The organism is Ruegeria arenilitoris (assembly GCF_013030985.1).
GTDB classification, from domain to species: Bacteria; Pseudomonadota; Alphaproteobacteria; order Rhodobacterales; family Rhodobacteraceae; genus Ruegeria; species Ruegeria arenilitoris_B.
The window spans coordinates 57,672-173,014 of sequence record NZ_WPYP01000005.1; the positions used below are offsets into that span (position 1 = coordinate 57,672).

97 protein-coding genes and 1 tRNA gene (2 of these 98 cut by a window edge) are annotated in these 115,343 nt (G+C 59.5%); 50 read left to right on the forward strand and 48 right to left on the reverse strand.

The annotated features are described in order from the left end of the window. From GOX88_RS11790 to GOX88_RS11800, 3 genes are all read right to left on the reverse strand, one after another. On the reverse strand, positions 1–1,239 hold the 5' portion of the coding sequence (locus tag GOX88_RS11790) for a TRAP transporter large permease (protein ID WP_170401665.1). Its footprint begins 120 nt before the window's first position; 1,239 of the gene's 1,359 nt are visible here — the first part of the coding sequence; its start codon is at positions 1,237–1,239; its stop codon lies beyond the left edge, outside the window. Beyond that, a complete protein-coding gene (locus GOX88_RS11795; protein ID WP_170401668.1) occupies positions 1,239–1,904 on the reverse strand; it encodes a TRAP transporter small permease in 666 nt (221 codons plus the stop codon). Before GOX88_RS11795 ends, GOX88_RS11790 begins: the two co-directional genes overlap by 1 nt. Positions 1,905–1,969: 65 nt before the next feature. Further along, on the reverse strand, positions 1,970–3,208 hold the full coding sequence (locus GOX88_RS11800; protein WP_170401671.1) for a TRAP transporter substrate-binding protein: 1,239 nt from the start codon (positions 3,206–3,208) through the stop codon (positions 1,970–1,972). A 109-nt stretch (positions 3,209–3,317) separates the two neighbouring features. Here GOX88_RS11800 and GOX88_RS11805 point away from each other — a divergent pair, with 109 nt between their 5' ends. Continuing rightward, the gene (locus tag GOX88_RS11805; RefSeq protein ID WP_170401674.1) at positions 3,318–4,913 is read left to right on the forward strand and encodes a GMC family oxidoreductase; all 1,596 of its coding nucleotides are present in this window, start codon (positions 3,318–3,320) and stop codon (positions 4,911–4,913) included. Between the two features lie 452 nt (positions 4,914–5,365). Here GOX88_RS11805 and GOX88_RS11810 read toward each other — a convergent pair whose 3' ends face one another. Further along, the gene (locus tag GOX88_RS11810; RefSeq protein WP_170401677.1) at positions 5,366–6,325 is read right to left on the reverse strand and encodes a LysR family transcriptional regulator; all 960 of its coding nucleotides are present in this window, start codon (positions 6,323–6,325) and stop codon (positions 5,366–5,368) included. Positions 6,326–6,453: 128 nt separating this feature from the next. Here GOX88_RS11810 and GOX88_RS11815 point away from each other — a divergent pair, with 128 nt between their 5' ends. The 7 genes from GOX88_RS11815 (at position 6,454) to GOX88_RS11845 (ending at position 13,960) form a co-directional block, all read left to right on the forward strand. Further along, on the forward strand, positions 6,454–7,461 hold the full coding sequence (locus GOX88_RS11815) for a TAXI family TRAP transporter solute-binding subunit (RefSeq protein WP_170401680.1): 1,008 nt from the start codon (positions 6,454–6,456) through the stop codon (positions 7,459–7,461). Positions 7,462–7,542: 81 nt separating this feature from the next. Next, positions 7,543–9,756: a TRAP transporter permease gene (locus GOX88_RS11820; RefSeq protein WP_170401683.1), complete on the forward strand. Its 2,214-nt coding sequence runs from the start codon at positions 7,543–7,545 to the stop codon at positions 9,754–9,756. Between the two features lie 4 nt (positions 9,757–9,760). After that, positions 9,761–10,999 (forward strand): NAD(P)/FAD-dependent oxidoreductase, encoded by a 1,239-nt coding sequence (locus tag GOX88_RS11825; protein WP_170401686.1) that lies wholly within the window; start codon positions 9,761–9,763, stop codon positions 10,997–10,999. 28 nt (positions 11,000–11,027) lie between these two features. Beyond that, positions 11,028–11,768 (forward strand): aspartate/glutamate racemase family protein, encoded by a 741-nt coding sequence (locus GOX88_RS11830; protein ID WP_170401687.1) that lies wholly within the window; start codon positions 11,028–11,030, stop codon positions 11,766–11,768. A gap of 37 nt (positions 11,769–11,805) precedes the next feature. Next, the gene (locus tag GOX88_RS11835; protein WP_170401690.1) at positions 11,806–12,534 is read left to right on the forward strand and encodes a TSUP family transporter; all 729 of its coding nucleotides are present in this window, start codon (positions 11,806–11,808) and stop codon (positions 12,532–12,534) included. Further along, entirely contained in the window at positions 12,500–13,567 is a 1,068-nt protein-coding gene (locus GOX88_RS11840) for a D-cysteine desulfhydrase family protein (protein WP_367648072.1), read from the forward strand. Before GOX88_RS11835 ends, GOX88_RS11840 begins: the two co-directional genes overlap by 35 nt. 48 nt (positions 13,568–13,615) lie before the next feature. After that, complete coding sequence (locus GOX88_RS11845) at positions 13,616–13,960, forward strand: RidA family protein (RefSeq protein WP_170401696.1); 345 nt, start codon at positions 13,616–13,618, stop codon at positions 13,958–13,960. A gap of 529 nt (positions 13,961–14,489) precedes the next feature. Here GOX88_RS11845 and GOX88_RS11850 read toward each other — a convergent pair. From GOX88_RS11850 to GOX88_RS11860, 3 genes are read right to left on the reverse strand one after another with little or no spacing between them, the layout of a single operon-like run. Then, a complete protein-coding gene (locus GOX88_RS11850) occupies positions 14,490–16,553 on the reverse strand; it encodes an ABC transporter permease (protein ID WP_170401699.1) in 2,064 nt (687 codons plus the stop codon). A gap of 4 nt (positions 16,554–16,557) precedes the next feature. Further along, positions 16,558–17,637, reverse strand: a complete 1,080-nt coding sequence (locus tag GOX88_RS11855; protein WP_170401701.1) for a quaternary amine ABC transporter ATP-binding protein — start codon at positions 17,635–17,637, stop codon at positions 16,558–16,560. Between the two features lie 60 nt (positions 17,638–17,697). Beyond that, on the reverse strand, positions 17,698–18,633 hold the full coding sequence (locus GOX88_RS11860) for an ABC transporter substrate-binding protein (protein ID WP_170401703.1): 936 nt from the start codon (positions 18,631–18,633) through the stop codon (positions 17,698–17,700). Positions 18,634–18,809: 176 nt separating this feature from the next. On the opposite strand from GOX88_RS11860, the gene betI reads away from it, so the two are divergent. Beyond that, positions 18,810–19,463: a transcriptional regulator BetI gene (gene betI / locus GOX88_RS11865; protein ID WP_170401706.1), complete on the forward strand. Its 654-nt coding sequence runs from the start codon at positions 18,810–18,812 to the stop codon at positions 19,461–19,463. A 94-nt stretch (positions 19,464–19,557) separates the two neighbouring features. Here the strand turns inward: betI and GOX88_RS11870 are convergent, their stop codons facing one another. Continuing rightward, positions 19,558–19,755, reverse strand: a complete 198-nt coding sequence (locus tag GOX88_RS11870; RefSeq protein ID WP_170326521.1) for a hypothetical protein — start codon at positions 19,753–19,755, stop codon at positions 19,558–19,560. A 164-nt stretch (positions 19,756–19,919) separates the two neighbouring features. Further along, positions 19,920–20,004 (reverse strand) — tRNA-Leu (locus tag GOX88_RS11875). Between the two features lie 718 nt (positions 20,005–20,722). Here GOX88_RS11875 and GOX88_RS11880 point away from each other — a divergent pair. The 12 genes from GOX88_RS11880 to GOX88_RS11935 all read left to right on the forward strand — a co-directional run bounded on the left by GOX88_RS11880 (position 20,723) and on the right by GOX88_RS11935 (position 36,526). Further along, positions 20,723–21,130 carry a hypothetical protein gene (locus tag GOX88_RS11880; RefSeq protein WP_174826120.1) on the forward strand — a complete coding sequence of 136 codons (408 nt, stop codon included), beginning with the start codon at positions 20,723–20,725 and terminating at the stop codon, positions 21,128–21,130. Positions 21,131–21,132: 2 nt separating this feature from the next. Beyond that, a complete protein-coding gene (locus GOX88_RS11885; RefSeq protein WP_170401712.1) occupies positions 21,133–23,142 on the forward strand; it encodes a dynamin family protein in 2,010 nt (669 codons plus the stop codon). An 8-nt stretch (positions 23,143–23,150) separates the two neighbouring features. Further along, the gene (locus tag GOX88_RS11890) at positions 23,151–24,887 is read left to right on the forward strand and encodes a dynamin family protein (RefSeq protein ID WP_170401715.1); all 1,737 of its coding nucleotides are present in this window, start codon (positions 23,151–23,153) and stop codon (positions 24,885–24,887) included. Between the two features lie 22 nt (positions 24,888–24,909). Continuing rightward, positions 24,910–25,311, forward strand: coding sequence for a hypothetical protein (locus tag GOX88_RS11895; RefSeq protein WP_170401717.1), 402 nt, complete (start codon positions 24,910–24,912; stop codon positions 25,309–25,311). Positions 25,312–25,335: 24 nt separating this feature from the next. Beyond that, positions 25,336–26,211 (forward strand): hypothetical protein, encoded by an 876-nt coding sequence (locus GOX88_RS11900; protein ID WP_170401720.1) that lies wholly within the window; start codon positions 25,336–25,338, stop codon positions 26,209–26,211. 67 nt (positions 26,212–26,278) lie between these two features. Then, complete coding sequence (locus GOX88_RS11905; RefSeq protein ID WP_170401722.1) at positions 26,279–28,321, forward strand: dynamin family protein; 2,043 nt, start codon at positions 26,279–26,281, stop codon at positions 28,319–28,321. Continuing rightward, positions 28,318–29,604 carry a dynamin family protein gene (locus tag GOX88_RS11910; RefSeq protein WP_170401725.1) on the forward strand — a complete coding sequence of 429 codons (1,287 nt, stop codon included), beginning with the start codon at positions 28,318–28,320 and terminating at the stop codon, positions 29,602–29,604. The genes GOX88_RS11905 and GOX88_RS11910 overlap by 4 nt, the downstream gene beginning before the upstream one ends. A 340-nt stretch (positions 29,605–29,944) precedes the next feature. Further along, the gene (locus GOX88_RS11915; protein ID WP_170401728.1) at positions 29,945–32,071 is read left to right on the forward strand and encodes a protein kinase domain-containing protein; all 2,127 of its coding nucleotides are present in this window, start codon (positions 29,945–29,947) and stop codon (positions 32,069–32,071) included. A gap of 179 nt (positions 32,072–32,250) precedes the next feature. Next, entirely contained in the window at positions 32,251–33,297 is a 1,047-nt protein-coding gene (locus GOX88_RS11920; RefSeq protein WP_367647788.1) for an FHA domain-containing protein, read from the forward strand. A 3-nt stretch (positions 33,298–33,300) separates the two neighbouring features. Beyond that, positions 33,301–34,086: a PP2C family protein-serine/threonine phosphatase gene (locus GOX88_RS11925; protein WP_170401731.1), complete on the forward strand. Its 786-nt coding sequence runs from the start codon at positions 33,301–33,303 to the stop codon at positions 34,084–34,086. 22 nt (positions 34,087–34,108) lie between these two features. Further along, positions 34,109–35,371, forward strand: coding sequence for a transporter substrate-binding domain-containing protein (locus GOX88_RS11930; protein WP_170401733.1), 1,263 nt, complete (start codon positions 34,109–34,111; stop codon positions 35,369–35,371). Positions 35,372–35,416: 45 nt separating this feature from the next. Beyond that, positions 35,417–36,526: a transporter substrate-binding domain-containing protein gene (locus GOX88_RS11935; RefSeq protein ID WP_170401737.1), complete on the forward strand. Its 1,110-nt coding sequence runs from the start codon at positions 35,417–35,419 to the stop codon at positions 36,524–36,526. A gap of 272 nt (positions 36,527–36,798) precedes the next feature. Here GOX88_RS11935 and GOX88_RS11940 read toward each other — a convergent pair whose 3' ends face one another. The 8 genes from GOX88_RS11940 to GOX88_RS11975 form a co-directional block, all read right to left on the reverse strand. Continuing rightward, entirely contained in the window at positions 36,799–39,012 is a 2,214-nt protein-coding gene (locus GOX88_RS11940; RefSeq protein ID WP_170401739.1) for an NADP-dependent isocitrate dehydrogenase, read from the reverse strand. A 238-nt stretch (positions 39,013–39,250) separates the two neighbouring features. Then, complete coding sequence (locus GOX88_RS11945; RefSeq protein ID WP_217354219.1) at positions 39,251–40,366, reverse strand: tetratricopeptide repeat protein; 1,116 nt, start codon at positions 40,364–40,366, stop codon at positions 39,251–39,253. A 142-nt stretch (positions 40,367–40,508) separates the two neighbouring features. Next, on the reverse strand, positions 40,509–41,534 hold the full coding sequence (locus GOX88_RS11950) for a trans-3-hydroxy-L-proline dehydratase (RefSeq protein ID WP_170401749.1): 1,026 nt from the start codon (positions 41,532–41,534) through the stop codon (positions 40,509–40,511). A 9-nt stretch (positions 41,535–41,543) separates the two neighbouring features. Then, positions 41,544–42,782: an NAD(P)/FAD-dependent oxidoreductase gene (locus GOX88_RS11955; RefSeq protein ID WP_170401752.1), complete on the reverse strand. Its 1,239-nt coding sequence runs from the start codon at positions 42,780–42,782 to the stop codon at positions 41,544–41,546. Further along, positions 42,779–43,711, reverse strand: coding sequence for a proline racemase family protein (locus tag GOX88_RS11960; protein WP_170401755.1), 933 nt, complete (start codon positions 43,709–43,711; stop codon positions 42,779–42,781). The genes GOX88_RS11955 and GOX88_RS11960 overlap by 4 nt, the downstream gene beginning before the upstream one ends. Beyond that, positions 43,702–44,661 carry a dihydrodipicolinate synthase family protein gene (locus GOX88_RS11965; RefSeq protein ID WP_170401758.1) on the reverse strand — a complete coding sequence of 320 codons (960 nt, stop codon included), beginning with the start codon at positions 44,659–44,661 and terminating at the stop codon, positions 43,702–43,704. The genes GOX88_RS11960 and GOX88_RS11965 overlap by 10 nt, the downstream gene beginning before the upstream one ends. Before the next feature lie 158 nt (positions 44,662–44,819). Next, complete coding sequence (locus tag GOX88_RS11970; RefSeq protein ID WP_170401762.1) at positions 44,820–45,878, reverse strand: ABC transporter ATP-binding protein; 1,059 nt, start codon at positions 45,876–45,878, stop codon at positions 44,820–44,822. Further along, complete coding sequence (locus tag GOX88_RS11975) at positions 45,875–46,681, reverse strand: IclR family transcriptional regulator (RefSeq protein ID WP_170402225.1); 807 nt, start codon at positions 46,679–46,681, stop codon at positions 45,875–45,877. The genes GOX88_RS11970 and GOX88_RS11975 overlap by 4 nt, the downstream gene beginning before the upstream one ends. Before the next feature lie 152 nt (positions 46,682–46,833). On the opposite strand from GOX88_RS11975, the gene GOX88_RS11980 reads away from it, so the two are divergent. From GOX88_RS11980 to GOX88_RS12025, 10 genes are all read left to right on the forward strand, one after another. Then, positions 46,834–48,093 (forward strand): ABC transporter substrate-binding protein, encoded by a 1,260-nt coding sequence (locus GOX88_RS11980; protein WP_170401765.1) that lies wholly within the window; start codon positions 46,834–46,836, stop codon positions 48,091–48,093. A 98-nt stretch (positions 48,094–48,191) separates the two neighbouring features. Beyond that, the gene (locus GOX88_RS11985; RefSeq protein WP_170401768.1) at positions 48,192–49,115 is read left to right on the forward strand and encodes a carbohydrate ABC transporter permease; all 924 of its coding nucleotides are present in this window, start codon (positions 48,192–48,194) and stop codon (positions 49,113–49,115) included. A gap of 1 nt (position 49,116) precedes the next feature. After that, positions 49,117–49,965, forward strand: a complete 849-nt coding sequence (locus tag GOX88_RS11990) for a carbohydrate ABC transporter permease (RefSeq protein ID WP_170401771.1) — start codon at positions 49,117–49,119, stop codon at positions 49,963–49,965. Positions 49,966–49,988: 23 nt separating this feature from the next. After that, the gene (locus tag GOX88_RS11995) at positions 49,989–51,329 is read left to right on the forward strand and encodes an alpha-glucosidase/alpha-galactosidase (protein WP_170401774.1); all 1,341 of its coding nucleotides are present in this window, start codon (positions 49,989–49,991) and stop codon (positions 51,327–51,329) included. A gap of 13 nt (positions 51,330–51,342) precedes the next feature. Beyond that, positions 51,343–53,052 carry an IlvD/Edd family dehydratase gene (locus tag GOX88_RS12000; protein WP_170401777.1) on the forward strand — a complete coding sequence of 570 codons (1,710 nt, stop codon included), beginning with the start codon at positions 51,343–51,345 and terminating at the stop codon, positions 53,050–53,052. After that, a complete protein-coding gene (locus GOX88_RS12005) occupies positions 53,052–53,819 on the forward strand; it encodes an SDR family NAD(P)-dependent oxidoreductase (protein WP_170401779.1) in 768 nt (255 codons plus the stop codon). The genes GOX88_RS12000 and GOX88_RS12005 overlap by 1 nt, the downstream gene beginning before the upstream one ends. A gap of 4 nt (positions 53,820–53,823) precedes the next feature. After that, positions 53,824–54,717, forward strand: coding sequence for a 2-dehydro-3-deoxygalactonokinase (locus GOX88_RS12010; protein WP_170401782.1), 894 nt, complete (start codon positions 53,824–53,826; stop codon positions 54,715–54,717). Continuing rightward, the gene (locus GOX88_RS12015) at positions 54,714–55,319 is read left to right on the forward strand and encodes a 2-dehydro-3-deoxy-6-phosphogalactonate aldolase (protein WP_170401785.1); all 606 of its coding nucleotides are present in this window, start codon (positions 54,714–54,716) and stop codon (positions 55,317–55,319) included. The genes GOX88_RS12010 and GOX88_RS12015 overlap by 4 nt, the downstream gene beginning before the upstream one ends. After that, a complete protein-coding gene (locus tag GOX88_RS12020) occupies positions 55,316–56,176 on the forward strand; it encodes an SMP-30/gluconolactonase/LRE family protein (protein WP_170401789.1) in 861 nt (286 codons plus the stop codon). The genes GOX88_RS12015 and GOX88_RS12020 overlap by 4 nt, the downstream gene beginning before the upstream one ends. Beyond that, complete coding sequence (locus tag GOX88_RS12025) at positions 56,173–58,080, forward strand: beta-galactosidase (RefSeq protein ID WP_170401792.1); 1,908 nt, start codon at positions 56,173–56,175, stop codon at positions 58,078–58,080. Before GOX88_RS12020 ends, GOX88_RS12025 begins: the two co-directional genes overlap by 4 nt. A 36-nt stretch (positions 58,081–58,116) precedes the next feature. Here the strand turns inward: GOX88_RS12025 and GOX88_RS12030 are convergent, their stop codons facing one another. From GOX88_RS12030 to GOX88_RS12070, 9 genes are all read right to left on the reverse strand, one after another. Continuing rightward, entirely contained in the window at positions 58,117–59,424 is a 1,308-nt protein-coding gene (locus GOX88_RS12030) for an ABC transporter permease (RefSeq protein WP_170401794.1), read from the reverse strand. Next, entirely contained in the window at positions 59,421–60,341 is a 921-nt protein-coding gene (locus tag GOX88_RS12035; protein WP_170401797.1) for an ABC transporter permease, read from the reverse strand. The genes GOX88_RS12030 and GOX88_RS12035 overlap by 4 nt, the downstream gene beginning before the upstream one ends. Before the next feature lie 12 nt (positions 60,342–60,353). Beyond that, the gene (locus GOX88_RS12040) at positions 60,354–61,466 is read right to left on the reverse strand and encodes an ABC transporter ATP-binding protein (RefSeq protein WP_170401800.1); all 1,113 of its coding nucleotides are present in this window, start codon (positions 61,464–61,466) and stop codon (positions 60,354–60,356) included. A gap of 118 nt (positions 61,467–61,584) precedes the next feature. After that, a complete protein-coding gene (locus GOX88_RS12045) occupies positions 61,585–62,709 on the reverse strand; it encodes an extracellular solute-binding protein (RefSeq protein ID WP_170401802.1) in 1,125 nt (374 codons plus the stop codon). A 148-nt stretch (positions 62,710–62,857) separates the two neighbouring features. Next, positions 62,858–64,822: a beta-galactosidase gene (locus GOX88_RS12050; protein ID WP_170401805.1), complete on the reverse strand. Its 1,965-nt coding sequence runs from the start codon at positions 64,820–64,822 to the stop codon at positions 62,858–62,860. Continuing rightward, positions 64,819–66,465, reverse strand: coding sequence for an amino acid ABC transporter permease (locus GOX88_RS12055; protein ID WP_170401808.1), 1,647 nt, complete (start codon positions 66,463–66,465; stop codon positions 64,819–64,821). Before GOX88_RS12055 ends, GOX88_RS12050 begins: the two co-directional genes overlap by 4 nt. Before the next feature lie 65 nt (positions 66,466–66,530). Further along, positions 66,531–67,280 carry a basic amino acid ABC transporter substrate-binding protein gene (locus GOX88_RS12060; protein ID WP_170401811.1) on the reverse strand — a complete coding sequence of 250 codons (750 nt, stop codon included), beginning with the start codon at positions 67,278–67,280 and terminating at the stop codon, positions 66,531–66,533. A gap of 22 nt (positions 67,281–67,302) precedes the next feature. Continuing rightward, positions 67,303–68,349: a LacI family DNA-binding transcriptional regulator gene (locus GOX88_RS12065; RefSeq protein ID WP_170401814.1), complete on the reverse strand. Its 1,047-nt coding sequence runs from the start codon at positions 68,347–68,349 to the stop codon at positions 67,303–67,305. Further along, a complete protein-coding gene (locus GOX88_RS12070; protein WP_170401817.1) occupies positions 68,349–69,101 on the reverse strand; it encodes a sugar phosphate isomerase/epimerase family protein in 753 nt (250 codons plus the stop codon). Before GOX88_RS12070 ends, GOX88_RS12065 begins: the two co-directional genes overlap by 1 nt. Positions 69,102–69,386: 285 nt before the next feature. Between GOX88_RS12070 and GOX88_RS12075 the strand changes: the two genes are divergently transcribed. The 5 genes from GOX88_RS12075 to GOX88_RS12095 all read left to right on the forward strand — a co-directional run bounded on the left by GOX88_RS12075 (position 69,387) and on the right by GOX88_RS12095 (position 73,854). Next, positions 69,387–71,345, forward strand: coding sequence for a family 1 glycosylhydrolase (locus tag GOX88_RS12075; RefSeq protein ID WP_170401820.1), 1,959 nt, complete (start codon positions 69,387–69,389; stop codon positions 71,343–71,345). 38 nt (positions 71,346–71,383) lie between these two features. Next, on the forward strand, positions 71,384–72,310 hold the full coding sequence (locus GOX88_RS12080) for a carbohydrate kinase family protein (protein ID WP_170402228.1): 927 nt from the start codon (positions 71,384–71,386) through the stop codon (positions 72,308–72,310). A 16-nt stretch (positions 72,311–72,326) separates the two neighbouring features. After that, complete coding sequence (locus GOX88_RS12085) at positions 72,327–72,998, forward strand: D-lyxose/D-mannose family sugar isomerase (protein WP_170401823.1); 672 nt, start codon at positions 72,327–72,329, stop codon at positions 72,996–72,998. A gap of 114 nt (positions 72,999–73,112) precedes the next feature. Further along, positions 73,113–73,370 carry a hypothetical protein gene (locus GOX88_RS12090; protein WP_170401826.1) on the forward strand — a complete coding sequence of 86 codons (258 nt, stop codon included), beginning with the start codon at positions 73,113–73,115 and terminating at the stop codon, positions 73,368–73,370. A 10-nt stretch (positions 73,371–73,380) separates the two neighbouring features. Continuing rightward, positions 73,381–73,854: a hypothetical protein gene (locus tag GOX88_RS12095; protein ID WP_170401829.1), complete on the forward strand. Its 474-nt coding sequence runs from the start codon at positions 73,381–73,383 to the stop codon at positions 73,852–73,854. 6 nt (positions 73,855–73,860) lie between these two features. Here the strand turns inward: GOX88_RS12095 and GOX88_RS12100 are convergent, their stop codons facing one another. Genes GOX88_RS12100 through GOX88_RS12110 form a run of 3 tightly spaced genes read right to left on the reverse strand, consistent with a single transcriptional unit; the run spans position 73,861 to position 78,837 of the window. Continuing rightward, positions 73,861–75,030, reverse strand: coding sequence for an acetate/propionate family kinase (locus GOX88_RS12100; protein WP_170401833.1), 1,170 nt, complete (start codon positions 75,028–75,030; stop codon positions 73,861–73,863). Beyond that, positions 75,023–76,417, reverse strand: a complete 1,395-nt coding sequence (locus tag GOX88_RS12105; protein ID WP_170401836.1) for a bifunctional enoyl-CoA hydratase/phosphate acetyltransferase — start codon at positions 76,415–76,417, stop codon at positions 75,023–75,025. The genes GOX88_RS12100 and GOX88_RS12105 overlap by 8 nt, the downstream gene beginning before the upstream one ends. Further along, positions 76,414–78,837 (reverse strand): DUF3141 domain-containing protein, encoded by a 2,424-nt coding sequence (locus tag GOX88_RS12110; RefSeq protein ID WP_170401839.1) that lies wholly within the window; start codon positions 78,835–78,837, stop codon positions 76,414–76,416. Before GOX88_RS12110 ends, GOX88_RS12105 begins: the two co-directional genes overlap by 4 nt. A 416-nt stretch (positions 78,838–79,253) precedes the next feature. On the opposite strand from GOX88_RS12110, the gene napF reads away from it, so the two are divergent. Genes napF through GOX88_RS12150 form a run of 8 tightly spaced genes read left to right on the forward strand, consistent with a single transcriptional unit; the run spans position 79,254 to position 85,759 of the window. Next, positions 79,254–79,769, forward strand: a complete 516-nt coding sequence (gene napF, locus GOX88_RS12115) for a ferredoxin-type protein NapF (protein WP_170401842.1) — start codon at positions 79,254–79,256, stop codon at positions 79,767–79,769. Then, the gene (locus tag GOX88_RS12120; protein WP_170326570.1) at positions 79,766–80,059 is read left to right on the forward strand and encodes a chaperone NapD; all 294 of its coding nucleotides are present in this window, start codon (positions 79,766–79,768) and stop codon (positions 80,057–80,059) included. Before napF ends, GOX88_RS12120 begins: the two co-directional genes overlap by 4 nt. Continuing rightward, entirely contained in the window at positions 80,056–82,548 is a 2,493-nt protein-coding gene (gene napA / locus GOX88_RS12125; protein ID WP_170401845.1) for a nitrate reductase catalytic subunit NapA, read from the forward strand. Before GOX88_RS12120 ends, napA begins: the two co-directional genes overlap by 4 nt. Positions 82,549–82,575: 27 nt before the next feature. Beyond that, positions 82,576–83,394, forward strand: a complete 819-nt coding sequence (napG, locus tag GOX88_RS12130) for a ferredoxin-type protein NapG (protein ID WP_170401848.1) — start codon at positions 82,576–82,578, stop codon at positions 83,392–83,394. Beyond that, the gene (gene napH / locus GOX88_RS12135) at positions 83,391–84,308 is read left to right on the forward strand and encodes a quinol dehydrogenase ferredoxin subunit NapH (protein WP_170401851.1); all 918 of its coding nucleotides are present in this window, start codon (positions 83,391–83,393) and stop codon (positions 84,306–84,308) included. The genes napG and napH overlap by 4 nt, the downstream gene beginning before the upstream one ends. Positions 84,309–84,320: 12 nt before the next feature. Then, complete coding sequence (locus GOX88_RS12140; RefSeq protein ID WP_170401854.1) at positions 84,321–84,758, forward strand: nitrate reductase cytochrome c-type subunit; 438 nt, start codon at positions 84,321–84,323, stop codon at positions 84,756–84,758. 29 nt (positions 84,759–84,787) lie between these two features. Continuing rightward, positions 84,788–85,489 (forward strand): NapC/NirT family cytochrome c, encoded by a 702-nt coding sequence (locus GOX88_RS12145; RefSeq protein WP_170401856.1) that lies wholly within the window; start codon positions 84,788–84,790, stop codon positions 85,487–85,489. Between the two features lie 12 nt (positions 85,490–85,501). After that, positions 85,502–85,759, forward strand: a complete 258-nt coding sequence (locus tag GOX88_RS12150) for a hypothetical protein (protein WP_170401859.1) — start codon at positions 85,502–85,504, stop codon at positions 85,757–85,759. Positions 85,760–85,824: 65 nt separating this feature from the next. Here the strand turns inward: GOX88_RS12150 and GOX88_RS12155 are convergent, their stop codons facing one another. Together GOX88_RS12155 and GOX88_RS12160 are read right to left on the reverse strand one after the other, a co-directional pair. Then, entirely contained in the window at positions 85,825–86,859 is a 1,035-nt protein-coding gene (locus GOX88_RS12155) for an NADP-dependent oxidoreductase (protein ID WP_170401861.1), read from the reverse strand. A 101-nt stretch (positions 86,860–86,960) separates the two neighbouring features. Further along, positions 86,961–87,878, reverse strand: a complete 918-nt coding sequence (locus tag GOX88_RS12160; protein ID WP_254436216.1) for a GlxA family transcriptional regulator — start codon at positions 87,876–87,878, stop codon at positions 86,961–86,963. A 100-nt stretch (positions 87,879–87,978) separates the two neighbouring features. Here GOX88_RS12160 and GOX88_RS12165 point away from each other — a divergent pair, with 100 nt between their 5' ends. The 3 genes from GOX88_RS12165 to GOX88_RS12175 all read left to right on the forward strand — a co-directional run bounded on the left by GOX88_RS12165 (position 87,979) and on the right by GOX88_RS12175 (position 92,041). Further along, the gene (locus tag GOX88_RS12165) at positions 87,979–89,139 is read left to right on the forward strand and encodes an acyl-CoA dehydrogenase family protein (RefSeq protein WP_170401864.1); all 1,161 of its coding nucleotides are present in this window, start codon (positions 87,979–87,981) and stop codon (positions 89,137–89,139) included. 103 nt (positions 89,140–89,242) lie between these two features. Beyond that, positions 89,243–91,258: an acetate--CoA ligase family protein gene (locus GOX88_RS12170; protein WP_170401867.1), complete on the forward strand. Its 2,016-nt coding sequence runs from the start codon at positions 89,243–89,245 to the stop codon at positions 91,256–91,258. Positions 91,259–91,261: 3 nt separating this feature from the next. After that, positions 91,262–92,041: a carnitinyl-CoA dehydratase gene (locus GOX88_RS12175; protein ID WP_170401870.1), complete on the forward strand. Its 780-nt coding sequence runs from the start codon at positions 91,262–91,264 to the stop codon at positions 92,039–92,041. 4 nt (positions 92,042–92,045) lie between these two features. Here the strand turns inward: GOX88_RS12175 and GOX88_RS12180 are convergent, their stop codons facing one another. Next, positions 92,046–93,287 carry an acyl-CoA dehydrogenase family protein gene (locus GOX88_RS12180; protein ID WP_170401873.1) on the reverse strand — a complete coding sequence of 414 codons (1,242 nt, stop codon included), beginning with the start codon at positions 93,285–93,287 and terminating at the stop codon, positions 92,046–92,048. Positions 93,288–93,496: 209 nt separating this feature from the next. Between GOX88_RS12180 and GOX88_RS23750 the strand changes: the two genes are divergently transcribed. Next, positions 93,497–94,105, forward strand: coding sequence for a GntR family transcriptional regulator (locus GOX88_RS23750; RefSeq protein WP_170401876.1), 609 nt, complete (start codon positions 93,497–93,499; stop codon positions 94,103–94,105). Positions 94,106–94,111: 6 nt separating this feature from the next. Here GOX88_RS23750 and GOX88_RS12190 read toward each other — a convergent pair whose 3' ends face one another. From GOX88_RS12190 to GOX88_RS12250, 13 genes are all read right to left on the reverse strand, one after another. Then, positions 94,112–94,870 (reverse strand): methyltransferase domain-containing protein, encoded by a 759-nt coding sequence (locus GOX88_RS12190; RefSeq protein WP_170401880.1) that lies wholly within the window; start codon positions 94,868–94,870, stop codon positions 94,112–94,114. Next, complete coding sequence (locus tag GOX88_RS12195) at positions 94,867–95,487, reverse strand: pimeloyl-ACP methyl esterase BioG family protein (protein ID WP_170401883.1); 621 nt, start codon at positions 95,485–95,487, stop codon at positions 94,867–94,869. The genes GOX88_RS12190 and GOX88_RS12195 overlap by 4 nt, the downstream gene beginning before the upstream one ends. Then, entirely contained in the window at positions 95,484–96,770 is a 1,287-nt protein-coding gene (bioA, locus tag GOX88_RS12200) for an adenosylmethionine--8-amino-7-oxononanoate transaminase (RefSeq protein ID WP_170401886.1), read from the reverse strand. The genes GOX88_RS12195 and bioA overlap by 4 nt, the downstream gene beginning before the upstream one ends. Beyond that, positions 96,767–97,387 carry a dethiobiotin synthase gene (gene bioD / locus GOX88_RS12205; RefSeq protein WP_170401889.1) on the reverse strand — a complete coding sequence of 207 codons (621 nt, stop codon included), beginning with the start codon at positions 97,385–97,387 and terminating at the stop codon, positions 96,767–96,769. The genes bioA and bioD overlap by 4 nt, the downstream gene beginning before the upstream one ends. Beyond that, positions 97,384–98,517, reverse strand: coding sequence for an 8-amino-7-oxononanoate synthase (locus GOX88_RS12210; RefSeq protein ID WP_170401892.1), 1,134 nt, complete (start codon positions 98,515–98,517; stop codon positions 97,384–97,386). Before GOX88_RS12210 ends, bioD begins: the two co-directional genes overlap by 4 nt. Continuing rightward, positions 98,514–99,494, reverse strand: coding sequence for a biotin synthase BioB (gene bioB / locus GOX88_RS12215; protein WP_170401893.1), 981 nt, complete (start codon positions 99,492–99,494; stop codon positions 98,514–98,516). The genes GOX88_RS12210 and bioB overlap by 4 nt, the downstream gene beginning before the upstream one ends. Before the next feature lie 123 nt (positions 99,495–99,617). Next, positions 99,618–100,619 carry a sterol desaturase family protein gene (locus GOX88_RS12220; RefSeq protein WP_170401895.1) on the reverse strand — a complete coding sequence of 334 codons (1,002 nt, stop codon included), beginning with the start codon at positions 100,617–100,619 and terminating at the stop codon, positions 99,618–99,620. Between the two features lie 62 nt (positions 100,620–100,681). Further along, entirely contained in the window at positions 100,682–102,082 is a 1,401-nt protein-coding gene (locus tag GOX88_RS12225) for a DUF4856 domain-containing protein (RefSeq protein ID WP_170401897.1), read from the reverse strand. A 158-nt stretch (positions 102,083–102,240) separates the two neighbouring features. After that, a complete protein-coding gene (gene trhA, locus GOX88_RS12230) occupies positions 102,241–102,909 on the reverse strand; it encodes a PAQR family membrane homeostasis protein TrhA (protein WP_170401911.1) in 669 nt (222 codons plus the stop codon). A gap of 92 nt (positions 102,910–103,001) precedes the next feature. Then, entirely contained in the window at positions 103,002–105,308 is a 2,307-nt protein-coding gene (locus GOX88_RS12235; RefSeq protein WP_254436215.1) for a fatty acid cis/trans isomerase, read from the reverse strand. A gap of 112 nt (positions 105,309–105,420) precedes the next feature. Next, positions 105,421–106,500 (reverse strand): cysteine synthase A, encoded by a 1,080-nt coding sequence (gene cysK, locus GOX88_RS12240; RefSeq protein WP_170401914.1) that lies wholly within the window; start codon positions 106,498–106,500, stop codon positions 105,421–105,423. A gap of 87 nt (positions 106,501–106,587) precedes the next feature. After that, a complete protein-coding gene (locus GOX88_RS12245) occupies positions 106,588–108,642 on the reverse strand; it encodes an FAD-binding oxidoreductase (RefSeq protein WP_170401917.1) in 2,055 nt (684 codons plus the stop codon). 60 nt (positions 108,643–108,702) lie between these two features. After that, the gene (locus tag GOX88_RS12250) at positions 108,703–109,326 is read right to left on the reverse strand and encodes a glutathione S-transferase family protein (protein ID WP_170401920.1); all 624 of its coding nucleotides are present in this window, start codon (positions 109,324–109,326) and stop codon (positions 108,703–108,705) included. Positions 109,327–109,452: 126 nt separating this feature from the next. On the opposite strand from GOX88_RS12250, the gene GOX88_RS12255 reads away from it, so the two are divergent. Both GOX88_RS12255 and GOX88_RS12260 read left to right on the forward strand, forming a co-directional pair. After that, complete coding sequence (locus tag GOX88_RS12255; protein WP_170401923.1) at positions 109,453–110,340, forward strand: LysR family transcriptional regulator; 888 nt, start codon at positions 109,453–109,455, stop codon at positions 110,338–110,340. Positions 110,341–110,469: 129 nt separating this feature from the next. Continuing rightward, the gene (locus tag GOX88_RS12260) at positions 110,470–111,138 is read left to right on the forward strand and encodes a cupin domain-containing protein (RefSeq protein WP_170401926.1); all 669 of its coding nucleotides are present in this window, start codon (positions 110,470–110,472) and stop codon (positions 111,136–111,138) included. 42 nt (positions 111,139–111,180) lie between these two features. Here GOX88_RS12260 and dld read toward each other — a convergent pair whose 3' ends face one another. The 3 genes in view from dld to GOX88_RS12275 are tightly spaced (at most 18 nt apart) and all read right to left on the reverse strand, a layout consistent with a single transcriptional unit that may run on beyond the window. Then, on the reverse strand, positions 111,181–112,875 hold the full coding sequence (gene dld / locus GOX88_RS12265) for a D-lactate dehydrogenase (protein ID WP_170401929.1): 1,695 nt from the start codon (positions 112,873–112,875) through the stop codon (positions 111,181–111,183). Positions 112,876–112,893: 18 nt separating this feature from the next. Next, on the reverse strand, positions 112,894–114,045 hold the full coding sequence (locus tag GOX88_RS12270; RefSeq protein WP_170401932.1) for an alpha-hydroxy acid oxidase: 1,152 nt from the start codon (positions 114,043–114,045) through the stop codon (positions 112,894–112,896). A 12-nt stretch (positions 114,046–114,057) separates the two neighbouring features. After that, a protein-coding gene (locus tag GOX88_RS12275; protein ID WP_170401935.1) for a TRAP transporter large permease subunit crosses the window boundary here: on the reverse strand, positions 114,058–115,343 show its 3' portion. 784 nt of this gene lie beyond the right edge of the window; the window shows 1,286 of its 2,070 coding nt (coding positions 785–2,070); its start codon lies off the right edge, out of view; its stop codon occupies positions 114,058–114,060.

Genomic DNA, 115,343 nt, shown 5'->3' on the forward strand with positions numbered 1-115,343 from the left:
TGTCACTCCCGAGGCCACATAGAGGTTTAGCCCATAGGGCGGAGTGATGAACCCAATGGACGCCCCCACAAGGAAGATCACCGAGAAATGGATTGGATCAATCCCAACCGAGCCCGCAATTGGTGCAAGAATTGGGGCGAGAATTATGGTTACAGGCAGGCTTTCCAAAACCATTCCCGAGAAGAAAACGATAACCATCGAGGTGAACAATACCGCGTAGTACCCACCCATCGAGGTGACGAAATCTCCGATGGTTTGCTGCGCGCCAAGCAATGACAGGATCTGCTGCATCACCACCGAAATTGCGATCAGCGGCGCAAGGATACCAGTGATCTGGGCCGAGCGGATCACGATCGAAGGGATCTCGGGGATGGTGAAGCCTTCAACCACAAACATCTCCGCGAAGGTTTTTTCTGTGGGCGGAATATCGTTTCGGGCCCCCATGATCCGGTTGATAGGATAGCTGACCAATCCGGCGATTACGCAGAAACCTACGGTCACGCCAGCGGCCTCGGTGGGTGAGAATTTGCCGGTATAGATGCCCCATAGAACCAGACCGATGGCAAAAAAGCCCAGCCACGCACCGAACGCGGTTTTCAGAACCCGGTTCAGTTGCAACGGGATAAGATGGCCCCAGCCATTCATGCGGCAGATGATCCAGCAGGCGAATTGCATCCCCATGACCATCAGCGCACCGGGCAGAATACCCGCCACGAACAACTCGGAAATAGGCAGGTTCATCAAAAACCCGTAAACGATGAAGATAATGGACGGCGGGATAATGATCCCTACGGTGCCTCCCGCTGCGGCGGTGGCCGCGCTGAACCGTTCGTCGTAACCGCCCTTGACCATCTCGGGGTGCAGCATCGAGCCAATGGTCGCGGTTGTTGCCGAGTTCGACCCGGAAATCGCCGCGAACAACCCACAGGCGCCCAGTGATGCCATGGCCAACCCTCCGCGTATCCAACCCAGACAGGAATAGGCGAAATCGCTGAGCCTCCGGGCGATGCCGGACTTGTTGATCAGGTCTCCGGTCAGGATGAACAGCGGCATCGCCAGCAGAGCAAAGCCCTTGTTGAACACGTTCAATAGCTCGGCGCCCATATTGTCCAGCGTCAGACCCAGGACGAAGGAACAGCCAATAACCCAATAGCCGATGACCAGAAGAACCGGCACGCCCAGCATGAACAGAAAGGTGACCCCAAGCGAGATCAATGTGACCATGGTTCCGTCTGTCATCAGTCTGCTCCGATCACGGCCTGCTGGATCAGAGGCTCGCCAGTTTTCCAGTTGTGTAGATCATCGGCCAGGTTCTGAAACACGCGCCCGACCATGAGGAAGAAGGACAGCGGCGCGGCCAGAAGGAACCACCACTGCATAATGTTGTCCGTGCCGAGTACGATCTGGAAATTGGACGCTGAGAGCGCCACCAGTCGCGTGGTCGTCACGATGACGATCACCGCAAAGATGAACCAGAGTACAGCGTCGAGGATTAGACAAGCCAGTTGCCCGGCCCTCGGCATCGCGGAGCGAAACTCACTGAAGCTCAGGTGCGTACGCAGGCGGACATTGTAGGACGCCCCAAACCACGCCATCACCATGAACAACAGAGGGGGAATTGTGGTGGACCACGGTTCTTGGTCGTTGAACACGAACCGATCGATCACGCCCCAAAAGATGATCAGGGCAATGGCAAGATAGGAATACACCATAACTGACCGTTCCAGGTGTCGTTCGACTAAGGGCACTGCCCGATAGATCAGCATGATCACAAACCCGCCAAGGGCCGAGACCACTGCCCCCAACGCCCAAGTGGCATCGGATTCCAGCGCGGATTGAATCTCGAACGAATCCTGGCTGAGAAAGGCGCTGAGTATCGCCCCTATATCTGCCCAAAAAGACATGTACCCGTCCTCCCAGTCGGTATTTGGTTGAACCGGCCCGCCTGGGGCCGGTTCGGTTCAGTTTATCAGGCTTCGCCTCTCCACCAACGGCGCGGCTCAACGTTTTCCGGCAGTGTGTCAGCCGGAATCTCGCGCGCGATGTCGTAGATCTCCTGATATGTATCGATACCGCCGGACCACTTGTTCAGACGCTCGCGCCACTGCGCCCATGGCTCGGGGTTGTAATTTGGAGCACACATCTCTTCGGCCAGCTTGATCTGGTCATCCGCCAGGAAGGCCGGGCGCACACCGTTTTCGGCAAAGATTGTGTTGGGCAGTTGCGGGTCCGAGAAGCCTACGGTGTTCAGCAGCGCAGCCTCGTTGGCACCTTGAATCAACGCCTGCGTAAAGTACGAGGATTCCATGACTGCATCCTGCAGCTCACCGCCCAGCCCGTCGAAAACCTTGGCGGACATTGAGGTGTGCTCGGTACCGCAGAAGAATTTCAGGTTCACCGACTGCGACACAACGGGCGACATGTTGGCGTAAGCCACGGCAGAGGCCCATGTTTCGGCGCCGTCGATCAGACCGGTCTTCAGCGCGTCCAGCGTTTCTTCCCACGCCACAGGAACGGGGTTCAGATTTAGAAGCTGCATGGCGATACGGCCCAGCTGCGTACCCGTTACCCGGTTCTTGGTGCCGAACAGCTCTTCCAGCTTGGTGACTGTCGGTTTATCCGAAAAGGTCGAGCCCATTTGCAGCCCGCGCAGTTCACAATGGGTGAACAGGAATTTCAGACCGTGCCGTTTTTCCAGCGGATCGCGCAAAATACGCTGGCTCGCCGGGCTGTAGAAGAAGTGGTACTGCGCAGCGCGACTGGGGAACATATAGGCGTAGTCCAATACGTTCAGATAGGGCGCACCACCAGCCGAGTTTTGAGTCGAGGCGGCATAGATGTCGACGATCCCCTGCTGGGTTTTCTCGACGCAGCTCAGCTGACCGCAGATCTGGTTGTCGCCGATGAACTCGATGCGAATCTCACCGTCCGTGCGCTCCTCCAAATCGCGCGCAAATTCGATCGCGCCCGCGCGTTCGATCAGCAGGTTGCGTGTATTGAAGCCTGATGCACCAAATTTCAGCGTGTGCTTCGGCTCTTTTGAAAAGCGCTTCTCGTATGTTGATTCGGCGGCCTGCGCGAGGTTCGCCAGGCTCATCGCGCCACCAAATCCCCCTGCCGCCAGCAGTGTCGAACTCATTCCATAGCGCCCGGCCACGCGGAAAAAATCCCGCCGCGAAATACCACTTAGTTTCCGACCGATCTCCATTGCTTACCTCCCTGTTCGCAAATAATGAGACATTTTGTATCAAAAAAGGCTAGTATAAATCTTGCATCTTGCATAGAGTTTTTTTCAACGACGTTGTGAGGAGGCGGTCATGGAAGTTGATTATGCAGTTGTTGGCGCGGGGTCTTCGGGCTGTGTCATTGCCAATCGGCTGAGTGCCGACCCCAACACAACTGTTGCATTGCTCGAGGCAGGTGGTCGCGATACCAACCCGTGGATTCACATCCCCGTCGGCTATTTCAAAACAATGCATAACCCTTCGGTTGACTGGTGCTATCGTACCGAACCTGATCCGGGGTTGAACGGCCGGTCCATCGACTGGCCACGCGGCAAGGTTCTGGGCGGCTCATCCTCGCTGAACGGCCTGCTCTATGTCCGCGGGCAGAAAGAGGACTATGATCGCTGGCGGCAGATGGGCAATGAAGGTTGGGGATGGGACGATGTCTTGCCCCTGTTCAAACGCAGCGAAGATCAAGAACGCGGTGAAGATGAGTTTCACGGCGTTGGTGGGCCTTTGTCTGTGTCGAACATGCGCATTCAACGCCCCATCTGCGACGCTTGGGTTGCCGCGGCGCAGGCCGCAGGCTACCCGTTCAATCCCGACTACAACGGCGCTGAACAAGAAGGCGTAGGTTATTTCCAATTGACCACCCGCAACGGTCGTCGCTGCAGCGCTGCTGTGGCCTATCTTAAACCCATCCGAAGTCGTTCGAATCTGAACATCATCACCAACGCATTGGTGACACGCGTGGTTTTGGACGGAAAAAAGGCGACCGGGCTGGTTTACCGGGACAGGTCGGGGGTCGAGCAAACTCTGAAAGTTCGGCGCGAGATTATTCTGTCTGGCGGCGCTATCAACTCTCCTCAGATTCTAATGCTGTCAGGAATCGGCGACCCTGACCACCTGAAGGAAAACGGGATCGAACCGGTCCACGCCCTGCCTGGCGTCGGTAAGGGCTTGCAGGATCATTTGCAGGCGCGATTGGTGTTCAAGTGCAATGAACCAACACTGAATGATGAAGTCCGCAGCCTGTTCAATCAGGCGCGGATCGCTCTGAAATACGCTCTGTTCCGTGCCGGGCCTATGACCATGGCGGCCAGCCTTGCCACCGGCTTTATGAAAACACGCCCGGATGTAGAGACACCCGACATACAGTTTCACGTCCAACCCTGGTCCGCTGACAGCCCGGGCGAGGGCGTACATCCGTTCTCGGCCTTCACAATGTCGGTCTGTCAGCTGCGCCCGGAAAGCAGGGGAGAATTGCGCTTGAACGGCCCGGACCCGTCCAAACATGTCAAGATCATCCCGAACTACCTATCCACGGATACGGATTGCAGGACCATCGTCGGCGGAGTGAATATCGCGCGCAGGATTGCCAAACAGAACCCTCTGGCCTCGAAGATATCGGAAGAGTTTCGACCGACGGCAGATCTGAGTCACGACGATTATGAAGGCACACTTGATTGGGCCAGATCCAACACCACGTCGATCTATCACCCAACCGGCACTTGCGCGATGGGAAGCGATGACATGTCTGTTGTTGATGCAAAACTAAATGTACATGGAATAATGAACCTACGGGTAGCTGATTGCTCGATTATGCCGGAAATCGTCAGCGGCAACACTAATGCGCCAGCAATTATGATAGGTGAAAAGGCAAGCGACTTGATAAATGCAGATGGCTAACAGGCCTATTTTTGGGCGTTCAAGTACTGCACTTGTAGAGAGAGACATACGCAGCCCTGGGTCGCGAGCCTGAATGCCCCTGATGGTCTGGCTGCAGAGACTGCGACGGTGCACGCTATTAGCTGCTAAGTCCACTCTCCTGCCGTTCGAGAGTGGTACATCCATCTTCCGCTTTCCGCAGTTTGCGATGTGCCGCGCAAGCGAAAGGCTGAAGCATGTAAAATGGCGGGAAAGGGCTCATTCCACCAGTTGACTCGATCTGCAGAGAATGGCTGCTTTGAGCCCTTACTCCCCATTTCTGCAGGATGCACTAAAGATCGTGAACCGCGCATTGCCGCAAATGGCCAAGTAAGGTCGGCCCATTGCGGACATTCGTTGACCTACCGCAGTCGATGCAAAGCGAAATTTCCTCTCATCAGTATCGTTTTGTAACGCCAAAGCGATTTGCTCTGTTAGTTGCTCGCTTCATCTACCCCAACTACATCAGGTCTGGCTTTCACCCCTTCCAACATTTTTACCACTTCGGCTTTCCAACCCGCTTTGATTTTCAAAGCCAATTGAGACGGTGGTCGGTGGTCAGGTTCAAGGATCGCGTATTCATATCTGAGCGGTTTTTCGAAAGGTAAAAACGCGATCTTTCCGTTGGAGAGGTTTAGCTCTCGTTCAGTCGCGACGGTTAACGGATCCACGATCGAATAACACTGACCTGAGCTCACAAAGGGTATCAAAGGCAGAAAATACTGACAGGTCACCGTTGGATTGTAGTTGGCAGATGCATCCTGAAACTCTTGTCGAATTTTGCTTTGGAACGGATGCGCATCATGCAATCCCCCCATCGGGACCCCGTCAAGATCGGAAATGGATACGATCTTGCGGGAGTTAAGTGGGCTGTCACGATCGATGGCACAAAAACAATCTGCCCGGATCAGTTCGGCGGAATATTGTGGCTCTTTCCCAGCTGATTGTTCAAAATCCGCAAATCCGAAATCTATGTTCTGCGTCCCGGCAAGCTCCATGATCTGAGGCGAGCTGCGCGTTGACAGTGTGATGCGTATCTCGGGGTTTTCACCGACTGACTGGCTTATGAAGCGAGGGAACAAGAAGGCGGACGGGCCCGGCATTGTAGCGACGTTTAGGCTGCCGGAATGCCCCTTGATCAGCCCCTCCATTGTGCTGGAAATCGTCGCAAGGCGGTCCAGAATACCTGTGGTTTCAGCCAAAAGGTAATGGGCCTCGGGAACAGGCACCAATCGCCGCCCTTTTCGCTCGAACAGTGTCAGGCCAAGGCTCTTTTCGAGGTTCTTCAAGGCCAGGCTGATCGCGGGCTGGGTCCGGTTCAGTTTTTTTGCGGTTTGAGAGATAGAGCCGGTCTCCATCACCTCGCGAAAAACGGTGAGCTGCGTAAGGTTCATGATAAATATATAAGCTAAACCTTAGTTTTGTGAAATATAACAAATTTGTTTTTATGAAATTTGCCATTACGCTTGCAGGATCGAAATTCGGCCAAACCGAATCCGACGATCCAAAAAGGGAGATGATGATGAAAATTGTGAAAAGCTTGGCTGGTCTTGCATTGATGGGCGCACTTGCCGCCCCAGCGCTGGCACAGGATCCGACCTTTTTCCGTATTGGTACCGGTGGCGCAGGCGGAACCTACTTCCCCATCGGCGGCACCATTGCAAACGGGATCTCTGCCCCTCCGGGCTCGCGTCCGTGTGAAGAAGGCGGACAGTGCGGCGTTCCGGGCCTGATCGCAATTGCTCAGTCCACCACCGCGTCCGTCTTCAACAACGCCGCTGTGCAGAACGGAGAGCTCGAGGCCGGTCTGGCTGCAGCCGACGTCACCCGCTCGATGTATCTGGGCGAGGGTAAGTTCGAAGGCAAACCCCACCCAAAGCTGCGCATCGTGGCCAACCTCTTCCCTGAAGATCTGCATCTGGTTCTGCCAGCAGGTCAGACGATCAATGATCTGGGCGATCTTGAAGGCAAACGTGTTGGTATTGCACAGGCGGGTTCAGGCACGCAGGTTGCCGTGCTGCAGATGTTGGACGCCTGGGGGGTCAACCGTGACAATATGGACGAGGCCGAACTGAACAACAGCCAGAGCGCCGAGCGTCTGGCAGATGGTCAGCTGGACGCCTATTTCTATGCCGCAGGTTGGCCGGTTGCCGCGATGGTTCAGCTGTCCTCGACCAAGGGTATGAACCTGCACTCGTTCAGCGAAGAAGATCTGGCGAAGATCAATGAGATCATCCCGGCCTATATCCCTTCGGCCATTCCAGGTGGTGTCTATGAAGGCATCGACGCTGAGACCAAAACGCCTGCAGTCAGCGCGATGCTGGTTGTATCCTCGGACCTGTCCGACGATCTGGTCTATCAACTGACCAAAGCTCTTTGGAACGACAACACGCGCAAGCTGCTGGACAACGGCCATGCCAAGGGCAAGCAGATCACGCCTGACACAGCTCTAAACGGAGTTGAGGCACTAGGTGTTCCGCTGCATCCCGGCGCTGAGAAGTTCTACAAAGAAGCCGGGCTTCTTCAGTAATTCTGTCTGACGAAACCTAAACGTCCGGTGTCCCATCTGGGGCACCGGGTACTCGAAATACGCGTAATCAGGGGGGCCATCATGTCCGAGACACAGAAACTTGATGACCACGAGCTGACAGCCGAAGAACTGGCTGCCATCGAAGAACAATTTGACGAAGGTGCCGCCGTTCGGCAGGTTACACCGACGACCGGCAAGGTTCTGCGTGTCGTCGCTCTGCTCTTCGCATTCTATGAGTTCTTCACGGCCGGGTTTGGCCTGCCTGCTGATCACTGGCACATGGGCATTTATCTGGCCCTGCTGTTCATCCTGGTCTACGCAACAATTCCGATCATCGGGGCCAAAAGCCTCTATGCGCTAAAGGTCAGCCGGTTCCGTATTGGCAACATCCCGCTATATGATCTGGTCTTCATGGCCCTGGGGATCATCGCGGCACTGTATGTCGGCCTCGCCTGGCGTGGCGTTCCATTTCTGGGGATCGAAGAACAGACCTTTCGAATGGGCAACCCCAACACCTATGACGTGGTTTTGGGCGTGATCATCATCCTGTTGGTGCTGGACATCGCGCGCCGCACTTTGGGATGGGTGCTGCCACTGATCATCTGTGTCTTTATCTCATACGCTCTGCTTGGGCCGTACTTCCCCGGGCTGCTGCAGCATCCCGGTGTGAATTTCAAAACCTTCGTATCGTCGATGTACTTCCCGCAGGAGGGCATCTACGGCGTCACCCTTTGGGTTGTTTCGACCATCGTGTTCCATTTCGTGCTGTTTGGCGTGATCGCGCAGCGCACGGGATTGGGGCAGCTTTTCATCGACAACGCTACGATTTTGGCGGGCCGCTATACCGGCGGTCCGGCAAAGGTGTCGGTGGTATCCTCGGCCTTCTTCGGCACGATCTCGGGCTCTTCGGTGGCCAACACCGTTTCGACCGGCGCGCTGACAATTCCCAACATGAAGCGCCTTGGATACCCCGGCCATTTTGCAGGCGGGGTCGAGGCCGCGTCGTCAGCCGGTGGCCAGATCACGCCGCCGATCATGGGGGCCGCGGCCTTTATCATGGCAGAGTTCCTCGAGGTGCCCTACACGACTATCGTGATCGCGGCGATCTTCCCGGCGATCCTGCATTATGTGGGTGTCTTCGCGGTCGTGCACCTGATGGCGCGCAAGCTGAACCTGCAGGGTCTGGCGAAAGAACAACTGCCGCAACTCAAGGCCGTGTGGGCCGAAGGCTGGGCCAACATCGTGCCGTTGATCGGCCTGCTGGTCGTGCTGTTCACTGGTTACACGCCGTTCATGTCCGCCTTCTGCGGCATCTCGCTTGCAGTGATCGCCGGCATGTCGCGCATCAAACAGCCGCCGACGCTGATCTACGCTGCTGCGTTTCTGGCCTTTGTGTTGTGGAAATTCTCGGATGGCGGGTTCGACCTGACAATGACCGCAATCCTATGCGCTCTGTCAGTGATCGCGACGCTCAACCCGCAGAAACGCATCGAAGTGCCTGAGATGCTGCAGGCGGTCGAGCTGGGTGTGAAATACTCTCTGGCCGTGGGCGCCGCCGCCGCTGCGGTTGGCATCGTGGTCGGTGTGATCAACACAACCGGCATCGGCTTCCGTATCGGGTTCATGGTCACTCAGGGCGCAGGCAATCTGGCCTCAGACCTGTATAACATGATTTCGTTCGGCAGCTTCCAGCTGTTCGCTATGGAAGACCTGCAGTTGTTCATCTCGCTGGTCTTCATTGCCATCGTCTGCATCCTGATGGGTGCAGGCATCCCGACCACGGCGCTTTACATCATGTTGGTTTCCGTGGCGCAGCCCGCGCTGGCGCAGTTAGGCGTTCCGCCGATCGCGAGCCACCTGTTCGTGCTCTACTATGGCGTGGTGTCCGAGATCACTCCTCCGGTCTGCACCTCGGCTTATGCGGCAGCGGCCATTGCGAACTCGAACCCGTTCCGCACCGGCCTGTCCGCTTTTACGCTGGGGCTGGGCAAGGTGATCGCACCAATGGCCTTTGTCTACGCTCCGGTTCTGCTGTTCGTGTCTTCCACTGGGTTCAATCTATGGGAGTTCACATATACCGCGACAAGCTGTATCGCCGGGGTCATTGCCCTGTCCGCAGCTGTGGTTGGTTACTGGCTGAAACCGCTGAACTTGGTATCGCGAATTCTGATGGCAATCGCGGGAGTGATCTTCGTCGCACCAAGCCTAACCGCTGACCTTATCGCACTCGCTGTGGCCTCGCCGGTCATCGTCGCCCAGCTGATCTCGCGCAATCGTAGCCACTCTCCGGCCTGACACGATGACAGAGCAAGTTACCATCATCGGCGCAGGGATCGTCGGCATCTGTTGCGCACTGTCTCTACAAGAGCGGGGCATACCGGTCCGCCTTGTTGACCGGGGTGACCCGGGGCAGGAAACCTCGTTCGGCAATGCGGGTGTGGTGTCACCCTGGTCGATCATTCCGCAAGCAGTCCCAGGCATTTGGAAGAAACTCCCCCAAATGCTGCTGGACCCGAAAAGTGCGCTGTCGGTCAGGGCGTCATTCTGGCCGAAGATGATCCCGTGGGGGTTGCGCTTTCTGGGTAAGTCCAGCGAAAAGTCCGTGCGCGAGGTTTCGGATGCGATGGAAATACTGTGTCGCCCTTCCATTGATCTGTACCGTCGGCATCTCCAAGGCACTGGGCACGAACAGCTGATCGCCGACAGCTACTACATCCACGCGTTCCGCAACCCCGGCCAGGCCGACATGGACGAGCTTGGTTATCAAATCCGCCGGGAAAAAGGTGGTGAGTTGGAGCGTGTCGACGGCGCTGAACTGCGGCGCCTGGAACCTGCATTGTCAGAGGAGTTCAAGGCGGCGATTGTGATTAAAGGCCAGGCGCGCGCAACTTCTCCGGGACGTTTGGGTGCTGTTCTGGCCGAAAAAGCGCGTGCGCAAGGGGCCGAATTTGTGCACGCCGAAGTCAGCAATCTGATCCGCACCGAGGATGGCGCCTGGCAAATTTCCACGTCGCAAGACACGTTGAATGCGCGCCATGTCGTCCTTGCGGCCGGAGTGTGGTCTGCTGACCTGCTGAAACCCCTGGGACTACCCGTGCCCCTGGTAGCCGAGCGGGGATACCATGTTGAGTTCCCAAACCCTTCGGCTGTGCTGAACAATTCTGTCATGGATGTGGACGCAAAGGTCGTCGCAAGTTCGATGCAGGGCGGCCTGCGGGTTGCTGGCACGGCTGAATTCGGCAACGTCGATGCCCCGGCCGACCCCCGAAAAGAAAAGATACTCACCGATCAGGCCAAATCCTTGGTGCCGGACCTTAATACAGGTGAGGCACAGTTTTGGATGGGCCGACGCCCCTCTTTTCCCGACAGCCTGCCCGCGATTGGGCAGCTCAATGGCAAAGAAGGGCTGTACGCCGCATTTGGGCATTCTCACTACGGCCTGATGATGGCACCGAAGACAGGGGAACTTGTGGCGGACCTCGTGTCCGGCCGCAGCCCAAACATAAACCTGGACCCATTCTCGCTGGCCCGCTTCTAAATCTCCAATTCGAAAGGACCAAAGCACCATGCCAATATATGAAGGCGGTCAGAACATCTGTGGGGCCTCAATCGGGGTTTTGTGCCTTGAAAGCTATTTCCCAAAACCGCCTGGCCATATCAAGAACCCGTCCAGCCTGCCATTTCCGGTGCTCTATGAAATGATCGACGGCATCACCGTCCCGACATTGCTGAACAACCCGACGCCTGAGTTGCTTGCTCCGTTTATTGAGGGCGCAAAACGGCTTGAGGCTGAGGGCGTTCGAGCCATCACGGGAAGCTGTGGCTTTCTGGCCTTGTTTCAAAAGGAATTGGCGGCAGCTGTTTCTGTGCCTGTCTTTGCTTCAAGTCTGATCCAAGTGCCTTTGGCCTTTCACATGACCGGGGCAAACGCGCCGGTAGGCGTACTTACAGCCGACGCGTCTGCGCTGACACCGAGGCATTTCGAAGGTGTCGGCGCGGCCGGTATTCCCGTCTCAGTGCAGGGATTGGAGGACACCAGCGAATTCGCTGAAGTGATCTTGCGGAATACGCGGACTCGCATGGACACAGACTTGATCGAGGCCGAGGTGCTTGAGGCCGCACGGCGACTTAGACATCAATCACCGGAAATACGGTCGTTGGTATTGGAGTGTACCGACTTGCCGCCATATGCCGCGCGACTTCAGCAAGAACTGCAGCTTCCGGTCTTCGATTTGACGACACTGGCACAGATGGCGCATACCGTTGCGACGCGCGAAACCTATTCCGGCATCATGCCTTGGACATAAGGTTTCAGCAGTATTGCGCTGGACATGGGGGATCTAAGTGCCCGTTGACCTTGCTATCCTGATGGTCGCCATAGGCCTTGGCGCAATGCTGCAAGTCGGCGTTGGTATTGGGTTTAGCATTATTGCGGGCCCGCCAATGATGATACTGCTTGGTACATCGACAGCGGTTCCCGTATTGCTGCTGTTGAACACGGTCGTTTCGGCGGTCGCGACAGATCGACATGTGCTCAAGACCGACCGTCAGACAATTCGCACGGCAATCATCGGTTGCCTCGCCGGAGTGGTTGCCGGTCTCGCCGTCTACCCCTGGCTGAGCGAAGCGTTTGTCCTGGCCCTGACAGCCAGCCTGTTGCTGATCGGGCTTCTTACGACCTTGCTACCCTTGCGCCGCTCAATTGGAACGGCAGGATTTTCCATTGTCTCAGGATCATCCGGGCTGGCGACCGTTTGGGCGGCAACGCCGGGCCCACTTATGGTATTCGGATTGATTGCAAAGGGGCGCTCAGCGAAAGAGGTCGCAAAGTTAGTTCAACCCATTGCGCTAGTGGCATATGGCATCGCGTTCCTGTTGCATAGCCTATCAAAAACGCAGGCGTTCACTTATGGGCCGCAATTGTGGGGCTTCGTCGCGCTTACCCTGATTGGCAGCTTTCTCGGTCGCGCCGTCGGCCCTTACTTGCCACAATCACTCGTCACAACAGCTATCCGCGTGGTTTCGTTGATAGCCTGCGGTGTTCTCTTTCATCGCGCATTTACGATCGCGTAAAATCGAAGGGCCGACGATGACACAAAAAAACAGTCTGGACAGTTTTCCAAGAGCCCAACTTATGACGGGTCCAACCCCCTTGGAGCGGTTGGACAGATTGTCTTCGGAGTTGGGAATAGATCTCTGGCTGAAGCGCGATGATCTGACAGGGCTTGGGTTCGGCGGGAATAAAACGCGGCAGCTTGAGTTCTATTTCGGTGAAGCACTTCGGCAAGGTGCCGACACCATTCTGATCACCGGCGCAGTTCAGTCCAACTTTGTTCGATCTGCTGCAGCCGCTGCTGCCAAATTGGGTATGCAATCCGTGCTGCAACTGGAGGAGCGTGTGCCAGATATGGGCGCGGAGTATTACAGCTCCGGGAATGTGCTGCTGGCAAAGATTTTGGGCGCCGAACACATGAGTTATCCCGAAGGCGAGGACGAAGCCGGAGCAGATGCTGCGTTGCACGCGCGCGCCGACGAACTGAAGTCTCGGGGACGCAAGCCTTATGTCATTCACCTTGGATTGAATCATCCACCCTTGGGTGCCTTGGGCTATGTCGTTGCTGGGCAAGAACTGTGTCATCAGATGCCGGATTTCGACGCGGTCGTCGTCCCTTCGGGTAGCGGAGCCACACATGGAGGTCTGTTGGCCGGAGTGGTCTTGGAAGATAACGCCTCGACAGTCTTTGGAGTCTGCGTGCGCAGGGATCATGAAAAGCAAAAGGTCCGGATGAATACCGTTCTGCAGAAACTGGCGGATTTGCTGGAAATCGACGCAGTCCCTTTGCAGGACAGGATCAACGTGCTGGATGAAGCGCTGCCTCCAGGCTATGGGAAACTAAGTGGCATGACCCGCGCGGCCTTGGAAAAAATGGCGCGCACCGAAGGTATCTTCCTTGATCCCGTTTATTCCGCGAAAACCTTCGCAGGGTTGTTGCATCTGGTGAACACAGGAGAAATTCAACCCGGGCAGAAAGTTGTCATGCTGCATACGGGTGGGTTGCCTGCGCTCTTCGGATACCAAAACGAGTTGGTAAACGACCTACCCTAAAACCACCCAAAACCACCGTAAAATCCACTAACAGAAAAGACTCGAAACATGACCATCACCCGTATCGAAACCGGCCAACGCATGAGCCGGATCGTCAAGCACAACGGCGTTGCCTACCTATGCGGCCAGACATCGGATGCACCGACGGTCGCTGAACAAACACGCGACATCCTGGCTAAGGTTGAAGATCTGCTGGCCAAAACAGGCAGCGACAAGACCCGTATTCTGAAATGCGAAATCTGGCTGGCCGACATGGCAGACTTTGCCGAGATGAATGCCGTTTGGGACGCCTGGGTGCCCGAAGGCCACGCTCCAGCCCGTGCCTGCGGAGAGTCCAGGCTTGCCCGTAGTGTATTGAAAGTAGAAATGATTGTTACGGCAGCCTGTGATTGAATCGCTATCGGGGGGAATGAACAAGAATAGTGAAGTGCTATTGGAAATATCGGAACGCTTATCAGATTAAACCGATTTGTTACGTATCGCCCCACCCCGTCCTCTGATTTTCACCGCGTTGAAAGGTTAGTTCTGTGCAAAATACTCAATTCGGCCAGTGAGCAGCCTTTTATAATGACTGCTTTGGGCCGGCTGCGGGCGTAGGTCCAGGGGACGTTTCAGCTTCGGATGGTCTGGTAGTCCCTCAGGCCAACGTAGCGCTGGCCAAAGATGCGATCGCCTCAACGTTGTCGGTCGACAGTTTCTCGGACGGTGCCGTGCTGAACGCGACTGAGCAGGGCACCGACCCGACCTTCACGGGTTCGACCCGTCGATATTTGCGCCGGTTGCGATCGGCGCAAAACCTGCCGCCTGCCCTGCCTCGGATCCGCCCGATTACCCGTAAGTGCCTCGGTCACTGACATGTAGCACAGATCGAGGGCGACGGTTGGTTCGGGTGCCCGCGGTTTCCATGCGGGTTACATTGTTTTCAGACAGCGTTGTCCAGTTTCACGCCCAGGCGGGCCTGGATTTGCTGGCTGAACCCTTGTGTGATGCGGTCGGCAATCATGGCGATGATGGCCATACCGATCCCGGCAGTCATGCCGACCCCGAAATCACCGTCGCCGAGGCCAATATAGATCTGCTGACCCAGATCATCCGTACCCACCAACGCGGTAATCACCAGCATCGAAATGCCGAACATGATCGTCTGGTTCAGCCCCAACATGATCGACGGCACCGCCAGCGGCAGCTTTACCTGCCACAGCAATTGGCGGGGTGTTGTACCAATGGCCGTCGCAGCCTCGATCACATCATGGGGCAGATTGCGCAGACCGTGCTCGGTGTAGCGGATCGCGGGGACGATCGCATAGACGATGATGGCCAGCAGCGCGGTGAATTCACCGATTTTGAACACCATCACAAAGGGGATGAGGATCACGAACAACGGCATGGTCTGCAGCGTGTCGATCACCGGCCGCACCATACGAGAAACGGTGTCATTCTCGGACGCCCAGATGCCGATGGCGCTGCCGAACAGGAAAGACAGCAGCACCCCGACCCCACAAAGATACAGAGAGATGACCGAAGGCTCCCATATCCCGGTCAGCAACAGGAAAGCGACCCCGGCCAGCGCCCACAGGGCGAGGTTCGTGCCACCAGCCTGCCAGGCCAAAGCGATAATGATTGCACAAAGCGCAACCCACGCCAGACCGGTCAGCCCTGAATACAGAACCAGAGCAAACAGGATCACCCAAAGCGCCGGCAGCACCCGCCTCTTGAAGATCATATACCCCGCTACCGCTGCAACGATCAGCGCGTAGCCAACAGTTACAGCCGGGGTCATTGCGAAGCCCCACGTAAAGGGGCTGACAGCCTGTGCCAGGCCGATTTTGATCGGCAACATCAGATAGAACAGCGCCGCCCGCTTAATCGCCTCAAGCAAGGTGCGGAATTCAACGAAGACCCATTCCAAACCTGCGTTCATCGCCGGGGCCGGGTTCAGGACCCATGCCTCGGGCCAGTCCTTGAGCGGCGAAAAGACCAGAGCCAACAGCCAAGCCGCACCAAACAGGACGGCGCAGGTTATCCAGCCTGAGGCACCACGCTTTGTCGAATTGGACTGCACCGCAAATCCCCATGTGATCCGGTCCAGCACCATCGCCATCAGCGCGATCACGATCCCGGCCAGCAGGCTTTCTCCGAACTGTGCCTTGCGCATGGTCGACAGCACTTCCCAGCCGATGTCGTTGGTGCCTCCGATGATCGACGCGATGATGACCATCGACAGCGACGCCATCGTTGTCTGGTTCACCCCCAGCAGGATCTGCCGTTGCGCCGTCGGCACCCGCACGCGCCAGAACAGCTGCGACGGTGTGGCACCGCTCATCAGACCGGACTCGATCACCTCATCCGGGACACCGCGCAGGCCGACGATGGTGTTGCGTACCATCGGCGGGAAGGCAAACAGGATCGAGGCGACCAGACCGACAGTTGTGCCAAAACCAAACAGCAAAAGGATCGGCAGCAGATAGGCAAAAGCGGGCACTGTCTGCATCAGGTCGAGGATCGGCATGATGATCCGATAAGCTCGCTCTGACATGAACCCCCATGTTCCCAGCGCAAAGCCCAAGGCAACCGCCATCGGGATCGACACAACCACAAGCGCGAAAGAATTCATCGACTGGGTCCAGAACCCGAACGTCACCATGTAAAGCAAGCTGGCAGCTGTGAAGATCGCCAGCCCCTTGCCCCCGGCCCGTAAGGCCAGAAAGACCCACAGCACGAACCAGGCCGCCCATGGCACCGCGTGCAGCACCGTCTTGGCCAGCAGGATCGGCCAGTCCAGCAGCCAGGATATGCCTTTGAAGAACCACCCGAAAGTCACGACGAACCACCGCATCGCGGTGTTCATCGGATCAGTGACCGGCAGGACCAGCGCATCGGGATAGGTCACCAGCGGCCCGAGGCTTTTGGCAAACACAACGCAAACCGCCACCAGAACCGTGACCGCAAGCCAGACCACCAGCGATCTGTTCAAAGCTGCATCCATGTCGTCAGTCCTTGACCGCAGAGGCGTCCGAGACACCGCTGGCCAAAGCGGCGATCACGTTCTGGCTGGTCATGTGCACCAGCGCGTTGTCGTCCCGGCGCACCGCAACGCCGCTGTCGTGCGAGGCCAGATAGGGCAGCAGGTCGGCCACGTTGGTCGAGGCCGGAACCTCTTTGATCCCTGCGGGCGGGCTATTGTCCGAAGCGACATCGCCTGCGGTCAGGATCAGCTCCCACGGGACGTCATTGGTGAATTCACGAACGTAGTCATCAACCGGGTTCAGGATCAGATCAACCGGGCGTCCGATCTGAACAACTGCACCGTCCTTCATGATCGCCATCCGGTCGGCGATGCGCAACGCCTCAAGGAAATCGTGGGTGATGAAGACAATGGATTTGTGCAGTTCCTGCTGCAGCCGCAGGAATTCGTCCTGCATCTGGCGCCGGATCAGCGGGTCAAGCGCGCTGAAAGGTTCATCGAGGAACCAGACCTCGGGCTCCACGGCCAGCGACCGGGCAATGCCGACACGCTGCTGCTGACCGCCCGAGAGTTGGCTGGGGAAACTGGCTTCCCGGCCTTCCAGACCGACAAGCGAGATCACCCGCTCGGCCCGTTCCAGACGCTCCTTGTCGTCCAGACCCTGCAATTTCAGCGGAAACGCCACGTTTTCCAGAACATTCAGATGCGGCATCAGGCCAAAGCTCTGGAACACCATCCCCATCTTGTGCCGACGAATGTCGATCAGCTCTTTCGAGGACGCTTTCAGCAGGTCCTCTCCATCCAGCAGGATCTCTCCGGCGGTGGGTTCGACCAGGCGGGACAGGCACCGTACGATGGTGGACTTACCCGAGCCCGACAGGCCCATGATCACGAAGATTTCGCCCGGCATGACGTCAAAGCTGACATCGGTCGAGGCGACGATGCCGTCGCCCTCGCGAATGCGTTGCGCCAGAGCCTTGGCCTCATCGGGCCCCTGCCCGGCGACGTCGACGTTTCTGAGATGCTGATCCGCCCCCTTGCCGTAGAGCTTCCAGACATGTTTGCAGGACAGTTTCGGGGTGGTGGTCGGGGAAGATGTGGTCATTTCGGCAGCCTTGAAAAAGGTGGAGCACGCGAAAACATGCTCCACCGGAGTCAGTGGTGGTTATTGCTTTGCGGCTTCAACCCAAGGCTGCCAGACGTCCTGGTTTGCACCCATCCATTCGGCCACGACCTCTTTCACATCGCGCCCGTTCTGGTCCACTTCCAGGATCAGGGCGTTCTGCACATCGTTGGTCAGGCTCATCAGCTCGACCATCTTCATCGCGTCCGGGTAGGTCGAGGCGAAATCCTTGGCGACGATCTTGTCGACGGTCGCCTGTTGGAAGCCACAGGCCTCACCGCGTTTCTGGCTGGTCTCATCACAGGTGCCGTGCGGCGTGTCCCATTCGACCCATTCAACGTCGGTATCCGCAAACACCCAATGCGGCTGCCACATCATCATCAGAATCGGCTGTTGGGCGGCAACGGCACTTTTAAGCTCGGCCAGCATCGCGCCTTCCGAACCACCGGGCACCGGTTTGAACGGCAGGTCGATCAGTTCAACGAGATCGGCCGAACGGGTTCCCCAGTCCGCCGGATAGGTGATCAGGCGGCCATCGGGGAAGGTGTCCGCAGCGGCAAAGGCCTGTGCGCAGTCATAAAGCGCCTCATAGGCAGGCAGACCGGGGCACAGATCGGCCATGTATGGGGGGTAAATCCAACCTTCCTGCGGCTCGAGCCCCAGTCCGCCGACAACGATGATGTCCCCGGCCTCAACGGCCTTGGGGTAGATATCACCCACGTTGTTGGTCCACAGCTCGGGCTGATAATGCAGGCTGCCTTCTGCAATCGCGGCCAGCTGCGGCACGGCCCCGGCGGTGACGAATTCGACCTCGTGGCCCAACTCTTCAAACAGCGCCCCTGCGAAATGGGCCGAGATGTGCTGGCCGGTCCATTCGTTGACGGCAATCTTGATCGGTTCGGCCAAAGCCGCGCCCGTTGTTAACATGAGCGTGGCGGAAGCCAGCAAGGCGGGCCTCAGTTTGCGTGAGAAATTCATGGTTAAACCTCCGTTGGTGCGTTGACCGTTTTCGGCCTTTAGTGTCCGTATCTAAAAAATAGTACGATTGCAGGTAATTTGGTGCATCGGACCGTTTTTTGTCAACAGTGTTTGTTTTTTGCCTTACCGAATGATACTTTCGCATGCATTACGCTGAGCATGAAAGCGATCCTAACATGAGAAAGCAGACCATCAAGAACATGCGTCGCAAGCAATTGACCGAGGCGGCGTTTGAAATTCTCAAAACTCATGGAATCGCGGGGACGACCTTTGACAAGGTCGCCAAAGAGGCAGGATTGTCCAAAGGTGTTGTTCAACACTATTTCCCCGGCAAAGAAGCTTTGTTCGAGGCCGTACTGCGTGCATCCAATGCCGAAGCCCGCCGGTGTGTGACCGCGTTATTCACGCATAGCCACACTCCGGCTGAACGGCTTTATGCGATTATTTACGGCAATTTCGCACCGACTCTTTTTCAGCACGAAATCTGCAACTCCTGGGTTTGCCTGTGCGCAGAGGTGCCGCAAAACGCCCAGTATCTACGCATTCAAAATGTCATCCATTCCCGAATGCGCAGCAACCTGATGAGCGCCTTGCGCCATATGGTTGAACCGGCCTTGGCCGAACAGATCGCTTTCAATCTGACGGCATTGATCGACGGAATCTGGATGCGGGCTGCCTTGCAGGCACAGCCGATGTCCTCGACCGAAGCTCTGTCTCATATGGAATTTGCGCTGAGCCGATTGTTCCACGATACGTCTGTCGACAGAGCAGGCTTGCAGACGGCGCGTGAAAAGATCGCGCAGGTCAGCGCAATTCTGTTCAAAGTATGAGGGTAACCAACAAGGGTTTGCGGTATTTTCACCGATGGCTTGAGAAACCCTGTCGGGGCGCCCCAGCTGAAAGTATCAGGGATTTTCGGAACGCTTAGCTTGGCCGCACCGCAACAAGAACGACGTCAAGCTCATCCTCAAGGGCCTGCAACTTTTTCAGGTCATCTTGCGGCAGGTTGGCCGTATCGGCGTCAACAGCGGCAAGCGCGACAACCGGACGTCCGATTTCCTGTTCAAGCGCCCGAACTGCGTTGAGCTTGTCGGCCTCAAGCGTTGCAAGTGGATAAAGCATGGCAATCTCCTGTCTACTGATGCTTGGAGTATAGCCGGTTTTTTCGTTTTTGGAGCATTGTTTAACTGCGCATCACTTGTCGGCAAACACCAAGACCCAGCGCGTGAAAAGGTGTGGGCCAAAACCGGCCACAAGGAAATCCAATCAAATCTTCCATGAATGAATGGTGCGGGTGGAGGGACTTGAACCCCCACGCCTTGCGGCGCCAGAACCTAAATCTGGTGCGTCTACCAATTTCGCCACACCCGCAGTACCGGCCCTGAGCGCCGGATTGACGTGCTCAATAACAAAGCCTGTGGTCGAGCGCGAGAGGGAAATTCACCTGCGCGCAATATTATTGAACGCCAACCGGCGGCGATCGAACCTGAAATTTTGTGGCTACCACAGCACCGCGCCAGGTGCGGGAACAACGATCGGGGTGTTTGTTCGTAACTCGGATCGACGCCTGTCTGAACTTTGGCATTAATTAGAGGGATACAGTTAAATCTGGATCACAGACAAAACCGCCATTTTTAAATGCTCACATTAGCGAAATACTCAGCCACATGTTTAACGCGCTTACGTTGAGTAAGGTGAAGCATCAAAAAATTCACCCAAAGCCCTGGCGGTCAGCACATTGGCCGGTTGGTTCTTATGAATCAGAAGGCCCTCTGAAGCGAGCAAGTAAATCCGTTTGAATACAGATCTCTACGGCCAGAAAGATGAGCAAAGCAACATTCCCCGAGTGCGTGTGCCCAACGTCACAATGATCCCCGAACCCGGCCGCACGCCCATGGGTTGAAACCTTGCACGCGGCTGCGACCATATTTGCGCCACATTTCAACCGCCAAAAAATCTTATTCGCGTCAAAATAACACCGCCTTGCCAGTAATTGATGGAGAGCGGGAATTAATGAGTCTTTTCTGCCTTCGGGCGCCGTAAGAGTTTTTTGCTCAACTCGAACACAAGGGTCTTAACCGTGACCAACATGATGAACTCTGCCGCTGCTGAGCAAGACGCCGTTGGTCTTGCACGTGAAAGCTTCCTTGGAGAACTGAAGTCCTTGAATCGGGACCACCCGAATACAGGCTTTGGCGTTTCGTTGCGCACGCATTCTGGGGGGCACTACCTGCTCGCCAATTCTCGTATGCCGCTGCCCAAGACCAAATCCCAGGGTTTTCCGACCGGGCGCCGTCTGGCCCTGCTGGAAAACAGTGAACAGTTCAGCGCGATCGAAGTGCTTGCCGATTCCCGCGCCTACGAAGAAATCACGCCGGGGGACGAAGCCGCGATTCTGGGCAACGCTCTGAACCTGATCGCCCGGATCGACATCCTGACCAGCTCTCCTGAAGGTCAGGTCCAACCCCATATTGCCGCCACAGGAACCGGAGGCTAACCATGGCCCGAAACGATCACCTTCTGTCCGTGGGAAACGAAGCGCTGACGCCGATGACCTCGGCCATGTCGGCGCTGACGGCGCAGATCGACCAGCTGACAGAGGTGGCGGACGCGCGGTCCTCGGCGCGTCTAGCGACGCTCAAGACTCGTATGGAGAATTTCACGGCCAGCGTGACGTTGGTCGGACAGGTCAAGGCCGGTAAATCCTCGATCGTGAACATTCTGGCCGGGCGTCCTGCCCTGTTGCCCTCGGATGTGAACCCGTGGACCTCGGTGGTGACCACGCTGAATATCAACACCCGCACAGAAGGCGACAAGAAGGCCAAATTCACCTTCTTTGAACAAGAAGAGTGGGACAACCTGATGGTCGGCGGTGGCCGTCTGGGCGAACTGGCCAATCGGGCCGGTGCCGATGACGAGATGGAAGACATCCGCCGCCAGATCGGAGAGATGAAGGCCAAGTCCGAAGCGCGCCTTGGCCAGCATTTCGACCTGATTCTGGGGCAAAGCCACCAGTATGACTATTTCGACGACGAACTGATCCAGCGCTATGTCTGCCTGGGCGACGACGATGACCCGGATATCAACCCCAAGACCGGGCGCTTTGCCGATGTCACCAAATCGGCGGAATTGTACATGGACATTCCGCAATACCCGATCTCGCTGAAGCTGTGCGACACGCCTGGCGTCAACGATACGTTCATGGTGCGCGAGCAGATCACCCTGCGCAGCCTGCGCGGGTCCGAGGTTTGCGTTGTGGTGCTGGCTGCCAGCCAGGCGCTGACCACCATGGACATGGCGCTGATGCGGATCATCGCGCAGTTCGAAAACCGCCAGATCATCCTGTTCGTGAACCGGATCGACGAACTGTCCGACCCGGTCAATCAGGTACCCGAGATCCGCGACCGGATTCAGGAAACGCTGAAGCAGAACAGTATCGACACCAACACCAGCGTTGTATTCGGCAGCGCGATCTGGGCCGAGGCCGCCCTGACCGGAAACCCTGATATCCTGTCGGAGGAGTCACGAGAGGCCCTCAACACCTTCTACCTTGCTGCAGGGTTTGGAGATCAGGCCCCATCGCTTGATAAAATCTGGGCGCTGTCCGGCTTGCCGGACCTTTTGCTGGCCATGAACGAGCGCATCGCCGACGGTGCAGGCACCCGCCTGCTGGATCGTGTACGCCATCGGGCCCGCAACATCGCCAGCCAAATTCGTGCCACCGCCGTGGCAAAGAACCTGTCCGAAGGGCAAGGGGTTGTGCGCGATCTGGACGGCGTCGCACCCGAGGAAGCCATCACCAAGGTTGCTGCGGAATACGAGAAAAAGGCCGCCGAACTGACGGCCTCTTTGCGCGACAAAGTGCTGGAGCGTCTGAAGTCGGCCGAAGATAACTTTGTCAAACGCGCCACGGATTCCTTGATTTCGCATCTGGAACTGAATGGCGAGCAAGGCACCTGGCAATATGACCCGGCTGGCCTGCGCACCCTGCAAAAGGCCGCCTATTTCAGCTTTTCTCGCGCCATGCGCAAAGACGCCGGGGCGCTTTACAGTGCCGCAGCGGCGGATGTCGAAGCGCTGTATCAAAAGCTGCTGGGCAACCATCTGGGTGAATTCAGCATCGAGGCGCCCATCGTGCCCCGCGTGCCGCCACCATTGGGTATTGGCCGCACCATCGCGCTGGACTTGCAAAGCACCTGGTGGCGCCGCTGGTGGCAACGCCGCAAAGGGTTCGAAGCCTACGCCGCTGACTATACGCGCCTGATCGCGTCCGAGGCGAACTCGATCACCAAAGACCTTGAGGAAAACCAGATCGCGGCCGTTCTGGAAAATGTTCGGGCTGGTTTGTCCGACTTCCTGCGCGAGCAGAAAGAGACCCTGCTGAACATTTCGGCCTCGGCCGAGCAGGATCCGAACCAGGCGGCCCTGATGGCGGGCATGACCCCCAAGAAATCGCGCGACGATATCCTGGGTGACATCCTGAAAGATCTTAGTAACGAGGCAGCATAAGTAGCGACATGGCAAAAGATACACAAACCCGCTTCGTCTCTCCTAAGGCTTGGGAACGCATTGAGCAGTGGTCCCGGCGCAAACCGATTTTTGCGTTGATGGGAGAATTCAGTGCCGGGAAATCGACGCTGATGAATTTCCTGTTGCGCTCGCAAGCGCTGCCGACACAGGTCACTGCAACGCAGCTGCCGCCGGTCTGGTTCAGCTGGGGCAAGAAATCGGCCTATGTGCAACGTCACGACGGGACACGCGAGAACATCACTCTGGATCAGCTGGAATCCGTCGGTGTCAACGACGCCCAGTTTGTGCGCATCTTCCTTGAAGCCGACATTCTGGAAGCGGTGGACCTGATCGACACCCCCGGCATCTCTGACCCGAAAATTTCAAACGATGTCTGGCGCCGTGCGGTTGGGCAGGCCAATGGGGTTTTGTGGTGCACCCATGCCACTCAGGCTTGGCGCGAAACCGAACGGGCGACTTGGGTGTCTCTGCCGGAACGGCTGCAGCACAACTCTCTGCTGCTGGTAACCCGCGCCGATGTGCTGGGTCCGAAAGACCGCCAAAAGGTGCTGCGCCGGGTCAACCGCGAAGCGGGCCACCTGTTCAATCGGTCGATCTTGTTCTCGGCCCGTGACGCAATCACTGCCCGGGACAAAAGTGGCGATGCCGAACAGTGGGCGCGCAGTGGCGGCGGCAAGATGGTCGATAGCTTCCTTCAGATCACTGAACAGATCATGGACGACCGCGCCGACATGCTGACGCGCTATCAGATCGACAACGGTTTGGCCGGGAACGCACCCATTCAGCCGGTCCGTCCAAAGCGAATGGTGGAACAGACCGACGAACCGGCCCCGTTGAAACTGGTAAACCCCGTTCCCGCGGCCACCAAGGAAGATGAGGTTGTCACCAGCTTTCCCGTCCGCCCGGCCCGTGTCGAGCGTCGCGCCGAGGATACCGGCCGCGAAGAACGAATTGACGCGGCTGAGGCCGAGCGTTTGCGCGCTGAGATGGGAACCGAAACACCGGTGTCCGAGCCGCAACCGGACACCGAAGGCGACGATCTGCGCGCCTTTTTCCGGGACACGGAAAGCAACAGTCTGAACCTTGCAGAGTTCAAGGAAACATCGGCAGACGAAGACACGTTTGACCTGCTGGATGATAGTGAGCTGGATGAAGAGGATGACAATATCCTGGCCGCTGACACGCAGGCAGAAACACCGGAAGAGCCTGCTCGCGACTCATCGGACCCGATCCTGGAAACGCTGGAAGGCAAGCTGGCGGATACGCCCGAACAGGATCAGGTATCGGTCGAAGAGCCCGAGGAAAAACGTTCCGAAATTTCGGTGTCGTCAATCGCCGCCTTGCTGGCCGAGCAGTCGAATGGCGCCGAGGACGAATACGAACCGGAGCCCGAATCCAGCGGCCTCGTGAACATGCAGGTCGTGTCCATGTCAAACGGCACCACCGCAGAGGAGACTGCCCCGTCGGACAACAAGGGCGAACAACAGGAAGGCTTGCTGACTGTTGCAGAAGGCGCACCCCTGAGCGCGGCATCCATGTGGCGTGACGTTACTGCGGATGAGGATTTGCCGAACGATGTCGAAGGCATGAAAAAAGTGTTCGGGGCGTTTCTCGAGGAATTCGACCAGATCGCAGCCGAACATTTCGCGCGCCACGCCAAGGGCGGGGTTGGCCCTGTTCCGAACGCAACAGAAAACGGCGGGGCAGAGTTCCGTGTTTTATAACCAGAATGTCAGGTAGCAAGCGATGACGATCGAAGCCGCACTGAACACCGCAATGGAAACCATACCCGACTGTATTGCAGCCGGGTATGTCGATATGGAAACGGGGATGTTGCTTGGGACCAACACCCTGGATTCAGACAGCGCGGACGTTCTGGACAGTCTTGCCCTTGCCGTGGCTAACCTGTTTCAGGGGCGCGGCGTCAAAGCCTTTGAGGACTTGCTGCGTGCGGCTGGGGTTGAAGAGACCGACAATCCGGGATTCGGGGAAATCGCGGTGTTTTCGAATGACCGGCTCAATATTTTTCTGCGGACCCGGGAATATCCCGATCATGTGGTCTGCTACATCTGTCGCAGCAGCGCCAATGTCGGGTTGGCGCTGACGAAATCACATCTCAGCCTGGGGCCCGTCGCGGCCGCAGTCTAGACCGGACCAGAGGGGGGTCACGGCATGATGGATACAGACATTCTCGAGATGCTCGACGACATCGGGCGCTCGTCTGTGGCGCGCCTGAACCCGGCGGTCACGGTTCCGGGGGAAACTGCCCGGATTCGGCGCGAAAAGGTTCTGGGCACCATTCGCGGCACCATTCTGCCGCGCCGGTTGGAATTCACCGCCGCCAATGGCGACTGCCTTGCGATCGAGGTCAACAGCTCCCGGATCACGGATGTGTTTCGTGTTCAGTCCGGCATCGCCCCGGATTTCGAAACCGAATCCCGCGAGGAGCTGGCTAACAAACTGGCGAAACTGGTGACCGACATTGCGGCGGCCCCTGCTCCGTTGGAGCTTATCTCTCTGCAGCCTGACACAGCGCTCGAGGCCGACGATGTGGGCATCACCTTCAGCGAGATCGAGAGCGCCTGCGAGAAAATCGAACTGCCTGCCGAGCCTATGATCGCCATCGTCCCGGATGAGCCCGAGCTCGACGACACTGCACCCACCGAGGAATCAGCGGCGGAAGACACCAACGGGTCTTTGGCCCAACGGTTCTATGAAGGTTCGGAACGATTTGCCCAAGGCCGGGTTCTGGCCCAAGGCAATGACGGGGCATCATTGAGTATGGACGGGACATGTGCCGAGGGAGAAGCTCTGCACCCCGATTCCGATCTGCTGGCCCGTTTCGCCCGCGATCTTGCCGGTTGGGATGGCGACACGGCCTCAACGATGGATCACCCGCAGCTGATTGTCATGCGCCCCTCGGGCGGCAAAGGTGCCGGGCTGGCCATCATGAATGATGGTGAGCGTTTTGCAATCTCTGTCCACGAGGCACGCAAACTGGGTGCCGTTATCAATCTGTGGGCCAGTCTGAAAAGGCCGGGCGGATGACTGCGCCCCTTTCGTTCAATTTTTCGATGAATTCGATCCGTGATTACAAGTTACCAGGGTAAGGTTTATGAGTGAAAATAATCGTCGCGAGTTAATCCGTATTGCCGAAGACATGAACGGCATCTCAAATGATGAGACCCGCCAGTTCATCTCGCGCATTGTCAGCGATCTGACAAATCTGAAACCTTCGATTGCCTTTGTCGGGCAGATCAAGGCGGGCAAGTCCCGTCTGATCAACGGCTTCACCGGTCAGGCCGAATACCTGCCGTCGGACGTGAACCCCTGGACGACGGTGATCACCGACATGCATTTCGGCCACCCCACGGGGCGGACCTCGGGGGCCGAGTTCCATTTCTTCGACAACCGCCAGTGGCAGGCTCTGATCGCCGAAGGCGAAGAGCTGCGCAACATGTTCCCCGACGACGAGGACAGCTATAAGCGCGAAATGATCGAAGAGCAGGTCGAGGCGATGAAGACCCGCGCCAAGCTGCGTTTGGGCGAAAGCTACAAGCACCTGCTGGGGCAGCATCACGACCTTGACGAACTGACCTCGGACGATCTGGCGCGCTATGTCTGTGCCGGGGATGATCCCACCGAAGCAGGGGAACACGATCCGGGCTCGGATCGCGGTCTCTACAGCGACATTACCCGCAAGGCCGAGGTCTATTTCGACATCGGCCACTTCCCGTTTCCGCTGACGGTGACGGACACACCCGGCGTTAACGACCCGCTATTGATCCGCGAAGAAATCTCGCGCCAGTACCTCAAGGAATCCGACTTCTTCGTGGTGGTCCTGTCGGCGCATCAGGCCCTGTCGCGGGCCGATCTGAAACTGTTCCGCCTGATGCAAGCGCTGGAGCTGGGCCAGATCGTGGTTTTCATCAACCGCGTCGATGAGCTGGGTGGTGGTGCTGAAGATGCCGGCAAAGTCCGGGCCGATGTCATGGAAGGCCTGGAAAAGGCCCTTGGAAACTCGGACATCGACGTGTTGATGGGCAGCGCCCAATGGGCGCATTACGCCCTGACCGGTGACGAGACCGGCATCAACCATGACGAGGTTCTCGCCTGGCTGCGGGCCCACCCGGCACAGATGAAGCAATATCTGGACGGCGTGGAAGAGATCAAACAGGGCCCCGGTCCGATCAGCCGCGAAGGCGTGCTGCGCTTTGCCGCAATGATCGCCTCGGGTCTGCCGGACCTGCGCCGCCATGTCACCGGTGCCCTGACCGAGGGTCCGCGCAACGAACAGCTGCGGATGGCGTGGCAACATCTCAACACCTTCGCGCAAGGCGAGGTCGAGCGCAGCAGGGCCCATCTGCGCGCCATCGAGGACGAAACGACCCCCGCCACCGAAAACGGGGACGAAAACGACAAGACTCTGACCGAACTGCGGACGCTTGTTGCCGACAAGACCGCCGGGATCATCCACGACATGGATGACGTTCTGGCCAATCTGCGCGGCGTCATGGACGACACCGTGGCCGAGGCCGTATCGGTCGTGGTGCGGGGGCCGAACGGGGATTCACCGCTGCTGGCCAAGGGCGGTGAAACCGAGTTGAACTTCACTCCGTTGCGCGACCGTATGCGTGAGCTTGTGCAGGGGGCCACGCAGGTTGTGCGCCAACGGATGCTGAGCGAACTGTACACGATCGACATGCAAAGCAACGCGGCTCTGCGCGCCCTGCCCGGCTGGCAGGACCCGACGGACAACCGGATGAACACCAGTGCCGTACGGTGGTTCCGCCCGGACACCACCGCGCTGACCCGTGGCATTACGGTCGAACTGCGGGTCAACTGGCTGTCGCGACTGATCTCACGCAAGAGTGTCGTGGCCCGGGCCGAACGCATGATCGTGCAGGAATTCGAGATGATCGGCGATGATCTGGTGGACACCGCGCGCAGCGATTTGCTGGAACGTCTGAACACGGTTCTGGATCACTATCTGGCCTTGCTGGCCGGGCATCTTGAACATCGCGCCGGAAGCGGCGAAACCAATGAGCGGGCTCAGGCGCAAGCAGCCTTTGACCACGCCCAGCACATCGCCGAAGAACTGGGCGCCGTCTTTGGCGCGGATGACATCGACAAGAGATTAACAGAGGCTGCGGAATGATCGAATTTCCCGGAACCGAACAGGAAGTAAGACAACTTGAACGCTTTCTGACCGCGACCGAAAACCTGCCGGCCGACACGGCACTGGACGAGATGCGCGAGCGCGCACTTGCCCATGCCGGGCGGCTGTCCAACGCGGTCAATATCGGTTTCGCCGGGGAATTCGGGGCTGGCAAATCCAGCCTCGCCAACATGCTGGCCGGGGCGGACATTCTGCCTACCGGGCCGCAGCACCTGAAACTGCCATTGGTGATCGTCGCCTATTCCGACACACCGGAAACCACTGTCGGCTGGTGGGACAAAGAGCCCAAAACCTATTCCGGCATCGCTCTGGAGAAGGCCGCCGAAGATGCGCCTGATTTTATCTCGGTCGGGCTGAACACCCCTGCCTTGCAGGAAATCTCGCTGTTCGACCTGCCCGGAACCGGGGCGTTGGACGATACGTATAAAGAAACACTCGATCTGCTGAAATTCGTGGACTGCGCAATCTGGTGCACCAATGGTACCAACGCATGGCGCGAAACCGAACGACATCTCTGGTCACAAGTTCCGCAGGAACTGCGTGCCAACAGCCTTTTGGCGGTCACCCATGCCGATCTGCCGCCGGTTCGCGATGCGCTGGATCGGGTTGTGTCACGGCTCAACAAGGAAAAGGGCGATCTGTTCCGCTCGGTCGTGCCAATTGGGACACCGGTGGCCGTGCGCGCCATGGCGCAGGAGCCCGAACCTGATTTCGCCCTCTGGGAAAACTGCGGCGGTCAGAACCTGGCCGAACAGGTGCTGCAGATCGCATCCGACCGTCGTCTGGCCGATCTCGAGGCCGCGCGCACCGATCTGAAACAGGACTTTTTGCCATTTCTTGAGACATTGACCGGCCCCGAGGCCGAGACGCCGCAGCCCGATGCCGTGTCCGTGCATGCCGCATTGGAATCTGCGTTGCCCCCTCTGGAAAATCCGATCCTCGAGGACTGGTTGGCGGCGATTGCCAGCATCTACGCGGATCTGCGCGAATCATCCTATATCGAACCTTCGGCCTTCCTGCACTCGTGTCAGGAAATCGTCGAAGATTTCGCCGAGCGTCTTGAGCAAGGCGGAGAAATCGATCCCAAGGCCGACTGGATACCGGGCGAGTTCGAAAAGGCCACGGACCTGCTGTTGCTGCTGCAATTCGAAAGCGGTGACGCCCCCCTGAAGGACGCGATCAGCATCCTCGCGCAGCTCAGTGACAACCTGGCCTGGGCGGGCAGCCGGGTGGATTCGGTACAGCCGAAAACCGGGACCTGACAATTTCTCGTTAAAATTGCGCCGTGACGCGGCGATTCGAGGCCCGTGGAATCGGGTCTCGAACGTATCGACTCCGTTGACCAAGCGGAGACAAAGAGTCGGTCCGTCTGTATTTTGTGCAGAGCCATTTTCAATATTTAGATGGCCAAATACTCATAACAACAACATGTAGTATTTCCATAAAAACGATCCATAGTGAAGCCATCAGGCGGCCCCAATAAAGTCAAATTTGAAACGTCTAACCGTCTCAAGTGTCCTGCGGTTGTGTTTGGTTGTGAGTTCGTGGGCAATTTGGCCCAGTTAAGAAAACCGCAAAACGATCAGTAACGGGCGGAAAGAAATGAGCCACAACCAGGCGGTCGGTGCATCGCACGACGAACCGAAAATCGAAGGACTTCAACCCGGCGCAAAGCTGTTGCACGGGCAGTATGAAATCCTGCGTTACCTCAGCAATGGCGGCTTCGGGATCACCTATCTGGCCCGCAACAGTCTGGACCGCGAGGTGGTAATCAAAGAGTGCTTCCCGGGTGCGCTGTGCCACCGCAACGGCGACTTGGTTGAAGCAACCGATCCTGACCACAAGGACGATCTGCGCGCGATCATCGATCTGTTCATTCAAGAAGCGCGCAACCACGCGCGCCTGGTCCATCCCAATATCGTCGACGTCCATCAGGTGTTCGAGGACAACGACACAGCCTATATCGCGATGGACTTCATCAAGGGCTGCGACCTTCTGGATTATGTCGAAAACCCCGACAACAAAACCGGCCCGGATTTCATCGTTCAGGTCACCGAAAAGATGCTGTCGGCGGTGTCGTTCATTCACCAGAGCGGCATGCTGCACCGGGACATCTCTCCCGACAACATCCTGATCAATGAAAACGGTGAGCCAGTTCTGATCGACTTTGGCGCCGCGCGCGAACAGGCCGCAAACCAATCCGCTGCGTTGTTGACCCTGCGGGTGATCAAGGACGGATACTCGCCCCATGAATTCTACGTGCGCGGGGCCGATCAGGGCCCCAGCAGCGATCTCTATGTGCTGGCCGCCACGTTGTACCACGCCATCAGTGGTGAGCGCCCGATTGACGGCCAGACCCGCCTGAACGCCTTCAACAACAGTCAGGAAGACCCCTACACTCCGCTGGCCGGTCGGTTCAAAGGCTATCCCGAAGGGTTCCTTGAGGCGATCGACAAGGCGATGGAGGTGCACGTTACCGATCGTCTGCAAACCGCGCTGGACTGGCTGCGCATGTTCCGTGGCCCGGACGTCATGTTCGATACGTTCGACTACCGCCCGGTCTCGGTCATCGTGGGCATGGACCGCAAGGATGAAGAAGCCGAAAAGGCCCGGATCAAAGCCGAAAGCGAAAATGCCGAAGCTGTGGTCACTGCCCTGCTGGCCGGAAATGCCGATCTTGCCCTGGGCAATGAAGACAAAGACGAAAATGGACTCGCTAAGTTCACGCCCAAAGAAGAATCCGCTGTCGCGGTCGATACCGTGGTCAAAAGCGGATCGGGCGGCAGTGGTAAACTGATTGCCGGCGCAGCTGTCGTCGCGGTCGGTCTGGCCGCGGGCGGATTTTTCCTGATGTCCGGTGACAATTCCGAACCGGCACAGGACGTTGCAGTTGCGTCAGCACCTGCGGCTCAGGAAACAGAAGAACAGGTGGCAGCAACACAAGAACCTGTCGAGCAGGTCGCCACCACAGAAACCGCGCCGGAACAGGTTGAGCCGGCCCCAGTTGCAGAAGAACCAACTCAGGCGCCTGTCGAGCAGACACAGGCCGAAGCAACTGATCCGGAAGAGACCCTGACGGCAGAGACCGTTGCAACTGACCCTGCCCCGGCCGTTTCAACACCCCCGGCAGAAACACAGGTTGCCTTCTCGCATTGGGATGTCGAAATTCCGTTCCAGACGTCCAGACGTCGCGCATCGACCGGCAGCATCATTGCCGTGACCGGTGTTGATCCCGCGCAAGACATGTCGGTGATTGGTGACTGGGTCAAACGCGGCGACGCGATTTATACCCTGAACGGGAACCCCATTCGCGAAAACACAAGCTTTGCCGCGCAGGTTCTGAACGATCTGGCAATTGATCCTGACGGCTATATCCGCGTGACAGCCCGCTATCGTCCGCTGGGCAAAACCCTTGCTTTGAACGGGTTGTTGGCCCTGCCCGCCATCCGCGCGATCGGGCTGGAAAACGGCTATGGCTTTACCGTCCGCAATGAGGATGGTCAGAGCTGGACAACGGTTGTGACCACAGTGCCTGCGGATGCAGCGGGTGATCTGCAGCGGGGCGATGTCCTGGTCTCGGAAGCGCAGACCGGGGTGGCCATCGACGGGCAGGAAAGCCTGGATGCCATGCTGGACGCTTTGGTCGCGGAAAAACAGTCGCAGGCGCGACTGACCGTGTTGCGCGATGGTGCCCAGACGGACGCCGTGATGCAGTTGGCGCAGGAGTAATCTGACCGGTCGCACGTGGTCTGCCGCATTGTGAAAGCTGAGGGTGGCGCCCGGAAATCCGCCACCCTGACGGGGACCGGCCCGTCGCGGCAGATAAAATTTGGTTTGGTTTCCGGATCAAAAGTGCCGTTGTGCCGATGCGCGCAGAGGTGAATAGCAGCCCGCAAGACGCAGGTTCTGTGAAAGAAAGCAAAGGTATCGACATCATGTTCAAATACAAAAGCCCTCTTAGCCGGCTGCTTGAAGGTGCCGGAAAAGCCAAGGAACCCGAAGCAGAAACCGAGGTAGAAGAAACCGCCGCACCTGAGGCTGAAGCGCCTCAGCCGATTGCGGATTTCAACGCGCTACGCGCGGCTTTGGGCGGTGGCAACATGTCTTCGGAAAGCTACGAAGACAGTGATGATCTGATCCCCGAAGAAGAGATGCCCGAGTTTTCGGAAGAAGCGACCGACGAAGAAGCGACCGACGACGCAGAAGACGAGGTCATCGTGGCCGCGGTCGTCGCGGAAGCCCAGGACAATATTTTCGAAGCGCCCGAAGCTCAATCCGAACCGGAAGAGCCGGTCGTGACCCTGCACGTCGCCACCGAGGAAGACGTTGCCGCGGAACAGCCTGCTCAGGAAGAGCAGGTTGTCGAGGTGGTCGTCGAAACCGTTGAACTGACTCAGCCCGAACCTGTGGCACAGCCCGAACCGGTGGCACAGGCCGAGCCCGCCCCAGAAGTTCAGCCGGAACCGCAACAACCGGTCGCGGCGCCTGCGGCGGATGACCGTCGTGGTCGCGTCAAGACCACCTTCCTGGGGTTCGAACGTGCGGATACCCATGTTCAGGACCTGATGGAAAGCTCGGAACCGATCGCCAAGACCGAAACCGCGCAAGAGACCTTCCCGGTCGGCTGGCTGGTTGTCACCTCTGGCCCGGGCCGGGGTGCATGCATCACGCTGACCGAAGGCCTGATGCAGATTGGTCGCAACGATGATCAGGCCATTCAGCTGGACTTTGGCGACACCGGAATTTCGCGCAGCAACCATGCGGTGATCGCCTATGACCCCGAAGATCGCAAATGCTATCTGGGTCACGGCGGCAAGGCCAATCTGGTACGCCTGAACGGCAAACCGGTTCTCAGCACCGTTGCGCTGTCCAGCGGCGACCTGATCCGCATCAGCGAAACCTCGATCCGTTTTGCCGCCTTCTGCGATGACGGCTTTGATTGGCGGGATGCCTGATAGATGCTGGCAACTCCGGCATATGATATTGCACTGATCCTGGATCAGGGTCAGCGCGAGACGCAGGAAGACGCGATTGCCGCACGTATGTTCGATGCAGCGGATGCAGGCTATGTCGTGATTGCGGACGGTATGGGTGGCCACGCGGCGGGCGAGGTTGCCTCGGAACTCGTGGTTGCGGCTTGGCGCGAGTCCCTGGACGCCGAGCTTGAGAATACCCCGCTATCCGAAGCGGCAGTGGCCGACGCGCTGCCTCTGGCCGCCATGCAAGCCAACGCTTTGATCGCGGCGCATTGCGAGGGCAAAGGCGACAAGTTCAACATGGGGTCGACCCTGCTGGGGCTGCTGTTGCTTGGTCACCGCGCATTGTGGATCTCGATTGGTGACAGCCCCTTGTACCTGTTCCGCGACGGGGTTCTGCGCCAGATCAACGAAGATCACTCGATGGCTCCGGTGATCGACGCGCAGGTGACTGAAGGCAAATTGACCGAGGCCGAAGCACAGGCGCATCCCGACCGTAACCAGCTGACCTCGGTCATCATGGGGGCTGCAATCCCCAAGGTCGATTGCCCCGAAACGCCGCTGGAGCTGACCGCATCAGATGTGCTGATCCTGGGCAGTGACGGGCTGCAGTATCTCAGCGACGCTGAAATTCAGGACATCGTCCAAAGCAATTCGAACGCCTGGGCACAGGACATCGCCGACGCGCTGTGGCAGGCCCTTCGGGCCAAAGGCGATCCGGATCAGGACAATGCCTCGATCGGCGTTGTGAAACTTACAAAAAACTAACCAAGGCAAAGCTACAGGACCCATGAAACCTCATCTGTTCATCTCCAGCCTGGCACTAGCTGCCGCGGCCGGTACCGCCTCGGCGCAAGAGGCATGCTCGACCTACGAAATCCAACGCGGCGACAGCCTGCGCGAGTTGACGATCGAAGTGTATTCGACCGAGGATTTCCGTATCATCTTTGACGCCAACCGCGACGTGATCGGCAACAACCCGAACATCATCCGCGTGGGCGACGTCCTGACCCTGCCCTGTCTTGAGGATATCGGACGTGCCCCGGCTGAACCGCAGACAGAAGCCGAAGCGATGGCCGCTGACATGGCGGCGGAACTGGTAAAGGCCGCCGAAAGGCGAGCCGCCAAGGCAATCGCCGATGCCGAAGCCCGCGTAGCAGAGGCCGAAGCCGAAGCCAAAAAGGCCAGCGAAGAAGCCGTGATCGCGGCCAAGGCCGAGGCCAAAAAAGAGATCGAAGCCGCCCGTGCCGAGGGGGCCGCCCTGATCCGCAACGCGGATGAGGGTGAGCGTCCGGAAATTCGGGACCGCCAGTTGCTGCTGATTACCGGCGGCGACTATGCGCCTTTCACCGACGAGGCCCTGCCTAATCGTGGCCTTTACACCAATCTGGTGGAAACCGCGATGCTGCGTGCCGCGCCCGAGCAAAGCTACAAGATCCAGTTCGTCAACGATTGGTCCTCGCATCTGGACCTGTTGATGCCGACTCTGGCCTTTGACGCCACATTCCCCTGGTCGCGCCCGAATTGCGAAGAGGCCGCAACACTGTCCGACAAGGACCGCGCGCGTTGTGAAACCTACAACTTCTCGAACCCGTTCTACGAGGTTGTGGACACGTTCTTTGCCCGCGAAGGCTCGGGCTATGAACAGACCCTGACCTATGCCGACTTTGCCGGCACCACGATCTGCCGCCCCGAAGGCTGGTCACTGTCGCATATGGACACGGTCGGCCTTTACGAGCCGGCGATCACTCTGATGCGCCCCGTTTCACCGGATGACTGCTTTCACGCGGTCATGGAAGGTACGGCCGACATCGTGGCAATCGAAGCCCATCTTGCGGTCGAAGCAATTGGTCGACTGGGATACGAGCACCGCATTATCGAAAACCCCAACCTGGCGGCCATAAAGTCGCTTAACGTCATGACCCACAAAGATAATCCGGATGGGGAAGCGATCCTTGAGACGCTCAACCAGGGTCTGGCGATCATGCAGCAATCTGGAGAGTGGCGAGACATCGTTTCAACCGCTCTGCGTCATCAAATGGAAAATGGCTAAGGCCCCAACCGGCCTGACAACAATAAATGTCTGGAGGAAGTGGACATGTTAGAATTCAACCTGAAGAAAGTCGTGATGTCGGCCACCGCCGTCACTGCCCTTAGCGCCGGAGCCGCGGCCGCACAGGAAGCCTGTACAAACTATACTGTCGAGGACGGCGATACGATGGCCACCATCGCGATCGCGGCTTATGGCACCTCGAACTATCAGCCGATCTTCAACGCGAACCGCAATGTCATCACCAACCCGAACGATCTGGCGCCCGGTCTTGTACTGGCCCTGCCCTGTGAAGACGGCAGCTTGCCGAATGGTCAGTCCGCTCAGGAAATCATCGCGGCCGAAGAAGCACGCGCGGCCAGTGTCAAACGTTCCAGCGTCTATCAGCCGCCGATCAAGCTGGTGACTGGTAACGGCTGGGCGCCGTTCGCCGATGAATCACTGAATGGCGGCGGTGCAATCACCCGTTTGGGCACTACCGCGCTGCAGCGTGGCGGCAACGCGCGTGACTATTCGGTCAGCTTCGTGGACGACTGGAACTCGCACCTGGAAACACTGCTGCCTTTGGGCGCATTTGACGTGTCGATGGCGTGGAATATGCCGGACTGCACCAACCGCACTTATGAGTGGTCATGGGAAACCGAAGTGCGCTGCACCCAGTTCGACGCATCCGTGCCAGTTTATGATATCGTTGTGGGTTTCTACACCCTGCCAGAAAGCGAATACGCAAACGCCACCACGTTCACGCAATTGGAAGGCGCAACAATCTGCCGTATGGATGGATGGTTCATCCACGACCTCGAACAAGAAGGTCTGCACAACGGCGACAGCATGACCCTGATGCAGCCGATCACTGCGCGTGAGTGCCTTGACGCAGTTCTGACCGGCACCGCTGACGTTGCAACCTTCGAGGTTCAGCTGTTCTCGGACACCATGGTGGAAATGGGCCTTACCTCGAACGATCTGGTGGAAAACCCGTTTGTGACTTCGCTGTCCTCACTGCGTTTCATCAGCCACCGCAGCAATCCGTTCGGAAAACAATATCTGGCGATGCTGAACAAAGGCCTGAACGAGATGCGCGAATCCGGCGAATGGTACGCCATCGTTTCGGACACGCTGCGTGAGCACAATGAAAAGCTGATGGCAGCGTCGAACTGATCCCACGGTTTGACTAACTACCAATGGGCTGGTCTCAGGACCGGCCCTTTTTTGTCCTGAGCTCGCTGTTCCCCCGAACTGACCAAAGCACCTACGGGAAACCCCCAATACCCAGCTGCGCTGGAAGTGATATTCTATAAGCAACTAACCGGTGAGGCTTTGCCTCTCCACTCACTCAAAAAGGGGCTGACTTTGGGGGTCAGCCCCTTTTTCTATTCAACACTCTGATCTAAAGCAAAAAAGGCCACGCCCAAAGGCGTGGCCCTGCTTGATCAGCCGATGATTGCGTTCAGCGTCGCACTGGGGCGCATCACTGCAGCGGTCTTGGCCGGATCGGTGTGATAGTACCCGCCCAGATCGGCAGGCGCGCCTTGTGCGGCAGCCAGTTCTCCCAGGATCTGTTCTTCCTTGTCGGCCAGTTCCTTGGCGATGGGGGCAAACTCAGCCGCCAGCTCCGCATCGTCGGATTGCGCCGTCAGGGCCTCGGCCCAGTAGCGTGCAAACCAGTAGTGGCTGTCGCGGTTGTCGGGCTGGCCAACTTTACGGCTGGGCGATTTGTTGTTGTCCAGAATGCCCTGCGTTGCCGCCTCAGCCGCAGCACCCAGAACGCCCGCTTTGGCATTGCCCTTGCTGTCGGCCAGGAAGTTCAGCGATTCACCCAGCGCACAGAACTCACCCATCGAGTCCCACCGCAGGTGGTTTTCTTCGACCAGCTGCTGCACGTGTTTCGGGGCCGAACCGCCCGCACCGGTTTCAAACAGACCGCCGCCTTTCATCAGCTTGACGATGGACAGCATCTTGGCCGAGGTGCCCAGCTCCAGGATCGGGAACAGGTCGGTCAGATAATCCCGCAGCACGTTGCCGGTGATTGCAATCGAGTCATTGCCGGCTGTGATGGTTTCCAGCGATTGACGGGTTGCTTCACGCGGCGCCATGATCTGGAACTTGTCGGCCACGCCCGCGGCCTCAAGCGCCGGTTTGACGTACTTGATCAGTTCGGCATCGTGGGCGCGGTTTGCGTCCAGCCAGAAGATCGCCTCGGACCCGGTCAGGCGCTGACGGTCCATCGCCAGCTGAATCCAGTTCTCGATCGGCGCTTTCTTGACGGTGCAGGACCGCCAGATGTCGCCCTTTTCAACCGCGTGCTCGTGCAGCGTTTCGCCATTGGCCAGAACGATGCGGATGGTGCCATCTGCAGGGGCTTGGAACGTCGTCGGGTGCGAGCCGTATTCCTCGGCCTTCTGCGCCATCAGGCCGACGTTGGCGACGGCACCGGCGGTGGCCGGGTTCAGCGCGCCGTTGGCTTTGAAGAAGTTGATCGCTTCGTCGTAAACCGGCGCATAGCAGCGGTCGGGGATCACACAGTTGGTATCGCCTTTGGCACCGGTCTCATCCCAGCCCTTGCCACCTGCGCGGATCACGGCAGGCATCGAGGCGTCGATGATCACGTCCGACGGCACGTGCAGATTGGTGATGCCCTTGTCGCTGTCGACCATGTACATCGACGGACGGTCGCCTTTCAGCGCGTCGATGGCGGCCACGATCTCGGCATTGTCCTTGACGCGGTCCAGCAGGTCACCCAGACCCGAGTTCGGGTTTACACCCAGCGCGTCCAGTTCGGCACCGAATTTCTCGAATACCGGGGCCAGCCAAGCTTTGACCGCATAGCCAAAGATGATCGGGTCCGACACTTTCATCATGGTCGCTTTCATGTGAAGCGAGAACATGGTGCCGTCTTTTTTGGTGTCTTCGATGGCCTCGGCCAGGAAAGAAGACAGGGCCTTGACCGACATGAAGGTCGCGTCCGCCACGGTGCCTTCGTCCAGTGTCCAGCCATCCTTCAGAACGGTAACGCTGCCGTCTTTGCCGACAAACTCAATCTTTGCATCGCCAGCTTGCGCCGCAGTGATAGTGGCCGATTTCTCGTTTGCATAGAAGTCGTTGTCGGACATGGACGAGACTTTGGTCTTGCTGTCCGCGGCCCATTCACCCATCGAATGCGGGTTGTTCTGAGCGTAGTTTTTAACGGCCTTTGCCGCGCGGCGGTCGCTGTTGCCTTCGCGCAGAACCGGGTTCACGGCCGAGCCTTTGATGGCATCGTAACGCGCGCGGATCGCCTTTTCTGCGTCGTTCGCGGGCTCTTCGGGATAGTTCGGAATATCGTAGCCCTGCGCCTGCAGTTCTTCGATCGCAGCAACCAGCTGCGGGACCGAGGCCGAGATGTTCGGCAGTTTGATCACGTTGGCCTCGGGCGTCTTCACCAGTTCACCCAGCGCGGCCAGATCGTCGGTGATGCGCTGTGCATCGGTCAGGTTTTCCGGAAAGGTCGCCAGAATACGGCCCGCCAGCGAAATATCCTTGGTTCCAACGCTGACACCCGCGGCGCCGGCGAACTTGCGAATGATGGGCAGGAACGACGCGCTGGCCAGCTCGGGCGCTTCGTCTACAATGGTATACAATATATCGAAGTTCGATTTTTCTGCCATATTCTTTTACCTTTTTTAAGCCTTTCGGGGCGTGCGATCCAAGAGTGTGCCACGTATTCGTGGCTGCGGATGGGGCGCGAGAATCCTACCGCCCCAAGGGTGACTCTGATTTGACAGGGCCTCCCTTAAAACAGGTTGCGTTTCGGATCAATCCTCTAGTGGGGGCGCAAATTGACACGGGCGTACAGATTGCTTGCGCTTTCAGAGCGTACAGAGGCTCCGACGTCGCGTTTTGTTTCTAATGATTTGTCTTGTGCATCCGAAAATGGGAAGTTTCCGGAAAACGGTCGGACCTGTTCTTTGCTTCGAAATATCTGGTGTGAACTTCTGTTCGGTAGGATTGGGAGCGATTGTACTCTTCGTGATCAACATGCTCCAAAACAAGTTCAACTTGCTTCAACAAAAATTTCTTCCCGAGATCGCCTGCGTTATCCAAGTACAGATCAAGCTCCTGCATTGCCAAGTCGCGGCAATCAACAACGTCAAAGTGCAATGCTGCTATCAGACGGGCATTTTCTTTTGCAAGGACAGAGAGTTCATACTTTAAGCTAAGCAATAACGGCAGCCTACCATTATACGACTCTCTCAACTCTTCCGCCCATTCGTCGATAGCCAGTTCTCTAATAATCTTTTTGCCTGTTTCCTCATCGCCTATTTGAAGGTGTACCCATGCAAAAACAAGTGGGGCGTCCGCGTTTCCAATTGCTTTGGTATATTCACCGGCGGCCAGCAAAGCGGCATCAAGATCAGGCGCTTTCGTCATATGAATGAACATTATGGAATAGTGCACCCAGCTTTGATCCGGCCATCTTTCCTTGGCGCGTTCAAGAAAGTCGTAGAGGCGCTGCAACCCTCCGGTTTCATAATGCGCTTTCAACAAGTTTTCTCGGGCAACAGTGTTGTCGGGATCGACATCCAGAACTTTTTCGGTCGCCCTGATGGCAGCTTCAATGTCGCCACGGCTGATTTCAATTCTGGCTACGTTAAACAGACTGACTTCGTTTTCGGGATCAAGTTTCAGTGCTTTGGCATTGTCCTGCTCAGCGCGCTCCAATTCACCTATTTTGATGAAAGCAAAAGCCCTAGCCGTGAGGGCTAGACCAGAGTCCGGCTTGATCTCAAGAGCTTCGGTATAATCCTGAGTTGCCGCTGCATGCTGGTCGACGACGAGGCTCGCCGTCCCTCGATGGAGCAAAATACTAAACCGGTCGTCCTCTGAAAGATCATCCGTTTTTAGCAGCTGCGAACAGGCTTCGTAAGCCTCCGAAGGAGCCTCTTCATGTTCCTTGCACTCATTCATAAGAGCATTCGCTTTGGTTGACTCGTCGGCCCCTGCGCTAAGCGCGAAGCCCAAAGAAGCCACTGCTACGACCGCTACGGTAAAACGAAATCTCACTGAACCCCAAAGCCCTTCATATTCAACTTACAGTAGCAATACAGAGGTGGGCACAAAAGCGAGTTTGGTCAAGCAGTTGCTCTAAATCCTGAACTGTGGGTCACACGCCCCACGTATCGCTCAACCGATACCCGCCGGGCCAGGGGTCGTCCGGGTCCAGCATGTGTTGGTGCGTGCCTGTGATCCAGCCTCGGCCGCTGATTTCGGGGATGATAGCTGGGCGGTCGCCGACTTGGGTTTGCTCGACAATCCGTCCGGTAAAGCGTGAACCGATGATCGAGACCGCCTCGAAGGTTTGGCCAACCGTCATTTGACCCTTTGCGGCCATCAGGGCCATCCGCGCCGAGACCGCCGTGCCGGTGGGGGATCGGTCAACCTTGCCCGGTTGAATGGCGACGGCGGATTTGCCGGTCAGGCCGGTTTCGGTTTTATCCAGCGGTCCGCAAAAAGCGCAGAAGGAAATGTGATCCCAATCCGGGTTCTCGGGGTGGGTAAACCCAAGCTGTTCATTGGCCGCATTGGTGATGGCCACACCCATACGCGCAATATCGCGGGCCTCGTCTTCAACGATCTCGAACCCCAATACCGCCGCATCGACCACAACGAAACTGTCCCCGCCATAGGCGGTGTCCACGGTCAGGGTGCCGATGCCCGAGACCTCCAGCGGAACGGATATCTTGTCGGCAAAACTGGGCAGGTTTTGCACAAAGATGCGCTCGGCCTTGCCGTTTCGGCATTCGGCCCGGACCTTCACCAACCCACCGGGGGCCTCAAGCGTCATTTGGGTCTCGGGCTCTTGCATCGGAATGATCCCGCCATCCAGCAAAACGGTGGACACACAGATCGAGTTTGAGCCGGACATGGGCGGCGTGTCTTCAGGCTCCATGATGATAAAGGCGGCGTCGGCCTCGGGGTGTTTCGGCGGCACCAGCAGGTTGACGTGCCGAAACACGCCGCCGCGCGGTTCATTCAGCACAAAGTTGCGCAGGGTCTGGTCCTGCGCGACAAAGGCGCGTTGTTCCCAGAGGGTCGCTCCGGGTGGCGGCTGAACACCGCCAACGATCACATCACCCACTTCCCCTTCGGCATGGGCCGAGATCACATGAATGGTCTTGCTGCTGCGCATGTCCTGTCCTTAAAAGCGGGCGGCCGAAAATGGGTTCAGAGAAATTGCGGCGGGTTGATCGTCGATGAGGGCGCCGACCAGTTCAGCCGTACCTGCCGATTGGGTCAGGCCCAAATGACCATGGCCGAACGCATAGATCACGTCCCTTGCCTGCGGTGAGGTCCCGATCACCGGCAGGCTGTCGGGCAACGACGGACGGAACCCCATCCATTGCGTGCCGCCTTCGGTGTTCAGACCGGGCAGAAACTGCGTCGCTTTTTGCAGCAAGGTATCGGCCCGTTTGAAATTCGGGGGGAGTTCCAAGCCGCCCAGCTCCACCGCGCCACCGATCCGGACACCGCCATTGATCCGGCTGGCCACAAAACCGTGGCCAGAGAATGTCAGGTGCATCCGCAAATCAAATGCACCCTCGGGGAGGGTCGTGTTATAGCCGCGCTCGGTTTCCAAGGGGATGTGATCACCAAGAGTCCGCGCAAGGTGATGCGACCATGCCCCCGCGCACAGCACGACCTTGTCCGCCTCAACCTCGCGGTCTGCCAGAGTGATCCTTACGCCGCAGTCGGTTGGGGTCAGCGCACGTATCTCCTGATGTTCGATCCGGCCACCACGGTTCTGAAAGACCTGCGCCAGATGCTCGACCCACTTTTTGGGGTCGACAGTGTTGATCCAGTTCGGCGTAAATCCGGCATGGGTGAACCGGGGGCTGAGTCCGGGTTGTCGCTCGGCAATCGCCTCGCGGCCTTCCAGCAATTCGAAGTCTATACCGTGCTGGCGGCGCAGCTCCCATGTGGGCAGGCTGGCGCGAAACTCCGCCTCGCTTTCATAAAGCTGCATCTGCCCGTCGCGTTGCATCATCGCCTCGCCAACCACCGATGCGATCAGCCGGGTCAGGGCTGCGCTGGACAGGTCCATCAAACTGGCCTGCGCGTGAAGGAGCTCCGCGTAGCGGCCCGGACGGCTGGCGCGCCAAAACCGATACATCCACGGCGCGATCTTCAAGGCATAAGCGGGCGGGATGGACAGCGGCCCCAGCGGGTCCAACAGCCATTTCGGCGCTTTTTTCATGATGCCGGGGGTTGCCAGCGGTTCAACCTCGGAAAAGGCAAAGGCGCCCGCGTTTCCGGCCGAGGCCTGCGCGGCGACGCCTTCGCGATCCAGAACCAGAACGGAATGGCCCCGGCGCTGCAATTCCAGCGCCGTTGTGATGCCGATGATACCGGCGCCGATCACAACGACCTGCATGGTCATAACTCTATGCCTTCTTTGAATGGATCGTTTGCGTCAAATACCAGCGTTGCCTCGGCCATGATATGCGCCTGCCCGGTGATCGAGGGGATGACCCCTCCGTTCACACCCGGCTGATAGGACAGCCGATAGGCGCTGCCGATGACGCTGTGCTGGATGACTTCCTCGCCGGGCGCCAACGCCCCGTCCGCGGCCAGACAGGCCAGACGCGCTGAACTGCCAGTGCCACAGGGCGAGCGGTCGTAGTTATCGTCCGGGCAAAGCACAAAGTTGCGACTATGGACCCCGGGATCAGGCGAGGCGCCCTGAAAGATCACGTGGTCGATTGGCTCGCCCTGCTCTCCTCCGATGCCCTGCGCAATCGAGGCCTTACGGATCGCGACCGTCATATCGGTCAACTGACCGATATTGCCGGTCTCAACCGGGATCGGGCTGGGATCCACGATAAAGAACCAGTTGCCGCCATAAGCGACATCCCCCGTCACCGCGCCATAGCCCGGCACATCCAACGTCACATCACTGAGGACCCGGCGGCTTTCGATATTTGTGACGGTGACGGTGTTGGCATCGTGCAGCTCAACCGTCACGACCCCGGCGGGCGTTTCGATCCTGTGCCGACCTGCACCGATCCGCCCCAGATGCGCGAGTGTGACCGTCAGACCAATAGTACCGTGCCCGCACATGCCCAACACGGCGTCCACGTCGAAATAGATCACACCGGTCACGCAGGAGGGATCAACTGGTTCGACCAGTAGCGCGCCGACCATCGCAGGCTGACCGCGGGGCTCCAACATGATCGACCGGTAAAACCCTTCATGCTCAGTCGCCAGCCTGCGGGCGCGTTCAGCCAAGGGACCAGAGCCCAGGTCCGGTGCGCCGTCGAGGATGACCCGCGTCGGCTCACCCCCGGTATGGCTGTCGATCACATGCATTCAGCGATCACTCCGCCCTGTTCGGACCAATCGGCGAACCATGTGCGGAACAAGTCGTATTGCTGTTCGCAATAGTTACGCTGCGCATCGGTCAGCTCATCGGTTTCGTTGAAATGCAGACGGTATTCCTGTTCCCCGTTCAGCACCAGAAGATGCTTGTAATACAGCACCAGATCGGGGCCTTCGTCAAAGCTGGAAAGCACCTGGATCGCCTCGGTCAGTTCCTGGGCGCGCTGGCGCGCCTCGGCATTTCCCCGTGCCGCCTTTTTCGACAAGGACGCCAGCAGCAGCGCCTCGCGCGGCAGGGCCGTGCCGATCCCTGTGATCGAACCGGTTGCACCGCAGTTGACGAAGCCGTGGTAAACCTCAGTGTCCACGCCGACCATCAGTGTCACCTGATCGTCCTGGCTGGTGATGTTCTCGGCCGCATAACGCAGGTCATCCTTGCCGCCGAACTCCTTGAAGCCAATCAGGTTGGAATGCTCGGCGCGCAGCGCAAAGAACAGATCGGCGCGCGTGGCAAAGCCATAATACGGGCTATTGTAGATGATCGCAGGCACATCCGGTGCGGCGGACAGGATCGCCTTGAAATGGTTCTTTTGCGCCGCCGGGGACGTGCCGCGCGACAGCACGCGCGGAATTACCATCAGGCCGACGGCGCCGACCTTCTGCGCATGTGCTGCGTGGGCCACGGCAGAATTGGTGTTGATGGCCCCGGTGCCGACCACAACGGGCAGTCCGGCTGCGACCAGGCGTTCGACACCTTCCATGCGCTGCTCATCCGTCAGCAGCGGCCAGTCGCCCATCGATCCGCAATACACTACAGCCGACATGCCCGCGTCGATCATCTGTTTCCCCTTGCGCACCAACGCATCGAAATCAGGGGTGCGATCCGCCTTACAGGGGGTCATGAGCGCAGGCATGGTGCCGGTGAAAACGTTGGTCGACATCGGATCTATCCTTTGAAAATGCAGGGTCAGGACGGGCGGAATGGCCCTTTCAAATCGCCATAACGGATATTGGATACAAAATCCAGAAAATTTGAAGCCAAAAATAAACGCGCCGGATCGCGTGATCGGCGCGTTTGATTTGGGGTGCTGTGTGATGGTTACCGGAACCGCTGGCCGGTATCCGGATCGAACAACATTGCGCGTTCCGGGCGAACGACAAGACCGATCCGCTCTCCTTGCTTGCTGCGCTGATCCTCGCGCTCTTCGACGATCAGCTTGTCGCCATTCGGCGTCAGCAGGTATGAATAGCTTACCCCGCCAAGCGCCTCGGTCAGATCAACGGTGCAGGTGTCGCCCGCGCGGTCGATCTCGATATGTTCCGGGCGGATACCCAGCGTGACCTTGCTCTGCCCTGCAGGTACGTTGGCCGCCACCTCCAGCGGTGCGCCAAGCGCCGGGTGCGAGACCTTGCCATCCGCATAGTCGCATTCAAGGAAATTCATCGCCGGAGAGCCGATGAACCCCGCCACGAACCGGTTGTCCGGATCGCGATACAAATCCATTGGTGCGCCGACCTGTTCGATCCGACCATCGCGCAGCACCACGATCTTGTCGGCCATGGTCATCGCTTCGACCTGATCATGGGTGACATAGATCATCGTGGCGCCGATCTCATTATGCAGCCGTGCGATCTCGACCCGCATCTCGACGCGCAGTTCGGCATCAAGGTTGGACAGAGGTTCGTCGAACAGAAACACCTCGGGGCCGCGCACGATGGCGCGACCGATGGCCACGCGCTGACGCTGACCGCCGGACAAGGCCTTTGGTTTGCGCTTGAGGTACTGGTCCAGCTTCAGAATATTCGAGGCTTGCTGCACCTTCTGGTCGATCTCGGATTTGGCAACGCCGTTCATGCGCAGACCAAACCCCATGTTTTCAGCCACGGTCATATGCGGGTACAGTGCATAGGTCTGGAAAACCATCGCCACGCCGCGCTTGGCCGGATCCACATGCGTCACCTCGCGCGCACCGATATGAATCTGCCCTTCGGTGGTATCCTCAAGCCCCGCGATCATCCGCAGCAAGGTGGATTTGCCACATCCCGAAGGGCCAACGAAGACGCAGAACTCTCCGTCCTCGATCTCCAGATCAATGCCGTGAATTACCTGCGTCTCGCCATACCGCTTGATCGCCTGGTTCAAAGTCACACCCGTCATGTCGCTTGCATCCTGTCTGTATCGGCGCTCGGGCGGGTCTCGGGGAACCGCCAGGCCTGTGCTTCGGCTCCGATTTGTTCGGCCACTCGGCGAACTCGGGGAACCCAGGTTTCCAATTTTTCGAAATTCATCCGTTCGGTCGACCCGGTCACGGAAATCGCCCCCAGCATCCGCCCACCCGAGGTTAGGATCGGACAGGCAATGCAGATGATGCCGGGTTCATGCTCTTCGTCATCAATGGCATAGCCGCGGCTGCGGATCAGTTCGAGGTCTGCCCGCAGCGCCGCCTCAGATGTCAGGGTTTTGTCGGTGAACCGGTGGTAGCTTTGCTGCGACACCGCGCGGTCCAGCGCCGCCTCGTCCAGATACGCCATCATCGCCTTGCCCACTCCGGTGCAATAGGCCGGACCAACCTTTCCGGCCTGCGAATACATCTCGATAGGCTGAGCAGCGTTGCGCTTGTCGACATACAGCACCTGACTGGAATCGAGCTGCGCCAGATGGACTGTTTCCCCTGTTTCCCGGCTGAGCGCATCCAGAAACGGACGCGCAATCGGCGCCAGTGAGCTTTGCGTCCACGCCGCATGGGCAAGCCGCACCAACCGCAATCCCGGCGTATAAGTCTGACGGTCAGGATCATACGACAGCATCCCCTGATTGGTCAGAGTCTGCAGAAACCGATACAGCGTTGCCTTGGGGAAATCGCTGCTCTCCAACAGTTCCGCAAATCGGACCGGGCGGGCGAAAGCCGCCACCTGATCCAGCACGTCACATGCTTTTCCTATTGTTCCGTCACCAGCCACGAGCGCCTGTTCTCCTCCCATTGACCCATCGCCATCCTCACGGGGGTCTTGACAAGACTAACCGATTCGATGTGTAGTTTTCAATATGTAAAACACGGTTTCATTATTTGGAACCTTAAAAGCTACAAAAATGGAAGCTAAGGGAGGAAACCATGCATTCCATGTTCACGCGTACAGCGGCGGCGCTGGCGGCCAGTGTGGCACTTGCCGCTCCGGTTGCGGCCGAGTTGACCGGCGAGCTGAGAATCTTTCTCGACACATCGAACCCGGCGCCGCGCGCGACGATGGAAGCGATGATCGAGCGGTTCGCGGCCAAGCACCCGGGACTTGAGATCGAAACCACAGTGATCGACCGCGAGGCCTACAAGACGCAGATCCGCAACTTCCTGACAGCGGACACGCCGGATGTAGCCACATGGTATGCGGCCAACCGAATGAAGCCCTATGTCGAAGCCGGGCTGTTCGAAGACGTCTCGGACCTGTGGGCCGAGCCGGAGATTGCCGACAATCTGGCATCCACCAAAGGCGCGATGACCATCGACGACAAACAATGGGGTGTGCCCTATACCTACTACCAGTGGGGTGTTTACTACCGCAAAGACATCTTTGATGAGCTGGGCCTGACCGAACCCACGACCTGGGAAGAAGAGCTGGCCAACTGCCAAAAGATCGTCGACTCGGGTCGCGCCTGCTATACCATCGGCACCAAGTTCCTGTGGACCGCCGGTGGCTGGTTCGACTACCTGAACATGCGCACCAACGGGTTCGACTTCCACAACCAACTCGCCAATGGTGAAATCAGCTGGGAAGACGACCGGGTCAAGCAGACCTTCGCCAACTGGAAACAGCTGATCGATATGGGCGCGTTCATCGACAATCACCAGACCTACAGCTGGCAGGAGGCCCTGCCCTTCATGGTCAACGGTGAAGCCGCCGCGTATCTGATGGGCAACTTCGCCGTCGCTCCGCTGCGCGAAGCTGGACTGACCGACGATCAATTGGACTTCTACCAGTTCGTCGCGATCAACCCCGATGTCGAACTGGCCGAAGACGCCCCGACCGACACGTTCCACATCCCGGCCAACGCATCGAACAAAGAAGCCGCGCGCGAGTTTCTGCGCTTCGCCGTCTCACCGGACGAACAGACCCAGATCAACAACGGCGCAAACCTCGGCCAGCTGCCCGTGAACGCGCAATCTGCGGTAGATGACGACAAGTTCCTGCAACAGGGCTTCGCCATGCTGTCGTCCAACAGCCCCGGTGGCGTCGCCCAATTCTGGGACCGCGACGCGCCTGCGGAAATGGCCAAAGTATCGATGGAAGGCTTCCAGGAGTTCATGGTCAAACCGGATAACGCCGACCGCATCCTGTCCAAACTGGAACGCGCCCGTCAGCGTATCTACGACAACTAAACCGGTCAGGCCGGGCCCAAGCCCGGCCTGTACCTCATCGTTCGTAAGGCGGGTGACAACCCGCATTACCCCTTTGACCTAAACCCTCGAGTATCAGCATGTCAGCCGTTGAAGTCCCCGAACAGGAAAGCTGGTTCCACCGCAACCAACAGCGCATCGCGCCCTGGCTGTTTCTGGCCCCCGGCCTTCTGTTCTTCATGGTCTATGTGATCATTCCGGTGTTCCAGTCCTTCAACCTGTCTTTGTACGAATGGGACGGGCTTGGGGCCGCCGAATATGTCGGGTTCAGAAACTACGAAGACCTCTATTGGGAATGGGTGGACCGGGATGCGTTTTACACCTCACTCAAAAACAACCTGATCTGGCTGATCCTGTATCTGGCGGCGATCCCGGCGGGTCTGTTCATTGCGCTGTTCCTGAACCAGACGGTCTGGGGCATCCGCCTTTATAAGTCGCTGTTTTTCTTTCCCTTCGTGATCTCACAGGTCGTCGTCGGCCTCGTGTTCACCTGGTTCTACGACCCGACATTCGGCCTGCTGAACGAATTCCTCAGCCTCTTCGGTCTCGGCCCGCTGAACGTTCTGGGTGACGAACGGTTCGTCACTTACGGCATCATCTTCGCCGGGCTCTGGCCACAGACGGCCTATTGCATGATCCTCTACCTCACCGGCCTGAACGCTGTGGACCCGGAACAGATCGAGGCCGGACGTCTGGACGGCGCAAAAGGTGGACGGATGCTGTGGCACATCATCCTGCCGCAACTGCGCCCCGCCACGTTCATCGCCTTTGTTGTTACCATCATCGGCGCGCTGCGCAGCTTCGACCTGATCTCGATCATGACCCAGGGCGGCCCCTTCGGTTCATCTCGCGTGCTGGCCTACTACATGTTCGAGGTCGCCCTGTCCGAATACGGCTTCCGCATGGGATACGGTGCCGCCATCGCGGTGATCCTGTTCCTCATCATGCTCTGCTTCATCGCCTATTTCTTGTGGTCGATGTATCGCGAAGAAAGGGGGCACTGAGATGTTTCCCAAACCTATAGAAAAACAATCCCGTACTGCGCAGATCAGCTATCAGGCCATGTTGCCGCTGGCCTTGCTGCTGTGGCTCGGACCCTTGCTGGCGGTCGCCCTGTTCTCGGTCAAACCGGCGGCGGATTTCACCAATGCAAACTACTGGGGCATGCCGTCCAGTTTTGAGGGCGCGTTCAACTATGGGCAGGTCTTCTTCAACTCGGACATGCCGCGCTATCTGCTGAACTCATTCCTGATCACCATCCCGACAGTGATCGGTTGTGTCGCGCTCAGCTGCATGACCGGCTTCGCGCTGGGGATTTACAAGTTCAGATCGAACCTCTGGATCTTCTTCATGTTCGTGGCGGGCAATTTCGTGCCCTTCCAGATCCTGATGGTTCCGGTCCGCGACCTGACTCTGCAACTGGGCCTCTACAACACCAAAACCGGCCTCGTGCTGTTCCACATCGCCTTCCAGACCGGGTTCTGCACGCTGTTCATGCGCAACTTCATCCGCGCGCTGCCCTTTGAACTGATCGAGGCCGCCCGCGTCGAAGGCATCACCGAATGGCGCATCTTCTGGTACGTGGTCCTGCCGCTGATGAAACCGGCCATCGCCGCGCTCAGCGTGCTGATCTTCACCTTCATCTGGAACGACTATTTCTGGGCCGTGGTTCTGACCCAAGGCGCTGAAAGCCAACCCGTCACCGCAGGGATCACCAGCTTCAACGCCCAATTCCGGGCCGCTTATCAGTTGATGAGCGCCGGCTCCATCGTCGCGGCCCTGCCGCCGGTGGCCATGTTCTTCCTCATGCAGAAACACTTCATTGCGGGCCTGACCCTCGGTGCCGTAAAATAACGTCAAACCAGAGGTTTGCCTCAATGACAAAGATCACCTTTATCGGAGCGGGCTCCACGATCTTCATGCAGAACATCGTGGGCGACGCTCTGCTGACCCCAGCACTGGCAAACAGCCACTTTGCCCTGATGGATATCGATCCCGAGCGTCTGGCCGAAAGCGAAGCTGTAGCCAAGGCAATGATCCGTTCAGTTGGAACCGGAGCAACTGTCACCACCCACACCGACCGCCGCGCGGCACTGGATGGGGCCGATTTCGTGATCACTGCATTTCAGGTCGGCGGGTACGATCCCTGCACGATCACCGACTTCGAAATCCCCAAACAATACGGCCTGCGCCAGACCATTGCCGATACATTGGGGGTCGGAGGCATCATGCGCGGTCTGCGCACGGTTCCGGTTCTGTGGGACGTGGCGCGCGACATGATGCAGCTCTGCCCCAATGCGACGCTGCTGCAATACGTCAACCCGATGGCGATCAACACCTGGGCGCTGGCCGCGCAGTTCCCTACGCTGAAACATGTAGGCCTTTGCCACTCGGTCCAGAATACGGTCGAGGAACTGGCGCATGACCTTGACCTGCCCAAGGGCGACTTCCGTTACAAGGTTGCCGGCGTCAATCACGTCGCCTTCTTCCTGAAACTCGAACATCGGGGTCGCGATCTCTACCCTTCGCTGCGGCAAGGGTACGCCAGCGGCCAGATCCCCAAGGCTCCGTTGCTGATGCCGCGGTGCCCCAACAAGGTGCGATACGAGGTGATGGACCATCTCGGTTATTTCTGCACCGAAAGCTCCGAGCACCTGGCCGAATACGTCCCGTGGTTCATCAAGGACGGACGGCAGGACCTGATCGAGCAATTCTCGATTCCGCTGGATGAATACCCCACCCGCTGCATCGAGCAGGTCGCCAGTTGGAAGGAACAGGCCAAAACCCTGACCGACGGGCGCGATATCGAGGTGACCCGCAGCCACGAATTTGCCGCCGACCTGATGAACGCCATCGTCACCGACACGCCCTATGCGGCCTATGGCAACTTGCCGAACACCGGTCAAATCCCGCAGCTGCCCTTGGGCGCGGTGGTGGAAACACCCTGTCTAGTGGACAGCAATGGCGTACAGCCCTCGGTCGTCACCGACATTCCACCCCAGCTGATTGCGCTGATGCGGACGCAGATCAACGTGCAGGAACTGACAGTTCGGGCGCTGGTCGACCAGAACCCGGAATACATCTATCACGCCGCCATGATGGACCCGCACACCGCCGCCGAGCTGGACTTACGCCAGATCCGCAATTTGGTGACGGACCTTCTAACCGCACATTCAGACTGGTTGCCTGACTGGTGCCAGCCCGCCAAAGCCGCTTGAAAGGGCTCAGCGAATGACTAAGAAACGCCGTTCACAGCATTGGTATGGAAAGCTCGACAAAGACGGGTTCATCCACCGCTCGTGGATGAAAAACCAGGGCTTCCCCGATCACGCCTTTGACGGACGCCCCATTATTGGCATCTGCAACACTTGGTCGGAACTCACCCCCTGCAACTCGGGCCTGCGCGATCTGGCCGAGGGTGTGAAACGCGGTGTGTGGGAGGCCGGAGGCTTCCCGGTCGAGTTCCCCGTCATGTCACTGGGCGAGACCCAGATGAAGCCCACCGCCATGCTGTTCCGCAACCTGCTGGCAATGGATGTCGAAGAGTCGATCCGCGCTTATGGCATTGACGGCGTCGTCCTGCTGGGCGGCTGTGACAAGACCACGCCGGGGCAGTTGATGGGCGCGACCTCGGTCGATCTGCCGTCAATCGTGGTCAGTTCCGGCCCGATGCTGAACGGCAAGTATCGCGGGCAGGATATCGGTTCGGGCACGGATGTGTGGAAATTCTCCGAAGCCGTCCGCGCCGGAGAGATGACCCTGCAGGACTTCATGAATGCCGAATCCGGCATGTCCCGCAGCGCAGGCGTCTGCATGACTATGGGCACGGCCAGCACAATGGCGTCGCTGGTCGAAGCAATGGGCATGAGCTTGCCCACCAACGCCGCCCTGCCCGCCGTCGACGCTCGCCGCATGGCGCTGGCGCATCTGACCGGCAAACGGATCGTCGAGATGGTGGACGAAGACCTGAAACCGTCGGATATCCTGACCAAGGAAGCGTTTGAAAATGCCATCCTTGCCAATGCTGCCGTGGGCGGGTCGACCAATGCGGTGGTTCACCTTCTGGCTCTGGCCGGCCGTGTGGGCGTGGACCTGACGCTCAAGGATTTCGAGATTGGTTCGGAAATTCCGCTGCTGGTGAACTGTATGCCTTCGGGCAAATACCTGATGGAGGATTTCTGCTATGCAGGCGGCGTGCCGGTCGTTCTGAAAGAACTCAAATCCTTCCTGCGCCCGTCCAAAACCGTCCTCAACAAGGACATCTCGGCCCATTATGAAGGCGCCGAGTGTTTCAACACAGATGTCATCCGCCCCTTTGATGAGCCGGTGAAACCGGCCGCGGGCCTTCGTGTCCTGCACGGCAATCTGGCCCCGAACGGCGCCATCGTAAAACCCTCGGCGGCGACGGATGAATTGTTGGAAACCGAGGCCGAGGCTTATGTTTTCGAAAATATCGAAGACCTGAAAGCTAATATCGACCGCGACGACCTGCCGGTGACACCCGAGACCATTCTGGTGCTCAAGGGCTGCGGCCCCAAGGGTTATCCGGGGATGCCCGAGGTCGGCAACATGCCGATCCCGGCCAAGCTGGTGAAGGAAGGTGTGCGCGACATGATCCGTATCTCGGACGCGCGCATGTCCGGCACCGCCTATGGTACCGTCATCCTGCATGTCAGCCCCGAAGCGCAGGCAGGCGGCACGCTGGCACTGGTCAAAACCGGTGACCGCATCCGGGTTTCCGCCAGCAAGGGCAAGCTGGAACTGTTGGTCGATCAAAAGGAACTGGACGCCCGTCGCGCCACGTGGCAACCGGATGACCCGCATTACACACGCGGTTATGCGAAACTCTATATCGACCACGTGCTGCAGGCCGATCAGGGCGCGGACCTTGATTTTCTTGTCGGCAAAGACACCCGCCTTGTGACCAGAGAGAGCCACTGATGGATCAACCAGCCACTTTCCACGATCTCAACGGGGCTTCGGTCTATATCACCGGCGGTGGGTCCGGTGTAGGCGCTGCCTTGACGGATGGTTTCATGGCGCAAGGGGCCAACGTCGCGTTCATTGGCCGTTCTGACGCCAGCGGGTTCGTCGAAGAGATGCGCGACAAACACGGCCGCGCGCCCCTGTTCATGCAAGGCGACATGACCGACACCGAGCTGCTTCACGTCACCATGCAAAAAGCCGCCGAGGCGCATGGCCCACTGAACGTGCTGATCAACAACGCCGCTAATGACAAACGCCATTCGCTGGACGAAACCACCACCAAATTCTGGGACTGGATGATCGAGGTGAACCTCAAGGCTTATTTCTTTGCCTGTCAGGAGGCCGCGCGCCAGATGCAGGGCAAGGGTGGGGCGATCATCAATTTCAGTTCTATCAGCTATATGATGGGCAATGCAGGCTACCCGATCTACACCACCTCAAATGCCGGGATCACCGGTATGACGCGATCCTTGGCGCGCGAGCTGGGGCCGCAGAACATCCGCGTCAATGCGCTGGCTCCGGGCTGGGTTCTGACGCAGAAACAGCTGGACATGTGGGCCACGCCCGAAGATCTGGCCGCGCATTTGGACCGTCAATGCCTGAAAGAACACCTGACGCCCGAGGATATGGTCGCGCCGACCTTGTTTCTGGCCTCGGACGCCAGCCGCGCGATGACCGGACAATGCATGGCCGTCGATGGCGGCGTTGTCGTAACGGGGTAAAGCCATGAGTACGGAATGGATTGCAGTCGATTGGGGAACCTCGCATCTGCGGGCCTGGGCAATGCAGGGTGATGCGGTGCTGGATCAGGCGCAGTCGGACAAAGGCATGGCAAGGGTGGACAAAGGCGGGTTTCAAGCCGCGCTGTTCGAACTGATCGAAGGCTGGCTGGGCACGGCGCCGCTTGACGTGGTCGCCTGTGGAATGGTGGGCGCGCGGCAGGGCTGGGTCGAAGCCCCCTATTCCGCCGTTCCGTGTGAGCCAACGCCGGTTGCGCCGTTTCGTGTTCCCGGCACCGACCCCCGCATTCGCGCCTTCGTGGTGCCCGGTCTGAAACAAACGGCACCACCCGATGTCATGCGCGGCGAAGAAACCCAGATCGCCGGGTTTCTGGCCTCGCGTCAGAACTGGGACGGGGTGATCTGCCTGCCCGGCACCCACACCAAATGGGTGCAGGTCAGCGCCGGAGAGGTCGTCAGTTTCCGCACCTTCATGACCGGAGAAATGTTCGATCTGTTGGCCGGGCAATCAGTGCTGAAACACTCGGTTGGTCAGGGCTGGGACGACGCCGCCTTTGCCGAGGCTGCCGCAGATACACTGTCCAAACCCGAACAACTGGCCGCGCGACTGTTTGGCCTGCGCGCCGCTGACCTGTTGCAAGGCCAGGATGGCGGCATCACGAGGGCGCAGCTTTCAGGCTTTCTGATCGGCGCGGAACTGGCTGCGACCCGCCCCTATTGGCTGGGGCAGCAACTGGCGATCATCGGGGCCGAGGGACTCACGGACATCTACGCCAAGGCCCTGCAACAACAGGGCGCGTTTGTCGAAACCGCCGACAGCACGCACTGCACACTGGCCGGCCTGCTACAGGCCCGCAACCTGACGAGGCAAGCCGCATGAGCCGTCCCATCATCGCCATTCTGCGCGGTCTGCGCCCGTCTGATGCCGCCGCCACCGGGCAGGCCCTGATCGACGCCGGGATCGACAAGATCGAAGTGCCGTTGAACTCACCCGATCCGCTGGAGTCGATTGGTATTCTGGCCGAACAGTTCGGCGACCGGGCCCTGATCGGAGCAGGCACCGTTCTGACATCGGATCAGGTGGACGCGGTGACCAAGGTTGGCGGCAGGCTGATCGTGTCGCCGAACTGCGACGCGCAGGTTATCTCGCACACCCATCAACTGGGTCTGGAAAGCTGGCCCGGCATCTTTACCCCGACCGAGGCCTTTGCGGCCCTCAAGGCCGGAGCCTCTGGCCTGAAACTCTTTCCCGGTGCTCTGGCCGGTCCGGCGGGGCTGTCCGCGCTGCGCGCGGTGTTGCCCAAGGGTACGCTGGTCTATGCCGTCGGAGGCGCCGGGCCCGAGAACTTCGACCAATGGATCAAGGCCGGCGCCGACGGGTTCGGCATCGGATCGGCGTTGTTCAAGCCCGGCATGGCCATCTCTGAGGTCGCAGATCTCGCCGCGCGGATCGTGGCCGCCTATGATGAGGCCGCCGGATGAGCATCGTCTACGACGACTGCCCTTGCGAACTGGGCGAGGGGCCGCTTTGGCATCCTGAGCGGCAACAGCTTTTCTGGTTCGATATCATCGGCAAACGCCTGATGACGCGGGAAAACGGCGAACACCAAAGCTGGCAGTTCGACGAACATGTTTCGGCTGCGGGCTGGGTCGACCGGGACACGCTGTTGATCGCCTCTGAAACCGGGCTTTGGCGATTCAGCCTGAAGACCGGGCAGAAAAGGCTGATATCCCCGCTTGAGGCGGGCAACCCGATCACCCGCTCGAATGACGGGCGCGCGGACCCGTGGGGCGGGTTCTGGATCGGCACGATGGGAAAAAATGCCGAACCCGGCGCAGGTGCGATCTATCGGTACTGGCAGGGAGAATTGCGGCAACTGGTGCCAAACGTCACGATATCGAATGCGATCTCTTTCGCTCCGGATCGGTACTGCGCCTATTACGCGGATACAGTCACGAAACAGGTCATGCGCTGGCCTTTGAACCCGGAAACCGGCTGGCCCGAGGGCGAAAGCACGGTTTTCCTCAATCTGCGAGCCGAGGGGCTGAACCCGGATGGCGCTGTGGTCGACGCAGATGGCAACATCTGGATCGCCCAATGGGGTGCGAACCGCGTGGCGGCCTATACTCCTGCGGGCCAGTTCCTGACGGCCGTCGCGTTTGAGGCAGCTCATACTTCCTGCCCCGCGTTCGGAGGTGATGACCTGACGACCTTGTTCTGCACCACCGCCCGCGAGGGCCTGGATGCAGAGACATTGGCCAACCACCCAACCAATGGCATGACCTTTGCCGCCCCCGGCGCTGGCAAGGGACAGGCCGAGCACAGAGTCCTTCTATGAAGCCCGAACTTGGCGTTTGCTACTATCCCGAACACTGGCCCGAAGAGATGTGGGCCGAGGACGCCGCCCGCATGGTGGAAATCGGCCTGACATGGGTGCGGATCGGTGAGTTTGCCTGGAACCGGATGGAACCGAGCCCCGGCGATCTGCAATTCGATTGGCTGGATCGCGCGATTGAGGTGTTGGGGACTGCAGGGTTGAAGGTGGTACTGGGCACGCCCACGGCGACACCACCGCGTTGGATGCTGGACAAACACCCCGCCATGCTGGCCGTGGATGCACAGGGGCAGCCGCGCAAATTCGGCTCGCGCAGGCATTATTGCTTTAGCCACCAGGGCTATATCGCCGAGTGTGAGCGGATTGCCCGGATCATGGGGGACCGCTACGGGCACAACCCGCATATCGCGGCATGGCAGATCGACAACGAATATGGCTGCCACGAGACCACGGTCAGCTACAGCCAACCGGCCTTGCAGGCGTTTCGGCGGTGGCTGGCGGATCAGTATGGCTCGGTTGAAGTGCTGAATGCGGCCTGGGGCAATGTATTCTGGGCGATGGAATACGACAGCTTTGATCAGATCGACTTGCCCAACCTGACCGTGACCGAGCCGAACCCCGCCCACGTTCTGGCCTTTCGCCGTTTCAGCTCGGATCAGGTGGCGGTGTTCAACAAGGTGCAGGTGGATGTGCTGCGGCCGCTGACCGATGCGCCGCTGCTGCATAACTATATGGGGCGGATACTGGATTTCGACCATTTCAAGGTCGGTGAGGATCTGGATATCGCCACATGGGACAGTTACCCGATCGGCTTCCTGTCCGACCGGCTTGAGGCCGACGAAGCACATAAAACCGCGTTCCTGCAGCAGGGCGATCCCGACATGCAGGCCTTTCACCACGACCTCTACCGCGCTGTTGGGCGCGGGCGCTGGTGGGTGATGGAACAACAACCCGGCCCAGTGAATTGGGCGCCTTATAATCCCGCCCCCCTACCCGGCATGGTGCGCCTGTGGTCGCTTGAGGCGGTGGCGCATGGGGCCGAGGTGGTCAGCTATTTCCGCTGGCGGCAAGCCCCGTTCGGACAGGAACAGATGCACGCGGGCTTGTTGACCCCGAACAACGCCCCCGCCCCGGCCTTGGCCGAGGCCCGTCAAACCGCCGGAGACTTGGCAGGGCTGGGCGCGGTCACCCAGACACAGGCAGACGTGGCCATTCTGTTCGATTACGCGTCGGACTGGGCCTGGACCACGCAACCACAAGGGGCGGGGTTCAACTATTTCCGGCTGGTCTTCTCGGCCTATCGTGCACTGCGCCGGGCCGGGTTTTCGGTGGATATCCTCTCGGCGTCCCAAACACCCGAGACAGGATACAAACTGATCCTCGCCCCCGGGCTGGCCACTTTGGACGATAAGGCAGAACAACATCTGAGCGACCTGACACTCTATGGCCCCCGCAGCGGAGCCATCACGCGCGACTTTCAGATCCCCAAAACGCGCCCCGGCCTGACCGAACTGAACTGCGAAGTTGAACTGGTCGAAACCCTGCCCCCAAACATACGCCGCGAAGTCGTTGGCGGCGGCGCGGCCCAGCACTGGATTGATCACCTGTCAGGCAACGCCCCGGACCTGCTGTCCTATGCCAACGGGGCATCTGCCCTGAAGGGCGAGAACGGCATTTGGTATTTGTCAGGCTTCCCGGATGAAGTTCTTTGGGATCGAGTGATCTCAATGGCTGCGCAAGAGGTTGGGCTGACCCTGCATCCGCTGCCTGCAGGGTTGCGGCGGCGTGAGACTGAACAGCACGTTTTCCTGATCAACTACACCTCCGCCCCCGTGTCGTGGAACGGGCATGAGATCGATGCGTGCGACGTGCTGATCCTGAAAAAGGACGCGCCCGAAGAGGGGTAACTCTCCGGGCGCGTGGGTTTCGCTCAGGCGTGACGCTTAGTCATCGCTTTGCAGGCTGTTGGGATCGAAAGCCCCGCCGAACCCGCCATTGCCGGCAGGCGGCGTTTCGGGTTCCGGTTCGCCCTCTTCAGCGTCACCGCCCAAGGTGTTCGGGGCAAACACGTTACCGAAACCAGAGTTATTGGTGCCGGTGTCTGGCTCCGCTTCCTCTTCCGTTGTTCCGGGTTGTAGATCACCGGGCTCAAACACACCTTCAAAGCGCTGTTTGCGTTCTTCCTCACGCAGTCTGCGCTGTTCTTCGCGCTGCTTGCGCAGCTCATCGATGCGCTGCTGGGCTTCCAGTTGCTTCTGCTCCCGTACGTCGGCGATGCATTGCGCCGGGTTGTAAGCCGTCGCGGTGCCGATCACGGTGATGGTGGCCACGGCGAACACAACTACAAGAACCGCTGCCATGTTGCCGGAGAAGAAGCTGGGCAGTTTGATCTTGCCCGCCAGCTCCTCGACCGTGGCATTCTTGCGCGCGGCGGCAACCAGCTCCTGCCGTTTCAGCTTGGCTTCGTTCAACAGGGCGAAGAACACGGTCAGCGCCACGATGATGAAGGCCAGAGCGGAAATCGACGGCGTGATGCCGTATCGCACCTTTTGCGCCAGTTCGATGGTCAGCGTCGGGTATTCACCAAAGGTGAAAGTGGTGGTGTTGTAGTTCTCGAACGAAGCGAGGAACGCCAGCACCGCCGCCGATGCAATCGCCGGACGCATGAAGGGCAGCAGGATTTTACGGAACGCCTGCGCGTGGGACGCCCCGAGGTCCAGTGCCGCTTCAGTCAGGGCGATGTCATACCGCTGCAGCCGCGCCACCAGCACCAGCATGCAATAGCTGGCGATAAAGGTGGATTGGCCGATCACCGTCAGGAAGATGCCGTTGGACAGGAAACTGTCCGCACCCAGCCCCAGCATCCGGTTGATCCGGTCCCAGAACACCAGGGTCGAGATACCCAGAACCACGCCCGGGATCAGGATCGGCGCGATGATGACCGTGTAATAGGTCGCGCGCAACTTGGGCCAGATCTGCGTCAGCATCAGAGCGCCCGCCAGACCCATCGCTACCGACAGAACAACCGTCCCGGCGCCGATGATCAGCGAGTTCTTGATGCCGTTCAGGATACGCTGATCCTGAAACAGCTCACCAAACCATTGGAAGGTCAGGCATTCCCACGGCGTCATCCTCGGGAAAGCCGAAGAGTTGAAGGCCGTGACCGACATGATCACCAGCGGGCCCAGCAGGTACAGGAAGAAGATCGCCAGATAGACCCAGATGCTTACACGAAGGAAGGAATTGTTCATTTCCCGATATCCCCCATGTTCACCTTGAACAGGCGCATCATTGCCAGCACGAACAGGATACAGGTCACCAGCAGCACGATGGCGTAGGCGGCCCCCTGCGGCCAGTCATTGTTGTCGTTGAATTGCTGATAGATCAGTTGTGTGAACCATAGCGACGAAGGCCCGCCCAGAATCTGTGGTGCAGCCAGCGCACCTGCGGACAGCATGAAGACCATGGTACAGCCCGAGCTGATGCCCGGTTTGGCATAAGGGATCACAACCCGCCAATGAATCCGCCACCATGGCGCTCCCAGATCCCGTGCGGCCTCGATCTGGTTGCCATCCAGACTTTCTATCACATTGTACATCGGGAAGATCATCAGCAGGATGTAGGCGTACCCCAAACCGGCATAGAGCGCGATGTCATTTCGAATGAAGTCAAACGGCGTGTCCCAGATGCCCAAACCCATGAACAGAGTGTTCAGCACGCCGGTCTCGCCGAAGATAATCCGCAATGCAAAGGCCCGCAGGATCTCGTTAATCCAGTAGGGAATAATCAGCATGATCGCGAAGATGCGAATATGATTGCCCTTGGACTGACCCAGATAATAGGCAATCGGATAGCAGATGATCAGGTTGAAGATCGTCACACACACGGCCGCAAGCAGCGTGCGGAAAAATACGCGCAGATCGACTGCGTTATAGTCCTGACTACCGCCTTCCGGGCCGTAGATCAGGTATTTGTAGTTCTCCAGCGTGTAGACGTCCTTTGGCCCGCCGATCTCTGGCGGCGGCAGATTCGGACGGAAGGAGAAATCGAGCATCGACAGCTGCGGCAGGATGATCAGGCCGATGGTCCAGAACAGGACCAAACCCAATATCGCCAGCCCCATGCCGGCGCCGTTGCGGTTGAAGAAGTCCTTCAGAAAACGGGGCATGTGGTCGTCCCCCTATTCCGCGGCCAGTTCACCCGCCGGAACCAAAACCGCGTTCTGGGTTTCATATTCCAGCGTGATGTTCTGTCCGGTGTGGTCCTGAAAGGACTGACCGTGGTTCGGGATCGACACTTTGATTTCTTTGCCGCCTTCGCCTTCGGTGAAGATGTTAAAGACGTTGCCTTCGAACTCCTCGTGGTTCACCCGAGCAGTGACAAAGTGATCGCCGGTGGCGCCGTCGGGCGCGATGGCCAGGGCCTCGGGGCGGATGAACATCATGGCGTCGTCGCCCACTTTCATCTTGCCCTGATTGGCCGTCGAAATCCGCGCGACCAGATCGCCCGAGCGGTTGGTCTCGATCAGCGCCTCACTGCCCATGACCTGCTTGATCTTGCCACGGAACACGTTGTTTTCGCCCACGAATGAGGCCGCAAAGGCGGTGTTGGGGTCGTTATAAATCGTCTTGCCATCCGCGATCTGATCAATCACCCCCGCCCGCATGACGGCGATGTTGTCCGACATGGTCAGCGCTTCGCCCTGATCGTGCGTGATGTAGATGAAGGTGATGCCAACCCGTTGCTGAATTTCACGCAGTTCGGTCCGCATGTGCTGACGCAGCTTGAGGTCGAGTGCCGACAGCGGTTCATCCAGCAACAGCACATCAGGCTCGGCGCACAAAGCACGTGCAATCGCAACACGCTGACGCTGACCGCCCGAAAGTTCACTGGGCAGCTTGTCGCCCTGCCCCGGCAGCGCGATCATGTCCAGCAACTCGTCGGCGCGCTTGCGCCGTTCCTTGGCATTGGCGCCGTTGATTTCCATCGAGAACGTGATGTTCTCCCACACTTTCATCAGCGGGAACAACGCCAGGTTCTGAAAGATCAGGGCAGTCGGGCGTTTGTTAGGCCCGATGCCCTGCATGTCGTTGCCGCCGATCAGAACCCGGCCCTCGCTTGGGTCCAGAAACCCGGACACTGCGCGCAGGATCGTTGTCTTGCCGCAGCCCGAGGGGCCAAGGAACGAAAAGAAATCGCCCCCGTTGATATTCACATTGGCGTCCCGCACGGCGACAAAGTCACCGAAACGGATCCACAGATTTTCAAGATCTACACCGACCCCTGCACTCATTTTTGGTATCTCCGTCAGGCGCGGTGGCTGACCGCACCAAAATAGGGTCCGTCACGCCGAAACGGCGCGCGGGTGAATGGCCCCCCGCGCAATGGCGGAGGGCAGCGTTTCAAAGCAATCAGGCGCTTTTGAACTTGTTGACGAACTCGGTGCGGGTTTCCGCATACCACGGCGCTTCGGCCGGCCATGGGTTGAGGTTCGCCAGCGAGTCACCCGGATAGGCCTCGGCAAAGTTCTTTTTGTAGGTATCGCCCGAATACTGGTCGGCACCCAGAACCGGCGAGTTGTAGCCGTGGCTGTCAATCGCAACACCTGCCGGTTTCGCCTGAAAGGCGAAGTCGATGAAGGCATAGACCTGATCGATATTGGCCGCGCCCGTCGGCATTGCCATACCGTCAACCCAGGCCATCGCACCTTCGATCGGGGCTTGATAGTGCACCGGCTCACCCGCCGATTTAAGTGCCAGCGGTGGGCCGTCCCAGGTTTGACCAACCACAACGCCTTCGTTCAGCAGGCCGTTCTTTTGGGTATCCGCATCGTTCCAGATCAGCTTGATCCGGTTCTTGCGCGCGATGCACCAGTCGGTGATCTGACCCCAGACCTTGCGCATGGTCTCTTCATCGCCATACGCGGCCCAGACCGAGCCCGGCTCCATCTCACCCGCGCGTTCCATGTAAAGACCTGCGCCCAGCATCATCGAATGCGCGCGACCCATGGTCTTGCCTGCATTCTCTTCGGACCAGACATCGCCATAAGACGGCGCGTCGCCTTCCGGCAGCCACAAGTCGGTGCGGTAAGCGATGCCTTCGGTGCCCCAGATATGCGGCAACCAATGCACGCCGCTGTCACCGAAGTTCCACGCATCCGTGCCGATTGCGGCCATTGCTGGGTTCACCAGATCGATCGGCACCTTGTTCATGTCGAAGGGTTGCAGCAGTTCCAGCGGCTCCCATTGCAGCGAGCGGTTGTTGGTCGGCGACACGATGTCAAAACCCTGACCTTTGGTCGCCTTCATCTTGTTGATGATTTCTTCGTTCGACCCGATCCCGGTGTAGTTCACTTTGATCCCGGTCAGAGTCTCAAACTCCTGAATGAAGCTGGGCGGCAGGTAATCCGACCACATCAGAATGTTGATCTCACCCGAGGACGCCAGCGCGCTTTTGCTGTAAAGCGGTGCCGCCAGCGCAGCAGCACCCGCGCTTTTCAGGACAGTGCGTCTGGAAAGCGTTTTCCGTTCAGCCATTTTCGTTTCTCCCGTTGTTGGACTTTGTAGTTTTTTTGTTTTGTCAGTGCAGGCTAGACCTTTGCCGCAGCGCTGTCAGTCCAAAAGTGACAGTTATCAGTTTTCATAGGTCCAGTTTGCAATCTCATCCGCCAGAACCGCGAACAGGTCACGGCTCCATCCAGACTGAGACACCATAGGACGGGATTTCTGAAGTACCAAACAGATAGTGACGTTCTTCGCGATCAGGCAGGACCTGCTCGGTTGCGCTGAAATTGAAGGCGAAAAACAACTCTCCTCGTCGTGTGACGCGCATATCCCGGTTGTTTTCCGTTACCGGGATGTCTGCCCAGTTCAGCGCCTGTGCCAGAACGGCCTGCAACAATGGCCCGCGCGGAATCATCGCCAGGTACATCGCCCGATCCGACTGCACAATCGCCGGGCTGCCGTCGCGGTAAACGCTGGAAAAACGGGCTGTTACCGAATGTGTGGTCTCGATGATTTCACGCCATCCGGTGAATTCGTGCTGGGTTCCGTCCTGCAGCCGTACTGATTCCCGGGCCAGATCGGGCAATGATTCGACCCTCAGAACCCGGACACCGGCCAGATCGGCCAGCTCTCCGGGGGCGAGGTTTTGCGGCGTGTGCATGGCAGCGGTCTTGCTGCCCGCGCGCGCCCCGATCAGCAGCTTTGCCTGACTGTCCCGCAGCCTTTTCGCAAGGTCCGGCGAGACGATCATGCTTTGCGGTAAAACGATCAGTGTATAGCCGGTCAGATCATCATCTGGCCCGACAAAATCCAGATCGACGCCAAAAGATCGCAGCCCCGCGTACCATTCACGGAAGATTTGCGCATTCGGGAACGCATCGTCATGCGGCAGGATATCCGCAGCCCAGATGGACGCATAGTCCAGCAGGATCGCCACCGATGCCCGTTGACGCTCGGCCGGAGGCAACGCATCACGCTCCTGAGCCACTTGCGCCAGTTCCAGCGCGGCCTGATCCGGGCTGCCGTCCGAGCGCAGCAGGGCGGTGTGAAACTGCTCTTGCGCGAACTTGGCCTGACGCCAGCGGAAAAACATCACCGCCTGCGCCCCGTGCGCATAGGCAGCCCAAGTCCACAGCCGAACCATGCCGTCTGCCGGGGACGGGTTCTTTTCCGCCCAATCCACTGGGCCGGGTTGCTGTTCCAGCACCCACATGCGGCCCCTGCCCTGTGATCGGTAGAGGTCGCAGTGAAACCCCTGATAGTCCGGCGCGCCCGTGCGCAGGTACCTGTGTTTGTCTTCATCAGACAGCGTCGAACCCAGCAGATTGCCCAGCGGATAGCTGTCGAACCCGACAATATCCAGATCGGCCGCCACGGCGTGGTGGTCAAACTCGAAACTGCCTGCCATGAAATTGTGCGTGATATCCCGGCCCGGAGAGTATTCGCGAAGAATGTCCACCTGAGCCCGATTGAACAGCCGCACCCGATCCGAGGAATAGCGCGCGAAATCCAACGCGTGGGTCGGATTGGGGCTGGCCACCAGCCCATTGGGCGGTTCAATCTGGTCAAAGCTGGAATAGGCAGAGGCCCAGAATACCGTGCCCCATGTCCTGTTCAGATTGTTGATCGTGCCGTAACGCTCGGCCAACCAGCGCCGGAACCCGTCGCGCGCCGCGTCCGAATAGCTGAGCACCGTGTCGTGATCGTTATATTCATTGTCGATCTGCCAGGCATGAACATAGGGGTTCTCACCATAACGACGCGCGTACTCGGTGGCGATCCGACGGGACTCGGCCAGATAGACCTCGCTGGAAAAGCAGTAGTGCCTGCGAGATCCAAATCCCCGCACCCGCCCATCCGGGCCGACCGGCAGTATTTCGGGGTGCTCATCAATCAGCCATTTCGGAGGCGCAGCCGTCGGTGTGGACATCATCACCCGCAGCCCGGCATCCCCCAGAAAGTCTATCACCTCGTCCAGCCAGACCCACTGGAATTGCCCGCGTTCTGGCTCGATCAGGCCCCAAGTGAATTCGGCAATGCGCACCCAGTCGAGGCCCATCTCGACCATCCGGCGCGCATCTTCGCGCCACAACGACCGATCCCATTGTTCGGGGTAATAGCAGACCCCCAGCTCCAGTTTGCTCATCGGTCTTCCCTCGCCGTGCGGCGTTCTATCCATTTCAGGAAGCTGGCGCAGCCCAGCGTGATCACGACATAGAGGATTGCCGCGGTGTTAAACGGCGCAAAGGGCAGAAAGCTGGCCGCCTGAAACTCGCGCATCCGCTGGGTCATGTCGCGGACCGACAGGATCGACAGCAACGAGGTATCTTTGATCATCGCAATGAATTCATTGCCCAAAGGCGGCGTCACGATCCGCAACGCCTGCGGCAGGATGATCAGCCGCGCGGTCTGCCAGCGCGACAGGCCGAGCGAGCCCCCGGCCTCAATCTGCCCGCGAGGGATGGCTTCGATGCCGGACCGGAAAATCTCGGCCATATACGCGGAATAGCCCACGGAAATCGCGATGATCCCGCGTGTCATGTTGGTCATATCGATGCCGCCGCCGGTGGCATCCTTGACTGCACCGGCCAGAGGCAGGCCGATATAGAGGATGATCACCAACATCGGAATGCCGCGGATCGTGTCGACAAAGAATTCGGCCCCCACGGCCAGCGGGTGCAGCTTGTGCTGGGCCCCGCCCACCGTCAGCGTCAGCAGCAGAAAGCCAAAGACGGCAAAGGCCAGTGCCGGATTTCGGTATTTGTCCGGCAAAAAACTGGTTTGCCAGATCACCGGATAACCTTTGGTATTTATGCCCACCGGAACAAAGGCGCCCGATACGCTGTCGACGGTTTCAATCTGTTCCAGTGCGCTGGCGGCATCCGGGGCGCTGCGGATGCGGTATTGCTGGCTTTCGCCCTCCTCCTGAAACTCACCAAAGCGGATCATGTCGGCCTGCGCTTGAGGGGTGCCCCGTACGATGGCGATGCGGGCGTCCAGCGTGCCAACAAGTTCGTATTTCACTTGGGGCTGCATGAAGAAGAACGCCGAGATAGCCAGCAAGGCCAGACTGATGCAGCCATAGGTAACCGTGGTGCGGGCCTTTGGTTTGAATGATTGCAGCCCAACCCAGATCAGGCCGAGAATAGCGGCGAAGATATAAGCGAAGATGGCGGCCCGGAACGTGATCGCCACACCGGTTGCGAATTGCCAATGCGCCATGAACAACAGGTAGAACAGCACCGCGCCGGTCAGGATTTCAAAACCCAGCTGCGCATAGCTTCGTGACCCATTGGGCAGGCGCGAAGACAGAAGGACAGCTGCTACGACAAGTGCGTAAATCACCAGCACGATCTGCAAACCGGTCTGAACGGCCTCGACCACCTCGGGGAACAGCACCCAGGTCTGCGAGGACCTGTCGATCAGGGTCGATGTGTTCTCGCTGAGCGCGTGAAAGAAGACAGACTCGGCAAAGGGCATCAGCACCTGTGGCGCAACGAACCCAAGAACCGCCAGGGCCATAGCCGCAGGCAACGCCATCAGCGCCGAGATGCGCAACCACCCCGGTACCGTCTGAAAACGCGCATTGCGGGCGCAGAGGTATCCAAGGATGGCAACCGCCAGAACAATCAGAAACCCGACAAAGATCGGCCCTGCATTATTGCCAATCCCCAGGATCGCAATCAGCGAGCGCAGGTATTTCGACGAGGTGGCAAACAGATAGATGATGAACGGAGCAGCGGCGAGCAACACAAGGTTGCTCGGACGGATCGAGCTTAGGCGCGACATGGGACCTCTCTGCTGATATGCGGCCCGGCCACCGGTGGCGCCGGGCCGTTACGGGAAGGACCGGGTTACTCGGTGCTCCAGTATTTGCCGATCAACGCGTCCAGGGTACCGTCAGCCTTGATCGCCGCCAGTCCCTCGTTGATGGCATCCACGGTTGCGTCACCTTCCTGGAAGACAATGCCCAGCGGGTCGGATTGAAGACCGGTGATCCCTACGGTCAGCTCACCCGCGAACTCCTGTTCATAGGCCGCTGCCGAGGTGCCGTCGATGATGACGCCCTGCACATCAGCGTTCTGCAGAGCCAGAATCGCGGCCGAGAAGTTGTCGTAGAGGCTGACGTTCTCGCGCCCGACCAGTTCCTCGGCCAGTTGCGCGTTGGTGGTGCCGGTCTGCGCCGCCAGTTTCTGACCACCGGCCTTGAAATCGTCCAAGGTCATATCACCGTTGTCGACCTGCAGCAGAATGGCCTGACTGACCACGATATAGGGTTCCGAGAAATCCATCGTCTCTTCGCGTTCAGGCGTGATCGAAACGCCCGAGATCACCAGATCGAATTCTCCCTGCTGAAGCGCGGCAAAGATGCCATCCCAGGCGGTGTTCACAAAGTTCGGAACACAATTCACCTTTGCACAGATCGCATTCATCACATCCACGTCAAAGCCCACGATCTCACCTGTCGCCTCATCGACCGTTTCCATCGGCGGATAGGTGGCGTCGGTTCCGATCTTCAGCACCCGCCCTTCCAGATCGGCGGCAAAGACCGCCGGGGCGGCTATCGCGGTCAGGGCGGCTGCGGCCAGTAGGTTTTTCAACATCTTCAAGTACTCCTCTGTTGGTTTATTTGATGGGCGCCGTTTGCGGCGCGGGGGTGTCAGGTTGGCGCTCGATGAGTGTGGCCCTGATCTTTTTCTGGGTCTCGGACGGGTCTGCCCCGTCCAAAGCTTTCAACATGTATTCGCCCAGCAAGCGGCTGGTCTCTTCGATCGGCACATAATAGGTGCTGGGCGGCGGCACGAAATAGCGGCTGAGCTGCAGATCGTCGGTTGAGATCACCACCAGATCGCGACCAATCTGGACCCCTGCGGCATGGGCGGCGGACAGCACGCCCAACGTCATGGCTTCATTCGCGCAGATACAGGCCGTGGGGCGATCTGGCAGCCGCATCAGTGCGTCAAAACTGTGCTGCCCAGTGCGCGCCGTAGTCGGGCCGTTGAAGATCAAGGCCGGGTCCGGCGCGATCCGTGCATTGACTAAGGCCTGTTGGTACCCGGTTTGACGCTGACGCGCATAGATCAACTCGGTCGGAGGGTTGACCAGGGCAATGCGCCGGTGGCCCAGCCGCACCAGCCGCGCAGTGGCGTCAAATGCGGCGGCCTGACTGTCGAAATCCACAAAGGCATGGTGCGTTTCGCTGTCGCTCATCCCCATGGTCACAAAGGGGAACCCATTATGTTGCAGATACGCGATGCGCGGGTCACCTTGCAGCGTGCCCGAGAATATGGCGCCATCGGCCAGCCCATCCTGAACGATCCGCGCCAAGGTCGCCATGGCATCCGGGATATCTGCCACGTTGAACACGCTCATTTCATACCGCGAGCCCTGCAACGCCGCAGAGATTCCGGCCAGAATGCGAGTGAACTCCACCCCTTCCCATTCATCGGCCGCGTCCGGCGACACACTGACCAGAACCGCAATGCGGTAGGATTTGTTGGTGCGCAGCTTCAACCCGTCCATGTTGACGCGATAGCCAAGGCGGGTGGCAGCAGCCTGAATCTCCTGCCTTGTCTTTTCGCGGACCGAAACTGCCCCGCGCAACGCGTTCGAGACTGTACCGACGGAATAGCCGGTCTCTTTCGCGATGGACTTGATCGTTGCGCGTGCCATTACCCGACCTCCGCCGCAAGCTGGTGCATCAGAAAGGTTCGTCCTGTCCGCAAGGTCTCGGCGTGGTTGGGCGTTTCATCATGTTCGACGAACAGATCGCTGCACGGGCTGTTTGCCAGAATGCGCAGCACGCGGGGCCAGTCCACCATGCCCTGACCCAGATTGCGCCAACGCTCATCGCCGTAGCCTGCCGACGGGTCCGCGTCCTTGGCATGAACCGAAACGATCCGGTCCGCATAGCGCTGCAGCAGCATTGTCGGGTCCTGCTGCGAAACTTCCAGCCACCCGATATCGGGCTGCCAATACAGGTTTTCATGCGACAGAATCAGGTCCAGAGGCGTTTCGCCGGTATCGCCCACCAGATCGAAATCATGATTGTGATAAGCCAGACGAATACCCTGTGCTGCAAGCTGACTCGCCCAGCCCGCCAGCCGATCCGCCATGGCAGCCCATTCCGTGGCTGTGGCAGGCCGTTCCTCGGGCTCCAGCCACGGCATGACGGCCACAGGGCAGTGCAAAAGACGCAACAGCTCCACAATATCGTCGAACCGCGTTTCAAACTCGGGCCAGTCGAAATGCGCCGAGCGTACAGTCAGGCCTGATCGCGCCACCTGTTGCGCCACACCACGGGGGGGCAGATCATGGAACCCAATCGTTTCGATATCCACGAACCCGCAGGCGCCGATCAGTTCAAGCTGGGATGCCAGATCCCCAACCTGCCGAACGGTATAAAGCTGCGCCGCAATCCGCATTTACCGGGCTTATCCTATATTGAAACGTTTCAATTAGGTTGAAACAGTGCGACCTTACTTGTCAAGATAAGGGTTCAGCTGCGCTTAAAGGCCCACTACGCGACCCGCCTTGCCTGACAAGCGGTCAGGATTCAGATGTTGTTAGCGCTATCATTTTTTGATATCGCCGAGCACATGAGACCCAGCAGAGCGCTTTAAGGCGTCACAACCCCGCACCAACTGGAATGCCGGAGGCCAAACTGATAGGTGGCACCCCTACCGGTCCCGCCCCAACAGGTACTGATCATGCAAAATATCCGCGCTGATTTTCCCAAGGACTTCCTCTTTGGCTTTTCGACCTCTGGCGGTCACCACGATGCTGAACCGCTGAACCTTGGCCCGGTGCAAAAGGCCGGGTTTGACTGTTATCGCTTTTCGACCAGTTGGGCACATGTTCTGCCCGAAGGCAGGGGATCGGTGAATCAGGTCGGGCTGGACGACTACGACCGTCTTGCCGATGCCTTGCTTGAGCATGGTATCCGCCCTTGTGTAACGCTCTGTGGCACCGATCTTCCCCTGGCGCTGGACGATCTGGGTGGCTGGCGAAACCGCGATGTTGCGGGCTGGTTTGCCGACTATACCGAAACCCTCATGAGCCGCATTGGTGACCGCATGTTCAGCGTTGCCCCGATAGACGCGCCTGCATGGTACGGCGCCCCGGACTTGCGCGACATCCGTACCACCACACGCAGGATGCATCACATGCTACTGGCCCATGGCCGCTCGATTGAGGCGATGCGCGGGCTGGGCATGACCAATCTGGGTGCGGAAATCCCTCCGGAATGGGCCGAGAACGACTCTCGTTCCGCTGACCTGTTAAGCGGCATATTCAACAACGCCTACCCGGAAGTCACGGTAGCGGAATTAGAGCCATACCTGCCGGAGGGCTGGCAGGAGGATTTCGACATCATCGGTACTCCGGTTGACTGGTGCGGTTTGCATTGCGATGCCCGCGGACCAATCGACGCCGCAGCCTTGACCCGCATCCAGCATGGCTTCACCAAAGACCTGCCCCTCTATTTCACCGAAAGCAGCAACTCGGAACGCCAGCAAGATCCTGCCCGGTTCAACCAGATCCTGCAGGCTGTGCACGAGGCTCTGGACCAGGGCGTGCCGGTGAAAGGACTGTTCATCCACGCATCAAGGATTGAAAATCTGCCTGCTCTGGAAACCAAATTGAGAGGAAGCAAGGTGTCTCTGCCCCTTGCACAGCCCGCCGGTACCATGCACGAACACTGGAATCTGGTTGCAGATATTGGCGGGACCAATACGCGGCTGGGTGTGATTTCGAACGGCAAGCTGGCCGATCTGCGCAAATACCCGACGGGCACCCTGTCTGACTTGCTTGCGGTGTTTCACAGCCTGCGCGACGAGATCGGCACCGATCCGCGCGCCGTTGTAGCCGCTGGGGCCGGCCCGGTCAGGGACGGGACGATCCGCCTGACAAACGCAAATCTCGATCTTTCCGAGGCCGATATCAGCAAGGCCACCGGTGCGCAGCATACCTTTGTGATCAACGATTTCACTGCCGCCGCGTGGTCCGTTGCCGAAGTCACCGGCAACGACGTCGAGGTTCTGCAGGGGGAAACCACCCCGCCACCCGGCACCAGGCTGGTGGTTGGACCGGGCACCGGGCTTGGCGTCGGCGCCCTGCTCTATTCCGATGGCCGCTACCACACGGCATCGGGTGAAGGCGGCCATGTCGGCCTGTCGCCCCGCCATGTGGATGAGGTCGAGATTTTCCGCGCCGCCCGCCACATCGCCCCGGATTGCTTTTTTGACGACACTCTGGTGCTAGAGGCCGAAATGTTCCTCAGCGGAACCGGCCTGCCGATCCTGTATCAGGCTGCCGGAATGGCCGCCGGTCAAGCCGATACGCCAAAACGCAGCGCCCGGGACATTCTGGAGGACGCCCGCACGCAAACCGATCCGATTGCAGTGAAAACGGCGCATATGTTTACCACCCATCTGGGCGCGGTGATGGGCGATCTGGCCGTTGTGCTCATGCCCTCGGGCGGCGTTTTCCTTGTGGGCGGTGTCGCCGAAAAGAACCGCTGGCTGTTCAAGGACGCGTTCCGCGATGCGTTCAACGCGGGCGGTCGGTTCAGCGATCTTCGGCGATCGTTCAACCTGTATGTGTCGGAACAAGACGAATTTGGCATTGTTGGCGCTAACAATTTCTGTAAAAGTGCCCTGACGCGCTAAAATACGCGCTTGATCCCATGAAACAGAAAGGTCCCGGCATGATCCTATGCTGTGGTGAAGCCCTGATCGACATGATCCCCACTCCGACCGTTTCGGGCGAAGAAGGCTTTGTACCCCATTCCGGCGGCGCCGTTTTCAACACGGCCATAGCACTGGGGCGGCTGGGGGCTCCGGCCGGGCTGCTGACGGGGCTGTCTTCGGATATGTTCGGGGAACAATTGGCCGACGCCCTGCAGGCCAGCCATGTGGACGGCAGCCATGTGATCCGCTCGGACCGCCCGACAACGCTGGCCTTTGTGCAACTGAAGGACGGGCACGCGACCTACAGCTTCATGGATGAAAACTCGGCCGGGCGGATGTTGATGCCCGAGGATATGCCCAGCCAGTTGCCCGCCGTGTCGGCGCTGTATTTCGGCGGCATCAGCCTGGCCTGTGAACCCTGCGCCGACGCCTATGCCGCGCTTTTGGCCCGACACGGGGCGGATCGGGCGGTGATGATCGACCCGAATATCCGGCCGGATTTCATCAAGGACCAGACCCGCTATCGCACCCGGCTGAACCGGATGGTCGCACAGGCGGATATCGTGAAGGTCTCGGACGAAGATCTGGACTGGATCGTTCCAGGCCCCGAAACCATCGGTCAGAAAGTACCTCTGCTGCTGCAGGCGGGGCCGGCCGTTGTCATCGTCACCCGGGGCCGCGACGGTGCGTCGGGCTATTTGGCGGATGGGTCCGAGACCTCGGTCCCTGTTCAACCGGTCGAGGTGGTCGATACGGTCGGTGCAGGCGATACATTCAACGCCGGCGTTCTGGCCCAACTCGAACGCGACGGTCATCTAAGCAAAGCCGCCCTACGCGCCCTGACCCCCGACCAATTGCGCACAGCCCTTTCCAAAGGGGCCGAGGTTGCCGCCGTCACCGTATCCCGCGCCGGGGCAAACCCGCCCTGGGCGCACGAGCTTTGATCCATAAGAGACAGACATGAAACGATCCGACATCAACGCCATCAAGACCGAGGCCGAGGCCTTTATCCGCTCATTCGGAGCGGTGCTGCCGCCCTTTGCCAACTGGTCCCCGGAACAGATGCGCAGTGAAAAGGCCGCAGGCATACGCGAGCGCGGGTTGGGCTGGGACATCACCGATTACGGGCAGGGCCGCTTTGACGAGCTTGGCCTGTTTCTGTTCACCCTGCGCAACGGCGATGTGGGCGATTTGAATAATGGCCGGGGGATGCTCTACGCCGAAAAGCTGCTGGTCTCGCGTGACAAGCAGCTGTCACCGATGCACCGCCACATCATCAAAGCCGAGGATATCATCAACCGGGGCGGCGGCGATCTGGTGATGGAGATTTATGCCTCGGACGCCGAAGGTGGCATAGACCGCGACAATCCCGTTGTCGTGCCCAGCGATGGCTGCCCGGTCACCATCAAACCCGGCGAGTTGCTGCGCCTGAAACCGGGCGAAAGCGTTACCCTGATGCCTGGTATCTGGCACGCGTTCTGGGCCGAAAGGGGCGATTGCCTGATCGGAGAAGTCTCGACCGTCAATGACGACCGCACCGATAACGTGTTCGAAGATCCGATCCCGCGTTTTGCCACCATCGAAGAAGACGCTGCGCCCGATTTCCTTCTGGTTGCGGACTACTATTCCTGAAAAAAGATAAGTCCCTTTTCCTAAACCGGAAAAGCGCATTAACATGGTCCTTGAAGCCGGGGTTGAGGGTGTTAGCCTCAACCCGCGCGCACCCATTGCAAGAGGACCGGTCCCATGGTCACGAAAGCCGAGCTTGAAGCCCAGGTCGCCGATCTGCGTCGCCAACTGGCCGAGCAATCCGCAGCCAGCAATCAGGATTCCGAGCCAGAACCAAATGACTCGGTTGCCGACAGGATTGCCGAAAACTTCGACAACTGGTCCGGTCAGTTGGAAGAAGCCCTGACCGAATTGGAAGACCTGCCGCACAAACGGCCGATCCTGTTTGCGCTTGGTATTTTCACGCTTGGCTATTTGCTAGGCCGGTCCCGGTAGGAGCCCGATCATGAGCCGCATTTCCCGCAACATTTCAATCGTACTGCGCGCCGAACGGCTGATCGCACAACGCCATGTCGCGGTGGCGGCCCGCCGCACAGGATTCTACGCCGCAGCCGGGCTGGCCGTAGGGCTGGCGGTCATCATGCTGAACGTGGCCGGGTTCTTCTGGCTGTCGGCAAGCCTGTCGAAACCGCTCGCCGCGCTGATCATGGCCGGGGCCAACCTGCTGCTGGCGCTGATCCTTGCCCTGTTGGCCAACACTCAGAACGCGCAGGCCGATACAACGGCAGCGGTCGAGCTGCGCGACATGGCCTTGCAAGACATCGAGACCGAGATCACAGACACCCTGTCCGAGGTGCGCGGCACCGTGGCGGGTCTCCGGCGCGACCCGCTGGGCGCGCTGACGCCCGATGTCATCAGCGCGATCCTGGGAACGTTGGTTAGGTACGCCCGGCGACGGAAAAACAAACCGGACCAATAGCGGCGTTTATATCATCTGCGCCGCAGCGCGGGCTATCACCATTTCTTCGTTTGTGGGGATCGTCAGGATGCGAACGCGGCTGAAATCGGTCGACAGAACCGTGCCGCCATCGGCATTTCTGTTGTGGTCCATGTCAATGCCGATCCAGCGCATTCCCTCGCAAACTCTTTGTCGGATCTGAGCCGAGTTCTCACCTATCCCGCCTGTAAAGACCAAGGCATCCAGCCCTTCCAACGCGGCGGACAAAGCCCCAAGTTCACGGCGAATACGGAATACGTAATAGTCGATCGCGCGACGCGCTTCGGGCGTTTCCGCAGCCAAAAGAGTGCGCATATCCGACGACATTCCCGACAGGCCAAGCAGACCAGACTTGCGATAGAGCATTTCGGCGATTTCATCCGCGCTCATACCCTCCTGCTGCATCATGTACAGCACGACACCGGGGTCCAATTGTCCGCTGCGGGTGCCCATCGGCAATCCATCCAGCGCAGAGAAGCCCATGGTCGAGGCAAGCGCCCGCCCACCAGAGACCGCACACATAGATGCCCCATTTCCCAGATGGGCGATAACCACGCGGCCGTCATACAGGCTCGGGGCAATTTCCTTCAGTTTCTGCGTGATGTAATCATAGCTCAGGCCATGAAACCCGTAACGGCGCACACCCTTGTCATAGTAGCTTTGTGGCAACGCGAAAGTGTCGTTGACCCACGGGTGTGTCCGGTGAAAGGCGGTGTCGAAGCAGGCAACCTGAACCGTGTCGGGAAAGGCGGCGCTGGCCGCCTGAATACCGGCAAGGCTATAGGGTTGGTGCAGCGGGGCAAAAGGAACGAACTCGGCCAGTGTTTCAACAACTTTTTCGTCGATCCGCACGGGCTCGGAATAAACGGTTCCACCATGAACGACCCGGTGACCAATAGCGCGGATGTGAATGTCTGGAAGATACTCCCGCGCCATATCCAGAAAGGCCTGAATGGCGCCATCGTGCCCTTTGGCATCGGTAAGCGGCTGGTTGATTGACCGCCCTCCAGAAGATTCCGCCAGAAGCCGGGGCGCATCCCCCAAGCGTTCAATCTGGCCATGCCACCGCATTCTTGGGCGGTTGCGCTCGCCCAGTTCATACAGCCCAAATTTCAACGAAGAAGAACCGGCATTCAGCGCCAGAACGTGGTCAGCCATGGATTTTACCTTTGTTCGCCTGCGCATGCAGTGCTGCCACCGCGCAGGAGGCCAGCCGCGATGCGTCATCATCCGCCCGCGATGTCAGAATGATCGGCACGGTGGCACCGACAACGATCCCCGCCGCCTCGGCATGTGAGATATAGGTCAGCTGTTTTGCCACCATGTTGCCTGCCTCAATATTCGGGGCCACCAGAATATCCGCCGCCCCGGCCACCTCAGAGGTGATGCCCTTGGTGCGTGCCGCGTTCAGGTCCACCGCGTTGTCCATCGCCAATGGGCCATCGACCAGACCGCCGGTGATCTGGCCGCGCTCGGCCATTTTCGACAGCAGCGCCGCATCAACGGACGAGGGCATATGCGGGTTGATCGTCTCAACCGCCGACAATACGCCAACCTTGGGCGTTTCGATCCCGATGGAATGCGCCAGATGGATGGCGTTCTGCACGATGTCGGCCTTGGTTTCCAAGTCGGGGGCAATGTTGACCGCCGCATCCGTCACCATGATCGGCCGCGACATGCCCGGCACATCCATCACGAACACATGTGACAGGCGCCGCCCCGTCCGCAGCCCTCTGTCCCGGCGCAAAACCGCGTGCAGCAGTACATCCGTATGCAGATGCCCCTTCATCAGGGTCTCTGCCTTGCCTTCGACCACAAGGTCAACCGCACGATGGGCGGCGATCTCGTGGCTGTTGGCCTCGATGATTTCGATCCCCGACAGATCGGCACCCAGTTCGACCGCAGCAGCGGCGATCTTGTCCGGGTCACCCAACAGGATCGGCGTGATGATACCCTTGGCCTTGCCCAGCAGCGCACCGCCCAGCGAGTTCGGCTCTTCCGGGGCGACCACCGCAGTGGGCATCGGGTCCATCGGCTCGGCCTTTGCGATCAACGCATCGAAGTGACGGTGGCGCTGAACGATCAGGCCGGGCACCTCGACCGAGTCGAAGGTCATATGTTTGGCCGGTGGCGTAACCTGCACCTCACCGCTGAGGACCAAGGCATTGTCGCCGACGCGTCGCACTTCGGCGGCACACAGCAAGTCGCCGTCCTCGCGCTTTTCAGTCACGGTGACAAAGGCGGTGACTTCGTCGCCGGCTATAACGGGAAGGTGGAAGGACAGGTTCGCCCACCGGGTCTGCGTGCCGGCACCGGGCAGGATATTGCCCAGGACCGCCGCGATCAGACCGGCAGGCCACAGGGCCGGTGCCACTGCCTCGGGGCGGCCGTCCCCATCACCATCATACGCTGCCAGATGCAGCGGGTTGTGATCGCCCGAAGCCGAGGCAAAAGCATAGAGGTCATCGATTGTGCACAAGCGCGTCACCTGTGCTTCGTCTCCGACCTCAACCTGCGCGTAAGTGCGGTTTTCTTCTATCTTCATTGCGGCATGACCTTGTTCACTGCGGCAGCCTTGCGCGCCCGGGATCCGGGGGCAGGTTTGGCCGGGGCATCGGATTTCTTTTCGATCTCTGCAATATCGAGTGTCTCGTACAGCGCCTGCGCCATCTCTACAAGTTCGGGCGACGGGTTCGGGATATCGCCCAGAACACGCTTGATCAGGTCAACTGCCTGTTTTCTGTCCGAGGTGCGCGGCAGCAGATCGGGCAACGAGCCCATTGCGCCTTGTTCGTCGAAGGTCACGATCACGGTCTGTTCGTGCAACATCCGCTGGCGTTGTTCGACGGTCAGGTCCTTAAAGGGGGCTTCATATTTGAAAACATGCGCCCAGCGGTGCAAGATCTCGGCCCGGAAGCTCTGATTGCTGGCGCCCAACAGCAGCAAAAGGCGGATCACCGCCTCGGCCAAACCACCCTGTTTCATATGCGCCAGCGCGGCTTCGACCTGTGGCAAAGAACGCAGGGATTCGGGATCGGGCAAGGTGCGGTGTGCCGCGTATTTCTTGCCGAACCACGCAGCCAAGGGCCCACCCCAGATGGTAAAGAACGTGGCCTCGTACCACGCATCGCGCAGATCTCGGTTCAGATCCATGACCTGCTCGATCCAGTCGGCGGTCAGTTTCTCAAGCTCAAGATAAGGATTGTCCGGCGCGGCGGGGTCGCGCTGTTCGCGCACCGTGTCGGCCAGATGCTCCACACCTTTCATCACCGGGTTTGCAGAGGACATGGCAGCCCGCTGCACGCGCAACGGATGCAAATCGCGCAGGGCCTTTGCTCCCAACGGTGTGGACAGGGACCGCACAACCGGACGCCCGAAGGTTTCATAGACATTGGCCTGCACCTCGGACATATGCGCCACGGCGGCAAAGCTGGCTTCGTCCTCCTGACCGTCATCCAGCGCGGCCACATCTTCCAGGGTACGGTCATGGAACCGGACCTCGAACCGCTTGTCCTGACCTTCGCCTTCGATGTTCTCGATCACCATCTCGTAAAGGCCCGGCGCCATCGCCTCGACCGTTTCCAGGGTCGAGGCCAGCTCGGTATGTTCCTTCCGCGCCACTTTGGACGAAACGAAAATGCCCAGATGGCCGACCTCATCATGCAGCATGTAGATGATCCGCTGCCCGCGCAGGCGGATTTCCTCTTCGTCCGCATAGGTTGCAGCAATCCAGTTCAGCGCCTGCTGCGGCGGCGTGATGTTGTCACCCTGACTGGCGAAGACAAAGATCGGGCCTTTGATGGCCTTGATATCCACCGGCACGCCGGGCTCCAGCTGAGCGGTGTTCTTGACCAACCGGTTGCCGACAAACAGCTGCTCGACAATCCAATGGATTTCGGCCTCGTTCAGAATGAAATAGCCACCCCACCAGCGCTCGAATTCAATGAAGCGTTTCCAGCCCGCTTCGGGGTCGCGATACAGATCGAAATACTTGCCGAAATAGTTGCGGCTGGGATTCAGCTGTTCGAAGTTCATCACCAGATTGGCGCCGTCGAACTTGCCCGCGCCCAGATCGGACCAGAACATCGGCTGCCATGTGCCCCCCAGGACGCCCGCATTATAGCGCATCGGGTTTTCACCCACCTCACCCGACCATGGCGCAACCGGCGCACCGTTCAGGATCAACGGCCCGGTCAGGTCCGGATTGCAGGCGGCCATCAGCAGGGTCGCCCACCCGCCCTGACAGTTCCCTGTCACCACGGGCTGAGGGCTGTCCGGGTGGCGCGCCCGCACAGTGCGGACAAAACCGGCCTCGGCGTGCATGACATCAGCAAGGGTCTGGCCGGGCACCGGATCACGCCCGAAACTGACGAAATAGACGGGATGACCCTTGGACAGGGCCACGCCCACCTGACTGTCCGGCTTGAAACCTCCGATCCCACCGCCGTGCCCCGCGCGCGGGTCAATGATGATATAGGGACGTTTTTTATCATCCACCATCGCGCCTTCGGGCGGCAGAATACGTAGCAGTTGGTAATTGCAGGCGCGTTTCAGCGTTTTACCATCGACGATGACGTCGTAGTCATAGACCAGCACCGGAGGGCAACCCGCGGCCTCATGCTCGAGAAACACATCGCCGCGTTCGCGCAGCGCGTCCATGGTCAAAACCACCCGTTGCGAGGCGTCCTTCAGGTAGCTTGCCCAGTCTTTCGCCATGGACTGCGACCGCATAAGGCGTTGGGTCGCATCGGCAAACCCCTGCATCAGGTCCCGGGTGCGTTCCGAATGGGTTTCGGCTATCTTTTCCGACTGCAACCGGGCCGACTGGGCCAGCAGGTGCCACTGGACGCCCGACTGGTCCAGCGCGCGGGTTACAATGTCAAACGTCCGGTCCTGAACCGCGGCCGCATCCTGCGCCATCTCGGAACCAAGTTTAAGCGAAGTCTTCTGAACATTTGAAAACATGATCCTGTCCTTTACCCACCCTGATTCCCGGCATTGGCAGCTTGCGCCTCAGTCGGATGATTGGTCCCGTCCAGCCTGAACATTTGGGCCGATCCTTTCGCGAATTCTGCAGTGCAGCGTTCCGAGTTTCGATATGGGACTCAAATTCAGTGCTGCAACGCCGCATAGCAATAAAATGTAACAACTCTACTTTGGCCCGCCGCACGGGCCAGTTTGGTGCGTTTTACGTCTAAAAACAGCGCCAAACCGTTGATCCGTTCTGTCCCCGCAGCCGGGTTGGCTGTTCTGATCATTCAGGGGTACGCAAAGTGATGAAAAATAAAGCTCTCGTTTATGATCTGGATCAAAATTCATCAACTTTAGAAGCGCTAATGAGGTATCGTAAAAGAAGAATCAAACGCGAACAGTCCAGCCACATGAGCCAGATGACGAACCGCCGGGCGTTTCTAAGCGCCAGCATGTTCCGGGAGGACAGTAATACTGTCCGCCCGCCGGGTTCAGCTGTGCCCGGATTTGTGGATCAGTGCACCAAATGCGGCGACTGCGCCGAGGCCTGCCCCGAGAACGTGATTGCGATTGGCCAGGATGGTTTCCCGGTGTTTCAGCCCGGCGACGATCCCTGTACGTTCTGTGGTGATTGCGCCAAGGCCTGTCCGACGGATGCCCTGCAAATCGAACGCCTGGCCGACTGGCCCTGGCGCGCAGCCATTCAGGATGCCTCGTGCTTGTCCATGAACGGCGTTAGTTGCCGCGTCTGTCAGGACAATTGCGAGCAGAACGCCATCCGGTTCAAACTGCAACTTGGCGGACGGGCAGAACCCGCACTGGATGCTGAGACCTGCAACGGATGCGGTGCCTGCGTGGCGCTCTGCCCTGTCGATGCTGTCGCGTTTGAACGTCGGCCCATAACTCAAACGGAAACGGTTCAATGAATATTTGCGGTTGCCTTGCACATGTTGCACAAGAACAGACCGACGCTGCCGCGCAAACGATGCGGGACACGCCGGGCGTCGAAGTTCACGCCCAGGCCGAAGATGGCCGTTTCGTCATCGTTGTCGAAGACACACCCGATCGCCTAGCGTCCGAGATCATCATGGATCTGCACCAGATCCCCGGAGTGATTTCTCTGACGCTGACTTATCACCATTTCGAGGATCTCGCGGAAAGCGCTCCGCATCCCGAGGCCCCAAGCCAAACCACCAGCCGGAGGCTCACGCTATGACTACTTCAGAATCTCGCCGGACTTTCCTCAAGGCCTCAGCGGCCGCTGCCACTGCGTCAGCCGCAGGCATCCCTCTGGCCACCGGTCAGGCCAATGCGCAAACCGGTGCCCCCGATATCCGCTGGGACAAAGCGGCCTGCCGTTTCTGCGGCACCGGCTGCTCGGTTCTGGTCGGTACCAAGGACGGCCGCGTTGTCGCCACCCAGGGCGACCCGGACGCGCCGGTCAACCGCGGCCTGAACTGCATCAAGGGCTACTTCCTGTCCAAGATCATGTACGGCAAGGACCGCCTGACCACGCCGCTGCTGCGTAAATCGAACGGCGTCTATGACAAAAACGGTGAATTCGAGCCGGTCAGCTGGGACGAAGCCTTCGACGTCATGGCCGAAAAATGGAAAGAGGCGCTGGCCAAGAAAGGCCCGACCAGCGTTGGCATGTTCGGCTCTGGCCAGTGGACGGTCTGGGAAGGCTATGCCGCCGCCAAGATGATGAAGGCCGGGTTCCGGTCGAACAACATCGACCCCAACGCACGCCACTGCATGGCCTCGGCCGTTGTGGGCTTTATCCGTACCTTCGGCATCGACGAGCCGATGGGCTGCTATGACGACCTCGAGCACGCGGACACCTTCGTGCTGTGGGGCTCGAACATGGCCGAGATGCACCCGATCCTGTGGTCGCGCCTGACCGATACCCGCCTGACCAAGCCGGGCTGTGAGGTGCACGTGCTGTCCACCTTCGAGCACCGCTCGTTCGAGCTGGCCGACAATGGCATGGTCTTCAACCCGCAGACCGACCTGGCGATCCTGAACTATATCGCCAACTACATCATCCAGACCGGTGCGGTGAACGAAGAGTTCGTCAAGAACCACGTCAACATCACCAAAACCGCCACCGATATCGGCTATGGCCTGCGCGACAGCCACCCGCTGCAGCAAGAGGCCGCGAACCCCAATGCCGGCAAGATGGAACCGATCAGCTTTGAAGAATACGCCAAAGCGGTCGAGCCCTACACGCTGGAATACACCGCAGAACTTTCGGGCGTGCCCGCCGACCGGCTGGAAAAACTGGCCAAGCAATATGCCGACCCGAACCGCAAGGTCATGAGCCTGTGGACCATGGGCTTCAACCAGCACACCCGCGGGTCGTGGGTGAACTCGCTGATGTACAACGTGCACCTGCTGGTCGGTAAGATTTCGGAACCGGGCAACTCGCCCTTCTCGCTGACCGGCCAGCCTTCGGCCTGTGGCACCGCGCGTGAGGTCGGCACCTTTGCCCACCGCCTGCCCGCCGACATGGTCGTGATGAACGACAAGCACCGTGAAATCTGCGAAACCGCCTGGAACGTGCCCGCTGGTACCATTCCGGCCAAGCCCGGCTTCCACGCCGTGCTGCAGCACCGCAAACTGAAAGACGGCGATCTGAACGCCTATTGGGTGCAGTGCACCAACAACATGCAGGCCGCGCCCAACATCAACGAGGAAGGCTATCCCGGATATCGCAACCCGGAAAACTTCATCGCCGTATCCGACCCCTATCCGACGGTCACAGCCGTTTCCGCCGACCTGATCCTGCCCACCGCAATGTGGGTCGAAAAGGAAGGCGCCTATGGCAACGCCGAACGCCGCACCCAGTTCTGGCGGCAGCAGGTCAAAGCACCGGGCGAGGCCAAGTCGGACCTGTGGCAGGTCATGGAGTTCTCGAAACGCTTTACCGTAGAAGAAGTCTGGGGCGAAGAACTGCTGGCCACCATGCCGGAACATCGCGGCAAGACCATGTACGAGGTGCTGTTTGCCAACGGCACGATCGACCAGTTCCCGCTGTCCGAAACCGCCGAAGGCTTTGACAACGACGAATCCGAGCATTTCGGCTACTACGTCCAGAAAGGCCTGTTCGAAGAATATGCCGAGTTCGGTCGCGGCCACGCGCACGATCTGGCACCGTTCGAAATGTACCATGAGGCACGCGGCATGCGCTGGCCGGTCGTCGACGGCAAGGAAACGCTGTATCGCTTCCGCGAAGGCTATGACCCCTATGTGCCCGAAGGCGCAGGCGTGAAGTTCTATGGCAAGAAGGACGGCAAAGCCAGCATCATCTTTGCGCCTTATGAGCCTGCCGCCGAGGAGCCGGATGAAGAATACGATCTGTGGCTGTGTACCGGTCGTGTACTGGAACACTGGCACTCTGGCTCGATGACCCGTCGGGTGCCGGAACTGCACCGCGCCTATCCGAATGCGGTCGTCTACATGCACCCGCAGGACGCCAAAGATCGGGGTCTGCGTCGCGGGCAGGAGATCGTCCTCTCCACCCGCCGCGGCGAGGTCACCAGCCGGGTCGAAACCCGCGGACGCAACAAGGCGCCGCGCGGTCTGGTCTTCATGCCCTGGTTCGACGAGCATCAGCTGACCAACAAGCTGACGCTGGACGCAACCTGCCCGCTGTCGAAAGAGACCGACTTCAAGAAATGCGCGTGTAAAGTCGAACGCGCGTAAACGGGAAGGATCGCAAAGGTAGTCCCCATGTCCCTGACCGGTACTCCTCTCTCGCCGCAACGGCGCCGATTCCTGCAGGATTCGGCGCGCGCGGCAGGCGGCTGCGTGGTCGCCGGATCATTGCTGGCCTGGTTGGCCCGCGATGCCCGCGCGCTGCCGGCCGAGGCATTGCGCCCGCCCGGCGCATTGCCGGAAGAAGAGTTCCTGTCGGCCTGCATCCGCTGTGGGCTATGCGTGCGGGACTGCCCTTACGACACCTTGAAACTGGCCGAGCTTGGGGTCGATGCCGTTGCAACCGGCACGCCCTATTTCACGGCACGCGATGTGCCGTGCGAGATGTGCGACGACATTCCCTGCGTCGCTGCATGCCCCACCGGTGCGCTGGATCCGGGGCTGGACAATATCGACGATGCCAAAATGGGCGTTGCGGTTCTGGTCGATCAGGAAAACTGCCTGAACTTCCTCGGCCTGCGCTGCGATGTCTGTTATCGCGTCTGCCCCGTCATTGACGAGGCGATCACGCTGGAAACCGCGCATAACGACCGCTCCGGTCACCATGCGATGTTCATCCCGACTGTCCATGCCGACCGCTGCACCGGTTGCGGCATGTGCGAGAAAAGCTGCGTTCTGCCCGAAGCCGCCATCAAGGTGCTGCCCGCCCGGCTGGCGCGCGGCAGCAGCGCAGATCACTACCGCAAGGGCTGGGAAGAAAAAGAAAGCCATGGCGGTCCCCTTGTGGACGGCCTGATCGACCTGCCCGACCGCCTGCCGGGACCGGGCACGGACAATCTGGCCACGCCAGGCGGCTTCGCTCCGTCTTATGACCTGCCGGGGGTCGGACAATGAGCGCCCGCACCCATCTGCCTGTCGGACAAGAGGCCGTTGCCACCAAAGGCTGGTTCGGCGCGCACCGTTTCTTGTTGCTGCGCCGCACAAGTCAGCTGTTCTTTCTGGCGCTGTTCCTGCTGGGCCCCTGGTTCGGCATCTGGATCGTGCAGGGAACGCTGGCAGGGTCGCTGACGCTTGGCGTACTGCCCCTGACCGATCCTCTGGTTCTGTTGCAAAGCCTTGTGGCCGGGCATTGGCCCGAACTGACCGCGCTGATCGGTGGGGTGATCGTTCTGGTCGCCTATGCGCTGATCGGCGGCCGCGTCTATTGTTCCTGGGTCTGCCCCATCAACCCTGTCACTGACGCCGCAAACTGGCTACACCGCAAGCTGGACCTGCCGAAAGGCTGGCAGCCTAAACGCAGCACCCGCCTCTGGGTGTTGGCGACGGTGCTGATCGTCTCGGGCCTGACCGGGGTGATCGCGTGGGAGTTGGTCAACCCGATCACCATGCTGCACCGCGGGCTGATCTTCGGCGCCGGATTTGTCTGGGCGCTGATTGCTGCGATCTTCGTTTTTGACCTGGTCGTCGCGCGCCACGGCTGGTGCGGCCACATCTGCCCGGTCGGCGCTTTCTATGGCCTGATCGGCAGCAAAAGCCTGCTGCGTGTCAGCGCCGCCAACCGGACGGCCTGCGATGACTGCATGGATTGCTATGCGGTCTGCCCCGAAAACCAGATCATTTCGCCCGCATTGAAGGGCAAGCCCGGCACGACGCCTCTGATCCTGTCGCCGGATTGCACCAATTGCGGTCGCTGCATCGATGTCTGCGCCGTCGATGTCTTCAATTTTACTCACCGGTTCGACGACCACGTCGTCGCACCTTCCGATCCAGTTCCCGCGCCTGAGCCGCGCGAAGCCAGACCTATCTAAGGGAGTGCCAAGATGAAAAAATCAATCCTGACAGGCGGAATTGCCCTGATCCCCGTTTTGCTCCTGAGCGGGTTCGCCCTTGCCCAGTCAGCCGAGGTGGAAACCCTGCGTGGGGCAGATGTAGATGAGCCCATCCCCCTGCATCAGATTCACAAGGATGTCGAAGGACGGATGCAGCGCAACTATCGCCAGCAACCGCCACTGATCCCGCATTCGGTCGAGCAGTACCAGATCGACGTGCGCACCAACCAGTGCCTGTCCTGCCATGACTGGACCAAAGCCGGTGACCGCAACGCACCGACCCTGTCGATGACTCACTATCTGGATCGCGACGGCAACGAGTTGGACCAAGTCGCAGGCACCCGATATTTCTGCAACCAGTGCCACGTGCCTCAGGCGGATGCTCCTGCGTTGGTCGACAACGTGTTTGAACCCTCGTCCGGCAACTAATCCAACGCAAGTCTGAAAGGAGCACCGATATGGCAGACTCCCCCGAAAATCGCGGTTGGATTGGCCGCCTCTGGAACGCAATCTGGACACCGGCTGTCATGTTCAGCTCGGGCTTTCTGGTCCTGGCTGGTTTTCTGGCCGGTATCCTGTTCTGGGGCGGGTTCCACTGGACACTGGAACTGACCAATACCGAGGAATTCTGTACCTCGTGCCACACGATGGAAACCAACCTGGGCGAATATCGCGAGACGATCCACTACAACAACCACTCGGGTGTGCGCGCGATTTGTTCCGACTGCCACGTGCCGCATGAGTGGAACCACAAGATCAAAGCCAAGATCATGGCAGTCAAGGATGTCTATCACGAGATGGTCGGCACCATCAGCACGCCTGAGAAGTACGAAGAGCATCGCCTGAGCATGGCCTCGGCCGTCTGGAAAAAGATGAAGGCGTCGGACAGCCGCGAATGCCGCAACTGCCACAACTTCGACTATATGGACTTTACCATCCAGGAAACCCGCGCCGCGTCCGAACACCAGCGCGCGATCGACAACAACATGACCTGCATCGACTGTCACCAAGGCATCGCGCACACCTTGCCACCGAACTACCTTGAGACATATCAGGAAATCACCGAAGAGCTGGCCGGAGAGCCCTCGGGCAAGCTGCAGCAACAGGTGGCGGATGGCAGTGCCGAGATTCGGTCATTCCTGACCGATCGCGCGGAATAAGAGGGGCAAGACATGCTGGAACTTCTGGGAACAATCGGGGCCAACATCATCAGCCTGCCGGGTATTCTGGGTCTTGCGCTGGGGATGATGACACGGCGCGTGTGGCTTGGTGCTCTGATGGGTGGCTTGGTAGGCGTGATAGAAACGTTGCTCTTTGCACATTGGAGCTTTGCCAACGTCGAAACAATCGAGATTTTGATTGCGGTGGTCGTCGGGCTGTGCGCGGGGTCGCTGGGCTCGGCCATCCGCATCAAGGGCACGACAGCTTAACTATACCAACTTGATCAATGTTCACCCGGTGCCTTGCATCGGGTGAACGCGTTTTTGGGGCGACATCACGCCCCTACATTGACCACCATTTTGCCGAAATTGCCGCCGCTCAGCAGTTGGTTCAGGGCCTCGGGTGCGTTTTCCAGCCCATCTACCATGTGCTCTTTGTACTGGATTGATCCATCGGCAATCCATCCGGTCATGTCGCGGCGGAACTCCTCGTACACCTCACGTGTGAAGCTGTCGAAAATGATGAAACCCTGCATTTTCACCTTCATGCGCAGCAGCGTGCCCATGATTGCGGGGCCCATATCCGGCCCTTCGGGCAGCCCCGGCAGGTTGTACCACGCGACAACACCGCAAACCGGCACCCGCGCAAAAGGGTTCAACAGCGGCAACACGGCATACAGGACCTTGCCACCGACATTTTCGAAATAGACATCAATCCCGTCCGGGCAAGCCTGTTTCAACTGCTCGGCAAAGTCCGGTGCATTGTGGTCGATACAGGCGTCAAACCCGAGATTATCGACAACATGCGCGCATTTTTCCGCACCACCTGCGACGCCCACAACCCGACACCCTTTGATCTTTGCGATCTGTCCAACGGTTGCGCCCACCGGCCCCGCCGCGGCCGCAACCACCACTGTTTCACCGGGCTTCGGCTCACCGATTTTCAACAGGCCTGCATAGGCGGTGTAGCCGGGCATCCCGAGGATTCCCAAAGCCCAGGACGGGTTCTGCGGGGATTTGCCAAGGTTCATCACTTCGGTGCCATCCGAGATCGCATAATCCTGCCATCCGCTGCCGGACAGGACATAATCGCCGGCCTCAAACCCCACGAGGTTCGACGCCACGACCTGTCCCACGACCTGAGCGGTCATGACGCCGCCAATGGCCACGGGTTCGGCATAAGATTTCGCATCGTTCATTCGCCCGCGCATATAGGGGTCCAAAGACAGGTAAACCGTGCGCACCAGCATCTCATCCGGTCCGGGGGTCGGAACCACGTTCGTGGTCAGGCGCAGAGTGTTTTCGTCCGGTTGGCCGCTGGGGCGTTCGTTCAGAACGATCTGTCGGTTGACGTCTGGGGATTGGGCCATGTTCTGACTCCTTTGCTAAGGTCTCGTCCTGCGACTTGGGGTTGCTTTGCTACTGTGCAGAAAGCGCTCCGGTCCGCAATGTTTTAAACCCTGCCCGTGCCTCAACTGCCGCTGCGGAACGCGGTCGGCGTTTGCCCGAACTCGGCCTTGAACGCCCGGGTCATGGCGCTGGCATTTTCATAGCCGCAGCGCCCGGCGATTTCAGCGATGGACTGTTCCGTCTCTTCTGCCAGCTTGCGGGCAAGATTCAGACGCAGACGCCGGTACAGCGCCTGCGGCGTGGTTTTCAGTTCGGCCTGTATCCGCCCTTCAAGCCGCTTTTGCGAACACCCGATTTTGCGGGCAATCTCTTTGATCGGCAGCGGTGTTTCCAGATTCGCCTGCATCAAGGTCAGCGCCCGGTTGACCAGAGTGTCTTCGGATTTGAGCGGCAACGTGTATTGATCCGCGCCGCCCCGGCTCATCAGCAGATGCGCGACCTCCATCGACAGCAGCGGCCCGTGATCGCGACGAATAAGCGCCGAGGCCAGATCAAACGCCGCCATCGCCCCGGAACAGGTCAGCCGGTTGCCGTCGATGACATAGCGCTCCTGAACCGCGTTGACCAAAGGAAAGGTCTCTTCGAACCGGGCCAGTTCATCCCAGTGAATCGTCGCGCGGTGATCGTTCAGCAACCCGGCCCGGGCCAACAGCCAGCTTCCGGTATCCAAACCGGCCAGTTGCGAGTGCTTTCCCGCGGCCGCCAGTATCGCACGAATGGTTTCGCGCGTGTCCAGCTTGAGATAACCATAGGACGGCATGACCACCAGAACGTCTCCTCGCTGTTCGCTCAGGGCACCATTCGGGGTCACGGTAAGCCCGCTGGAACTTTGAACCGTCCTCCCATCTATCGAACAGAATCGCCAAGCATACAGACTTTGCCGCGACAGAGTATTAGCCGCGCGCAACGGTTCGACCATGTTGGCAAGGCAATGGTTCGAGAATCCGTCGAAAATCAGAATGTTATATTGGCGGGTCAAAATTTATTCCAATCCTGCACAAATCTAGGCCAATTCTGCATGTCGCGACACTGCGCAATGCCGTTTCCTGCGTCAATCACCTATCTAAGGAACACGCGCCATGCAGTTTGGTCTGTCAGAAGAACAGGAAATGATCGTTTCGACTGTTCGCAGCTTCGTCGAAAACGAAATCTACCCGCACGAGGCCGAAGTTGAACGCACCGGTCAGGTCCCGCATGAACTGGGCGAGCAGATCAAGCAGAAATGCATCGATCTGGGCTTTTACGCCTGCAACTTCCCCGAAGAGGTCGGCGGCGCAGGTCTGTCGCATCTCGATTTCACTTTGGTCGAACGTGAGCTGGGCCGTGGTTCGATGGCATTGACCCACTTCTTTGGCCGTCCGCAAAACATCCTGATGGCCTGTAACGACGAACAGCGTGAACGTTACCTGCTGCCCGCCGTACGTGGTGAAAAAATGGACGCGCTGGCAATGACCGAGCCGGATGCAGGCTCGGACGTGCGCGGCATGAAATGCCAGGCCGTGCGCGATGGTGGTGACTGGGTCGTCAACGGATCGAAGCACTTCATCTCGGGCGCGGAACACGCGGATTTCTTCATCGTCTTCATTGCGACCGGCGTGGACGAGACCCCGAAAGGCCCCAAAAAACGCATCACCACCTTCCTGGTGGATCGCGGCACTCCGGGGTTCGAGGTCAAGGAAGGCTATAACTCGGTCAGCCACAAGGGCTACAAGAACTACATCCTGTATTTCGACAATTGTCGCCTGCCCGACGCACAGGTTTTGGGTGAGGTTGATGGCGGCTTTGCGGTGATGAACGAATGGCTCTATGCCACCCGCCTGACAGTTGCGGCCTTCTCGGTCGGTCGTGCGCGCCGTTGCTTTGACTACGCCCTGAATTACGCCGCCGAGCGCAAGCAATTCGGTCAGCCCATCGGCAAGTTTCAGGGCATCGGCTTTCAGATCGCCGACATGATCACCGAGATCGACGCCGCAGACTGGCTGACCCTGGCCGCCGCGTGGCGTCTGGACCAGAACCTGCCCTCGAACCGCGAGATCGCCTCGGCCAAGCTGTACGCCTCGGAAACGCTGGCGCGGGTCACCGATACGACACTGCAGATCTATGGTGGCATGGGTCTGATGGATGACTTCCCGATCGAACGCTTCTGGCGCGATGCCCGCGTTGAACGCATCTGGGACGGCACCAGCGAGATTCAGCGTCACATCATCAGCCGCGATCTTCTGCGCCCCCTCGGCGCATGAGGCCACGTCCCGGCGGTGAGAGGGTTCTGGCAGGTTACGCTCTCATCCCGTCCAGACCCGCTTACCGCCGGGGGCATTTCCAACGACTCGATCAGGATTGTCGATGAAGAGAGATCTTACCCGGCTTCTGCGCCCGAAAACCATTGCCGTCATTGGGGGCGGCGCCTGGTGCCAACAGGTTATTCTGCAATCCAAGCGCATGGGCTATGCGGGTCAAATCTGGCCGGTACATCCCAAGGCCACGGAGATCGCGGGCCATTCGGTCTATGGGCACCTCGAAGACCTTCCCGAAGCCCCCGACGCCGTGTTCATCGGCATCAACCGCCACGCCACGATCGAGGCGGTTCACATCCTGTCCAGCATGGGCGCCGGCGGCGCGGTGTGTTTCGCCTCGGGCTTTTCCGAGGCTGCGGCCGAAGATGACACGGGCGGAGACCTGCAGGACCAGTTGATCGCAGCCGCCGGGGACATGCCTATTCTGGGGCCGAACTGTTATGGCTTCATCAACGCGCTGGACGGCGCGCTGCTTTGGCCGGACCAGCATGGGGCGACTCCGGTCGAAACGGGCGTCGCGATCCTGACGCAAAGCTCAAACATATCGATCAACCTGACCATGCAGAAACGCGGCCTGCCGATTGCTTACATGGTGACCTGCGGGAACATGGCGCAGACCAGCCAGGCCGAGATCGCCTCGGCCCTGATCGACGATCCGCGTGTGACCGCCGTCGGCCTGCATATCGAAGGCTTCAAAGACATCCGCGAATGGGAAGCGCTGGCCGCTAAGGCGCATGGCAAAGGCATCCCGCTGGTGGCGCTCAAGGTCGGCGCATCCGAACAGGCGCAGGCCGCAACCGTATCGCATACCGCGTCGCTGGCGGGCAGCGATGCCGGGGCTCAGGCCTTGTTGGAACGTCTGGGTATTCCGCGCTTGTCGGCCCTGCCCGATTTCCTTGAAACTCTGAAACTGCTGCATTGCTATGGACCGCTGCCGGGCGGCAACATCGCCTCGATCAGCTGTTCGGGGGGCGAGGCCAGCCTGATCGCGGATATGGCCGTGGGCACCGGCCTGACCTTCCCGCGTCTGACCGACGACAAGAAAGCCCATCTGCGCGATGCGCTCGGGCCGATGGTCGCGCTGAACAACCCGCTGGATTATCACACCTATATCTGGCGCGACGAAGAAGCGATGACCAAGGCATGGTCCGGTATGACCGGCGACGATATCGACCTGACCTTCTCGATCGTCGACTATCCGACAACTGACGCGACCGACTGGACCTGCGCCTCGCGCGCGGCGATGAAAGTCCGCGCCGACACCGGCGCACGATTTGCCATTGCCGCGACATTGCCGGAACTTCTTCCCGAAGACGTCGCGCAGGAGCTGACGGCTGGAGGCGTTGTGCCCTTCATGGGTCTGCGCGAAGCACTGGCCGCCACCCGCGCTGCGGCTCAGGTCGCGGCACCGTCCACGCATCCGGTCTGGCTGCCCGGCACCGCCGAGGCAAACCGGACCCTGACCGAGGGTGAATCCAAACAGGCGCTGGCCGATTGCGGCTTGCGCATCCCGCAAAATCGCACCGTGCGCGGCCCGGACGAAGCCCAAGCCGCAGCGCAGGAGATGGAGGCGCCCTTCGCCGTCAAGGGCGTTGGTCTTGCGCATAAATCCGAACATTCCGCCGTTCGACTGGGCGTTCAGGCCAAAGACGTGGCAGATGTGGCCGCCGATATCGGAACCAACGAGATCCTGGTCGAAGAGATGATCACCGGAACCGTCGCCGAACTGCTGGTCGGTGTGGTCCGCGACCCAGCCCACGGTTTTGTGCTGACCCTGGGTGCAGGCGGTGTGCTGACCGAAGTGCTGCGCGATACAGCATCCTTGCTTGTGCCCAGCTCTCCCGACGACATCCGCACCGCCCTTGGCAAGCTGAAGATTGCGCCGCTGCTGGCAGGCTATCGCGGCCAACCGGCGGCTGATATGGATGCAATCATCCCCGCGATTGAGGCCGTTCAGGCCTATGTCATGCAAAACGCCGACACGCTTGGCGAGGTCGAGATTAACCCGCTCCTCTGCACGCCCGACAAGGCCGTTGCGGTGGATGCCCTCATCAGAAAGGCCTGAGATATGGACCCGATCAAAACCCGCCGCGAAGGGGCGATCCTTGAGGTGACGCTGGACCGGCCCAAGGCCAATGCCATTGACCTGGTCACCAGCCGCAGAATGGGCGAGGTCTTTGCCGAATTCCGCGACGACCCGGACCTGCGCGTGGCCATCCTGACCGGCGCGGGCGAGAAGTTCTTTTGCCCCGGCTGGGACCTGAAAGCCGCCGCAGACGGCGATGCGGTCGATGGCGACTATGGCGTCGGCGGTTTCGGCGGCCTGCAGGAACTGCGCGATCTGAACAAGCCGGTGATCGCGGCGGTGAACGGCATCGCCTGCGGTGGCGGCCTGGAACTGGCGATCTCGGCGGACATGATCATCGCAGCAGAACACGCCACCTTCGCTTTGCCGGAAATCCGCTCGGGCACTGTAGCCGACGCGGCCAGTGTCAAACTGCCCAAGCGCATCCCCTATCACATCGCGATGGAGCTGCTGCTGACCGGGCGCTGGTTCGATGCCGAGGAAGCCAACCGCTGGGGTCTGGTGAACGAGATCGTCGCCGCCGATCAGCTGATGGACCGCGCGTGGGAGCTGGCCCGTCTGCTGGCCTCGGGACCGCCGCTGGTCTACGCCGCGATCAAAGAGGTTGTGCGCGATGCCGAAGACAGCAAGTTCCAGGACGCAATGAACCGCATCACCAAGCGCCAGCTGCGCACGGTGGATGTGCTTTACGCCAGCGAGGACCAGCTGGAAGGCGCCCGCGCCTTTGCCGAAAAGCGCGACCCGGTCTGGAAAGGCAAATAAGAGATCAACGCTTTGGCGGTGTCAGCCACTGTGCTGACATGCCGAAGTTCGACTCTTTCAGCTCTTGCTTTGCGATGGCCTGCAGATGCACCTCATCCGGGCCATCCGCATAGCGCAGCGCCCGCGCCCAGGTATAGCTGTCGGCCAGCGGCGTATCCGGCGTCATGCCCATGGCACCGAAAACCTGCATCGCACGGTCCGTCACGGTGGCGTGCACATTGGGCGCCACCACCTTGATCAGCGAAATCTCGCGCCGCGCCGCCTTGGCGCCGACCTGATCAATCTTCCACGCCGCCTGCAAGGTCAGCAGCCGCGCCTGATCGATCTCAAGCCGCGATTTCGCGATCCATTCCCGGATCACACCCTGCTCTGACAGCTGCTTGCCGAAGGTCTTCCGCTCTTGCGCGCGTTCGACCATCAGCGACAGCGCCATTTCTGCCGCGCCGACCGAACGCATACAGTGGTGGATACGCCCAGGCCCCAACCGCGCCTGCGCCAGAGCGAAACCGCTGCCTTCTTCCCCCAACAGATTACTGGCGGGTACCCGGACATCCTTGAAGACCAGTTCCGCATGGCCCTCGGGATCGTGCATGTTCAGAATCGTGGGGTTGCGCACGATCTCAAGACCGGGCGTGTCCTTGGGCACGATCACCATACTCTGCTGCTTGTGCCGGTCCGCGTTCGGGTCGGTCTTGCCCATGACGATGAACATCCTGGTGTTCGGATGGCAGGCATTGGTGATGAACCACTTGCGGCCGTTGATGACATACTCGTCACCCTCACGCCGGATCGAGGTGGTGATGTTGGTGGCATCCGAACTGGCCACGTCGGGTTCGGTCATCGCAAAGGCCGAACGGATTTCACCATTCAGCAACGGCACAAGCCATTCTTCGCGCTGCTCGGGCGTGGCGAACATGTGCAGCAGTTCCATGTTGCCGGTGTCCGGCGCGTTGCAGTTGAACACTTCGGACGACCACGTCACCTGCCCCATCATCTCGGCCAGCGGGGCGTATTCCAGATTGCTCAGCCGTGTACCGGGTTCATCGTCGCGCAAGGAGGGCAGGAACAGATTCCACAGCCCCTCGGACCGGGCCAACGCCTTGAGATCTTCCATGAAATTGACCGGGAAATTACCTGCCTCGATCTCTTCCTTGTGGTCGCGGATGCGCGGATAGATATACGCCTCCATAAAACGTTTCAGCTGGTCGCGGTATTCCACGGCGCGCGGCGATGGGGCAAAATCCATTGTTATCCCTTTTCAGACTTTTACGTCAGACCATTCCCCGTACCCTAGCCGCGTGATTGGCGTTTGTGAAACCTGCTAGCAGGGTCTGAGCCTCAAGTGCCGTCAGGTCATTCCGGTTCCCGTCAAAACCCACTCGTTCACAGCTCTGTTGCTCAACCTTCTGCATGACGGTAAGCGTCTGTGAACACATGCAATGAACCGAGGGTCAGGTGTCCGAGCAGCAGATCAAGAAATCGGATGACATCGCCGACAGGCTGTCGACGCGGATTGTCCAGGGGGCACTGAAGCCTGGTGAAAAGCTGCGGCAGGACCTGATTGCCCGCGAGTTCGGGGTCAGCCAGGTGACCGTGCGCGAAGCCCTGCTGAACCTCGCCTCACGGGGGCTGACGGTTGCGGTACCGCGCCGGGGGATGTGCGTGGCGCCGATGGACCAGAACGCCATTCAGGAACTTCGGGTGATGCGGCGTGCGCTTGAACCGGTCGCGTTGCTGCATTCCGTGCCCAACCTGACAACCAATCAGATCGCGCTGATCGAACAGATCCACGAAGAATGCGACAGCGCCACAACGGCCGATGATTGGGAGGACGCCAATCAGCGCTTCCACATGGCCGTCATCGCGGCCTGCAACATGCCGCGCATGATTACCGAGATCAGAAATCTGCAAGTGCTGTATGCGTGGCACTTCAACAACCTGCACACGGCCAAATGGCGTCAGCGCGCCGACCCGGATCACGCCGCCATTCTGGCCGCCATCAAGGATCGCGACGCGGCCAAGGCCCATTCGGTGATGCAGCGTCACCTGACGCGTTTGGCCTAGACCGGTTCAGCCGGGTTTGCGGGCGATGATCCATGTCGGGTGATAGGTCAGCGAAACGCCGGACTCGCCCCCAAACTGCCGGATGTACTCATTGGTAAAGGCCATCAGGCTGGATTTGGTCCAGGTTTTCTGCGCCCGCCCGTTTACACCGGTCCGACGCAGGTGCTCCAACACCTTCCGGGGTGACGAAAAGTGCATCTGCCGTTCCACTTCCCCGGCAGAGACGACATCCAAAGTGCCCTCGACAGCAGCAGTCAGAGCATCCGGCCCGCACAGGCCGGGCGCTTTCGCCGCAGACCCGACCTGAACCAGTTCGTGATATTGCTGCGGACCGAATCCAGAAACGGCCAGCCAGCCACCGGGTGCCAGCGCCATCGCGGCGCGACGCAGAAAAGCGGCTGGATCGGGAAGCCACTGGATCATCGAGGCCGACGCGATCAGATGCGGTTGCGCGGGCCACGCGATGGTCTCGGCATCGCCGCACAGGAAATCGGCCCCATGGATGGCGGCGGTCTCATCGGCTTCGGGCGACAGGTCGTTGACCGTGAGCGTGTCGAACGCGAAATGCTCGCAAAGCCGCTGCGTCAAGTGGCCGGTGCCACAACCGAACTCCAAAGCCGAGAAGAAGTGCTGGGGTGCGCCACCATTGCGCAGATCCTGCGCAAGACGATCCGCGATCCGGGCCTGCTGACCCGCCGAGTCGTGGTAGGTCATAAAACTGCGGCTGAAACTGCGCTGGACACGGTCGGTCAACTGGGCGTTCATGCGATCCACTCCTTCCAGCTTTGACCGGCGGCAAAGGGAACATGTGGCGCGGAAACCTCGCGCACGGCGTCCTGCTGCCCGGCCCATGCGGCCTGTTGCGCGCGGGTGGGAATGATCCGGTCCCTTTGTGGAATCCAGACCCGATCAAACTTGCGATCTGGCGCCGTGCCGCGTTCGATTACTCCAAAAAGCTCGGCCCGTGCGGCATCAATCTCGATCGCGGGGGCTGCTGTTTCCAACCCTGCGCGTCGGCAGAATTTGGCGAAGCTGGCGGTGCACAGTTGGTCCACTGTGGCGCGGATCATATCCGGGGCGATACCGTGTTCGGCATCGGCTGGGGACAGAGTGCCACTGACCGCGACCAATCGATCCGGTTGCAGCCCTGTCTGCGTCAGCCAATGCGCGGCCGACGCTACGCCAAAGGAAAAGGCGATCAGGTTGACCCGGTCATATTGTGCGAGGTCGCTCAGCGGGTTGTCCAGCCGGGTATAGTCATCCACGAACAAGGTATCCGCATCGCCGGAAAGACCCTGAAACGGCGCGGGGCCCAGAGCCCAGCCTCCGAACACCAACAGCACCTCTTGGGTGCCCGAGCGGGACAGCCATTTCTGTCTCATGACGCGCCTTTCGCCAGTGACACCATCGCCGATGTCACGCGGCTCAGCTCATCCGGAGAGATGATGTAGGGTGGCATACAGTAGATATTCCGTGCGAAGGGGCGCAGCCAGACGCCGGTTTCCGGTGCCAGCCCGTGTGCGACGGATGGATCGACCCAATCCTCCATCTCAATGACGCCGATGGCACCTAGGACACGCACATCCGAAACCCCGGGCAATCCGCGTGCGGGGGCCAGTTCCTGCTTCATCTGGTCGGCGATACCGGCGACTTCGGAGCGCCAATCCCGGATGCTCAGCTGCTCCAGACTGGCAACTGCCGCCGCGCAGGCCAACGGGTTGGCCATATATGTCGGGCCGTGCATCATGACACCGGCCTCGCTTTCGCCGATCCGCCGCGCGACGGTCTCGGTCGTGACGGTCGCGGCCAGCGTGATATGCCCGCCAGTCAGCGCCTTGCCCAAACAAAGTATGTCCGGCACAACACCGGCGTGGTGCAACGCAAACAGCTCTCCGGTGCGCCCGAAGCCGGTGGCAATTTCATCAAAAATGACCAGCACGTCATGCGCCTTGCATAGCTCATGCGCCCGTTGCAGCCATGTCGGGTGATAAAAATACATCCCGCCCGCGCCTTGCACGACCGGCTCAAGGATCAGACCCGCGATCTGGTCGGCCTTGGTTTCCAGCAACTCTTCCAGCGCGTTCAGCCCGTTAAGGTCACCATCCTCGGACCAGTCCTGACCAAAGGCGATCTGTGGACGGGGCAGGAAATGCTGAACCGACAGAGCGCCCGCAAACAGCCCATGCATCCCGTTAACCGGGTCGCAGACACTCATCGCTTTCCAGGTGTCGCCGTGATAGCCGCCGCGGATGGTGGCAAACTGCGTGCGGCCCTTACGGCCCTGTGCCATCTGGTATTGCACCGCCATTTTCAGCGCCACTTCGATGGCCACCGAGCCGCTGTCGCTGTAGAAAATACGGTCCAGCCCATCGGGCAGAAGGTCGATCATTCTGCGGCCCAGCTCGATCGCTGGGGAATGGGTCAGGCCACCGAACATAACATGCGGCATCTGATCCAACTGCGCCTGCATCGCCGCGATGATGGCCGGGTGACGATGCCCGTGTACGGCGCACCACCACGAGGACATCGCATCAATCATCTGCGTCCCGTCTTCAGCCGTTAGCCAAACACCATCGGCCCCGGTGATCAGGTGCATCGGGCCGGGCTTCAGCACGTTGGTGTAAGGGTGCCACAGATGGCGGGCGTCAAACTCAAGCGGGGTCACAGGGCGCTCCGGATTGTGTCGACGTCAATGGCGCTGTAGGCGTCGGTCAGAGTGTCTCGGGACAGGGTGTCGATGAAAGGCAAACGGCCCAAATGGCGGGTATTGCCCATCTGGGCGATGGTCTGTTCTACATCCGGCTCGGCATCGCCGACAAAGGCCACGCCGACCACATCGCACCCTGCGTTGCGCAGGGCCATCAGAGACAAGGTCGTGTGGTTGATCGTTCCCAGAGAGGTGCGCGCCACCAGCACAACGGGCGCCTGCCATTGGGCGATCACGTCGAGGAAAAAGACCTGTCGGTTCAACGGCACCATCAGCCCGCCCGCGCCTTCGACCACCAGAGGGCCGGACACTTGCCGCAAGGCCAGACGGGCCGGGTCGATCTCGATCCCCATATCCTCGGCCGACAAATGCGGCGAGGCGGGCATGTTCAGGCGATAGGCCTCGGGCAGCACCTCGGCCCCGGTCAGCTCTGCGACGATTTCCGAGTCCGTTGCCTCTTCCAGCCCAGATTGCACTGGCTTCCAATACCGCGCGCCAAGGGCAGAGGTCAGACCCGCAGCAAAGACGGTTTTGCCGATGCCTGTATCTGTGCCGACAACAATTACGGTACTCATGCGGCCTCGCTTTGGTGCTGGGCAAGTGTTTCGAACAGGGCGCTGATATCGGCGTTGGTTACATTGCCGGTGACCGAGATCCGAAGCCGCGAGGTGCCGCGCGGAACCGTCGGCGGGCGGATACCCCGGACGTCAAAGCCCTGCGCCTGCAGGCTTGCGGCCATCTGCATCGTCCGCGCCTCGTCGCCCAGAATGACGGGAACGATCTGGCTGTTCAGCACATCTTGCGGAACGCCCGTGCGGCGTGCCTCGGCGTGGGCGAGGTGCAGTCGGGCGGTTGCGGCATTGGTCAGGCTGGTGTCGGCTTGCAGTTGATCCAGCACCGCCCGTACGAGGGCCGCGTTGAACGGCGACGGTGCGGTTGCAAAGATGAATGGCCGCGCCCGGTTGATCAGCGCGTCGATCATCACCCGTGGCCCGCAGATCAGACCGCCCGCAACACCCAGACCTTTGCCGCATGTGTGCAAGGTCAAAACATCGGCCGTCAGCCCATGTGCCAGACCTTTTCCGTTCGGACCAAAAACGCCGGTGGCATGAGCCTCATCCACGACCAGAATGGCCCCGTGTTCGACGGCCAGGTCGGACAGTGCGGTCAAGGGCGCGATGTCGCCCTCCATCGAGTAGACGCTTTCCACCGCGATCCAGACCTGCCCCGATCCGCCGGTGACCTGCCAATCCGCCAGAACGCGGCGGGCATCGGCCACGTCGTTATGGGCAAAGGACCGGGTTTCGGCTCGGCCCGTCCGCATCCCTTCATGGGCGCTGGCATGGACCAGATCGTCATACAGGATCAGGTCCCCCGCCGCGGGCAAGGTCGAGAATATCGCCTGATTGGCCTGAAACCCGCCCCCCATGAACAAGGCGGCCTCAGTACCGAAAAAGGCAGCTGCCTCTTCCTCCAGCGCCTCATGTTCAGGATGGTTGCCGCGCAACAGCCGCGATCCGCCTGATCCAAGCGGCACACCCCGCTCAAGCGCCTTTTGCGCGGCGCGGTGCAACAGCGGCGAGTCCGCCAGACCCAGATAGTCGTTCGAGGCGAAGTCCAGCCCACGCCTCGGGGCCAGCGCCCGGCGGCGATGCCGGGCGTCCAGCGTTTCAAGCATCGAGTGCAGGCGACTCAATGCTTTCATTCAGCCGCTTCCGCACAGCTTTGCCCGGCAACGGTTTCGGCCTGCAGCCCCAGCTTGGCAAAGAGGATTGCGTCGGTGTCTTCTTCGGGGTTCTCGGCGGTCAGCAGCGTTTCCCCAACAAAGATCGAGTTCGCACCGGCGAAGAAGCACATCGCCTGCAACTCTTCGGTCATGTCGCTGCGGCCAGCGGACAGGCGCACATAGGATTTCGGCATCATGATGCGGGCGGTGGCGATCACGCGCACAAAATCGATCGGGTCGATCGGCTTGGCATCGGCCAGCGGAGTGTCTTCCTGCGGCATCAGCATGTTGATCGGCACGGATTCGGGCGCAGGGCCCATATTGGCCAGGGTGACCAGCATATCGACGCGGTCGCCGATCTCTTCACCCATGCCCAGAATACCGCCCGAACATACTTTGATCCCCGCTTCCTGCACGCGGTTCATCGTGTCGATGCGATCGGCAAAGGTGCGGGTGGTGATGACCTCGGGGTAATACCGTTCGGATGTGTCGATGTTGTGGTTGTAGTAATCCAGCCCCGCATCGCGCAGGCGGAATACCTGATTGTCGTCCAGCATCCCCAGCGTCATGCAGGTCTCCATCCCCATGTCGCGGACGCCTTCGACCATCGCAACCAGCGCATCCATGTCGCGGTCTTTCGGCTCGCGCCAGGCCGCGCCCATGCAGAACCGGGTCGCGCCACCGTCTTTGGCCTTGCGGGCTTCGGTCAGGACGCGCTGAACCTCGATCAGCTTCGAAGCCGACAGCTTTGAGCCGTTCCGGGCCGATTGCGAACAATAGGAACAATCCTCGGCACAGCCGCCCGTCTTGATTGACAACAGCTTGGAGGTTTGGACCTTGTTTGGATCGAAATTCTCGCGATGCACGGTCTGTGCGCGGAACAACAGGTCCATCAGAGGAAGGTCATATACGGCCTGCGCCGCCTCGCGGGTCCATGTGGGGGTGGTGTTTTCCATTTTATCGATAATCTGTCCAAAACTCCATGCCTGCAGCTTCTAATATCGATAAACCGGAAAATTTCAACTGCTAACTGTCCGGTCGGCGCGGAACCGCCCGGCGAACCAGCGCTGTTTGAGGGGTTACGCTATGGGATCGCGCTTTTGTTTCGACCGGCTTGGCAGTCCAGCGCGCACCTTGCCAACTCGTCGCCGCAAAACATTCGCGATGTCCCGAAAGGGACGGAAATAGATATCGAGCAGGTTCGAGGCATGGGCCTCGGACGGCTTCAACCCGAAGGTCAACTTGCTGTCTCGCTCGGACAGGTGCAGCGATCCGAACAGCCAATCCCAAACCGCGAAGGCAACGCCAAAGTTCTTGTCATGATGTTCGCGCGCAATCGAATGATGCACCTGATGCTGCGCCGGAGAGATCAGGACATGTTCCAGCCAGCGCCAATAGCGGATCGAGATATGCGAGTGGCGCAGGTTCGAACCCGTCACATGAAAGAGGAACGACAGGACATTGACGCCCAGCACCGTGTACAGATCGACTGCGCTGCCGAAGAAAAACAAAAATACCGCCATCACCGTGCCCTGCGCGACCGCCGCGCGCAGCCCGTACAGAACGCCCTCTAGCGGATGAACGCGGTAAACGGTGATCGGGGTCATCGTTTCGGCCGAGTGGTGAACCTTGTGGATTGCCCACAGAACCGGCCAACGGTGCATCCAGCGATGCACGAGGTACTTGGTGAAGTCGTCCACCAGAAAGATCACCCCAGTGAACAGCGCGACAATCACAGCTTTTGGTGTGTCGGCGAACAGGCCGCGCTGCAGGAAATCAACGTCGTGCAGCGCGTAAAACAGCGCGGTTGCGATCGCCAACTGCGAGACCAGCATCGGTGAGATAAAAAGGGTAAAAACCCGGTTGATCACGAGAATCTTGTAATCTGCCCGCGCCGATGGTGAGAACAGGATCGTACGATCAAACACCTCTCGCAACGCCGCGCGGATCGAGGACCGCCGCACCGCTACCAGCCACATCAGCGCCAGCAGAACGGTCAAGAACAAATACCCCACGAAGACGCGCTTCTTGGGGTTGGAAAAATCGGCAAAGACCGCGCCTATGTGTTCGAGAAATTCCAAGGGGTCTCTTTCGATGGAAAACCCGGCGACCCTGTGGCCGCCGGGTTGGGATCAATTGATCCTCAGTCGGTTTCGGCAGCCTCGGTTGCACCCAGCTTTTCGGCCAGCGCGGCCAGATCTGCGGTTGCGTCATTGGCGCGGCTTTCGATGCCGAACTTGTCGATTAGCAGCTTCTGCACCTTCAGCATGTTGACCTGATAGTCATCCAGCGTCATTTCACGCTCGCGGACAAAGTTACCGTCGGCATCGATATCCGACACCATCTTGCCGTCGGGCATCGCCGGACTGAAGCCGATCATCCAGTTCAGGTCGATCGCGGTTGCGCCCAGGTTGTTCTTGCCCGACTGCAACGCCATCGAGAAGCCCTTCAGCTCACCCCAATGTTTGACGTAATTGCGCAGGGCCTTGTCGCTGTCCTCGCCCGATTTCAGCTTGTCGATATCCTTGTAGACCGATCCGGCATATTTGAACGTGGCCTCGGCCAGCGTCTTTTCCCAGTTGGTTTCGATGATATCGGCATAGCCCTTCAGCTCGGCGCGCTGCGCGTCGGTCAGCGCCTCACCATTGGCCGAGGCAATCAGCGCGCGACCATCGCGGAAAGCGTTGAAGATGGTCGCCATGTATTGAGTGTTCTGGTTGCCACCCTTGTCGGCACCGGCGGCATAGTAGGCCGGGCCAAAGACCATCTCGGTCTTCAGATCGACCACACCGTCACCATTGGCGTCTGCGGCGACCAGGTCTTTCTGCTTGGCCACGGCATAGTTCTGCTCGGCCGACAAGGCGGCTGAATGCGCCGCGGCACCGAAATAGCCGAACGCCTCATCCCAGACATGCTCTTTGCCGGTATAGCAGGCACCCTCTTTGTAAGGCTGGTCGTTGGGCTTGGTGCCAGCGTCCAGCTTTTCGTCCAGATAGTTGTCTACCGCCTGGTTATACGCCATCGCACCTAGGGTGAATTTCGAGATCAGCTGCGCCCAGTCCATGCCGTTTACCGGGTCATAGCCCTGCTCGGATGCGGCGGCCAGTTTGATCATCTGCAGCGCGACGTCGACGCCCGACTGGTTGCCCGGCCAAGCGGTCATGGCACCGTTGTAGAACTTGCCCGAGATGTTCTTGCCCTTGGAGATTTCATTCACAGTCGATTGCTTGACCGGAAAACCGTCTTTCGACGCGGGTGCGATGATTTCCAGATCGCCTTCCGACCCGTTGAAATAGGCCAGCATCAGCGCCTCGACCTGGGCGGCGTTGTTGCCGCCATCGCCTTTGGCAGCCGCTTTTTTCAGGCTGTCATGCAACACGTGGCGCGCGATCTGGCCGGAATACGAAACCGAATTGGTCTTGTCGCCTTCATAGCCTTTCACGGTGACCGGGAACGGACCATAAGCCTGATCGGCCATGGCGGCACCGCTGATCAGGGCCGCAGCAACAAGCGCCGAGGTGAGTTTGAGCGTGGGTTTGAGCATGGGGAGTCCTCGTTCTGCCCGACTTTTTTAATCGGGTATTTTTCCCGACCCTTTTAGTCGATTACTACCGAGGCAAGTCAACCCCCCAATTTTTCCTTTCTTTCCCGTGTCGCAGCGAGAAAAACGCGCAGTCAGAGACAAGCTTATCCCGAAGTCCGTCAGGCAACCGGATGTGGTCCCAGTAGAACCCGGGCAGAGATAGCAATGAAGAACAGAACCGTTCCGGTCAGAACAAACACGTGCCAGATGGTGTTGTGAAACGGTAGGTGCTCCAGAAGATAGAAGACAACTCCGACAGTATAGACCACACCGCCCGTAATCATCAGCCAAACAACCACCGTTGGCAGTTCGTTCAGCATGGAGGGGCCGGCCCAGACAACAGCCCAGCCCATCATCAGGTAGAGGACAAGCCCGAACCAGCGAAACCGGGCTGGATCAATCAACTTCAGGACCGAGCCCAGCGTTGCCGAAGACCACAGGCCAATCAAAAGCCCCGGCCCCTGCCCGCCGGACAGCAGAAGGAACGGCGTGTAGGTGCCAGCGATTTTCACATAGATGCCCGAATGATCGAGACGGCGCAGCAAATCGGACCACTTGTCACTTTCGATCATGTTGTAGAGCGCCGAAAAGGTCAGCATCAGCAACAGCGTGACACCATAGACCGAGACCCCCAGAATGGCCTCGGGTTCGGACCGGTGAAAGGCGGTGATTGTTATCAATACGGGGACCGCAATCAGGGCTGACGTGATGCCCAATATGTGCACAACTCCGTCGCTCACACGCTCGGCGCGGCTATAGGCAGGACGGATATCAGCAAAGGACCACATAGACTTAACTTAAGCGCCAAGGGGAATTCGGGCAAGTTAACGCCCCTCGCGGTCGATCACTGCTATGTGTCAGACCGACGAATGCGCCGCACCTAAGTGGGGTCATCCCCCGGCTTTGGATCCTTGTATCGGTTCAGATCGAAAATACCCGCCTGAACCGGTTTCTGCTCTTGGAATAGATCGTGAATCCGGTCGCTCAACGGCCAGAATTCAGGGCTGGTCCGACGCACACCAAATTGCGTCACCACGGCCATGTAGTCGCTCTGCGAGCGCATACCTTTCAGCGCCCCGACAAAAGGCTCCAACTGATCCTGTCGGGTGTGAAAGTAGAAATTCGGATAGCTGCCGATCAGCCCGGGAAGGATCGTCAGAACGTCCGCAGCGGGGTCCCGGCGCGCCTCTTCATCGAACAGGAAGGCGACGTTGTAATGCGCCTTGTCGTGCGCAAGGGTGTACAGCGCCGTCTCACCGCCGTCTTGTTCGACCGCCAGAACAGACAGATCTGGCAGGTATTTCACCCATTCGCCGGTTTGATCGGCCAGATCCCGCAGCACGTCGGCCAGCTGCCCCGACTGGCACGCCTCAGCCGCACATCTGTTGATCGGGTCCGTGACCGGCCACAACCCCTTACCGCGTTCCAGCAAGGTCAGAAGAAATTCCTGTTTCGGCTGATCCGTTTGAAAGGAAATACCGGTCGGGAAACTGTCATCAACGCGGCGGCGGTGCCAATAGGTATGCAATTCAGCCAGAACGCCCTGATACCAGTGTTGATGCATCTGTGGCCTGACGTCCCGCGGCATGAAGGCCAGAAAGGTATCCTCGCTCTCCATCCGCAGTTCGTCCATGTACAGCCGCGTGGACAGTTGATGTTCAACCCGTCCAAACACGTCGTAGCCCGCAACGAGGTCATAGTAGATGCGCTCGAAGATCGGGAAATCGATGACCCAGGCGGTTTCGGGGATACCGCCGTGAAACCCGGTCATGGCCGAGGCATTGTCGAAATGCCGAAACACCGTGATCAGGGCGTTGGTGTTGGTCCCGTCACCATCCCAGATCGAGCCATAGTCGAACCCGGTCTGATACACCGGCGCAGCCCGGTATCGCGCGTCCCGAAACTCAAGGTATTCAACCTGGTTCCTGTGCGAAAACCCCTGCAATGTGCCGAGCACACCGGCGTCTGCCTCGGACACGGGCAGCTCCAGAAAAGCGGCGCCCTCCTGCAGAAAGCTGGGGTCGGTAACCGACAAATCCGCGTCCGGGTCAAGGAAACTGACCCAGAACCGGTCTTCGATCACGTCAACGGCGGTCTCTCCGTGGCAAACGGGTCCGCGAATGAAGCTGCGAACAAAGAACAGCGCGTCGTCCAGCAGGAACTGATAGCGGCTGCGCGCAGGCATGTGCATGAAGGTACTGAAGGGATTGCCACCTTCGGCGTCCCCAAACGGGGGCAGGTCCGTCAGCGTCCAATCAGTGTCGAGAAACAGCTGTTGGTAGCGCGCCATGCGATCCGGCCCAAGCGCATAGACCAGATGTTCCTTGTGCACGATCGTTTCCGTGACCTGCTGCAACCGATAGTAAAACGGCGCCGCACCCGGATCGTCGAACGGCCGCCGCGTGGCGATGATGTCGATATCTTCACCCGACGGCGTGGTCGAGCGCACGAGATGGAAGAACCGCCGCGGATCGTCACCCTGAAAATAGAGCCGGGCCAGAAACAGATGCTCGTACAGATACCGGCTCATCAACTGGCTGCGGAGGTCGCTTGCGTTTAGGAACACCTCCCAATCCGCAATCTGGGCCTGGATCACATCAGGAATGTCGGGCGCGGCGGAGGGCAGGGCCGCACCGCTGCGCGCCCAGCCCATGAGCGTCTGAAACTCGGCCTCGGCAAGCGGCGCTGTGCCATAAGGCATACCTGCAAGCGGATGGGCCGTGCTGAATGCGTCGAACTCATCCGATGTCGGGCAGACCAAAGGGCGATTGATTGCCAGACCAAGTTCAGTTGGAAGGGGTGCATCAACCGGCATCGGGTTTTGACGGCCCAGTTCGAGATAACGTTCCAGCAAACCCGCGTCCTGCCCGCGAATGACGGCATGGAACCCCAACGCCCGCCATTCGGGAACGGTCTGTGCGTCGATCCCCAGCCGGGTGGGTTGGGCGTCCTGCAAACGCTCGGTATGGTAGACGGCCTCTTTGCTGGCCCCGCGTAAAACGCCCATCGGGGACGTCAGTTTCAGCTGGCACGGCGCGTCATAGCAGCTGTGGCAAACGACGCAGCGGCGATCCATGATCGGCTTCACCTCGGCCCAAGTCTGGTTCTGCGCCCGTGCCGCAATCGGGAAGGCGCAGAGCAGAGACATCAGGATTGCGGCCTGCAGAAACAGTCGAACTTTGTGCATATGCGCCCCTTGCCCGATCCCGGGCACCATCCCCCGTAACCTGCCAATATCATTGCAGTTACGGGGGGCCTTAGGCAAGGAACGCGTCCGGACAGCCCTGGGCGACCCGGCGTCAGCCGACGTGGTAGCCGGGCGTCGATTGCGAGATTTCGGCTTCCTCGTCTGTCATATCCACCGAGATGTCGCCGAACAAAGGTGTGCTCAGATACCGCTCGCCCGTGTCGGGCAGCATGCACAGAACAGACGCGCCGGGTTCGGCCTGTTCGGCGATTTCCATGGCCACGGCAAAGGTCGCACCGCCGGAAATACCGGTCAGAATCCCCTCTTGGCTGGCCAGTTTCTGGGCCCATTCGACACCCGTCGGGCCGGGCACCGGGATCAGCTGATCGAAGTAACTGTTGTCGATGGACTCCTGCAGAACCGACGGGATGAAATCCGGCGTCCAGCCCTGAATCACATGCGGTTCAAACGCCGGGTGGCTGGCGACGGGCTCGTTGTCCTTGCCCCGCTCTGTCGCAATGCCACTGCCCACCAGCTGCGCGTTGGCAGGCTCGGACAGGATGATTTTCGTATCGGGCCACTCGGCACGCAGAACACGCGAGACACCAGTGATCGTGCCGCCGGTCCCATAGCCGGTCACGAAGTAATCCAGCGGTTCCCCGTTGAAATCGCCCAAAATCTCCCGCGCGGTCGTGGCGGCGTGAATCTCGGCATTGGCCGGTGTTTCGAACTGGCGCGCCAGGAACCAGCCGTGTTTTTCGGCCAGCTCGGCGGCCTTGCGATACATGCCAAAGCCTTTTTCTTCCTTGGGCGTCAGCACGACCTTGGCCCCCAGCATCCGCATCAATTGACGGCGTTCGGTGGAAAAGCTCTCGGCCATTGTGACGACCAGAGGGTAACCCTTTTGCGCACAGACCATGGCCAGACCGATGCCGGTATTGCCGCTGGTCGCCTCGACCACGGTTTGACCGGGCTTCAAGGCCCCGCTGCGCTCGGCGGCCTCGATGATGTTGACCGCAAGGCGATCCTTGACCGAACCGGCGGGATTGAAGGCCTCGAACTTCACGAACAGATTGACGCCTTCAGGCCCCAGATTGTTGATGCGGATCGTGGGCGTATTACCGATCGTGTCGAGCACGCTGTCATAGATGCGGCCATTGCCCGAGGTGGTTCTGAGTTTTGGGTTGGTCATCGGAAATCCTCACTTGATCACAGGTGCAATCCCATCTTTCTAACCTGCGTCCGCGCCAATGTCTCGAACCCTTTCTGCCGGGTCATGCTACAAATCCAGTATCACCTCGGCTGTCCCTTCGGCGGGTACGGCGCAACAGATCAGCACCTCGTCTTCGGAACGATCCGCCGTCGGTTCAGTGCGATAGGCAACTTTACCGGCGATTTTGCGCGTCAGGCAGCTGCCGCAAGAGCCTGAACGGCACCCGAAAGATGGTTCCAGCCCCTGAGCCTCAGCCGTTTCCAACAGGGTCGGCCCATCTTTTTCCCACTGCGCCCTGCGACCGCTGGCCTGAAAGGTGACCTGAGCCACTTGGGCCTCGGGCTGTGGTTCTGGTGTGACGCCATCGGATCGCCGCTTCAGCGCGGCGGGGCCGAAGCTTTCGGCAAAAATCCGACCGTCCCTGACGCCCAGTTCGCGCAGCATGTCGTAGATGGCCTGCATGAAGGACGGTGGGCCGCACAGAAAGAAATCATGGTCATCCAAGGGCAGCGTGTCACGGATCAGCGCAGGCGTGATATAGCCCGCGGCATCAAAATCCACGCCTGCGCGCGTGCCCTGTTCGGGCCGCGAAATAACCGAGACATAGCGGATCTCGCCGTCGCCGGAGGCCTCGGCCCGGCGCAAATCCGCATGAAAGGCCCGCTGCGCCACGGTCTGCGCGGCGTGAAAAACGGTCAGGTTGCGGGTGTGGCGGGTGCGCAGGCCTTCGTTCAGGACGTGGCGAACCATTGAGATCATCGGCGTGATGCCGACCCCTCCGGCGAACAGAACGGCGGGGCGGGTTTCGGAAGGGTTTAGGAAAAACTGCCCTTTGGGGGCCTGAATCTCAATAAGGTCACCGACCGAAAACGTGTCATGCAGATGGTTCGACACCGAACCGCCGGGCTCGCGCTTGACCGATATCCTGTAGCAGGCATCCGCCGGAGCAGAAGAGACAGTGTAGGTCCGGGCCACTGGCGCCCTGCCTTCGGGCTGGACGCGCAGCGTCAGAAACTGACCCGCCTCAAAGGGCAGCAAGGGCAACTCGTCCGTCGGCTCAAAGGTAAAGGACCGGATCACCTCGCTTTCATCGCGCACCGAGGCGACCCGCACGGTGCGCCACTGGTTCCTTTGCATTTCAGCCTTCTGACGGGCTTCAACCGTCTTCCAGTCATCCCCCATCAGACTATTGGGCGAAAACTCCAGAAATTCAGCCCGGAACGGCAAGGCGTCATGGATGCGCAGCCCATGGTGCAGATGAAACAACCAGCCGCGGTTTGCACCTTGGAACGCGGCGATATCGGGATGATCTTCGTCCAGAACCTCTACCGTTCCGGTCAGCATCAACAGATCTCCGGTCTGGTAGTCCGGAAACAGCAGACCTGCCCGGGGGTTCACAAGGAAATTGCCCAGCGTATTGAAAAAGTTGTTGCCGGCAAAGTCGGGCACCAACAGGCTGTTGCCGTCGACCTTGACGAAACCCGAGCGCCCGCCCCTGTGCGACACATCTACGCCGGTGTGTTCCGGGGTCGTCACCGAACTGGCGACGTAAAAGGAATTGGCGGTCGAAATCATTTCGCGGGCCTGCGCATCCAGTTCAGAAAACCGGTTGGCGCGGGCGCGCGCGACATCGGCCTCAGGCTCTCGGACAAAGGTCACATCATGGGTTTGTATATACTGGGGGCAGTTGCCAAAGGACTGCACCACATCCAGTGAAAAGCCGCATTGATCGACACGGCCCACGGTCGCATTCATCCGGTTTCGGCGCCGTGTGGACAGCTCCACCCCCACGACACCGATAGGGGCACCGGCTTGCAATGCAGCGCCCAGTGGGTCGTCTTCCAACGGCCGGATCGCAACGTCCAGCCGCCGGTCATTGGGCGAGCTGACAAACCCCGGCCTGCCCGAGATCATCGACGCCCAGGGCCACCCGTCGGAATCCACGCTACCCAGAACGATGAACGGCAGCTTGCCAAAGAACTGCCGATGCTGATCGGGCATGTAAGGGCGGATAAAGTCGCGACCTATTTTTTCGACCTTCTCCCGCTTCCCCACACGGGCCTGCATGGTTTGTTCGCCTGTGTGAAAGGGTGATCTATCGACGGTGACAGGAACATTCATGACGGACCTCATGTGTCGAAGGGGCCGGCTGCGCCATTGCGCAACCGGACCGGTTCAGAGTCAGGCGGCGTGCAGACCAACCGCCGTGCGGGGCATCGGAACAAAGCCGTCCAGCGCCTCGATATTGGCCAACAGGCGGCGCACATTTGTGTAAGGCTCCAGCGAAACACCACCCTCGGGCGCGTGCGCGGTGTAGCTGTAGATCGCGACATCCGCGATCGAGGGCGCAGCGCCAACCAGCCAGTCGCGCCCTTCAAGGTGTGCGTCCAGCTTGCCCAGAACCTTGGCAGCGGTGGCATGGGTGAACTCCACATCCAGCGGCGCGTTGAATACGGTGATCAACCGCGCGGCGGCGGGGCCAAAGGCGATCTCACCCGCGGCGAGGGTCAGGAATTTCTGCACTTCGGCCTCTAGCACCGGGTCAGTCGGCAGGTAGGACGGCGCGTATTTTCGGGCCAGGTAAACCAGGATGGCGTTGCTGTCGCAGACGACCGCATCGCCCTCTTCCAGCACGGGCACCTGCCCCGCTGGATTCAGCGCCAGAAACGCTTCGCTTTTGTGTTCACCACCGGCCAAATCAACGTCGATGACGTCATGTTTGATACCGGCAAGACTGGCGAACAGAACTGCGCGGTGGGCATGACAGGACAGCGGAAAACTGTGAATTCGGATAGCGTTGGACATCTGTTGGCTCTTTCTCTGAATGGTAGGGTTCGGCTGAGGATCAGCATCTGAGCCCCAAACTTAGTTTGAATTTCATCGGGCGATAATATATCTGTCTAGTGACTTACTATGAACGAAGTGTGGATAATGGATACTGTTCAGGGCATGAGGGCCTTTGCGGCCGTGGCAGCGCATTCCTCCTTTACCGAGGGCGCTCGGCAGGTTGGCATCAGCACCAAGCTGGCCAGCAAATATGTCGCCCAGCTTGAGGACCGCCTGAACGCGCAGTTGTTCAACCGCACCACCCGCAGTGTCACCCTGACCGATACAGGACGCGCCTATTACGAACGCTGCCTGCCCCTGCTGGAGCAGTTCGATGAGCTAGAGGGCCTGGTCCAGCAACGCCAGACCGAGTTGGCGGGCCGCATCCGGATCACCGCGCCAACCGGGTTCGGCTCTGCGGAACTGATCCACCTGCTGAAACCGTTTCAGACCGAACATCCCAAGGTCTCGGTCGAGCTGCACCTGTCGGATCACCATGTCCCGATGGTCGAGGAAGGCTATGACCTGGCCATTCGTTTCGGTGTCCTGAAAGACTCGAACCTCGTGGCGCGCAAGCTCATGAACATGCGGATCGTGTGCTGTGTGTCACCTGACTACCTGGCCGAATTTGGAACCCCGACAGACCCCGCGGCGCTGGCCTCTCATAACTGCTTGCTACAGACCACCGGCAACACGACCGACCACTGGACCTTCAAGGGACCGGGCGGCGAGTATTCGGTTCGGGTGTCCGGCAATTTCCGGGCCAACTCGCCGCGCGCCGTGGCCCATATGGCCGCTGACGGGTTGGGGATCGGGCGCATTCCTTTGTACACTGCGCAGCCGTTTCTGGATACGGGACAGTTGCAACTGATTTTTGAGCCGCAGGAGGCGGTTTCCGTCGGCCTCTATGCCGCTTATCCGCAAAACCGCCACCTGACCGCTCGGATAAGAGCATTGATCGACTATCTGGTGGCACAATTGCGCGGGGCCTGAGTGCCCATTTCAACGCCACTGCCGAATTCGCCAAGGTGGAAATCCTAAAACCTCAGCCCCATGTTCAGTTGTGGTGTGAAAAAAGGCGCGCGCAGATCGCAGCCCCTTAGGTCGAAAGGAACCCGCCTCATGGAACTCAACTCGGATTTCTCTTCCCGCGTCGTTGTTCACTCTGATCAGCTCGAGTGGCAAGCCTCGCCCATGAAAGGTGTGGACCGGCGCATGTTGGACCGGATCGGGGGCGAGGTTGCACGCGCCACAACCATCGTGCGCTATGCGCCCGGCAGCAAATTCTCGGCGCACACCCATACGGGTGGTGAGGAGTTCATTGTGCTGGACGGGGTGTTTCAGGACGAACACGGCGATTTCCCCGCCGGGACTTATGTGCGCAACCCGCCAACATCGCAGCATACGCCGGGATCGGACCCCGGCTGCACCATCTTCGTCAAACTCTGGCAGTTCGACATGGATGACCGTACGCAGCTCCGCAAGACCATGGCCGATGAGCTGTCCGCCCCGGTAAACGGCATCGCCACCGCGACCTTGCATAAGGACGTACGCGAGGTGGTCACCTATAGCCATCTGGACGCGGGCGCGACCCTTACATCCGACGCGCCCGGCGGGATCGAGGTGCTGATCATCGACGGATCAATTACGACCGGCGAAGACGTCCTGAACAAAAACGACTGGCTGCGTCTGCCCGAAGGCCAAGCCTTGACTGCCACCGCAGGCCCAGACGGCGCCAAGGTCTGGACGAAAACCGGACATCTTCCCTATGCCCGGGCCCCGCAAGTCTGATCCTTGCGTGCTTGTTTGGGTCACCGCCTGCCGTAAAATCGGTTAGGCAGCGCTGTCCTCGCGGTAATTGCGCGCCTTGGACATCTTGCCAATGCCCGGGTTGAATGAGTTGGTCGGATCACAACACTTGTAATGCGCCGCCAGATCGGGCTTGGCCTTGTAGAGGTGTCCGACATTGTGCTCGGCCGGGTATTCCGCACCGCGCTGATCAAACAGCGCTAGCATTGCGGCTTTCAGCGCCTTGGGGTCGGCACCTTTCTTGACCACGTAGTCCTGATGCATCACGTGGCACATGAAATGGCCGTAATACAGCTTGTGAACCAGTTGGTTCTCGATCTCGGGCGGCAGTTTCTCAAGCCAGTCCTGATCGTTGCGGCGCAGGGCGACGTCCAGTGCGATGATGTCTTCGACCTCATCCGCGTGGATCGCCATGTAACGCACGGCGGCCCCGGCGGCGGCAAAGCGGTGCAGACCTGCGATTTTCGCCTCGCGCGCGGTGCATTCGAAGAAATCCACGTCGCGGTCTTTCAGGAATTCGGGCAGCCAGGCACTGGCCTCGGCGATGCCGTCATCCTTCATTTTCAGGATCAGGTGATGTTCGTAGCGATCGCGGAACTCGACCATCCGCTTCGGCAGAACCCGCGGCCAGACCGAGACAGCAGCCTGCATGAACCGGTCGGTGAAATTGCGTAGGAACGGGATGCGCCGCAGTCGCGCGTCAACAGCGCCCTTCATAGCAAAGAACATCGGCAGCCGGTCAGTGCCCAGCTTATCGATCATCACAACCGTGTCCTTGCCGTATTTTGCAGTGATGTCGAACACCTCGCGCTGCATGTATTCGGCAGAGACCGGCAGGGATTTGAAATCAGACAGGATATGACGGCGCAGGGCGGCCAGATCATCCGGGTTGTTGCTGCCGATATAGAAAACCTGCTCGGCCTGGTTCTTGGGAAAGGTATCCAGCCGCACGGCGAAGACCGCCATCTTGCCAGCTGACCCGGCGGATTCGAACAGCTTGGCCCTGTCTGCATTGAACCGCGCCGGAGTTTCCGCATCCACGTCCCGCACGATCTGCGCATAATCACTGGCCGAGGCACGTTTGTTCGTGGCCCCCGGATTGCGCTCGAACGTGCCTGCATCCAGGCTGGTCAGAATCTCTTCGGGCGTGTTGCCCAGATCGATGCCCAGATGGTTGACCAGTTCCAGCTCGCCCTGCGCGGTGATCTGCGCGTAGACCGACAGTTCGGTATAGACAGGCCCGCGTTCAACCAGCGATCCGCCCGAGTTGTTGCACACGCCGCCCACAATCGAGGCGCCAATGCACGAGGACCCGATCACCGAATGCGGCTCACGCCCCAGCGGGGCCAGCATCTTTTCCAGCGCAAACAGCGTGGCGCCGGGAAAGCTGACGATCTGCTCTCCATTGTTCAACGGCACCAGAGTATCCATCCGGCGGGTGTTGATCAGAACCACGTCGCGGTCATAGCTGCCCGACGGGGTCGAGCCCTCGGTCAGGCCGGTATTGGCGGCCTGCATGATGACGATCTTGTCGGCCGCAACGCAGGCCTGCAGCACTTTCCACTGTTCCAGCAGGCTGCCGGGCTGGAGGACACACAGCGCCTCGCCCTCGCCCGAGCGGAACCCGCGACGAAACCGCTCTGTCGCGCGTTCTCCGGTCAGGACGTGGCGCGACCCAACGATGGAACGGAAATGTTTGATCAGCTCATCATTGGTCATGGCAGCCCCCGTTGTGGTTTATGCGGCGCGAAACCGGATATTCTCGCGGCTCAGCTGGTCGACGCTGGTGACGCCCATCAGTTTCATGTCACGCTCGATCTCAGCCCGCATCAGACCCAGAGCACGCTCGACGCCCGCCTGCCCTGCCGCAGCCAGCGGATACAGATAGTGCCGTCCGACACCGACCGCCTTGGCCCCCAGCGACAAGGCTTTTAGCACATGGGTGCCGCGCTGTATGCCGCTGTCCATCATCACGTCCAGCTTGTCACCCACCGCATCCACGATCTCGGACAGTTGGTCGAAAGGCGTGCGCGAGCCGTCCAGCTGACGGCCGCCGTGGTTCGACAGGATGATGCCGGTGCAGCCGATCTCGGCCGCGCGTTTGGCATCTTCGACGGTCATGATGCCCTTGAGGCAGAACTGACCGTCCCAGGCACGCACCATCTGCGCCACGTCATCCCAGTTCATCGACGGGTCCAGCATGTCGGTGAAGTACCCACCGATTGAACTGGCACCGCCGCCCATATCCACGTGCTCTTCCAGTTGCGGCAGGCGGAATTTCTCGTGGGTGACATAGTTGATCCCCCACATCGGCTTGATCGCAAACTGGATCATGCCACCCAGCGTCAGCCGGAACGGGATCGAGAATCCGGTGCGCAGGTCGCGCTCGCGATTGCCGCCGGTGATGCTGTCGACGGTCAGCATCATCACCTCGACGCCCGCCTCTTTGGCGCGCTGCATCATGGCAGCGTTCAGACCGCGATCCTTGTGGAAATAGAACTGGTAGACCTGCGGATTCTTGTGCTTCTGCCGCAGCTCCTCCAGCGAAACGGTGCCCAGCGAAGACACACCGAACATCGTCCCGTATTTCTCGGCCGCCGCTGCAACGGCGCGTTCGCCCCGATGGTGGAACAGGCGCTGCAAGGCGGTGGGCGAACAATAGACCGGCATGTCCAGCTTTTGCCCCATCACCGTGACGGACATATCCACGTCCTTCACCCCGCACAGCACCGATGGCAACAGATCGCAGCGGTCGAACGCGTTGGTGTTCTCCCGATACGTCACCTCGTCATCGGCACCACCGTCGATGTAGTTGAAGATGGGACCGGGCAGCCGCTGTTTGGCCAGCCGCCGGAAGTCGTGGAAGTTATGGCATTGGTTCAGACGCATCGGGGCAGCTCCTTAATAAGCGACCGACGGCAGCCAGGTGGCGAGGGTCGGCCACAGGAAGACCAGCGCCAGACCGGTCAGCTGTAGCAGTACGAAGGGGATGATGCCCTTGTAGATGTGCATCAGCTTGATCTCGGGCGGGCAGACACCTTTCAGATAGAACAGGGCGAAGCCAACAGGCGGGGTCAGGAAGCTGGTTTGCAGCGTCACCGCAACCAGGATCACGAACCACACCAGCGCCGGTTCATCCAGAACGCCAAATCCCGGGATGTCGATGCCAAGGCCGTTCACGATCGGGCGCATCAGCGGCAGCACGATCAGCGTGATCTCGATCCAGTCCAGAACGAAGCCCAGCAGGAAGACGATGAACAGGATGAACAGGATCGTGCCGTTGGCGCCGAAGCCGGTGGATTGCACCACATGTTCGATCAACTCATCGCCGCCCATTTCCCGCAGAACATACGAGAACACGGTCGCGCCCAGGAAGATCGCAAAGATGTAAGCGGTGGTGTTGAAGGTCGACACCAGCACGTTCCACAGTTTCTTGAAGGTCAGCTTGCGATATCCCAAGGCCAGCAGCGTTGCACCAAGCGCACCGATACCCGAAGCTTCGGTCGGCGTGGTCAGACCTGCAAAGATCGAACCCAGTACGGCCAGAATGAGCATCAGGGTCGGGATGACCGCGATCAGCACATCCTTGACGGCAGCCCAGTCGGGGGCCGTGGCACCTTCGGGCACGGGGGCCGCGTCGCGCTTCACCAAGGCAAGGATAAAGATATAGGTCAGGTAGAGGCCACCGATGATCACACCGGGGAACACCGCAGCCATGAACAGGTCACCCACCGAAAGGGCCATCTGGTCGGCCATGATCACCAGCATGATCGACGGCGGGATCAGAATGCCCAGCGTGCCCGAGGCCGAAACCACGCCGGCAGCCAGCGTCGGCTGATACTTCTGCTGCATCATCGAGGGCAGCGACAGCACACCCAGCAGCACCACGGACGCACCAATGATGCCGGTCGAGGCCGCCAGAATGATCCCGATCAGGGTCACAGTGATCGCCAGACCACCGCGAACGGTGCCGAACAGGCGCTGCATCGAGGACATCAGACGCTCGGCCACACCGGATTCGTCCAGCATCAGGCCCATGAAGATGAACATCGGCAGGGCGACCAGAACAGCGTTGGACATGGTCGCATAGACCCGGTTCACTACGGCGCCAAGGGTCAGGTAGTCGAGCCCGGTAAAGGTGCTCTCCAACCCGGTCCACAGCATCAGATCATTGTCGAACAGATAGG

Excerpts from the sequence above, each read along its gene's own strand:
- GOX88_RS11795 (WP_170401668.1), bottom strand. The coding sequence starts at position 1,904 with ATGTCTTTTTGGGCAGATATAGGGGCGATACTCAGCGCCTTTCTCAGC.
- GOX88_RS11800 (WP_170401671.1), bottom strand. The coding sequence starts at position 3,208 with ATGGAGATCGGTCGGAAACTAAGTGGTATTTCGCGGCGGGATTTTTTC.
- GOX88_RS11805 (WP_170401674.1), top strand. The coding sequence starts at position 3,318 with ATGGAAGTTGATTATGCAGTTGTTGGCGCGGGGTCTTCGGGCTGTGTC.
- GOX88_RS11810 (WP_170401677.1), bottom strand. The coding sequence starts at position 6,325 with ATGAACCTTACGCAGCTCACCGTTTTTCGCGAGGTGATGGAGACCGGC.
- GOX88_RS11815 (WP_170401680.1), top strand. The coding sequence starts at position 6,454 with ATGAAAATTGTGAAAAGCTTGGCTGGTCTTGCATTGATGGGCGCACTT.
- GOX88_RS11820 (WP_170401683.1), top strand. The coding sequence starts at position 7,543 with ATGTCCGAGACACAGAAACTTGATGACCACGAGCTGACAGCCGAAGAA.
- GOX88_RS11825 (WP_170401686.1), top strand. The coding sequence starts at position 9,761 with ATGACAGAGCAAGTTACCATCATCGGCGCAGGGATCGTCGGCATCTGT.
- GOX88_RS11830 (WP_170401687.1), top strand. The coding sequence starts at position 11,028 with ATGCCAATATATGAAGGCGGTCAGAACATCTGTGGGGCCTCAATCGGG.
- GOX88_RS11845 (WP_170401696.1), top strand. The coding sequence starts at position 13,616 with ATGACCATCACCCGTATCGAAACCGGCCAACGCATGAGCCGGATCGTC.
- GOX88_RS11850 (WP_170401699.1), bottom strand. The coding sequence starts at position 16,553 with ATGGATGCAGCTTTGAACAGATCGCTGGTGGTCTGGCTTGCGGTCACG.
- GOX88_RS11855 (WP_170401701.1), bottom strand. The coding sequence starts at position 17,637 with ATGACCACATCTTCCCCGACCACCACCCCGAAACTGTCCTGCAAACAT.
- GOX88_RS11860 (WP_170401703.1), bottom strand. The coding sequence starts at position 18,633 with ATGAATTTCTCACGCAAACTGAGGCCCGCCTTGCTGGCTTCCGCCACG.
- betI (WP_170401706.1), top strand. The coding sequence starts at position 18,810 with ATGAGAAAGCAGACCATCAAGAACATGCGTCGCAAGCAATTGACCGAG.
- GOX88_RS11870 (WP_170326521.1), bottom strand. The coding sequence starts at position 19,755 with ATGCTTTATCCACTTGCAACGCTTGAGGCCGACAAGCTCAACGCAGTT.
- GOX88_RS11880 (WP_174826120.1), top strand. The coding sequence starts at position 20,723 with ATGATGAACTCTGCCGCTGCTGAGCAAGACGCCGTTGGTCTTGCACGT.
- GOX88_RS11885 (WP_170401712.1), top strand. The coding sequence starts at position 21,133 with ATGGCCCGAAACGATCACCTTCTGTCCGTGGGAAACGAAGCGCTGACG.
- GOX88_RS11890 (WP_170401715.1), top strand. The coding sequence starts at position 23,151 with ATGGCAAAAGATACACAAACCCGCTTCGTCTCTCCTAAGGCTTGGGAA.
- GOX88_RS11895 (WP_170401717.1), top strand. The coding sequence starts at position 24,910 with ATGACGATCGAAGCCGCACTGAACACCGCAATGGAAACCATACCCGAC.
- GOX88_RS11900 (WP_170401720.1), top strand. The coding sequence starts at position 25,336 with ATGATGGATACAGACATTCTCGAGATGCTCGACGACATCGGGCGCTCG.
- GOX88_RS11905 (WP_170401722.1), top strand. The coding sequence starts at position 26,279 with ATGAGTGAAAATAATCGTCGCGAGTTAATCCGTATTGCCGAAGACATG.
- GOX88_RS11910 (WP_170401725.1), top strand. The coding sequence starts at position 28,318 with ATGATCGAATTTCCCGGAACCGAACAGGAAGTAAGACAACTTGAACGC.
- GOX88_RS11915 (WP_170401728.1), top strand. The coding sequence starts at position 29,945 with ATGAGCCACAACCAGGCGGTCGGTGCATCGCACGACGAACCGAAAATC.
- GOX88_RS11925 (WP_170401731.1), top strand. The coding sequence starts at position 33,301 with ATGCTGGCAACTCCGGCATATGATATTGCACTGATCCTGGATCAGGGT.
- GOX88_RS11930 (WP_170401733.1), top strand. The coding sequence starts at position 34,109 with ATGAAACCTCATCTGTTCATCTCCAGCCTGGCACTAGCTGCCGCGGCC.
- GOX88_RS11935 (WP_170401737.1), top strand. The coding sequence starts at position 35,417 with ATGTTAGAATTCAACCTGAAGAAAGTCGTGATGTCGGCCACCGCCGTC.
- GOX88_RS11940 (WP_170401739.1), bottom strand. The coding sequence starts at position 39,012 with ATGGCAGAAAAATCGAACTTCGATATATTGTATACCATTGTAGACGAA.
- GOX88_RS11950 (WP_170401749.1), bottom strand. The coding sequence starts at position 41,534 with ATGCGCAGCAGCAAGACCATTCATGTGATCTCGGCCCATGCCGAAGGG.
- GOX88_RS11955 (WP_170401752.1), bottom strand. The coding sequence starts at position 42,782 with ATGACCATGCAGGTCGTTGTGATCGGCGCCGGTATCATCGGCATCACA.
- GOX88_RS11960 (WP_170401755.1), bottom strand. The coding sequence starts at position 43,711 with ATGCATGTGATCGACAGCCATACCGGGGGTGAGCCGACGCGGGTCATC.
- GOX88_RS11965 (WP_170401758.1), bottom strand. The coding sequence starts at position 44,661 with ATGTCGACCAACGTTTTCACCGGCACCATGCCTGCGCTCATGACCCCC.
- GOX88_RS11970 (WP_170401762.1), bottom strand. The coding sequence starts at position 45,878 with ATGACGGGTGTGACTTTGAACCAGGCGATCAAGCGGTATGGCGAGACG.
- GOX88_RS11980 (WP_170401765.1), top strand. The coding sequence starts at position 46,834 with ATGCATTCCATGTTCACGCGTACAGCGGCGGCGCTGGCGGCCAGTGTG.
- GOX88_RS11985 (WP_170401768.1), top strand. The coding sequence starts at position 48,192 with ATGTCAGCCGTTGAAGTCCCCGAACAGGAAAGCTGGTTCCACCGCAAC.
- GOX88_RS11990 (WP_170401771.1), top strand. The coding sequence starts at position 49,117 with ATGTTTCCCAAACCTATAGAAAAACAATCCCGTACTGCGCAGATCAGC.
- GOX88_RS11995 (WP_170401774.1), top strand. The coding sequence starts at position 49,989 with ATGACAAAGATCACCTTTATCGGAGCGGGCTCCACGATCTTCATGCAG.
- GOX88_RS12000 (WP_170401777.1), top strand. The coding sequence starts at position 51,343 with ATGACTAAGAAACGCCGTTCACAGCATTGGTATGGAAAGCTCGACAAA.
- GOX88_RS12005 (WP_170401779.1), top strand. The coding sequence starts at position 53,052 with ATGGATCAACCAGCCACTTTCCACGATCTCAACGGGGCTTCGGTCTAT.
- GOX88_RS12010 (WP_170401782.1), top strand. The coding sequence starts at position 53,824 with ATGAGTACGGAATGGATTGCAGTCGATTGGGGAACCTCGCATCTGCGG.
- GOX88_RS12015 (WP_170401785.1), top strand. The coding sequence starts at position 54,714 with ATGAGCCGTCCCATCATCGCCATTCTGCGCGGTCTGCGCCCGTCTGAT.
- GOX88_RS12020 (WP_170401789.1), top strand. The coding sequence starts at position 55,316 with ATGAGCATCGTCTACGACGACTGCCCTTGCGAACTGGGCGAGGGGCCG.
- GOX88_RS12025 (WP_170401792.1), top strand. The coding sequence starts at position 56,173 with ATGAAGCCCGAACTTGGCGTTTGCTACTATCCCGAACACTGGCCCGAA.
- GOX88_RS12030 (WP_170401794.1), bottom strand. The coding sequence starts at position 59,424 with ATGAACAATTCCTTCCTTCGTGTAAGCATCTGGGTCTATCTGGCGATC.
- GOX88_RS12035 (WP_170401797.1), bottom strand. The coding sequence starts at position 60,341 with ATGCCCCGTTTTCTGAAGGACTTCTTCAACCGCAACGGCGCCGGCATG.
- GOX88_RS12040 (WP_170401800.1), bottom strand. The coding sequence starts at position 61,466 with ATGAGTGCAGGGGTCGGTGTAGATCTTGAAAATCTGTGGATCCGTTTC.
- GOX88_RS12045 (WP_170401802.1), bottom strand. The coding sequence starts at position 62,709 with ATGGCTGAACGGAAAACGCTTTCCAGACGCACTGTCCTGAAAAGCGCG.
- GOX88_RS12050 (WP_170401805.1), bottom strand. The coding sequence starts at position 64,822 with ATGAGCAAACTGGAGCTGGGGGTCTGCTATTACCCCGAACAATGGGAT.
- GOX88_RS12055 (WP_170401808.1), bottom strand. The coding sequence starts at position 66,465 with ATGTCGCGCCTAAGCTCGATCCGTCCGAGCAACCTTGTGTTGCTCGCC.
- GOX88_RS12060 (WP_170401811.1), bottom strand. The coding sequence starts at position 67,280 with ATGTTGAAAAACCTACTGGCCGCAGCCGCCCTGACCGCGATAGCCGCC.
- GOX88_RS12065 (WP_170401814.1), bottom strand. The coding sequence starts at position 68,349 with ATGGCACGCGCAACGATCAAGTCCATCGCGAAAGAGACCGGCTATTCC.
- GOX88_RS12070 (WP_170401817.1), bottom strand. The coding sequence starts at position 69,101 with ATGCGGATTGCGGCGCAGCTTTATACCGTTCGGCAGGTTGGGGATCTG.
- GOX88_RS12075 (WP_170401820.1), top strand. The coding sequence starts at position 69,387 with ATGCAAAATATCCGCGCTGATTTTCCCAAGGACTTCCTCTTTGGCTTT.
- GOX88_RS12080 (WP_170402228.1), top strand. The coding sequence starts at position 71,384 with ATGATCCTATGCTGTGGTGAAGCCCTGATCGACATGATCCCCACTCCG.
- GOX88_RS12085 (WP_170401823.1), top strand. The coding sequence starts at position 72,327 with ATGAAACGATCCGACATCAACGCCATCAAGACCGAGGCCGAGGCCTTT.
- GOX88_RS12090 (WP_170401826.1), top strand. The coding sequence starts at position 73,113 with ATGGTCACGAAAGCCGAGCTTGAAGCCCAGGTCGCCGATCTGCGTCGC.
- GOX88_RS12095 (WP_170401829.1), top strand. The coding sequence starts at position 73,381 with ATGAGCCGCATTTCCCGCAACATTTCAATCGTACTGCGCGCCGAACGG.
- GOX88_RS12100 (WP_170401833.1), bottom strand. The coding sequence starts at position 75,030 with ATGGCTGACCACGTTCTGGCGCTGAATGCCGGTTCTTCTTCGTTGAAA.
- GOX88_RS12105 (WP_170401836.1), bottom strand. The coding sequence starts at position 76,417 with ATGAAGATAGAAGAAAACCGCACTTACGCGCAGGTTGAGGTCGGAGAC.
- GOX88_RS12110 (WP_170401839.1), bottom strand. The coding sequence starts at position 78,837 with ATGTTTTCAAATGTTCAGAAGACTTCGCTTAAACTTGGTTCCGAGATG.
- napF (WP_170401842.1), top strand. The coding sequence starts at position 79,254 with ATGAGCCAGATGACGAACCGCCGGGCGTTTCTAAGCGCCAGCATGTTC.
- GOX88_RS12120 (WP_170326570.1), top strand. The coding sequence starts at position 79,766 with ATGAATATTTGCGGTTGCCTTGCACATGTTGCACAAGAACAGACCGAC.
- napA (WP_170401845.1), top strand. The coding sequence starts at position 80,056 with ATGACTACTTCAGAATCTCGCCGGACTTTCCTCAAGGCCTCAGCGGCC.
- napG (WP_170401848.1), top strand. The coding sequence starts at position 82,576 with ATGTCCCTGACCGGTACTCCTCTCTCGCCGCAACGGCGCCGATTCCTG.
- napH (WP_170401851.1), top strand. The coding sequence starts at position 83,391 with ATGAGCGCCCGCACCCATCTGCCTGTCGGACAAGAGGCCGTTGCCACC.
- GOX88_RS12140 (WP_170401854.1), top strand. The coding sequence starts at position 84,321 with ATGAAAAAATCAATCCTGACAGGCGGAATTGCCCTGATCCCCGTTTTG.
- GOX88_RS12145 (WP_170401856.1), top strand. The coding sequence starts at position 84,788 with ATGGCAGACTCCCCCGAAAATCGCGGTTGGATTGGCCGCCTCTGGAAC.
- GOX88_RS12150 (WP_170401859.1), top strand. The coding sequence starts at position 85,502 with ATGCTGGAACTTCTGGGAACAATCGGGGCCAACATCATCAGCCTGCCG.
- GOX88_RS12155 (WP_170401861.1), bottom strand. The coding sequence starts at position 86,859 with ATGGCCCAATCCCCAGACGTCAACCGACAGATCGTTCTGAACGAACGC.
- GOX88_RS12165 (WP_170401864.1), top strand. The coding sequence starts at position 87,979 with ATGCAGTTTGGTCTGTCAGAAGAACAGGAAATGATCGTTTCGACTGTT.
- GOX88_RS12170 (WP_170401867.1), top strand. The coding sequence starts at position 89,243 with ATGAAGAGAGATCTTACCCGGCTTCTGCGCCCGAAAACCATTGCCGTC.
- GOX88_RS12175 (WP_170401870.1), top strand. The coding sequence starts at position 91,262 with ATGGACCCGATCAAAACCCGCCGCGAAGGGGCGATCCTTGAGGTGACG.
- GOX88_RS12180 (WP_170401873.1), bottom strand. The coding sequence starts at position 93,287 with ATGGATTTTGCCCCATCGCCGCGCGCCGTGGAATACCGCGACCAGCTG.
- GOX88_RS12190 (WP_170401880.1), bottom strand. The coding sequence starts at position 94,870 with ATGAACGCCCAGTTGACCGACCGTGTCCAGCGCAGTTTCAGCCGCAGT.
- GOX88_RS12195 (WP_170401883.1), bottom strand. The coding sequence starts at position 95,487 with ATGAGACAGAAATGGCTGTCCCGCTCGGGCACCCAAGAGGTGCTGTTG.
- bioD (WP_170401889.1), bottom strand. The coding sequence starts at position 97,387 with ATGAGTACCGTAATTGTTGTCGGCACAGATACAGGCATCGGCAAAACC.
- GOX88_RS12210 (WP_170401892.1), bottom strand. The coding sequence starts at position 98,517 with ATGAAAGCATTGAGTCGCCTGCACTCGATGCTTGAAACGCTGGACGCC.
- bioB (WP_170401893.1), bottom strand. The coding sequence starts at position 99,494 with ATGGAAAACACCACCCCCACATGGACCCGCGAGGCGGCGCAGGCCGTA.
- GOX88_RS12225 (WP_170401897.1), bottom strand. The coding sequence starts at position 102,082 with ATGCTCAAACCCACGCTCAAACTCACCTCGGCGCTTGTTGCTGCGGCC.
- trhA (WP_170401911.1), bottom strand. The coding sequence starts at position 102,909 with ATGTGGTCCTTTGCTGATATCCGTCCTGCCTATAGCCGCGCCGAGCGT.
- GOX88_RS12235 (WP_254436215.1), bottom strand. The coding sequence starts at position 105,308 with ATGCACAAAGTTCGACTGTTTCTGCAGGCCGCAATCCTGATGTCTCTG.
- cysK (WP_170401914.1), bottom strand. The coding sequence starts at position 106,500 with ATGACCAACCCAAAACTCAGAACCACCTCGGGCAATGGCCGCATCTAT.
- GOX88_RS12245 (WP_170401917.1), bottom strand. The coding sequence starts at position 108,642 with ATGAATGTTCCTGTCACCGTCGATAGATCACCCTTTCACACAGGCGAA.
- GOX88_RS12250 (WP_170401920.1), bottom strand. The coding sequence starts at position 109,326 with ATGTCCAACGCTATCCGAATTCACAGTTTTCCGCTGTCCTGTCATGCC.
- GOX88_RS12255 (WP_170401923.1), top strand. The coding sequence starts at position 109,453 with ATGGATACTGTTCAGGGCATGAGGGCCTTTGCGGCCGTGGCAGCGCAT.
- GOX88_RS12260 (WP_170401926.1), top strand. The coding sequence starts at position 110,470 with ATGGAACTCAACTCGGATTTCTCTTCCCGCGTCGTTGTTCACTCTGAT.
- dld (WP_170401929.1), bottom strand. The coding sequence starts at position 112,875 with ATGACCAATGATGAGCTGATCAAACATTTCCGTTCCATCGTTGGGTCG.
- GOX88_RS12270 (WP_170401932.1), bottom strand. The coding sequence starts at position 114,045 with ATGCGTCTGAACCAATGCCATAACTTCCACGACTTCCGGCGGCTGGCC.